General features: G+C 70.7%; 102 protein-coding genes and 2 riboswitches (2 of these 104 cut by a window edge). Of the genes, 36 read left to right on the top strand and 66 right to left on the bottom strand.

The annotated features are described in order from the left end of the window. The 3 genes in view from hisB to hisD are tightly spaced (each overlapping or abutting the next) and all read right to left on the bottom strand, a layout consistent with a single transcriptional unit that may run on beyond the window. Nucleotides 1-427 carry the 5' portion of an imidazoleglycerol-phosphate dehydratase HisB gene (gene hisB, locus OG595_RS32495; protein WP_006377508.1) on the bottom strand. Its footprint begins 167 nt before the window's first position, so the window shows 427 of its 594 coding nt (coding positions 1-427); its start codon is at nucleotides 425-427; the stop codon falls past the left edge of the window. Beyond that, nucleotides 424-1533 carry a histidinol-phosphate transaminase gene (locus tag OG595_RS32490; protein WP_329278216.1) on the bottom strand — a complete coding sequence of 370 codons (1110 nt, stop codon included), beginning with the start codon at nucleotides 1531-1533 and terminating at the stop codon, nucleotides 424-426. The genes hisB and OG595_RS32490 overlap by 4 nt, the downstream gene beginning before the upstream one ends. Then, on the bottom strand, nucleotides 1530-2855 hold the full coding sequence (hisD, locus tag OG595_RS32485) for a histidinol dehydrogenase (protein WP_329278214.1): 1326 nt from the start codon (nucleotides 2853-2855) through the stop codon (nucleotides 1530-1532). Before hisD ends, OG595_RS32490 begins: the two co-directional genes overlap by 4 nt. A 196-nt stretch (nucleotides 2856-3051) precedes the next feature. Between hisD and OG595_RS32480 the strand changes: the two genes are divergently transcribed. The 4 genes from OG595_RS32480 (at nucleotide 3052) to ybaK (ending at nucleotide 7093) form a co-directional block, all read left to right on the top strand. Beyond that, the gene (locus OG595_RS32480; RefSeq protein WP_329278212.1) at nucleotides 3052-4650 is read left to right on the top strand and encodes an oxidoreductase; all 1599 of its coding nucleotides are present in this window, start codon (nucleotides 3052-3054) and stop codon (nucleotides 4648-4650) included. A gap of 98 nt (nucleotides 4651-4748) precedes the next feature. Beyond that, nucleotides 4749-5825 (top strand): hypothetical protein, encoded by a 1077-nt coding sequence (locus OG595_RS32475; RefSeq protein WP_329283408.1) that lies wholly within the window; start codon nucleotides 4749-4751, stop codon nucleotides 5823-5825. An 11-nt stretch (nucleotides 5826-5836) separates the two neighbouring features. Continuing rightward, nucleotides 5837-6577, top strand: a complete 741-nt coding sequence (locus OG595_RS32470) for an LON peptidase substrate-binding domain-containing protein (protein WP_329278210.1) — start codon at nucleotides 5837-5839, stop codon at nucleotides 6575-6577. Between the two features lie 18 nt (nucleotides 6578-6595). Further along, nucleotides 6596-7093, top strand: coding sequence for a Cys-tRNA(Pro) deacylase (ybaK, locus tag OG595_RS32465; protein ID WP_329278208.1), 498 nt, complete (start codon nucleotides 6596-6598; stop codon nucleotides 7091-7093). Between the two features lie 152 nt (nucleotides 7094-7245). Here the strand turns inward: ybaK and OG595_RS32460 are convergent, their stop codons facing one another. The 4 genes from OG595_RS32460 to OG595_RS32445 all read right to left on the bottom strand — a co-directional run bounded on the left by OG595_RS32460 (nucleotide 7246) and on the right by OG595_RS32445 (nucleotide 11278). After that, nucleotides 7246-7974, bottom strand: coding sequence for a hypothetical protein (locus OG595_RS32460; protein ID WP_329278207.1), 729 nt, complete (start codon nucleotides 7972-7974; stop codon nucleotides 7246-7248). A gap of 34 nt (nucleotides 7975-8008) precedes the next feature. Next, nucleotides 8009-8836 carry an ABC transporter permease gene (locus tag OG595_RS32455; RefSeq protein WP_329278206.1) on the bottom strand — a complete coding sequence of 276 codons (828 nt, stop codon included), beginning with the start codon at nucleotides 8834-8836 and terminating at the stop codon, nucleotides 8009-8011. A 130-nt stretch (nucleotides 8837-8966) separates the two neighbouring features. Then, nucleotides 8967-9938: an ABC transporter ATP-binding protein gene (locus tag OG595_RS32450; protein ID WP_329283406.1), complete on the bottom strand. Its 972-nt coding sequence runs from the start codon at nucleotides 9936-9938 to the stop codon at nucleotides 8967-8969. Nucleotides 9939-10057: 119 nt separating this feature from the next. After that, nucleotides 10058-11278, bottom strand: a complete 1221-nt coding sequence (locus tag OG595_RS32445; RefSeq protein WP_329278205.1) for an NYN domain-containing protein — start codon at nucleotides 11276-11278, stop codon at nucleotides 10058-10060. Between the two features lie 262 nt (nucleotides 11279-11540). On the opposite strand from OG595_RS32445, the gene OG595_RS32440 reads away from it, so the two are divergent. Further along, nucleotides 11541-11714, top strand: coding sequence for a hypothetical protein (locus tag OG595_RS32440; RefSeq protein ID WP_203690633.1), 174 nt, complete (start codon nucleotides 11541-11543; stop codon nucleotides 11712-11714). Between the two features lie 125 nt (nucleotides 11715-11839). Here OG595_RS32440 and dnaE read toward each other — a convergent pair whose 3' ends face one another. Then, the gene (gene dnaE, locus OG595_RS32435) at nucleotides 11840-15379 is read right to left on the bottom strand and encodes a DNA polymerase III subunit alpha (RefSeq protein ID WP_329278201.1); all 3540 of its coding nucleotides are present in this window, start codon (nucleotides 15377-15379) and stop codon (nucleotides 11840-11842) included. Between the two features lie 290 nt (nucleotides 15380-15669). Here dnaE and OG595_RS32430 point away from each other — a divergent pair, with 290 nt between their 5' ends. From OG595_RS32430 to OG595_RS32415, 4 genes are all read left to right on the top strand, one after another. Then, on the top strand, nucleotides 15670-16995 hold the full coding sequence (locus OG595_RS32430) for a DUF2252 domain-containing protein (protein WP_329278199.1): 1326 nt from the start codon (nucleotides 15670-15672) through the stop codon (nucleotides 16993-16995). A gap of 104 nt (nucleotides 16996-17099) precedes the next feature. Then, nucleotides 17100-17795: a hypothetical protein gene (locus tag OG595_RS32425; protein WP_329278197.1), complete on the top strand. Its 696-nt coding sequence runs from the start codon at nucleotides 17100-17102 to the stop codon at nucleotides 17793-17795. Nucleotides 17796-17889: 94 nt separating this feature from the next. After that, the gene (locus OG595_RS32420; RefSeq protein WP_329278195.1) at nucleotides 17890-18738 is read left to right on the top strand and encodes a thioredoxin domain-containing protein; all 849 of its coding nucleotides are present in this window, start codon (nucleotides 17890-17892) and stop codon (nucleotides 18736-18738) included. Nucleotides 18739-18874: 136 nt separating this feature from the next. Continuing rightward, entirely contained in the window at nucleotides 18875-20548 is a 1674-nt protein-coding gene (locus tag OG595_RS32415) for an alkaline phosphatase D family protein (RefSeq protein ID WP_329278193.1), read from the top strand. 43 nt (nucleotides 20549-20591) lie between these two features. Here OG595_RS32415 and OG595_RS32410 read toward each other — a convergent pair whose 3' ends face one another. Next, entirely contained in the window at nucleotides 20592-21161 is a 570-nt protein-coding gene (locus tag OG595_RS32410) for a dienelactone hydrolase family protein (protein ID WP_329278191.1), read from the bottom strand. 79 nt (nucleotides 21162-21240) lie between these two features. Here OG595_RS32410 and OG595_RS32405 point away from each other — a divergent pair, with 79 nt between their 5' ends. Then, on the top strand, nucleotides 21241-22344 hold the full coding sequence (locus OG595_RS32405; protein ID WP_329278189.1) for a mechanosensitive ion channel family protein: 1104 nt from the start codon (nucleotides 21241-21243) through the stop codon (nucleotides 22342-22344). Between the two features lie 125 nt (nucleotides 22345-22469). Here OG595_RS32405 and OG595_RS32400 read toward each other — a convergent pair whose 3' ends face one another. The 4 genes from OG595_RS32400 to OG595_RS32385 form a co-directional block, all read right to left on the bottom strand. Further along, nucleotides 22470-22940: a GNAT family N-acetyltransferase gene (locus OG595_RS32400; protein WP_329278187.1), complete on the bottom strand. Its 471-nt coding sequence runs from the start codon at nucleotides 22938-22940 to the stop codon at nucleotides 22470-22472. Continuing rightward, nucleotides 22937-23881, bottom strand: a complete 945-nt coding sequence (locus OG595_RS32395) for an RluA family pseudouridine synthase (protein ID WP_329278185.1) — start codon at nucleotides 23879-23881, stop codon at nucleotides 22937-22939. The genes OG595_RS32400 and OG595_RS32395 overlap by 4 nt, the downstream gene beginning before the upstream one ends. A gap of 52 nt (nucleotides 23882-23933) precedes the next feature. Then, nucleotides 23934-24506 carry a signal peptidase II gene (gene lspA / locus OG595_RS32390; RefSeq protein ID WP_329278183.1) on the bottom strand — a complete coding sequence of 191 codons (573 nt, stop codon included), beginning with the start codon at nucleotides 24504-24506 and terminating at the stop codon, nucleotides 23934-23936. 100 nt (nucleotides 24507-24606) lie between these two features. Continuing rightward, nucleotides 24607-25509, bottom strand: a complete 903-nt coding sequence (locus OG595_RS32385) for a TraR/DksA family transcriptional regulator (RefSeq protein WP_329278182.1) — start codon at nucleotides 25507-25509, stop codon at nucleotides 24607-24609. Nucleotides 25510-26089: 580 nt separating this feature from the next. Between OG595_RS32385 and ileS the strand changes: the two genes are divergently transcribed. Beyond that, nucleotides 26090-29239, top strand: coding sequence for an isoleucine--tRNA ligase (gene ileS, locus OG595_RS32380; protein ID WP_329278180.1), 3150 nt, complete (start codon nucleotides 26090-26092; stop codon nucleotides 29237-29239). Nucleotides 29240-29423: 184 nt separating this feature from the next. On the opposite strand, the gene OG595_RS32375 is transcribed toward ileS, so the two are convergent. The 16 genes from OG595_RS32375 to rsmH all read right to left on the bottom strand — a co-directional run bounded on the left by OG595_RS32375 (nucleotide 29424) and on the right by rsmH (nucleotide 47562). Further along, nucleotides 29424-30698 carry a DivIVA domain-containing protein gene (locus tag OG595_RS32375; RefSeq protein ID WP_329278178.1) on the bottom strand — a complete coding sequence of 425 codons (1275 nt, stop codon included), beginning with the start codon at nucleotides 30696-30698 and terminating at the stop codon, nucleotides 29424-29426. Between the two features lie 46 nt (nucleotides 30699-30744). Then, on the bottom strand, nucleotides 30745-31035 hold the full coding sequence (locus OG595_RS32370; RefSeq protein WP_055531456.1) for a YggT family protein: 291 nt from the start codon (nucleotides 31033-31035) through the stop codon (nucleotides 30745-30747). Nucleotides 31036-31120: 85 nt separating this feature from the next. Then, nucleotides 31121-31780 carry a cell division protein SepF gene (locus tag OG595_RS32365; protein ID WP_329278175.1) on the bottom strand — a complete coding sequence of 220 codons (660 nt, stop codon included), beginning with the start codon at nucleotides 31778-31780 and terminating at the stop codon, nucleotides 31121-31123. A 129-nt stretch (nucleotides 31781-31909) separates the two neighbouring features. Beyond that, nucleotides 31910-32629 carry a YggS family pyridoxal phosphate-dependent enzyme gene (locus OG595_RS32360; RefSeq protein WP_329278173.1) on the bottom strand — a complete coding sequence of 240 codons (720 nt, stop codon included), beginning with the start codon at nucleotides 32627-32629 and terminating at the stop codon, nucleotides 31910-31912. 6 nt (nucleotides 32630-32635) lie between these two features. Further along, a complete protein-coding gene (pgeF, locus tag OG595_RS32355; RefSeq protein WP_329278171.1) occupies nucleotides 32636-33382 on the bottom strand; it encodes a peptidoglycan editing factor PgeF in 747 nt (248 codons plus the stop codon). Beyond that, nucleotides 33379-34569, bottom strand: a complete 1191-nt coding sequence (gene ftsZ / locus OG595_RS32350; RefSeq protein WP_329278169.1) for a cell division protein FtsZ — start codon at nucleotides 34567-34569, stop codon at nucleotides 33379-33381. The genes pgeF and ftsZ overlap by 4 nt, the downstream gene beginning before the upstream one ends. Before the next feature lie 276 nt (nucleotides 34570-34845). Then, entirely contained in the window at nucleotides 34846-35664 is an 819-nt protein-coding gene (locus OG595_RS32345) for a cell division protein FtsQ/DivIB (protein WP_329278167.1), read from the bottom strand. Nucleotides 35665-35689: 25 nt separating this feature from the next. Continuing rightward, complete coding sequence (gene murG / locus OG595_RS32340; RefSeq protein ID WP_329278165.1) at nucleotides 35690-36781, bottom strand: undecaprenyldiphospho-muramoylpentapeptide beta-N-acetylglucosaminyltransferase; 1092 nt, start codon at nucleotides 36779-36781, stop codon at nucleotides 35690-35692. Between the two features lie 6 nt (nucleotides 36782-36787). Further along, nucleotides 36788-38158, bottom strand: coding sequence for a putative lipid II flippase FtsW (ftsW, locus tag OG595_RS32335; RefSeq protein ID WP_329278163.1), 1371 nt, complete (start codon nucleotides 38156-38158; stop codon nucleotides 36788-36790). A 168-nt stretch (nucleotides 38159-38326) separates the two neighbouring features. Next, entirely contained in the window at nucleotides 38327-39769 is a 1443-nt protein-coding gene (gene murD, locus OG595_RS32330) for a UDP-N-acetylmuramoyl-L-alanine--D-glutamate ligase (protein WP_443073238.1), read from the bottom strand. Then, nucleotides 39751-40824: a phospho-N-acetylmuramoyl-pentapeptide-transferase gene (gene mraY, locus OG595_RS32325; RefSeq protein WP_329278159.1), complete on the bottom strand. Its 1074-nt coding sequence runs from the start codon at nucleotides 40822-40824 to the stop codon at nucleotides 39751-39753. The genes murD and mraY overlap by 19 nt, the downstream gene beginning before the upstream one ends. After that, nucleotides 40821-42251 carry a UDP-N-acetylmuramoyl-tripeptide--D-alanyl-D-alanine ligase gene (locus OG595_RS32320; RefSeq protein ID WP_329278157.1) on the bottom strand — a complete coding sequence of 477 codons (1431 nt, stop codon included), beginning with the start codon at nucleotides 42249-42251 and terminating at the stop codon, nucleotides 40821-40823. Before OG595_RS32320 ends, mraY begins: the two co-directional genes overlap by 4 nt. Nucleotides 42252-42255: 4 nt before the next feature. Then, nucleotides 42256-43800 (bottom strand): UDP-N-acetylmuramoyl-L-alanyl-D-glutamate--2,6-diaminopimelate ligase, encoded by a 1545-nt coding sequence (locus OG595_RS32315; protein WP_329283404.1) that lies wholly within the window; start codon nucleotides 43798-43800, stop codon nucleotides 42256-42258. A gap of 186 nt (nucleotides 43801-43986) precedes the next feature. Further along, a complete protein-coding gene (locus tag OG595_RS32310; RefSeq protein WP_329278155.1) occupies nucleotides 43987-45939 on the bottom strand; it encodes a peptidoglycan D,D-transpeptidase FtsI family protein in 1953 nt (650 codons plus the stop codon). Nucleotides 45940-45944: 5 nt separating this feature from the next. Then, complete coding sequence (locus OG595_RS32305; RefSeq protein WP_329278153.1) at nucleotides 45945-46508, bottom strand: septum formation initiator family protein; 564 nt, start codon at nucleotides 46506-46508, stop codon at nucleotides 45945-45947. Between the two features lie 97 nt (nucleotides 46509-46605). After that, entirely contained in the window at nucleotides 46606-47562 is a 957-nt protein-coding gene (gene rsmH / locus OG595_RS32300; protein WP_329278151.1) for a 16S rRNA (cytosine(1402)-N(4))-methyltransferase RsmH, read from the bottom strand. Between the two features lie 390 nt (nucleotides 47563-47952). On the opposite strand from rsmH, the gene OG595_RS32295 reads away from it, so the two are divergent. From OG595_RS32295 to OG595_RS32280, 4 genes are all read left to right on the top strand, one after another. After that, a complete protein-coding gene (locus OG595_RS32295) occupies nucleotides 47953-48501 on the top strand; it encodes a beta-class carbonic anhydrase (RefSeq protein ID WP_329278149.1) in 549 nt (182 codons plus the stop codon). 250 nt (nucleotides 48502-48751) lie between these two features. After that, complete coding sequence (locus OG595_RS32290; protein ID WP_329278148.1) at nucleotides 48752-49789, top strand: AAA family ATPase; 1038 nt, start codon at nucleotides 48752-48754, stop codon at nucleotides 49787-49789. After that, nucleotides 49786-51150 carry a DUF58 domain-containing protein gene (locus OG595_RS32285; protein ID WP_329278146.1) on the top strand — a complete coding sequence of 455 codons (1365 nt, stop codon included), beginning with the start codon at nucleotides 49786-49788 and terminating at the stop codon, nucleotides 51148-51150. The genes OG595_RS32290 and OG595_RS32285 overlap by 4 nt, the downstream gene beginning before the upstream one ends. After that, on the top strand, nucleotides 51147-53540 hold the full coding sequence (locus OG595_RS32280) for a transglutaminase TgpA family protein (protein WP_329278144.1): 2394 nt from the start codon (nucleotides 51147-51149) through the stop codon (nucleotides 53538-53540). Before OG595_RS32285 ends, OG595_RS32280 begins: the two co-directional genes overlap by 4 nt. A 105-nt stretch (nucleotides 53541-53645) precedes the next feature. On the opposite strand, the gene OG595_RS32275 is transcribed toward OG595_RS32280, so the two are convergent. The 3 genes from OG595_RS32275 to OG595_RS32265 all read right to left on the bottom strand — a co-directional run bounded on the left by OG595_RS32275 (nucleotide 53646) and on the right by OG595_RS32265 (nucleotide 55830). Continuing rightward, nucleotides 53646-54056, bottom strand: coding sequence for a DUF3040 domain-containing protein (locus OG595_RS32275; RefSeq protein ID WP_329278142.1), 411 nt, complete (start codon nucleotides 54054-54056; stop codon nucleotides 53646-53648). A 275-nt stretch (nucleotides 54057-54331) separates the two neighbouring features. After that, complete coding sequence (locus tag OG595_RS32270; RefSeq protein WP_329278140.1) at nucleotides 54332-55159, bottom strand: class I SAM-dependent methyltransferase; 828 nt, start codon at nucleotides 55157-55159, stop codon at nucleotides 54332-54334. Nucleotides 55160-55293: 134 nt separating this feature from the next. Next, nucleotides 55294-55830, bottom strand: coding sequence for an SAV_6107 family HEPN domain-containing protein (locus OG595_RS32265; protein ID WP_329278138.1), 537 nt, complete (start codon nucleotides 55828-55830; stop codon nucleotides 55294-55296). Between the two features lie 178 nt (nucleotides 55831-56008). Between OG595_RS32265 and OG595_RS32260 the strand changes: the two genes are divergently transcribed. The 5 genes from OG595_RS32260 (at nucleotide 56009) to OG595_RS32240 (ending at nucleotide 62199) form a co-directional block, all read left to right on the top strand. Continuing rightward, nucleotides 56009-56839, top strand: a complete 831-nt coding sequence (locus tag OG595_RS32260) for an ATP-binding cassette domain-containing protein (protein ID WP_329278136.1) — start codon at nucleotides 56009-56011, stop codon at nucleotides 56837-56839. Beyond that, on the top strand, nucleotides 56811-58895 hold the full coding sequence (locus OG595_RS32255; protein ID WP_329278134.1) for a YhgE/Pip domain-containing protein: 2085 nt from the start codon (nucleotides 56811-56813) through the stop codon (nucleotides 58893-58895). The genes OG595_RS32260 and OG595_RS32255 overlap by 29 nt, the downstream gene beginning before the upstream one ends. Before the next feature lie 44 nt (nucleotides 58896-58939). Then, nucleotides 58940-59572, top strand: coding sequence for a TetR/AcrR family transcriptional regulator (locus OG595_RS32250; RefSeq protein WP_329278132.1), 633 nt, complete (start codon nucleotides 58940-58942; stop codon nucleotides 59570-59572). A 422-nt stretch (nucleotides 59573-59994) separates the two neighbouring features. Beyond that, the gene (locus OG595_RS32245) at nucleotides 59995-60609 is read left to right on the top strand and encodes a DUF4126 domain-containing protein (RefSeq protein WP_329278130.1); all 615 of its coding nucleotides are present in this window, start codon (nucleotides 59995-59997) and stop codon (nucleotides 60607-60609) included. Nucleotides 60610-60690: 81 nt separating this feature from the next. Further along, nucleotides 60691-62199 carry a phytoene desaturase family protein gene (locus tag OG595_RS32240; protein ID WP_329278128.1) on the top strand — a complete coding sequence of 503 codons (1509 nt, stop codon included), beginning with the start codon at nucleotides 60691-60693 and terminating at the stop codon, nucleotides 62197-62199. 46 nt (nucleotides 62200-62245) lie between these two features. Here OG595_RS32240 and OG595_RS32235 read toward each other — a convergent pair whose 3' ends face one another. The 5 genes from OG595_RS32235 to OG595_RS32215 form a co-directional block, all read right to left on the bottom strand. Then, nucleotides 62246-63322, bottom strand: coding sequence for an SCO2102 family sporulation regulator (locus OG595_RS32235; RefSeq protein ID WP_329278126.1), 1077 nt, complete (start codon nucleotides 63320-63322; stop codon nucleotides 62246-62248). A 56-nt stretch (nucleotides 63323-63378) separates the two neighbouring features. Continuing rightward, nucleotides 63379-64302 (bottom strand): methylenetetrahydrofolate reductase [NAD(P)H], encoded by a 924-nt coding sequence (gene metF / locus OG595_RS32230; RefSeq protein WP_164314545.1) that lies wholly within the window; start codon nucleotides 64300-64302, stop codon nucleotides 63379-63381. 92 nt (nucleotides 64303-64394) lie between these two features. Further along, complete coding sequence (thiE, locus tag OG595_RS32225; RefSeq protein ID WP_329278123.1) at nucleotides 64395-65081, bottom strand: thiamine phosphate synthase; 687 nt, start codon at nucleotides 65079-65081, stop codon at nucleotides 64395-64397. 109 nt (nucleotides 65082-65190) lie between these two features. After that, nucleotides 65191-65562 carry an Rv2175c family DNA-binding protein gene (locus OG595_RS32220; RefSeq protein WP_329278121.1) on the bottom strand — a complete coding sequence of 124 codons (372 nt, stop codon included), beginning with the start codon at nucleotides 65560-65562 and terminating at the stop codon, nucleotides 65191-65193. Nucleotides 65563-65647: 85 nt separating this feature from the next. Further along, complete coding sequence (locus OG595_RS32215) at nucleotides 65648-66886, bottom strand: NAD(P)/FAD-dependent oxidoreductase (protein WP_443073234.1); 1239 nt, start codon at nucleotides 66884-66886, stop codon at nucleotides 65648-65650. 428 nt (nucleotides 66887-67314) lie between these two features. After that, a riboswitch (TPP riboswitch) is annotated at nucleotides 67315-67427 on the top strand. On the opposite strand from OG595_RS32215, the gene thiO reads away from it, so the two are divergent. The 6 genes from thiO to OG595_RS32185 all read left to right on the top strand — a co-directional run bounded on the left by thiO (nucleotide 67425) and on the right by OG595_RS32185 (nucleotide 73245). Then, nucleotides 67425-68588: a glycine oxidase ThiO gene (gene thiO, locus OG595_RS32210; protein WP_329278119.1), complete on the top strand. Its 1164-nt coding sequence runs from the start codon at nucleotides 67425-67427 to the stop codon at nucleotides 68586-68588. Its footprint overlaps the riboswitch before it by 3 nt. Further along, a complete protein-coding gene (gene thiS / locus OG595_RS32205) occupies nucleotides 68585-68785 on the top strand; it encodes a sulfur carrier protein ThiS (RefSeq protein ID WP_329278117.1) in 201 nt (66 codons plus the stop codon). The genes thiO and thiS overlap by 4 nt, the downstream gene beginning before the upstream one ends. 3 nt (nucleotides 68786-68788) lie before the next feature. Further along, the gene (locus tag OG595_RS32200) at nucleotides 68789-69616 is read left to right on the top strand and encodes a thiazole synthase (RefSeq protein WP_329278115.1); all 828 of its coding nucleotides are present in this window, start codon (nucleotides 68789-68791) and stop codon (nucleotides 69614-69616) included. Nucleotides 69617-69800: 184 nt separating this feature from the next. Further along, nucleotides 69801-71756, top strand: a complete 1956-nt coding sequence (pknB, locus tag OG595_RS32195) for a Stk1 family PASTA domain-containing Ser/Thr kinase (protein ID WP_329278112.1) — start codon at nucleotides 69801-69803, stop codon at nucleotides 71754-71756. A gap of 34 nt (nucleotides 71757-71790) precedes the next feature. After that, nucleotides 71791-72660 (top strand): deoxyribonuclease IV, encoded by an 870-nt coding sequence (locus OG595_RS32190; protein ID WP_329278109.1) that lies wholly within the window; start codon nucleotides 71791-71793, stop codon nucleotides 72658-72660. Nucleotides 72661-72747: 87 nt separating this feature from the next. Continuing rightward, complete coding sequence (locus OG595_RS32185; RefSeq protein ID WP_329278107.1) at nucleotides 72748-73245, top strand: DUF4396 domain-containing protein; 498 nt, start codon at nucleotides 72748-72750, stop codon at nucleotides 73243-73245. A gap of 18 nt (nucleotides 73246-73263) precedes the next feature. Here OG595_RS32185 and OG595_RS32180 read toward each other — a convergent pair whose 3' ends face one another. Then, on the bottom strand, nucleotides 73264-73911 hold the full coding sequence (locus tag OG595_RS32180; RefSeq protein ID WP_329278105.1) for a sulfite oxidase-like oxidoreductase: 648 nt from the start codon (nucleotides 73909-73911) through the stop codon (nucleotides 73264-73266). A gap of 185 nt (nucleotides 73912-74096) precedes the next feature. Here OG595_RS32180 and bfr point away from each other — a divergent pair, with 185 nt between their 5' ends. Continuing rightward, entirely contained in the window at nucleotides 74097-74576 is a 480-nt protein-coding gene (bfr, locus tag OG595_RS32175) for a bacterioferritin (protein ID WP_329278103.1), read from the top strand. A gap of 40 nt (nucleotides 74577-74616) precedes the next feature. On the opposite strand, the gene OG595_RS32170 is transcribed toward bfr, so the two are convergent. Next, nucleotides 74617-74853 (bottom strand): (2Fe-2S)-binding protein, encoded by a 237-nt coding sequence (locus OG595_RS32170; RefSeq protein ID WP_329278101.1) that lies wholly within the window; start codon nucleotides 74851-74853, stop codon nucleotides 74617-74619. A gap of 176 nt (nucleotides 74854-75029) precedes the next feature. Beyond that, on the bottom strand, nucleotides 75030-76382 hold the full coding sequence (locus tag OG595_RS32165; RefSeq protein ID WP_329278099.1) for a class II 3-deoxy-7-phosphoheptulonate synthase: 1353 nt from the start codon (nucleotides 76380-76382) through the stop codon (nucleotides 75030-75032). A gap of 88 nt (nucleotides 76383-76470) precedes the next feature. Here OG595_RS32165 and OG595_RS45450 point away from each other — a divergent pair, with 88 nt between their 5' ends. Next, complete coding sequence (locus OG595_RS45450) at nucleotides 76471-76593, top strand: trp operon leader peptide (protein WP_443073232.1); 123 nt, start codon at nucleotides 76471-76473, stop codon at nucleotides 76591-76593. 134 nt (nucleotides 76594-76727) lie between these two features. Next, nucleotides 76728-78635, top strand: coding sequence for an anthranilate synthase family protein (locus OG595_RS32160; protein WP_329278097.1), 1908 nt, complete (start codon nucleotides 76728-76730; stop codon nucleotides 78633-78635). 48 nt (nucleotides 78636-78683) lie between these two features. Here the strand turns inward: OG595_RS32160 and OG595_RS32155 are convergent, their stop codons facing one another. From OG595_RS32155 to OG595_RS32140, 4 genes are all read right to left on the bottom strand, one after another. Continuing rightward, nucleotides 78684-79712, bottom strand: a complete 1029-nt coding sequence (locus OG595_RS32155) for a 6-phosphofructokinase (RefSeq protein ID WP_329278095.1) — start codon at nucleotides 79710-79712, stop codon at nucleotides 78684-78686. Between the two features lie 133 nt (nucleotides 79713-79845). Further along, nucleotides 79846-80493: a response regulator gene (locus OG595_RS32150; protein WP_443073374.1), complete on the bottom strand. Its 648-nt coding sequence runs from the start codon at nucleotides 80491-80493 to the stop codon at nucleotides 79846-79848. An 80-nt stretch (nucleotides 80494-80573) separates the two neighbouring features. Next, a complete protein-coding gene (gene macS / locus OG595_RS32145; RefSeq protein ID WP_443073231.1) occupies nucleotides 80574-81866 on the bottom strand; it encodes a MacS family sensor histidine kinase in 1293 nt (430 codons plus the stop codon). A 36-nt stretch (nucleotides 81867-81902) separates the two neighbouring features. Further along, nucleotides 81903-82643: a lysophospholipid acyltransferase family protein gene (locus OG595_RS32140; RefSeq protein WP_329278093.1), complete on the bottom strand. Its 741-nt coding sequence runs from the start codon at nucleotides 82641-82643 to the stop codon at nucleotides 81903-81905. A 189-nt stretch (nucleotides 82644-82832) separates the two neighbouring features. On the opposite strand from OG595_RS32140, the gene OG595_RS32135 reads away from it, so the two are divergent. Further along, nucleotides 82833-83666, top strand: coding sequence for an alpha/beta hydrolase (locus OG595_RS32135; protein ID WP_329283396.1), 834 nt, complete (start codon nucleotides 82833-82835; stop codon nucleotides 83664-83666). Continuing rightward, nucleotides 83659-84261, top strand: coding sequence for a hypothetical protein (locus tag OG595_RS32130; RefSeq protein WP_329278091.1), 603 nt, complete (start codon nucleotides 83659-83661; stop codon nucleotides 84259-84261). Before OG595_RS32135 ends, OG595_RS32130 begins: the two co-directional genes overlap by 8 nt. Nucleotides 84262-84306: 45 nt before the next feature. Here the strand turns inward: OG595_RS32130 and OG595_RS32125 are convergent, their stop codons facing one another. The 6 genes from OG595_RS32125 to OG595_RS32100 all read right to left on the bottom strand — a co-directional run bounded on the left by OG595_RS32125 (nucleotide 84307) and on the right by OG595_RS32100 (nucleotide 89514). Continuing rightward, on the bottom strand, nucleotides 84307-85062 hold the full coding sequence (locus tag OG595_RS32125; protein WP_329278089.1) for an endonuclease/exonuclease/phosphatase family protein: 756 nt from the start codon (nucleotides 85060-85062) through the stop codon (nucleotides 84307-84309). 191 nt (nucleotides 85063-85253) lie between these two features. Then, a complete protein-coding gene (locus tag OG595_RS32120) occupies nucleotides 85254-86207 on the bottom strand; it encodes an ROK family glucokinase (RefSeq protein ID WP_329278087.1) in 954 nt (317 codons plus the stop codon). Between the two features lie 114 nt (nucleotides 86208-86321). After that, entirely contained in the window at nucleotides 86322-86825 is a 504-nt protein-coding gene (locus OG595_RS32115; RefSeq protein WP_329278085.1) for a DUF5304 domain-containing protein, read from the bottom strand. A 57-nt stretch (nucleotides 86826-86882) separates the two neighbouring features. After that, nucleotides 86883-88076 (bottom strand): ArsA family ATPase, encoded by a 1194-nt coding sequence (locus tag OG595_RS32110; RefSeq protein ID WP_329278083.1) that lies wholly within the window; start codon nucleotides 88074-88076, stop codon nucleotides 86883-86885. A 106-nt stretch (nucleotides 88077-88182) separates the two neighbouring features. Beyond that, the gene (locus tag OG595_RS32105; RefSeq protein ID WP_329278081.1) at nucleotides 88183-88623 is read right to left on the bottom strand and encodes an SRPBCC family protein; all 441 of its coding nucleotides are present in this window, start codon (nucleotides 88621-88623) and stop codon (nucleotides 88183-88185) included. A 135-nt stretch (nucleotides 88624-88758) separates the two neighbouring features. Continuing rightward, nucleotides 88759-89514 (bottom strand): metallophosphoesterase family protein, encoded by a 756-nt coding sequence (locus OG595_RS32100; protein WP_329283394.1) that lies wholly within the window; start codon nucleotides 89512-89514, stop codon nucleotides 88759-88761. 348 nt (nucleotides 89515-89862) lie between these two features. Here OG595_RS32100 and OG595_RS32095 point away from each other — a divergent pair, with 348 nt between their 5' ends. Next, the gene (locus OG595_RS32095; RefSeq protein ID WP_329278079.1) at nucleotides 89863-91662 is read left to right on the top strand and encodes an AMP-dependent synthetase/ligase; all 1800 of its coding nucleotides are present in this window, start codon (nucleotides 89863-89865) and stop codon (nucleotides 91660-91662) included. Nucleotides 91663-91694: 32 nt separating this feature from the next. Here the strand turns inward: OG595_RS32095 and OG595_RS32090 are convergent, their stop codons facing one another. Together OG595_RS32090 and OG595_RS32085 are read right to left on the bottom strand one after the other, a co-directional pair. Then, nucleotides 91695-93281 (bottom strand): GMC oxidoreductase, encoded by a 1587-nt coding sequence (locus OG595_RS32090; protein ID WP_329278077.1) that lies wholly within the window; start codon nucleotides 93279-93281, stop codon nucleotides 91695-91697. 146 nt (nucleotides 93282-93427) lie between these two features. Continuing rightward, nucleotides 93428-94570 (bottom strand): glycosyltransferase family 4 protein, encoded by a 1143-nt coding sequence (locus OG595_RS32085; RefSeq protein ID WP_329278075.1) that lies wholly within the window; start codon nucleotides 94568-94570, stop codon nucleotides 93428-93430. Nucleotides 94571-94726: 156 nt separating this feature from the next. Between OG595_RS32085 and OG595_RS32080 the strand changes: the two genes are divergently transcribed. Next, nucleotides 94727-95968, top strand: a complete 1242-nt coding sequence (locus OG595_RS32080) for a glycosyltransferase family 87 protein (RefSeq protein ID WP_329278073.1) — start codon at nucleotides 94727-94729, stop codon at nucleotides 95966-95968. Here OG595_RS32080 and OG595_RS32075 read toward each other — a convergent pair. From OG595_RS32075 to OG595_RS32055, 5 genes are all read right to left on the bottom strand, one after another. After that, nucleotides 95956-97170, bottom strand: coding sequence for a hypothetical protein (locus tag OG595_RS32075; RefSeq protein ID WP_443073230.1), 1215 nt, complete (start codon nucleotides 97168-97170; stop codon nucleotides 95956-95958). The two genes, OG595_RS32080 and OG595_RS32075, sit on opposite strands and share 13 nt — an antisense overlap. A 49-nt stretch (nucleotides 97171-97219) precedes the next feature. After that, nucleotides 97220-98248 (bottom strand): C40 family peptidase, encoded by a 1029-nt coding sequence (locus tag OG595_RS32070; protein WP_329278071.1) that lies wholly within the window; start codon nucleotides 98246-98248, stop codon nucleotides 97220-97222. A 254-nt stretch (nucleotides 98249-98502) separates the two neighbouring features. Beyond that, on the bottom strand, nucleotides 98503-99537 hold the full coding sequence (locus OG595_RS32065) for a C40 family peptidase (RefSeq protein ID WP_329278069.1): 1035 nt from the start codon (nucleotides 99535-99537) through the stop codon (nucleotides 98503-98505). Between the two features lie 244 nt (nucleotides 99538-99781). Beyond that, on the bottom strand, nucleotides 99782-101131 hold the full coding sequence (locus tag OG595_RS32060; RefSeq protein ID WP_329278067.1) for an NYN domain-containing protein: 1350 nt from the start codon (nucleotides 101129-101131) through the stop codon (nucleotides 99782-99784). A gap of 39 nt (nucleotides 101132-101170) precedes the next feature. Beyond that, on the bottom strand, nucleotides 101171-101410 hold the full coding sequence (locus OG595_RS32055; protein WP_329278064.1) for a hypothetical protein: 240 nt from the start codon (nucleotides 101408-101410) through the stop codon (nucleotides 101171-101173). Nucleotides 101411-101569: 159 nt separating this feature from the next. On the opposite strand from OG595_RS32055, the gene OG595_RS32050 reads away from it, so the two are divergent. Together OG595_RS32050 and OG595_RS32045 are read left to right on the top strand one after the other, a co-directional pair. Further along, a complete protein-coding gene (locus OG595_RS32050) occupies nucleotides 101570-102355 on the top strand; it encodes a rhomboid family intramembrane serine protease (RefSeq protein ID WP_329278062.1) in 786 nt (261 codons plus the stop codon). A gap of 42 nt (nucleotides 102356-102397) precedes the next feature. After that, a complete protein-coding gene (locus OG595_RS32045) occupies nucleotides 102398-102679 on the top strand; it encodes an Lrp/AsnC family transcriptional regulator (RefSeq protein ID WP_164314487.1) in 282 nt (93 codons plus the stop codon). A gap of 104 nt (nucleotides 102680-102783) precedes the next feature. On the opposite strand, the gene OG595_RS32040 is transcribed toward OG595_RS32045, so the two are convergent. From OG595_RS32040 to ctaE, 6 genes are all read right to left on the bottom strand, one after another. Then, nucleotides 102784-104145 carry an aminotransferase class V-fold PLP-dependent enzyme gene (locus OG595_RS32040; RefSeq protein WP_329278057.1) on the bottom strand — a complete coding sequence of 454 codons (1362 nt, stop codon included), beginning with the start codon at nucleotides 104143-104145 and terminating at the stop codon, nucleotides 102784-102786. Nucleotides 104146-104320: 175 nt separating this feature from the next. After that, nucleotides 104321-104438: riboswitch (SAM riboswitch) on the bottom strand. An 86-nt stretch (nucleotides 104439-104524) separates the two neighbouring features. Continuing rightward, nucleotides 104525-105589: an anthranilate phosphoribosyltransferase gene (gene trpD, locus OG595_RS32035; RefSeq protein ID WP_329278055.1), complete on the bottom strand. Its 1065-nt coding sequence runs from the start codon at nucleotides 105587-105589 to the stop codon at nucleotides 104525-104527. A 153-nt stretch (nucleotides 105590-105742) separates the two neighbouring features. After that, a complete protein-coding gene (gene qcrB, locus OG595_RS32030) occupies nucleotides 105743-107383 on the bottom strand; it encodes a cytochrome bc1 complex cytochrome b subunit (RefSeq protein ID WP_329278053.1) in 1641 nt (546 codons plus the stop codon). Beyond that, a complete protein-coding gene (gene qcrA / locus OG595_RS32025; protein WP_329278051.1) occupies nucleotides 107380-108438 on the bottom strand; it encodes a cytochrome bc1 complex Rieske iron-sulfur subunit in 1059 nt (352 codons plus the stop codon). The genes qcrB and qcrA overlap by 4 nt, the downstream gene beginning before the upstream one ends. Then, complete coding sequence (gene qcrC, locus OG595_RS32020; RefSeq protein ID WP_329278049.1) at nucleotides 108435-109247, bottom strand: cytochrome bc1 complex diheme cytochrome c subunit; 813 nt, start codon at nucleotides 109245-109247, stop codon at nucleotides 108435-108437. Before qcrC ends, qcrA begins: the two co-directional genes overlap by 4 nt. Nucleotides 109248-109330: 83 nt before the next feature. Beyond that, nucleotides 109331-109951, bottom strand: a complete 621-nt coding sequence (gene ctaE / locus OG595_RS32015; RefSeq protein ID WP_053743868.1) for an aa3-type cytochrome oxidase subunit III — start codon at nucleotides 109949-109951, stop codon at nucleotides 109331-109333. Nucleotides 109952-110139: 188 nt separating this feature from the next. On the opposite strand from ctaE, the gene OG595_RS32010 reads away from it, so the two are divergent. Continuing rightward, complete coding sequence (locus OG595_RS32010; protein WP_329278045.1) at nucleotides 110140-110541, top strand: hypothetical protein; 402 nt, start codon at nucleotides 110140-110142, stop codon at nucleotides 110539-110541. Between the two features lie 116 nt (nucleotides 110542-110657). Here the strand turns inward: OG595_RS32010 and OG595_RS32005 are convergent, their stop codons facing one another. The 3 genes from OG595_RS32005 to ctaD all read right to left on the bottom strand — a co-directional run. After that, nucleotides 110658-111920, bottom strand: coding sequence for a L,D-transpeptidase (locus OG595_RS32005; RefSeq protein WP_329278043.1), 1263 nt, complete (start codon nucleotides 111918-111920; stop codon nucleotides 110658-110660). A 130-nt stretch (nucleotides 111921-112050) separates the two neighbouring features. After that, nucleotides 112051-112449, bottom strand: coding sequence for a cytochrome c oxidase subunit 4 (locus tag OG595_RS32000; protein ID WP_053743865.1), 399 nt, complete (start codon nucleotides 112447-112449; stop codon nucleotides 112051-112053). Continuing rightward, nucleotides 112446-113980, bottom strand: the 3' portion of a protein-coding gene (ctaD, locus tag OG595_RS31995) for an aa3-type cytochrome oxidase subunit I (protein ID WP_329278038.1). Its footprint extends 202 nt past the window's final position; the window shows 1535 of its 1737 coding nt (coding positions 203-1737); its start codon lies off the right edge, out of view; it ends in the stop codon at nucleotides 112446-112448. Before ctaD ends, OG595_RS32000 begins: the two co-directional genes overlap by 4 nt.

The following is a 113980-nucleotide window of genomic DNA, read 5'->3' as shown; positions in this document are numbered from 1 at the left end:
AGGACTCCAGGATGTGCCGGGTCATCGTGGTGTCGTACTCGCCGATCATCGGCGCCATCTTCTCGGGCTCGGTGTGCACGAGGTACGGGCGGCCGGACAGGTCCACCGTCACCTGGGCGAGGGACTCGTCCAGGGGGACCGTGCAGTTGCCGAAGCGGTAGATCCCCACCTTGTCGCCGAGCGCCTGCTTGAAGGCGGCACCGAGGGCGAGGGCGGTGTCCTCGATGGTGTGGTGCGAGTCGATGTGCAGGTCGCCCTCGGTCTTCACCGTCAGGTCGAACAGACCGTGCCGGCCGAGCTGGTCGAGCATGTGGTCGTAGAAGCCGACGCCCGTCGACACCTCGACCTTGCCGGTGCCGTCGAGATCGATCTCGACGAGGACCGACGTCTCCTTGGTGGTGCGCTCCACGCGTCCGACGCGGCTCATGACTCGTCCTGCTCTTTCTTCAGTTCACGTACCGCGTCGAGGAACGCGTCGTTTTCGGCGGGGGTTCCGGCGCTGACCCGCAGCCAACCCGGGACGCCGTTGTCCCTCACCAGGACACCCTGGTCGAGGATCTTCTGCCAGGCCGTGTGGGAGTCCGCGAAGGTGCCGAACTGCACGAAGTTGGCGTCGGACTCGGTGACGTCGAACCCGATGGCGCGCAGTTCGGTGACCAGCCGGTCCCGCTCGGCCTTCAGCTGCTCGACGTAACCGAGCAGTGTGTCGGTGTGCTCCAGGGCGGCCAGGGCGGTCGCCTGTGCCACGGCCGACAGGTGGTAGGGCAGTCGTACGAGCTGTACGGCGTCGACGACGGCCGGGTGCGCGGCGAGATAGCCGAGGCGCAGGCCGGCCGCGCCGAACGCCTTCGACATGGTCCGCGAGACGACGAGATTCGGCCGTCCTTCGATCAGCGGCAGCAGTGAGTCGCCGTGGCTGAACTCGATGTACGCCTCGTCGACCACCACCATGGACGGCCTGGCGGCCTGCGCGGCCTCGTACAGCGCGAGGACGGTCTCGCGCGGGACCGCGTTGCCGGTGGGGTTGTTGGGGGTGGTGATGAACACGACGTCGGGCCGGTGCTCGGCGATGGCCTGCTCGGCCGCCGCGAGATCGATCGTGAAGTCGTCGTTCCGGGGACCGGAGATCCAGCCGGTGCCCGTCCCGCGCGCGATGAGCGCGTGCATGGAGTACGACGGCTCGAAGCCGATCGCCGTACGGCCGGGCCCGCCGAAGGTCTGGAGCAGTTGCTGGATGACCTCGTTGGAGCCGTTGGCGGCCCAGACGTTGGCGAGGCCGACCTCGTGGCCCGAGGTGTCGGTGAGGTACCTGGCGAGCTGCGTGCGCAGCTCCACGGCGTCCCGGTCGGGGTAGCGGTTGAGGTTCCGGGCCGCCTCGCGCACCCGCTCGGCGATCCGCTCGACGAGCGCCTCGGGCAGCGGGTAGGGGTTCTCGTTGGTGTTCAGCCGTACGGGGACGTCGAGCTGGGGCGCGCCGTACGGCGACTTGCCGCGCAGCTCGTCCCGTACGGGGAGATCGTCGATGCCGGTCACTTGCTCTCGGGAACCTTCCAGTCGAACCGTGCCTTGATCGCCGCCCCGTGGGCCGGCAGGTCCTCCGCCTCCGCCAGCGTCACCACGTGGTGCGCCACGTCGGCGAGGGCCTCGCGCGTGTAGTCCACGATGTGGATGCCGCGCAGGAAGGACTGGACGGACAGACCCGAGGAGTGGCAGGCGCAGCCGCCGGTGGGGAGCACGTGGTTGGAGCCGGCCGCGTAGTCGCCCAGTGAGACGGGCGCCCAGGGGCCGACGAAGACCGCGCCCGCGTTCCTGACCCGGTCGGCGACGGCCGCCGCGTCCGCCGTCTGGATCTCCAGGTGCTCGGCGCCGTACGCGTCGGTGACCCGCAGGCCCTCGTCGATGCCGTCGACCAGCACGATCGCGGACTGGCGGCCGGAGAGCGCCGGGACGATCCGGTCCTCGATGTGCTTGGTGGCCGCGACCTGCGGCTCCAGCTCCTTCTCCACCGCGTCCGCGAGCGCCACGGAGTCGGTGACGAGGACGGCGGCGGCCAGCGGGTCGTGCTCGGCCTGGCTGATCAGGTCGGCGGCGACGTGTGCCGGGTCGGCGGTGTCGTCGGCGAGGATCGCGATCTCGGTGGGACCGGCCTCGGTGTCGATGCCGATCTTCCCCGCGAAGTACCGCTTGGCGGCGGCGACCCAGATGTTGCCCGGGCCCATGACCATGTTCGTGGGGGCGCAGGACTCGGTGCCGTACGCGAACATCGCGACGGCGGTCGCGCCACCGGCCGCGTACACCTCGTCGACGCCGAGCAGCGCGCAGGCGGCGAGGATCGTCGGGTGGGGCAGACCGCCGAACTCCGACTGCGCCGGGGAGGCGAGGGCGATCGACTCGACGCCCGCCTCCTGCGCGGGAACCACGTTCATGACCACGGTCGACGGATACACGGACCGCCCGCCGGGCGCGTACAGCCCGACCCGGTCCACGGGCACCCACTTCTCGGTGACCGAGCCGCCGGGCGCGACCTGGGCCGTGCGGGTCGTCCGGCGCTGCTCGCGGTGGACGAGACGGGCGCGGCGGATGGACTCCTCCAGGGCCGCGCGGACGGCCGGGTCGAGCTGTTCCAGCGCGTCGGTGAGGGCCTGCGCGGGCACGCGTACGGATTCCAGCCGGACTCCGTCGAACTTCTCGGCGAAGTCGATCAGCGCCGCGTCGCCCCGATGATGAACGGCCTCGCAGATCGGACGCACCTTCTCCAGGGCGGCCGAGACGTCGAAGTCGGCTCGGGGCAGCAGGTCGCGCAGGGCGGGACCCTCAGGGAGGGCGTCGCCGCGCAGATCGATTCGAGAGATCACGCGGTCAATTCTCTCAGACGGGGGTCGGGCGCCGTCCGCGCGTATCAGTGGCTGATACAGAGCGTTGCGGACCACCGCACGGGAACTTGGAAGATCACCCTCCCGTCCTGAGTTCAGAGGGTTACCGAGCGGGCAGAACGGTTGTACGAAACCCGTCAGTAACACCTGGTGACACGGGGAGGAGTGGGAGAAGGTCGTGACAGAGGGTGCCGGCATCCGCGCGGGGGGCTCGGCGAACACGGGGGAACCACCGGACGATCTGAGCGCCGCCGAGCTCGGCATGTGGCTCGCCTTCCGCAACGGCAGCGTGTACGACCTGAGCAGCGGCGACACAATCGTCGACGACCCGCACGGCGGCCATCCGTGGGGCGCCGAACGCACCGTACGGGCCCGGATCGTGTGCTGGCTGCTCCTGGACGGCCCGCCGGCGCTCGCCGGGCGCGTGGCGTCCCTCAAGCTCACCGGCGTGCAGATCAACGGCACGCTGGATCTGGCGGGCGGCACGATCGTGCCGTACGTGGAGCTGAAGAGCTGCCGGTTCGAGAAGGAGATCCTCCTGCCGGAGGCCCACTTCACGACCGTACGGCTGGTGAACTGTTCGGTGCCCCGGCTGGAGGCGGCCCGGGTGCACACCGAGGGCGATCTGCATCTCCCCCGCTGCCGCTTCCACAACGGCGCCCGGCTCACCGACGCGCAGATCGGTACGGATCTGCTGCTCAACCAGGCCGTCGTCTACCGGGACCGGCGCGGGCGCTCGATCGTCGGGGACGGCATGAGCGTCGGCCAGGACCTCCAGGCCGAGATGCTGGAGTCGCACGGCGAGCTGAGCCTGCGCGGGGCGACGATCGGCGTCTCGCTGAGCCTGCGCGGCAGCCGGCTCGCCAACCCGTACGGGAGGCTCGCGCTCAACGCCCCCCAGCTGACCGTGGGCCGCACCCTGTATCTGACCCCGGCGGGCGTCTGGAACCCCATCCTGACCAGCGGCACGACCCCCGCGCGCGGGACACGCGTCCAGCGCTTCGAGTGCGAGGGCGGCATCCGGCTCGACGACGGCCGGTTCGGCGACGCCGTCGACCTCGAACGCGCCCGCCTCGTCTTCACCGACGACCAGCAGCTGTCGCTGCTCCGGATCCAGACGCCCGAGCTGCGCTTCCTCGGGGAACGGCCGGAGCGCGGCAAGGTGGTGCTGTCGGGCGCCAAGGTCGTCAACCTCGTGGACCGGGCGGACAGCTGGCCGGGACCGGGCAACCTGCACATGGGCGGCTTCGCGTACGAGAACCTCGTACCGCAGGGGCCGTTCCCGCCGGCGGAGCGGCTGGCGTGGGTGGCGGCGGCGACCGCCGAGTACAGCCCGGAGCCGTACGAGCGGCTGGCCACCGTCCTGCGCAACGGCGGCGAGGACGAGGACGCGCGCGAGGTGCTGCTCGCCAAGCAGCGCCGGCGCCGCGAGACCCTGCCGCCGGCGGCGAAACTGTGGGGGTACGTGCAGGACTGGACGGTCGCCTACGGGTACCGGCCCGGCCGGGCGGCCGTATGGATGGCGGTGCTCTGGGCGGCGACGTCGGTGGCGTTCGCGCACGCGAGCCATCCGCCGCTCAAGAGCGGGGAGCACCCGCCGTGGAACCCCTCCCTCTTCGCCCTCGACCTGCTGCTCCCGGTGATCGACCTGGGCCAGGTCGGCTTCTGGCAGCTGCGCGGCGGCTGGCAGTGGCTGGCCGCGGCGATCATCATGCTGGGCTGGGTCCTGGCGACGACGGTGGCGGCGGGAGCGACCCGGCTGCTGCGCAGAAACTGAGCGAGGCTCATTTTTCTTCACCATCCCCTCACGTCGGACCGTACAACTAAAAACAGGGTGCGCGTTTGCTCTGGCGCGACCCCGACCTGCGCCTTTCAATGGTCGACACCATGGCTTCGCTGCGTGCGTTCCTCCGTGCCACCAGGGCGGAACGGAACACTCCGCCGTCTCCACGCCTCGCCGCCGCCGGACTGCCAGCCGACGACGAGGTACTGCTCGACGCGCCCGACGCCCGCCTCGGTCCCGTGCTCGTCGCGGCGGGCCGGGGCGAGTACGGACCGGCGGCCGAACTGCTGGCCGCCACCCGCGCCAGGGCCGAGTGGGAGAACCGCGACCGGTACGTGATCCGGCTGGCCGCGTTCGCGCACTCCCGCGCCGAGTGGTTCACGTCCTGGCGCGCCGACGCCCCGCACGACCCGGACGCGCTGCTCGTCGGCGCCGAACTGGCGGTGACCCGCGCCTGGGCCTCCCCGGCCCGCGCGGAGCTCCTCCAGCAGACCGGCCCGCTGGTCGAGGCCGCCGCCGCGGGCGACCCGCGCGACCCGGTGCCCTGGCGCATCGCCCTGGACCGGGCCCGGGGCAGCGACACGGACCACCGCGAGTTCGAGCGGCTGTGGGGCGAGGCCGTACGCCGCTCACCGCACCACTACGGCTGCCATGTGGCGGCGCTCCAGTACCTGTCCACGAGCCCGTTCCGGTCCCCGGGCGGACGCGGCTCGCACCGTGAGTGCTTCGACTTCGCCGAGCGGGCCGCGCAGGACGCCCTGCCCGGCTCGCTCGTCCAGGCGCTGCCCCTGCATGCCGCCTTCGCCTGTCTGACCGAGAGCGACGGCAGCACGGTGGTGGGCCGGGCCCGTCTGGACGCGGCGGCGGACGCCGGGGTCGCGCTGTCGGCGACGCACCCGGCGGCGGACCCCTGGCCGGCCGAGCTGCGCAACCTGCTGACGTACGTCCTGGTGGGGCTCGACCGCTGGCAGGACGCCCTCCTCCAGCTGCGCCTGACCGGCCCGTACGCCGCCTCCTTCCCCTGGGACCGGTTCTCGGACGACCCCCTCGGCAGGTTCCTCGAAGCACGCGAGGAGGTCCGCCGGAACGCGCCCGCCGCCCGCTGCGCGGCCTGCGCCGGTCATCCACTGAGTGAGCAGGGCGGACGCGCACACTCCGGCGACCATTAGGCTCTCCCGACGTGACCATCGTCCGGCTGCCGCTCTTTCCGCTGAACTCGGTGCTGTTCCCGGGACTCGTCCTCCCGCTGAACATCTTCGAGGAGCGATATCGCGCCATGATGCGCGAACTTCTGAAGACCCCCGAGGACGAACCACGCCGGTTCGCCGTCGTGACGATCCGCGACGGCCACGAGGTGGCGCCCAGCGCACAGGGCCTGCCCGACCAGACGGCGGTGCCCGAACGCGGGCCCACCGCGGGCTTCGGCGACGACCCGGTCAAGGCGTTCCACTCCGTGGGGTGCGTGGCGGACGCGGCGACGATCAGGGAACGCGCGGACGGCACGTACGAGGTACTGGCCACCGGTACGACCCGGGTACGGCTGGTGTCCGTGGAGGCGTCCGGTCCGTTCCTGACGGCTGAGCTGGAGGAGCTGGAGGAATCCGCCGGCGACGGGGCGGGCGCGCTGGCGGAAGGCGTCCTGAGGGCCTTCCACCAGTACCAGAAACGCCTGGCGGGCGCGCGGGAACGCTCCCTGTCGACGGGCGCCGACCTCCCCGACGAACCGTCGGTGGTGTCGTATCTGGTGGCGGCGGCGATGATGCTGGACACCCCGTCGAAGCAGCGCCTGCTCCAGGCCCCGGACACGTCGTCCCGCCTCCGCGAGGAACTGAGGCTCCTGCGCACCGAGACGGCGATCATCCGCGGTCTCCCGTCCCTGCCGGCGTCGGAACTGACGCGCGGCCCGACAAGTCTCAACTGAGGGGGAGCAGGACCCGGGATGGCGAAGAAGAAGCAGCAACAGCCGGGCGGAACTCCGGCGACGGTGGCGCTGACGGCGGCGGGCGTCACGTACACGGTGCACGCGTACGAGCACGACCCCGCGCACCCCTCGTACGGCGAGGAGGCCGCCGAGGCGATGGGGGTGTCGCCGGAGCGCGTCTTCAAGACCCTGGTGGCGGACGTGGACGGGATCCTGACGGTCGCGGTGGTCCCGGTGGCGGGCCGGCTCGACCTGAAGGCGCTGGCGACGGCGGTGTCCGGCAAACGGGCGTCGATGGCGGACCCGACGCTCGCGGAACGCACGACGGGCTACGTCAGGGGCGGTATCTCCCCCCTTGGCCAGCGCAAGAAGCTCCGGACGGTCCTGGACAACTCGGCGGACGCCCACCCCACGATCTGCGTCTCGGCGGGCCGCCGGGGCCTGGAGGTCGAGCTGTCCCCCGCGGACCTCACCAGCCTCACGGAGGCGGTAAGCGCCCGCATCGCCCGCGCTTGATACGCGATCCCCGCCGGCATTTCAGCCCGTCCGGCGCTTGAGGACGAGGCCCGTTCAGGGCCGACAGCGGGGGTCTGGGGGCGCAGCCCCCAGTGGGGGTCCCCCCTCTGGGGGAGGGACGGGTCAGGGCGGCGGGGGCGAGAAACCACACGTCAGGCCGGAGGCACCTGTTCGTAGCCCACCGGCTCCGGATCCCGGGGCCCGAACAGCCCCGTCAACCCGAGATGCACCAGCAGCGCGCCCACGGACCACACCAGCAACGCCCCCTTCGCGCCCAACTTCAACGGCGCCGAGAACGTGACCCCCTTGCCCGCGTCCTTCGCGTGCGCGAGCACATCCTGGGCGGGCCCGAGCCACACGCCCAGCCGCCAGGCCAGCACCGACCCGAGCAGGCCCCCGACCGTCAGCGCGGCCACCAGCGGCACACCCCCGCGCCGCCGCACGAGGAAAGCCCCCAGCGCGCTCAGCGCGCCCAGGGCGAACGCCAGCAGAGTAAACGTTCCGTCGACACCTATCGCCTGTTCGCCCTCGCTGTCCTTGACGTACACGACCCAGCTGTTGTCGACCACGTCCCCGACCAGCGGCACACTCGGCGCCAGCCACCACCACAGCAGCCCGAGGGCCACCCCGCCGAGCGCCAGGACCACCGTGACGACGGCGGCCTCCCGCAGCTCGGTCTTCATCCCCGGGCCGTCCTGCCCGTACGCCGGCGCGAACCCGCTTCCCCCGGACGGGTCCGGCCAGAACTGCCGGGACCGGCCGTCCGGGGCCTGCTGGAGCGAGGGCTGCTGCTGCAGGGGCTGCTGGGACTGCGAGGCCTCGCCGTGTTCGCGCGAGGGCTCTTGGTGCGGCGGCGGAGGAGGAGTCAGCGGTGCGGTCACACCGACATCGTGCCAGGCCCGTCTGTGCGGCGCGTCACCGGACGGCCGCCCGACGGTACGCCCAGGTCGCGACGGCCAGCGAAACCACCCCGACCCCCGCGCACACGGCGAGGTCACCGAAGACGAAGGCCCAGTCAGGGTCCGCCCCGAAGGTCCGGGCGAAGGCCTCCACCCCGTACGTGGACGGCAGCAGGTCCCGCGCGAACCGCACCACCCCGGGCATCCGGTCCGCCGGCAGCACCCCGAGCAGCAGCGCCGCCGACATGCCCAACTGCCCGAGCAGCGTGGCGAGTTCCGGCCGCGGCGCGAGCAGCCCGAACGCGGCGCCGAGCCCGGCGAGCGCGGCCCCCGCGAGCGGGATCACCAGGGCGAGCACCCACAGGTGCGTCAGCGGCAGCCCGTACAGCAGGCACCCGAACACCGCCGTCACTACGGTTCCCGGCACGGTGAAGGAGGCGTACGCGCCCGCCGCTCCCAGCACCACGGCCGCGGGCGGCACCGGCAGCGTGGCGTAGTGATCGAGTCCACCGCTGGCCCGGAGCTGCCCGAAGTACTGGGCGAGCAGATTCAGCGCGACGAAGGCCACGACGAGCACCGAAGCCCCGGCCACCACGGCCCGTGCCTCGCCGCCCCCCTCCACGACACCCCGCATCAGGATCATGATGCCGACGGACTGGAAGGTCGCCACGAACAGCAGCGGAATCCGCGCGACCCGGGCCCGGGACAACTGCGCCCGGTACACCGCGACGAGCGCGGGCCACAGCCGCGCACGCGGTCCGAGCTCGGCCGTCGCGCGCCGCGCGGGCGACTCCTCCATGGCCGGAGCGCTGCCCGGCAGCACCTCGGCGGGTACGACACTCACGTCGAGCTGCTCCTCTTCGTCCCGGTCACGACAGCCGCCCTCTCCCCCACAAGCGCCCGCACACCTACCCGTACGGATCCAAAGCCCCCCGCACTCACGCCAGTCCTGCCTGTCGTACCTGTCATCCCGCTCACGCCTTCACCAGCCCCTGCGCATTCCCCCCGAGCGCCAGGTACACGTCCTCCAGGCTCGGCGTGGCCAGCGTGAAGTCGTCCAGCGCCGTGAAGGCGGCCCCGCCGGTGACGGTGGCGACGGCCGCGCGGGCCTCCTCGGGAGCCAGCCGCAACGTCCACCTGCGCCCCGACTCGACCGCCCGGTCGCGCAGCGCGGCGACCTCGGGGACATGCAGGGGCGCCGCCTCCCGCCAGACCAGATCGACCCGGACCTCGCCCGCGACCTGCTCCTTCAGCCCGGCCGGGGTGTCGCACGCGATCACCCGCCCCCGGTCGAGAACGGCCACCCGGTCGAGGACCGTCTCCGCCTCGATCACGTTGTGCGTCACCAGCAGCACCGTCGTACCGCGCTCGGCGCGCCGCCGGTCGACCGCCGACCACACCGCCCGCCGCGCCACCGGATCCATCCCGGTCGTCGGCTCGTCGAGGACGAGCAGCGGGCGTTCCCCGACGAGTGCGGTGGCGAAGCACGCGAGCCGCCGTTGCCCGCCGGACAGCTTGCGGATGGGCCGGGCGGCCAGCGCCGTGAGGCCCAGTTCCTCCAGGACGGCGTCCCGTTCCGCGCGCGCCTGCCGTACCTCCAGGCCGCGCAGTCGAGCGGTGGTCTCGACGGCGAGCGAGACGGTCAGGTCGTCGAGGGCGCTGGACTCCTGGCCGAGGTAGGCGAGGATGCGCGCGGCCCGCTCCGGGTGGCGTACGACGTCGTGGCCCAGGATCTCGACGCTGCCCCGGTCGGGGCGCATCAGGCCGGTGATCTGCCGGACGAGGGTGGACTTGCCGGCGCCGTTCGGCCCGAGCAGCCCGAAGATCTCGCCGCGCCGGACGTCCAGGTCCACGGCGTCGGTGGCCTGGACCTCGGGGGTGCCGGGGGCGCCGCGTCGGCCGCGTACGGCCCGATACGTCTTGGTGAGATCGCGCACCGCGCACACGACGTCGTCACCGTGTCGGGCTGCGTGTGCCGTGCGCGTACTCACGAAGGCGAGAGTACGGGGTGCCCGACTCCGCCTGAAATCCAACCCCCGCCCCGCCCTTTCCCCGAGGGGGCCGCTCACTCCCCCGCGGGCGCGTGCTCCGCGGCCGTACGGACGTCGATCTCGCGCCAGAAACCGGCCCTGATCGCATACCGGTCGTGCTCGTCGATCTGGTCGTCCTTGTGGGCGAGCAGGCCGAAGCGGGCGGCGTAGCGCAGCAGCTCGCCGTCGATGCGGTGCGGGATGCGGGGGTACATCGTGGACAGTTTCTGCACCTGGGCGGGTTCCGGGAGGCGCTCCATCCAGCGGCGGGAGAACACCTGTCCGACCTCGTACGGATCACCGCCGACCGTGGTGATGTCCTCCTCGCGGTCCGCCCAGCGCTGCTCGGCCGAGGTGAGCTGGGCGAGCGTCGGCATGGCGGCGATCTCGGGGGGTTCGGCGGCCACGCCCGGCCGGTCGACCCAGCCCTTGTCGGAGGACCAGCGCAGGGTCGCGTTGGCGGGATGCTGGGCCGGCTGGGCGCCGGGGGCCCGCAGTGCGGCCAGGTCCTTGGGGGTCGGTACGCCCTTGGCGGTGGGTACGCGCTCCTGCTCGCCGTTCTGCTCGGCGGGCGCCGCCGAGTGCTCCTGCTGCTCGCCGCCGTCCCGCTCGGCCGCCGGCGCGTGCGCCGACTCGGGCAGCGGCGCGGACAGGATCGCGGCGATCTCGGGCCGGGGCACGGGCTGCGGCGCGCAGACCCCGCCGGGTTCCTTGGCCCGTACGGCCTTGGTGATCCACGCGCGGTCGAGGACGCGCCGTTCGTCGGCCTCGGCGACCAGGTCCTCGGACTGGTTGTAGTCGCCGTCGGCCGCCTGCACGGCCCACAGGTGCACGGCGACCCCGTGCTCCTTGGCCGCCATCATGCCCGGCAGCAGATCGCCGTCGCCGGTGACGAGGACGATGTCGGAGCAGGCGCGGTTGCGGGCCAGTTCGGTCAGCTCGGCGTGCATGGCGGCGTCGACGCCCTTCTGGGCCCACCGTCCGTCGCTGCGGGTCAGGGCACCGAGCCGGACGGTGACCCGGGGCATCACACGGAGTCTGCGGTGCTCGGGCTGGGGCACCCGGTCGGGGGCGCCGTCGAACCAGTAGATGCGCAGCAGTGGGCGTTCGGTGTCCGATTCGGCGCGTTCGCGCAGGCCCTGGATGAGGGCGGGGTGGTCGACGGTGATGCGGGACCGCGAGGGCTCTCCGGCGAGAAGACTCGCTGCGGCCCCCAGCAGATACCCGGCGTCCACCAGGACGATGCAGCGGTCCACGCGATCCACCCTCTTTCCGGGAGGTTTGCTTCGGGCTTGCTTCGAGTCTGCCCGACCGCGCGGGGGTTAACGGCCCGAACTCGATCTTCGGCGTGGCGTTCCCCGAGTCGGCCGGGGGTCCCACCGCACGTCTCGACCCTATTACGCACGGCGTTGAGCGCGGCATTACGCACGGTAATTCTCCGACATGCGCGCTTTGTCGGGTCATGTGAATCTGATTCCGGTCTCTGGCCCCCGGATCCCCCTCAGGAGGAAGATCATCATGGCCAAGAACAAGAAGCAGAGCCGCCCGCACGAACAGGCGTCGCAGGCCGAGCGCGGTACCGAGCAGGCGAAGTCCTCCTCGATGGAGTCGCAGGCCGAGCAGCGCGCCACCCAGGTGACCCCCGGCGACATGGCGCGCAAGGGCCGGCAGAAGCGCTTCGGCCACAACTGACCCGCCGCCGAGCCACCATCGGGCCGTCACCGGCTGAGGCAGCCGACCGAACAGCGGGCTGTTGAAGCCCGGGCACAGTGAGGGGCGCACCCGGAACCGGGTGCGCCCCTCACTCGTGTCGGTGGTCAGCCGGCCAGGCAGGACGGTCCGAGGAGCACCTTCAGGTCGCCGAAGAGTGCCGGGTCGGGCTTCACCCGGTGCCGGTCGAGCCGCAGCACGGTGGTCTTGCTCGGTCCCTGGAGCCGGATGCGGACCTCGCTCTCACCCTTGTGGTGGCTGAGGATCTCGCCGAGCCTGCTGATCATCGGCGGGGTGACCTTCAGCGCGGGGATGGTGAGGATCACGGGCGCGTTGGTGCCGGCGTTGGACAGGTCGGGGACCTGGAGTTCCATCGCGACCAGGCGGGGCACGTCCTCGCGCTTGTCGAGGCGTCCCTTGACGAAGACGACGGCGTCCTCGACGAGTTGGGTCGACACCAGCTGGTAGGTCGCCGGGAAGAACATGCACTCGATGGAACCGGCGAGGTCCTCGACGGTGGCGATGGCCCAGGCGTTGCCCTGCTTGGTCATCTTGCGCTGGAGGCCCGAGATGATGCCGCCGATGGTGACGACCGCGCCGTCCGCGTGCTCACCTCCGGTGAGCTGGGAGATGCCCGCGTCGGCCTTGTCGGACAGGACGTGCTCCAGGCCGAAGAGCGGGTGGTCGGAGACGTACAGGCCGAGCATCTCCCGCTCCTGGGCGAGCAGATAGGCCTTGTCCCACTCGTCGGTGGTGAACTCGACGTCGAGACCGAAGCCGGGCTCGCTGGTCTCCGCCTCGCCCATGCCGCCGAAGAGGTCGAACTGGCCCTCGGCCTCTTTCCGCTTCACCGCGACCACGTTGTCGATCATCGGCTCGAAGTGCGCGGTGAGGCCCTTACGGGTGTGTCCCATGCTGTCGAACGCGCCGGCCTTGATCAGCGACTCCGTGGTCCGCTTGTTGCAGACGACGGCCTCGACCTTGTCGAGGTAGTCGGGGAAGGAGCCGTACTTCCCCTTGGCGTTGCGGGACTTGATGATCGACTCGACGACGTTCGTACCGACGTTGCGCACGGCGGAGAGGCCGAAGAGGATCACGTCGTCGCCCTGCGCGGCGAAGTTGGACATCGACTCGTTGACGTTGGGCGGGAGCACCTTGATGCCCATGCGCCGGCACTCGTTCAGATAGATCGCGGACTTGTCCTTGTCGTCCTTGACCGAGGTGAGCAGACCCGCCATGTACTCGGCCGGGTAGTTGGCCTTCAGATAGGCGGTCCAGTACGAGACCAGTCCGTACGCGGCCGAGTGGGCCTTGTTGAAGGCGTAACCGGCGAAGGGGACCAGGACGTCCCACAGGCCCTGGATCGCCTCGTCGCTGTAGCCGTTCTTCTTGGCGCCGGCCTGGAAGATGGTGAAGTTCTTGGCCAGTTCGTCGGGCTTCTTCTTGCCCATCACGCGGCGCAGGATGTCGGCCTCGCCGAGTGAGTACCCGGCGATGATCTGGGCGGCCTTCTGCACCTGCTCCTGGTAGACGATCAGGCCGTAGGTGACCGCGAGGACCTCTTCGAGGGGCTCTTCGAGCTCCTTGTGGATCGGGGTGATCTCCTGGAGCTTGTTCTTGCGGAGCGCGTAGTTGGTGTGCGAGTCCATGCCCATCGGGCCGGGACGGTAGAGCGCCGAGACGGCGGAGATGTCCTCGAAGTTGTCGGGCTTCATCAGACGCAGCAGGGAGCGCATGGGTCCGCCGTCGAACTGGAAGACGCCGAGGGTGTCACCGCGCTGGAGCAGTTCGAAGGTCTTCGGGTCGTCGAGCGGCAGGGCCAGCAGGTCGAGGTCGACGCCCTTGTTGGCCTTCACCATCTTGACGGCGTCGTCCATGATGGTCAGGTTGCGCAGGCCCAGGAAGTCCATCTTCAGCAGGCCGAGCGACTCGCACTGCGGGTAGTCCCACTGTGTGATGGTCACGCCGTCGGTGTGCCGCACCCAGATCGGGGCGTGGTCGACGATGGGCTCGCTGGACATGATGACGCCGGCCGCGTGCACACCCATCTGCCGGACCAGGCCCTCGACGCCCTTGGCGGTGTCGATGACCTTCTTGACGTCGGGCTCGTTCTCGTACATCGCCCGGATCTCGCCGGCCTCGCTGTAACGCGGGTGCGAGGGGTCGGTGATGCCGTTGAGGTCGATGCCCTTGCCGAGGACGTCGGCGGGCATCGCCTTGGTGAGCCGGTCGCCCATCGCGTACGGATAGCCCAGCACGCGCGCGGAGTCCTTGATGGCGTTCTTCGCCTTGATCTTGCCGTACGTGCCGATCATGGCGACCTTGTCGGCGCCGTACTTCTCGGTCACGTACCGGATCACCTCGACGCGCCGACGTTCGTCGAAGTCGATGTCGACGTCGGGCATGGAGACACGCTCGGGGTTGAGGAACCGCTCGAAGATCAGACCGTGCGGGATCGGGTCGAGGTCGGTGATGCCCATGGCGTAGGCGACGATCGAACCGGCCGCGGAACCACGGCCGGGGCCGACCGCGATGCCCTGCTTCTTGGCCCACATGATGAAGTCGGCGACGACGAGGAAGTACCCCGGGAACCCCATCTGGATGATGACGTCCATCTCGTACTCCGCCTGCTTCTGGCGGTCGTCGGGGACACCGCCGGGGAAGCGGCGGTTCATGCCGCGCCGGACCTCCTCCTGGAACCAGGTGATCTCGGTGAAGCCGTCCGGGATCTCGAACTTCGGCATGAGGTTCTTGGCCTCGAACATGCCCGAGGTGTCGATCTGTTCGGCCACCAGGAGGGTGTTGGCGCAGCCCTCCTGCCAGGCGTCCGAGGAGTCGATGGCGTACATCTCGTCCGTGGACTTCAGGTAGTAACCGGTGCCGTCGAAGCGGAAGCGGTCGGGGTCGGAGAGGTTCTTGCCGGTCTGGATGCACAGCAGCGCGTCGTGCGCGACCGACTCGTGCGCGTACGTGTAGTGCGAGTCGTTGGTGACCAGGGGCGGGATGCCGAGCTTCCTGCCGATCTCCAGAAGGCCGTCACGGACCCGGTGTTCGATCTCGATGCCGTGGTCCATCAGCTCCAGGAAGTACCGGTCCTTGCCGAAGATGTCCTGGTACTCGGAGGCCGCCTGGAGCGCCTCCTTCTCCTGCCCGAGGCGCAGCCGTGTCTGGAGCTCGCCGGACGGACAGCCGGTGGAGGCGATGAGCCCCTCGGACCACTGGGAGATGGTCTCCTTGTCCATGCGCGGCCACTTCTGCAGCCAGCCCTCCGCGTACGCGTCCGAGGACAGCCGGAAGAGGTTGTGCAGGCCCGTCGCGTTGGCCGCCCAGATCGTCTTGTGGGTGTAACCGCCGGAACCGGACACGTCGTCGCGCTTCTGGTGCGGCTGGCCCCACTGGATCTTCCGCTTGTTGCGCCGCGACTCGGGCGCCACATACGCCTCGATGCCGATGATCGGCGTGACGCCGGCCTTCTTGGCGGTGTGGAAGAAGTCGTACGCGCCATGCAGGTTGCCGTGGTCGGACATGGCGATGTGGGTCATGCCCATCTCGTTGCACGCCTCGAACATGTCCTTGAGCCGCGCGGCACCGTCCAGCAGCGAGTACTGGGTGTGGACGTGCAGGTGCGTGAACGGCGGCTTTGACACGGCGTGGCCTCCATGGGGCAGTGCAGTGGCGCGAAGCGCCTCGTTGAGGGGTGGTGGTCGGGCGACGGGCGGGCACTCGGCGACAGGCTGCGGGCAGTCTGGGGGGACAGCGACGAAGTCTAAGCCTCGGCACTGACAGCGGGAGGCGTCTCCCCCGTACCTTCGTGGGCGGGTCGTGGGCACTCCGGCATACCCTCGGACGTTGGAGGGACGACGGAGTCATTCGTCTCCCCGGTCGGCCCGTCCGGCCCCATTCGTCTTGCATCACCTGCACCAGGAGGCACCAAGCGATGTCGGTTCCGCAGCTCAGCGCCGAGCACCGCGGCGAGGAGATCCTCACCGTCTTCGACACCGCGTTCGGCGAGCTCCTGGCCGCCGATCCGGCCGCGTTCCGCGTGAAGTTCCGCAAGATGGCGGCCTCCGCGTTCGCGTTCTACCGGGGTACGGCGTGCCTCTTCTACCACGACCTGGAGGCGGAGCGGCGGGGCGGACCCTACCTGGACGACCGCACCGCGCGCGTGTGGATCCACGGCGACCTGCACGCGGAGAACTTCGGCACGTACATGGACGCCGAGGGCCGGCTGATCTTCAACGTCAACGACTTCGACGAGGCGTACGTCGGGCCCTTCACCTGGGACCTGAAGCGCCTCGCCGCCTCCCTGGCCCTCATCGGGTACTCGAAGGCACTCTCCGACGAGCAGATCACCGACCTCGTGCGGACGTACGCGGGCGCGTACCGCGAGCGCATCCGTGCCCTCGCGACCGGCGCGAAGAGCGACGAGGTGCCGCCGTTCACCCTGGACACCGCCCAGGGTCCGCTGCTGGACGCGCTGCGCGACGCGCGCTCGCTGACCCGGTTCGGGCTGCTCGACTCGATGACGGAGATCCGCGACTTCGAGCGCCGCTTCGCGCCCGGCGGCGGCTCCATCGAGTTGGACGCGGCAACCCGCTACAAGGTCCTGGCCGCCTTCGACGGCTATCTGGAGACGCTCCCGGAGTCGTCCCTGACCCGCCCCGACTCGTACCGGGTGAAGGACGTCGTCGGCCGTCGCGGCATCGGTATCGGCTCGGCCGGGCTGCCCTCGTACAACATCCTGCTGGAGGGCGCCACGGACGCCCTGGAGAACGATGTGGTGATCTACATCAAGCAGGCCCAGACCCCGGCCGTCTCCCGGCACATCACCGACCCGGCGATCCGCGGCTACTTCCAGCACGAGGGCCACCGCACGGTCATCTCGCAGCGCGCCCTCCAGGACCACGCCGACCCGTGGCTGGGCTGGACCGAGCTGGACGGCCGCGGTCAGCTGGTCGCCGAGGTGTCGCCGTACGCCGTGGACCTGGACTGGGGCGACATCGACGACCCGGAGGAGATCGCGGCCGTCGTCGCCGACCTGGGCCGGGCGACGGCCACGATGCACGCGGCGGCGGACGACCAGTCCGGCGAGTCCCTGGTGCCCTTCTCCACCGAGCGGGCCATCGACGCGGTGATCGCGGCCGACGAGACGGGCTTCGCGGACCTTCTGGTGGACTTCGCCCACGAGTACGGCGCACGCGCACGTGCCGACCACCAGACCTTCGTGGACCTGTTCCGCAACGGCCGGATCCCGGGCCTCTAGCCGGCCGCACGACACACCCGTGGACACCTCTTCCGACAGTGCAGAGGCTCACAGGGACCTTTTAGGGACCTCTTACAGGAGTCCGTGACACACTCACCTCCGCTATGGACATATCCGGGACCCACCTCAGAGCCGTACGCGCGGCACTGTTCACGGCACTCGTCGTGACGCTCAGCAGCGCGTCGCACGTGCTGCTGTCCAGGGTCCCGCTGCCCATGGGGACGGTGGCCGTGATCGCCGCCGCCGTCTTCGTCGTCGCGTACGCCCTGGCCGGCCGCGAGCGCGGCTTCGGCCGGATCGCGGCCCTGCTGATCCCGCTGGAGCTGGCCGCCGACACGGTCTTCACCACCGGCCAGACGGTCTGTTACGGCCGGGCGGGCGGTCCGGTCGCCGGGCCGCTGCGCTCGGTCGGCTTCGACGTGCTGTGCGCCGGCGACGGCGTGGGCACCCCGCTGGCCCGGGTGGCGGGCTCCGACACCGACCGGGTGGCGGCGCTGCTCGCCCACGCCGGCCCGTCGACCGCCTGGCTGCTGCTGGGCGCGCATGTCGGCGTGGGGCTGCTGGCCGCCGCCTGGCTGCGCCGGGGCGAGCGGGCCCTGGCCCAGCTGCTGGACGCGCTCACCACCTCCACCTTCCGCCCGCTGCTGCTGGCCGCCGCCGCGGTGACGGTCCGGTCCGCCCCGGCGGTACGCCGCATGCCGCGGCCGGCTCAGCGCGTCACCGCCCTCCGCGCGCGCCTGCTCGTGCACTCCCTGGGACGACGAGGACCGCCTCGCCCGAGCCCGCTCGCCTTCGCCTGAGCGACAGCAACGAGCACCGAGCACCGGCAAGCCCCTATTCGTTTCCGCGTACGCCGCCCATGCCGCGTACGCGTTCCCCAGGGAGATCACCAGCATGAGCAAGCGGAACAGCCAGGCGTCCAAGAGCGCGGCCCGTGAACGTCTGCGCCAGGAGCGCGAGCGCCAGGCCAAGCGCGACAAGGTGAAGCGGCAGGTCATCGTGGCCGGCGCGGTGGTCGCCGTCCTCGCGATAGCCGGCGGTATCGGGTACGCGGTCGTGCAGAACAACAAGCCGGGCTACTGGGACACGGCGAAGGACGCGAAGGTCGTCGCGCCGGCCAACACCACGGGCACCAACGGCACGACCGTGATCCTCGGCAAGAGCACCGCCAAGAAGACCCTCAAGCTGTACGAGGACCCGCGCTGCCCGATCTGCGCCCAGTTCGAGGAGACGGTCGGCCCGACGCTGAAGGCGGACTTCGACGCGGGCAAGTTCAAGATCCAGTACATCGGCGGAACGTTCCTCGACGGTGACACCGACGACAACGGGAAGATCGCGATCGGCTCCCGCGGCGAGGGCTCCAAGAACGCGATGAGCGCCATGGGCGCCGCGCTGAACGTGAGCCCGGAGGCGTTCCTGGAGTACAAGACCGCGCTCTACTCGACGAAGTACCACCCCGAGGAGACGGACGACAAGTTCAAGAGCGACGACTACCTGATCAAGGTGGCGAACACGGTCAGCGCGCTCAAGAACAACACGAAGTTCCAGACCGCCGTCAAGGACGGCACGTACGACGCCTGGGCGCTGGCGATGTCCCAGACGTTCAACACCAACAAGGACGGCGTCAACGGCACTCCGAGCCTGGTGATGGACGGCAAGAAGCTCACGGCCCCGAACAGCGAGAACGCGCCCATGACGGTCGCCGACTTCACCACGGCGATCACGGCGGCGCTGAAGGCCTGAGCAGCGGGTTCCGGGGCGTTCGGAGCGCCCGTCGTACGGTCCGCCGCTCAGCCCCGGTGGACGATCAGCCGAAGAGCGGGCGAACTTTTGTCGTTCGCCCGCTCTGTCGGCCTACTGATCAGTAATCTCAGCGCCCGTGACGAGTCGAAGCTCTTCCTCCGAGTCCACGGGCGCCCGGGTCAACTCCCCCGCCCCACGCCGTCGTACGGTGGTCAAGGCCGCCGCCGCCACCGCCGTACTGGCCGGTCCGCTGGCCGCCGCGCTGCCCGCCCGTGCCGCTGCCGAGGTCCCCGCGTTCCTGCACGGGGTGGCCTCCGGCGATCCGCTGCCCGACGGCGTCCTGCTGTGGACGCGCGTGACACCCACCGCCGAGGCGATACCCGGCTCCGGGCTCGGCCCGGACACCGAGGTGAGCTGGACCGTCGCCCTCGACAAGGCGTTCACGAACGTCGTGTCCAAGGGCTCGACCACCGCGACGGCCGCCGCCGACCACACCGTCAAGGCGGACATCCGCGGCCTCGCGCCCGCCACGGACTACTGGTTCCGCTTCTCGGCGGGCGGCACGGACTCCCCGGCCGCCCGCACCCGTACCGCGCCCGCCGCGGACGCCGCGGTGACGGGTCTGCGCTTCGGCGTGGTCTCCTGCGCCAACTGGGAGGCCGGCTACTTCTCCTCGTACCGCCATCTCGCGGCCCGCGGCGACCTGGACGCCTGGCTGCACCTCGGCGACTACATCTACGAGTACGGCACCGGCACGTACGGCACCCGTGGCACCGTCGTACGCCCGCACTCCCCCGCGCACGAGATCCTCACGCTCGCCGACTACCGCGTACGGCACGGGCGTTACAAGACGGACGCCGACCTCCAGGCCCTGCACGCGGCTGCCCCCGTCGTCGCGATCTGGGACGACCACGAGTTCGCCAACGACACCTGGTCGGGCGGCGCCGAGAACCACACCGAGGGCACGGAGGGCACCTGGTCGGCCCGGCAGTCCGCCGCGAAACAGGCCTACTTCGAGTGGATGCCGGTCCGCCCGGCGATCGCGGGCACCACCTACCGGCGCCTGCGCTTCGGCAAGCTCGCCGACCTCTCCCTCCTCGATCTGCGCTCCTTCCGCTCCCAGCAGGTGTCCACGGGCAGCGGTACGGTCGACGACCCGGCGCGCACGATCACCGGCCGGGCCCAACTGGACTGGCTGAAGGCGGGGTTGAAGGCCTCCGACACCACCTGGCGGCTGGTCGGGAACTCGGTGATGATCTCACCGTTCGTCATCGGCTCCCTCACCGCCGATCTCCTGAAGCCGCTCGCCGAACTGCTCGGCCTGCCCAAGGAGGGTCTCGCCCTCAACACCGACCAGTGGGACGGCTACACGGACGACCGGCGTGAACTCCTCGCCCACCTGCGCTCCAACGCGATCCGCAACACGGTCTTCCTGACCGGCGACATCCACATGGCCTGGGCCAACGACGTGCCCGTGGACGCCGGCACCTACCCGCTGTCACCCTCGGCCGCCACGGAGTTCGTCGTCACGTCGGTCACCTCCGACAACCTCGACGACATCCTCAAGGTCCCCGAGGGCACCGTCACCGCGCTCGCCGCGCCGATCATCCAGGCGGCCAACCGGCACGTCCACTGGGTCGACACCGACCGCCACGGCTACGGCGTCCTCGACATCACCGCGGACCGCGCGCAGATGGACTACTACGTGCTGTCCGACCGCACGAAGGCGAACGCGACGTCGACCTGGTGGCGCTCCTACCGCACGCGCAGCGGCACGCAGAAGGTGGAACGGACGTACGGCCCGGTGTAGCCGGCGGAAGGCCGGTCGCGGCCGGTCTCCCGAAGAGCCGGCCCTACAGGCTGTCGAGGAAGCCGAGCGCCACCCGCCAGGTGGCCTCGGCCGCCTCCTCGTCGTAGTCCGGCAGGTCGGGGTCGGTGTAGAGGTGACCGGCCCCGGCGTACCGGTAGATCTCCACGTCGGCGCCCGCCCTGCCCATCTGGAGATACCAGGAGCCCAGCCAGTCGTCGGTCTCGAACGCGTCCGGCTCGGCCACGTGCAGCTGGACCGGCAGCTCGTCCACCGACGCGGTCTCGGCGATGTCCGACGTGCCGTGCAGCAGCAACAGCCCGCGCGCCTTGGCGTCGCCGAGCGCGAGCGTCTGCGCGGTCGCGGCACCGAACGAGAACCCCGCGTACACCAGCCCCCGCCCGGAGTAGGGCGCGGCGGCCAGGATCGCCCGTCTGAGCAGTTCGTCCTTGCCTGTGGCGTCCTTGAAGGCCATGCCCTCCTCGACGGTCCCGAAGGTGTGCCCGTCGAAGAGGTCGGGGGTCCACACCTCGTGTCCGGCCGCCCGCAGCCGGTCCGCCGCGGCGCGTACGGCGGGGCGAAGCCCGTAGGTCGAGTGAAAGAGCATGACGTTCATGTGGACATCGTGCCAGGGACCACTGACAGAGAAGCCCCCGCATGTTCAGGACCGCCCCTGACCGGTTACGTTCTCCGGCATGGAGAACGTACTGCGCCCGCTGATCGTCCTCGGTGGCTCGGTCGTGCTCACGCTGCTCATCGGCTGGGCCACGGACCGCCTGCTGCGCAAGGCGGACGAACGGCAGACCGAGACTCCGCTGTGGGGACTGCTGCGCCGGGGCCGTGTGCCCTACCACCTCGTGCTGTGCGCGGCGCTGCTCAGAGGGTCCTATCACGAGGCAGACCTGCTCAGGGAGCACCAGGTCGCCGTCGGCCGGGCCCTGACGCTGGTGCTGATCGGCTCGACGGCCTGGCTGATCGTCCGTATCGCGGCGGCGGTCGTGGACACCTCGTACGCCCGTTACGCCCGCGTCCACCCCGACCCGGCCCGGGTCCGCCGGGTCCGCACCCAGGTGTCGCTGATCACGCGGGTCGTCGCGGCGGTCGTGGGAGTCGTGGCGGTGGCGGCGATGCTTCTCACGTTCCCGGCGATGCGCGCGGCCGGCGCCTCCCTGCTGGCGTCGGCCGGGATTCTGGGCATCGTCGCGGGTGTGGCGGCCCAGTCGACGCTGAGCAACATGTTCGCGGGGTTCCAGATCGCCTTCGGCGACATGGTGCGGCTGGGCGACACGGTCGTGGTGGACGGCGAGTGGGGCACGGTCGACGAGATCACGCTGACGTTCCTGAGCGTGCGCACCTGGGACGAGCGCCGCATCACGATGCCGGTGTCCTACTTCACCTCGAAGCCCTTCGAGAACTGGTCGCGGGGCGGGGCCCAGATGACCGGCATCGTCTTCTGGCACCTCGACCACAGCGCGCCCATGGACGCGATGCGCGAGAAACTCCGCGACCTCCTGCGCGAGTGCCCGGCCTGGGACGGCCGCGCCTGCGACCTGTCCGTCACGGACGCCACCCCGAGCACCATGGAGGTACGCGCCCTGGTGACGGCGAAGGACGCCGACGACGTCTGGAAGGTCCGGGTGCACGTCCGCGAGGGCATGATCCGCTGGCTGGCCGGGCAGCACCCGTACGCCCTCCCCCGGGTCAACACGGCGGACGCGTCCCTGCCCCCGGGCACCGAGGCGGCGACCCGCCAGGCCCGAAGGGCACACGAAACCCCACGGGTGGCCGGCCGAGGCTGACACCACCCTGGGACGGAAGGCCGCCACCGAAGCGCACCCCCGCAGGAGAGGCCCACTTCCCGACGGACTCGAAACAGGCGACGGGCGGTGCGCGGACGGGAGAAAGAACCAATGAGCCTGAAGAACTAAAGAGAGCGCCGCATCCCACGATGCGCGATGCCCGCCTCGTGGAACTCGTCCCCGTACCCGGCGTACCCGAGCCGCTCGTAGAACCCCAGCGCGGAGGTCTGCGCATGCAGGTCCACCGCGGTGAGCCCCAGCTCCCGGGCCGCCGCCTCGATACCCCGCACGAGCGCGACCCCGACCCCGAGCCCTCGCGCCTCCTTCCGCACCGCGAGCCGCCCGAGCGACCCCACGGACGGATCGCCCCCGGTCCGGCCGGCCGCGGCCTCCCCGTACAGCAACCGCCCCGTGCCGAGCGCCACCCCGTCCTCCCGGACGGCCACCACGTGCAGCGCGCCCGCGTCGAACTCGTCGTACTCCAGGTCCTCCGGCACCCGCTGCTCCGCGACGAAGACCTCCTTGCGCACCGCGAAACAGGCCTCGCGGTCGGCGGGATCCTCGGCGACACGCACGACGTACGGCGGCAGGGTCATGCGTACGTCTCCTCGCGCACCCGCTCCAGGGCGTTGGCCAGGTCGTCGGGGTAGTCGCTCTCGAACTCGACCCAGGTCCCGTCCCCGGGGTGCTCGAAGCCGAGGCGTACGGCGTGCAGCCACTGGCGGGTCAGGCCGAGCCGCTTGGCGAGCGTCGGGTCGGCCCCGTACGTCAGGTCGCCTACGCAGGGATGCCGGTGGGCGGCCATGTGGACGCGGATCTGGTGGGTGCGGCCGGTTTCCAGCTTCACGTCGAGCAGGGAGGCCGCGCGGAACGCCTCGATGAGGTCGTAGTGCGTGACGGACGGCTTGCCCTCTGCCGTGACCGCCCACTTGTAGTCGTGGTTGGGATGCCGGCCGATGGGCGCGTCGATCGTGCCGCTCATCGGGTCGGGGTGGCCCTGGACCAGCGTGTGGTAGCGCTTGTCGACCGTGCGCTCCTTGAACTGGCGCTTGAGCGACGTGTAGGCGCGCTCCGACTTGGCGACCGCCATCAGGCCGGACGTGCCGACGTCGAGCCGGTGCACGATGCCCTGGCGCTCGGCGGCACCGGAGGTGGAGATGCGGTATCCGGCGGCGGCGAGCCCACCGATGACGGTCGTCCCGGTCCAGCCGGGCGACGGGTGCGCGGCCACGCCGACCGGCTTGACGATCACGACGATGTCGTCGTCGTCGTGCACGATCACCATGCCCTCGACGGGCTCGGCCACCACCTGCACGGGCGCGGGTGCCTGCGGCATCTCCACTTCGAGCCAGGCACCGCCGTGCACCCGCTCGGACTTCCCGACCACCGACCCGTCGACCATGACCTTCCCCGCGGCGGCGAGCTCGGCGGCCTTGGTACGGGAGAAGCCGAACATGCGGGAGATGGCGGCGTCGACACGCTCGCCCTCCAGGCCGTCGGGCACGGGCAGGTTTCGGATCTCGGGAACGGTGCTCACCCGTCGAGTATGCCGGACGGGTCGGACACTCTCGTACGGGAGTATGGGGCCCTCAGTCCTTGTGGACGGTCCCGTCCGGGTCGAGCCCCCTGAAGGAGAGCAGGACGATCAGGACGCCGCCGCAGACGATCGCCGAGTCGGCCAGGTTGAAGACCGCGAAGTGCTTGGGTGCGATGAAGTCGACGACCGCGCCCTCGAAGACACCAGGCGAGCGGAAGATCCGGTCGGTCAGATTGCCCAGCGCGCCGCCGAGCAGCAGGCCGAGCGCGATCGCCCAGGGCACGCTGTAGAGCTTGCGGGCCAGGCGGGCGATCACGACGATCACGGCCGCGGCGATGACCGTGAAGATCACCGTGAAGGCCTCACCCATGCCGAAGGCGGCGCCCGCGTTGCGGATCGCCTCGAACTTCAGCCAGTCCCCGATGATCTCGATCGGCGCGTGGTGCTCCAGCTTGGCGACCACGATCATCTTGCTGGCGAGGTCCAGCACGTACGCCAGTGCGGCGACCGTGAACAGCACGAGGATCCGGCGCCTGCCCCGGGGCCGCTCGTCCGGGGTTTCCGGCTCGGCTCCCGCCGCGTCTGGGATGTCCGGCGTACCGATGATGCGCTCCGCCTCTGCCACGTGAGTCCCTCAACCTAGGTTCCTGACTGAGGACGAGAGTACGACACGCCTCCTGGCACACAGGAGCGCAGGAGGCACCCGGCGGGAATCGGCGGCCCGGTCAGTAGCGCCGCTCCTGCTTCTGCTTGCATTCGACGCACAGCGTCGCGCGCGGGAAGGCCTGCATACGCGCCTTGCCGATCGCGTTGCCGCAGTTCTCGCACAGGCCGTACGTGCCCGCCTCCAGCCGTTGCAGGGCCCGCTCGTCCTGGAGGAGCATCTCGCGCGCGTTGGCCGCCAGCGCCATCTCCCCCTCGCGCGTGATGTTCTTGGTGCCGGTGTCCGCCTGGTCGTCGCCCGCGCCGTCCCCGGAGTCCCGCATCAGACCCACGAGCGACTGCTCGGAGGCCGCGAGCTCGGCGCGCAGCCGCTGGACCTCGGACTGCAGCTCGGCCCGGGCCTCCGCGACCTCCTCCGGGGTCCATGGATCCTCACCGGGGCGTACGGCGAGTCCGCCCGGCTCCACCGCCGCGACGATCCGCGCCTTGGGTACCGCGCCGGGCTTCTTGGCCGTCGTGGTCGTACCCGGAGTCTTCTTCGCAACCACCGTCGTGGCTCCCGTCGTCTTCGCGGCCTCGGCCGCGCCCGCCTTGTTGGCAGTGCTCTTCCTGGCCGTGCTCTTCGTGGAGGTGCGTTTACCGGTACCGCTCCCGGCCGCGGTGCCCCTGGGAGCGGCAGCCCTCTTCTCGACGGCTGTCTTCGCGGCGACCGTCTTCACAGCGGTTGTCTTCGCGGCGGCTGTCTTCGCGACGGCCCTCTTGGCCACCGTCCTCTTGGCCACCGATGTACTCGCCACCGCTTTCGTCGCCGCCGTCCCGGTAGCCGCCGCCTTCTTCGCGGCGCCCTTCTTGAGAGCGCTCTTCTTCGCGTCCGTGCCCTTGCCACTGCCGGAGGCTTCCGCGGCCGTGGGTCGCGTGGATCTGCCGGTCACCGGCTGATGCTCGGCGGTCTTTTTCGCCACCATGGCCGCGGCCCCTTCACATATCGTGATCTTGCTCGCGAATCGTGCTGGGACGATAAATCGACTTCAGTCCCGCGGCAACGGGGAACGCCACCCGATTCGCCCACCCCGCCGGTCCTGCCGGGCAAGCCTGCAAGCGTTGTGCCCAGCTCCCCGCCGGGTAATCCGCCGAGCCGCGCGTCCCGGAATCCGGACACCCGACCCTGGCCATTCGGGTGGCTCGGAAAACCGGTCGGCCGCTGTCCGTGGGGCGCCGTACACTGGCCGGAGCGAGAAGCGTGGATGGGGACGAGTAGCGGCGTACGCAGCCCAGAGCGACCCGGGGACGGTGGAAGCCCGGGGGCGAGCGCGACGCGAAGATCACCCCGGAGCCGCCGGAAGAAAGCCGCAGCGAGGCGAGCAGCACAGCCAAGGCCAGTAGACCCGGTATCGCGACCCCAATGAGGGGGCTCGGCGGTGTGCGACACGCACCGGGGAGCCAAGGAGGGTGGTACCGCGGGAGTACGCCGTACACGGCGTCCGGAGAATTCCGGCTCTCGTCCCTCCGACGGAAGGCAGAAAGTCCGCCGGAGGAAGCTCGCTGATGACAACGCCGACGTACCGCCAGGTGCCCGCCCAGGTCGACCTGCCCGCCCTTGAGCACGCCGTGCTCGACTTCTGGCGCGAGCAGAAGATCTTCGCCAAGACCCTTGAGCAGTCCGAGGGGCGCCCCGAATGGGTGTTCTACGAGGGCCCGCCCACCGCGAACGGCATGCCGGGTGCCCACCACATCGAGGCCCGCGTCTTCAAGGACGTGTTCCCGCGCTTCCGCACCATGCGGGGCTACCACGTGGCCCGCAAGGCCGGCTGGGACTGCCACGGCCTCCCGGTGGAGCTGGCGGTCGAGAAGGAGCTCGGCTTCTCCGGCAAGCAGGACATCGAGGCGTACGGCATCGCCGAGTTCAACGACAAGTGCCGCGAGTCGGTGACCCGTCACACGGACGCCTTCGAGGCGCTCACGACCCGCATGGGGTACTGGACCGACCTCCAGGATCCCTACCGCACGATGGACCCCGAGTACATCGAGTCGGTCTGGTGGTCGCTGAAGGAGATCTTCACCAAGGGCCTGCTCACCCAGGACCACCGCGTCGCCCCCTGGTGCCCCCGCTGCGGCACGGGCCTGTCGGACCACGAGCTGGCCCAGGGCTACGAGACGGTCGTCGACCCCTCCGTGTACGTCCGTTTCCCGCTCACCTCCGGTCCGCTGGCCGGCGAGGCCGCCCTCGTCGTCTGGACGACGACGCCCTGGACGCTGGTCTCCAACACGGCGGTCGCCGCCCACCCCGACGTCACCTACGTGGTGGCGACCGACGGCGAGGAGAAGCTCGTCGTGGCCGAGCCGCTGCTCACCAAGGCCCTCGGCGAGGGGTGGCAGTCCACCGGCCAGACCTTCACCGGCGCCGAGATGGAGCGCTGGTCCTATCAACGTCCGTTCGAGCTCGTCGAGTTCCCGGCGGACGTCCCCACCCACTACGTGGTGAACGCGGACTACGTGACGACCGAGGACGGTACGGGTCTGGTCCACCAGTCCCCCGCCTTCGGTGAGGAAGACCTCAAGGTGTGCCGCGCGTACGGCCTGCCGGTCGTGAACCCGGTCCGCCCGGACGGCACCTTCGAGGAGGACGTCCCGCTCGTGGGCGGTGTCTTCTTCAAGAAGGCGGACGAAAAGCTCACCGAGGACCTTCAGCAGCGCGGCCTCCTCTTCAAGCACATCCCGTACGAGCACAGCTACCCGCACTGCTGGCGCTGCCACACCGCGCTCCTCTACTACGCGCAGCCGTCCTGGTACATCCGCACGACGGCCGTCAAGGACCGCCTCCTCCAGGAGAACGAGAAGACCAACTGGTACCCGGAGACGGTCAAGAACGGCCGCTTCGGCGACTGGCTGAACAACAACATCGACTGGGCGCTCTCCCGCAGCCGCTACTGGGGCACCCCGCTCCCGATCTGGCGCTGCGAGGAGGACCACCTCACGGTCGTCGGCTCCCGCGCGGAGCTGACCCAGCTCACGGGCACCGACCAGTCGGAGCTGGACCCGCACCGCCCCTTCATCGACGCGGTCACCTTCGCCTGCCCCCAGGGCGACTGCGGAAAGACGGCCACGCGCGTGCCGGAGGTCATCGACGCCTGGTACGACTCGGGTTCGATGCCGTTCGCGCAGTGGGGCTACCCGTACAAGAACAAGGAACTGTTCGAGTCGCGCTACCCGGCGCAGTTCATCAGCGAGGCCATCGACCAGACGCGCGGCTGGTTCTACACGCTGATGGCGGTCGGCACCCTCGTCTTCGACAAGTCGTCCTACGAGAACGTGGTCTGCCTCGGCCACATCCTCGCCGAGGACGGCCGCAAGATGTCCAAGCACCTGGGCAACACCCTGGACCCGATCCCCCTGATGGACCGGCACGGCGCGGACGCGGTGCGCTGGTTCATGGCGGCCGGCGGTTCCCCGTGGGCGGCCCGTCGCGTCGGCCACGGCACCATCCAGGAGGTCGTCCGCAAGACGCTCCTCACGTACTGGAACACGGTCGCCTTCCAGGCCCTGTACGCGCGTACGTCGAACTGGGCCCCGTCCGCGGCGGACCCGGCCCCGGCCGACCGCCCGGTCCTGGACCGCTGGCTCCTGTCCGAACTGCACGCGCTCACCGACCAGGTGACGCAGGCCCTGGAGGCCTACGACACCCAGCGCGCCGGCAAGCTCCTGTCGGCGTTCGTCGACGACCTGTCCAACTGGTACGTACGCCGGTCCCGGCGCCGCTTCTGGCAGGGCGACAAGGCCGCGCTGCGCACCCTGCACGAGGTCGTCGAGACGGTCACGAAGCTGATGGCCCCGCTGACCCCGTTCATCACCGAACGGGTCTGGCAGGACCTGGTGGTGCCGGTGACCCCGGGCAGCCCCGAATCCGTCCACCTGACCTCCTGGCCCGAGGCGGACCTGTCCGCGATCGACCCGGAGCTGTCGAAGCAGATGGTGCTCGTACGGCGGCTGGTCGAGCTGGGCCGTGCCACGCGCGCGGAGTCCGGGGTGAAGACGCGTCAGCCGCTGTCCCGCGCGCTGGTCGCGGCGGCCGGTTTCGACACCCTCGACCGCGAACTGCACGCGCAGATCACGGAGGAGCTGAACGTCAGCTCCCTGGCGTCCCTCTCCGAGGTGGGCGGCTCCCTGGTCGACACCACCGCCAAGGCCAACTTCCGGGCCCTGGGCAAGCGGTTCGGCAAGCGCGTCCAGGACGTCGCGAAGGCCGTCGCGAACACCGACGCGGCAGCCCTGTCCCTCGCCCTGCGCGCGGGCACGGCGTCGGTCGAGGTCGACGGCGAGACGGTCGCCCTCGCCCCGGACGAGGTCATCATCACGGAGACCCCGCGCGAGGGCTGGTCGGTGGCGTCCGACTCGGGCGCGACGGTCGCCCTCGACCTGGAGATCACGGAGGAGCTGCGTCAGGCGGGCCTCGCCCGTGACGCGATCCGGCTGATCCAGGAGGCCCGTAAGAACAGCGGCCTCGACGTGGCCGACCGCATCGCGCTGCGCTGGACGTCCACGGACCCGGCGGTCACCGCGGCCCTGACCGAGCACTCGGGCCTGATCGCCGACGAGGTCCTGGCGACGGACTTCGCCCAGGGCGAGGCGGACGACACCTACGGGGACCCGTTTACGGACGAGGGCCTGTCGCTGACGTTCCGCCTGCGCAAGGCGTAACGGCACACACAGCAGGACGTACAAAGGCCCGGTTCCACCGACCGACTCGGCGGAACCGGGCCTTCGTGCGCCACGGCACGAACGTCACGGCACGGAAGTGGGCAACGCAAAAGGGCGGGGCCCCGGAAGAAAATCCGGGGCCCCGCACTGAACGCCGACGACGCCTAAGGCGTACTAAAGGCCGTCAGTTGTCGTCCTCGTCGATCAGGAAGCCGCGCATCGGTGAGGGAGCCTGACCCATCGGAGACGGGCCCTGCGGCCGGACCGGAGCCATGGGCTGGGTCATGGCCGGGGACATCTGCTGCTGGCCGCCGTAGGACGGACCGGCCGGGCCGGGACCACCCATGCCCTGGCCGCCCATGCCCTGGTTGCCGCCGTACGACGGGGCACCGGCACCGGCCGGAGCCATCGAGGGCGCCGGGGACGGCGGCAGGGAGGCCGTGGCCGGAGTGCGCGGCGGGGCCAGCGAGTCGTCGGCCTGGGTCTCCAGCTGACGCAGCTGCGACTCCAGGTAGGACTTCAGGCGGGTGCGGTACTCGCGCTCGAAGCCGCGCAGATCCTCGACCTTGCGCTCCAGCGTGGCGCGAGCGGACTCCAGGGAGCCCATCGCGACGCGGTGCTTCTCCTGGGCGTCCCGCTCAAGAGCGTCGGCCTTGGCGCGGGCATCGCGCTCCAGACCCTCGGCGCGGCTGCGTGCCTCGCCGACGATCTTGTTGGCCTCGGACCGGGCCTCGGCGATCGCCTGGTCGGCGGTCTGCTGGGCCAGCGAGAGAACACGCGCGGCGCTGTCGCCACCGGGACCCTGACCGGGGCCGCCCATCATCTGCGGGGGACCGCCCATCGGGCCGCCCATCTGCTGCATCTGACCCTGCATCTGCTGACCGGGCATCTGCTGCATCTGGCCGGGCATACCGCCCTGGCCCATCTGTCCCTGCATCGGGCCCTGGCCCATGGGGCCCTGACCCATCTGTCCCTGCATCGGGCCCTGACCCATGGGGCCCTGACCCATCGGGCCGGGACCCTGCGGGCCACCCTGGCCACCGGGGCCGGGGGGCAACTGCGGCGCACCGCTGGGCAGCTGGGGCGGGCCGCCCATGGGGCCGCCCATCTGCTGCTGCGGCGGGCCCGATATGCCGGCGGGCACCGGGCCGCCGGGGCCTCGCATGCCCTGCGGCATGCCTTGCTGGGGCATGCCCTGTTGCTGCATACCCTGTTGTTGCATGCCCTGCTGCTGGTCCTGTTCCGGAGGCTTGCGCATGCCCTGCTGCTGCTGGTTCTGGGCAGCGGCACGCGTGGCAGCGGCCAGCTTGGCGCGCAGGTCCTCGTTCTCGCGGAGCAGGCGGGTCAGTTCGGCTTCAACCTCGTCGAGGAAGGCGTCGACCTCGTCCTCGTCATAGCCTTCTCGGAGGCGGACGGTCGTGAACTGCTTGTTCCGCACATCCTCGGGGGTCAATGGCATCTCTTCACCTCAACGTAGTCGTCGGCATTCGGCAAGACCGTATCGTTCACACCAACACCGACCTGACGACGGTGATCAGGATGTACACGATGATCATCAGTACGAAGAAGGACAGGTCGAGCGCCACGCCCCCGAGACGCAACGGCGGGATGACCCGCCGCAGAAGCTTGAGCGGTGGATCAGTGACAGTGTAGGTGGCCTCCAGAATGACCACCATCGCCTTGCCGGGCTGCCATGAGCGGGCGAACTGGAAGACGTAGTCCATGACCAACCGGAAGATCAGCACGATGAGGAAGCACATCAGCGCGATGTAGAGAACCTGTCCAACCACGCTCATGATCCGCGCTTCCCTCTCCCCATGTTTCCGTGCTGTCGGTACTGCTGTTGGTGTGCCCTGTTACTGCTGTTTCCGGTCGTGCGTCTCAGCTCTGGTTGAAGAACCCGCCCTCTGCGATGCGGGCCTTGTCCTCCGCCGTGACATCGACGTTAGCAGGCGACAACAGGAACACCTTCTGCGTCACCCGCTCGATGCTGCCGTGAAGACCAAACACCAAACCGGCCGCAAAGTCGACAAGTCGCTTCGCATCTGTGTCATCCATCTCAGTGAGATTCATGATCACAGGCGTGCCCTCACGGAAGTGTTCCCCGATGGTACGGGCCTCGTTGTAGGTCCGGGGGTGGAGCGTGGTGATCCGGTAAGGCTCTCGTTCCGACACGACCTTGGGCATGATCACCGGTGCGTTCTTCTCCAGGCTTTGACGTTCTTGTGTGATGGACGCCACGGGCGCGATCCGCGCCGGACGCCCGGATTCCGCGCCCAGCGAAGCGGAGTGCGACACCGGATCCCGCGGAGCGGACGGCTGCACCACTCGTACCGATTCGTCCCTTTGGGACTGATGAGACTGGTGGGACTGGTGCGAACCGTGCGGCTGATGCGAGGGCTCACGCCGCCGCAGGTCGCGCTCGGGTTCCGGGTCGAGTTCGGGCTCGAAGTCGTCATCGGGGTCGAATCCCCGGCCGTCGTACCCATCGTCCTCCACGAGGCCGAGGTAGACCGCCATCTTGCGCATCGCGCCGGCCATGCTCTGAGTCCTCCGCTCTGTGGTGGATCGACTGACGAGTGCCAAGTGCCCGCGATCCACGAGGTCGTTATTGTCGCCTCTCAGCGGCAATGACCATATTTTCTGCTGTGGTCCGACTTCCTGGCGACGTTACCCGAGCCTGGGACGGACTCCGAGTACCGCACTGCCGACGCGCACATGTGTCGCCCCGGCCGCCACGGCCTTTTCGAGGTCCGCACTCATCCCTGCGGACACCATGTTCGCAGCCGGATGCGTGCGGCGCATAGCAGTCGACAAATCCATCAGCCGCTCGAACGCCACAAGTTCACGTCCGGCGTACGGTCCGGTCAGCGGTGCGACGGTCATCAGCCCGTCGAGTCTGAGCCCCTCGGCCCCGGCGACCAGGTCGGCCAACTCCCCGATCCCGCCCGGCCCCACGCCTCCGCGCTCCCCCCGCTCGCTCTCCCCCGCGTCCAGCGCGACCTGGATCAGACAGCCCACCTCGCGCCCGGCCCGCACGGCCTCCCTGGACAGTCCGGAGACCAGCCGGTCACGGTCGACGGACTGCACGACACCTGCGTAACCGACCACGGAACGTACCTTGTTGGTCTGCAACTGGCCCACAAAGTGCCAGGTGAGCGACAGATCGGCGCACGCCGCAGCCTTGGGCGCCGCGTCCTGGTCCCGGTTCTCGGCCACATGACGCACACCGAGCTCCCACAGGATCCGCACATCGCTCGCGGGGTAGGTCTTGGTGACGACGATCAGCGTCACCTCCCCGCGCTTGCGGCCAGCCGCCGAGCAGGCCGTCGCGATACGCTCCTCGACCACCGCCAGATTTGCGGCGATCTCTCCCTTACGGTCCGTCATGTCCTATCAGTCCAGCCAGACATAGCCTGCGAGCCGCCCGGTGGTCCGGTCACGGCGATACGAGAAATGGTCGGCGGACTCCCGCGTGCACACCGGCGACCGCTGCCGGTCACGCACCCCGAGCCGCTCCAACTGGGCGTGCACTCCCGCGACCACGTCGACCGCCGGGGTGCCCCAGCCGGTCTCGGCGTGAGCGGCGGGTTCGACGGCGGCGACGTCGGCGCGCATCTCCTCCGGCACCTCGTAGCACCGGCCGCAGACCGCGGGGCCGGTGCGGGCGACGATCCTGGCAGGGTCGGCGCCGAGCGACTCCATGGCGTCCACGGCGGCGGGGACGATCCCGGCGACCATACCGGGCCTGCCCGCGTGGGCCGCGGCGACCACCCCGGCGACCGGGTCGGCCAGCAGGACCGGGACGCAGTCGGCGGTGAGGACGGCGAGGGCGAGCCCGCGGGTCGCGGTGACCAGGCCGTCCACGGGCGGGACGAGCCGGGTGGGCCGGGTGCTCGACGGACCGTCGACCACGGCGACATCGTTGCCGTGCACCTGGTTCATCCAGACCACCCGGTCCGGGTCGAGACCCAGGGACTTGGCGGCCAGTTCACGGTTCGTGCGGACGGCCTCCGGTTCGTCGCCGACCGCTCCACCGAGGTTGAGCTCCTCGTACGGAACGGCGCTCACCCCGCCCCACCGGTCGGTGAAGGCGAAGTGCGCGCCGCTCTCGTCGCTCGTTGCGGAGCGTTGTCCTATCACTTCAGGAAGTCCGGCACGTCCAGTTCCTCGGCCGTGCTGTCCGAGTAGGACCGGGACGGCGGAACCGGCGGGGACACCGGGAGCTCGCCGACCGGCTCCGGGGCGGGCGCCGGGGCCTCCCTCGGCGTGACGCTGCCGAGCGACCCGAAGGACGGACGGCTCTCGCTGGGCCGTACCGGCGCGGGTTCGTCCCGCTTGGCGCCGGCCGAGCCGAGGATGTTGTCGCGCTTCGGCGGAGGCTGGCCCCCGTCGAAGCCGGCCGCGATGACCGTGACCCGGACCTCGTCACCGAGGGCGTCGTCGATGACGGCACCGAAGATGATGTTGGCCTCGGGGTGCGCGGCCTCGCTGACCAGCTGGGCGGCCTCGTTGATCTCGAACAGGCCGAGGTCGGAGCCACCGGAGATGGAGAGCAGGACGCCCCGGGCGCCGTCGATGGAGGCTTCGAGGAGGGGCGAGGAGATCGCCATCTCCGCCGCCGCCACCGCGCGGTCGTCGCCGCGGGCCGAGCCGATGCCCATGAGGGCCGAACCCGCCTCGGACATCACGGACTTGACGTCCGCGAAGTCGAGGTTGATCAGACCGGGGGTGGTGATCAGGTCGGTGATGCCCTGGACACCGGAGAGCAGGACCTGGTCCGCCGACTTGAAGGCGTCGAGGACCGAGACCTGGCGGTCCGAGATGGACAGCAGCCGGTCGTTGGGGATGACGATGAGGGTGTCGACCTCTTCGCGGAGTTCCGCGATGCCGTCCTCGGCCTGGTTGGCGCGGCGCCGCCCTTCGAAGGTGAAGGGGCGGGTGACCACGCCGATGGTGAGGGCGCCGAGGTTGCGGGCGATGTTGGCGACGACGGGCGCGCCGCCGGTGCCGGTGCCGCCTCCCTCGCCGGCTGTCACGAAGACCATGTCGGCCCCCTTGAGGACCTCCTCGATCTCCTCGCGGTGGTCCTCTGCCGCCTTGCGGCCGACGGCCGGGTTGGCGCCGGCGCCGAGTCCGCGGGTGAGTTCGCGGCCGACGTCGAGCTTGACGTCGGCGTCGCTCATCAACAGCGCCTGAGCATCGGTGTTGATGGCGATGAACTCGACGCCCTTCAGACCGACCTCGATCATCCGGTTGATGGCATTGACACCACCGCCGCCGACACCGATGACTTTGATGACTGCGAGGTAGTTCTGCGGTGCTGCCACGTCGAAGGCCTCTCGCCTCGAGTTACGTGTCGCCGTCCGCGATTGCGGCGAACGGACAACTCATGCCGAAGTGGGACGGTCCGAACGCCGACCCGAACCCTAACGTTGAAGTTTAGGGTTACCAGTGTGTCTGTTCCTTGGACTCTTCCGAACAGGACACTAAGTCGACAAGTGGCGCACGTTCAACGAACACGCCGAACCTCCCGTTTTTCTTTTCACCCTATGTGATCAGCCATAGCGATGCCCAACCAGGGTGGTGGCCTGCGCGAACAGGCGTCAACTCCCTGATGACGCAGGGGCGGTGGGCACGCTGACGTCGAAGTGCCGGGCACCCGGAGCCGCTTTCATGAGAGCGGTGAGCGCCCGGGCTTTCGCGCCACCCTTCTCGCCGCTCCCCCACGCGACGGTCCGGCCGTCGCCCAACTCCAGCGAGACGGAGTCGTACGAGCCCACCTTGACGGTCCGGACGGCGCGCGCGACGGCGGCCGGCAGGTCGCCCGCCACCCGCACCGCCTCGCGCACCAGCCGGTCGCTGCCGAACCGGCGCAGACTGGCGGTCTGCGAACCGGTCCGGGACAGCGTCAATTCCAATGCGGGTACACCTTTGGGGGCATCTGAAACCGTCGCGAATCGCGCGCCTTTCGCGTCCACTTCGACATACTTGCCCCCATTACCGGTGCTTTCGACAATCAGAACCGGGGTGCGTTCGACCACTTTCAGCCCGATTCCGTGCGGCCAGGACCGAGTGACCTCAACCGAGTCAATTCGGGGCAATTTCCTGAGAAGTCGGGACTCGATCGCGTCGGTGTCGACGGAAACGAGCGGTTCCCCGACCGGCACGTCGGCGGCTTCCCGCACCTGCGCCTGCGTCAGAACGCCGGTCCCCGACACCGATACGCGCTCCACCCGCGTCCACCGCGACCCGTAGAGGACCCAGAGGACGCCCCCGCCGAGGACGAGCAGGGCGAGGGCCACGACGACGGCCGTACGCAGCCTGTGCGGCCCCAGGCGGCCGAGGAGGCCCGGCCGGCGGGGCGGGCCGGAGGTGTCCTGCTGCCGTTCGCCGCGTTCGGCGGTCGTCGCTCCTCCGGCCACGCCCTGTCCTGCCTTCCCTCGTCGCCTAGCGGTGGCGCGAGGCGATCGCCTCGTACACCATGCCGACGAGCAGCTCGTCGGCGTCCCGGCGGCCGAACTCGCTGGCGGCGCGGGACATCTCGTACAGCCGGTGCGGGTCGGCGAGCACGGGCAGGACCTGGCGCTGGACCCACTCGGGCGTCAGTTCCGCGTCGTCGACCAGGAGTCCGCCGCCGGCCTTGACCACCGGCTGGGCGTTCAGCCGCTGTTCGCCGTTGCCGATGGGCAGTGGGACGTAGGCGGCCGGGAGTCCGACGGCGGAGAGTTCGGCGACGGTCATCGCACCCGCGCGGCAGAGCATCATGTCGGCCGCGGCGTACGCGAGGTCCATCCGGTCCACGTACGGTACCGGGATGTAGGGGGGCATCCCCGGCATCTGGTGCACCTGCGGCAGTTCGTTCTTCGGGCCGACCGCGTGCAGCACCTGGATGCCGGCCTGCTGGAGGTACGGCGCGACCCGCTCGATCACCTCGTTGAGGTGCCGGGCGCCCTGCGAGCCGCCCGAGACCAGCAGCGTCGGCAGGCTCGGGTCGAGCCCGAACGCGGCCCGCGCCTCGGGGCGCACGGCGGCCCGGTCGAGGGTGGCGATCGAGCGGCGCAGCGGGATGCCGATGTAGCGGGCGTCGCGGAGCTTGCTGTCGGGGGTGGAGACGGCGACCTGGGCGGCGTACCGCGAGCCGATCTTGTTGGCGAGGCCCGGGCGGGCGTTGGCCTCGTGGACGACGATCGGCACGCCCAGGCGCTTGGCGGCGAGGTAGCCGGGCAGGGCCACATAGCCGCCGAAGCCGACGACACAGTCCGCCTTGGTGCGCTCCAGGATCTGCTCGGCGGCCTTGATCGTGCCGCGCAGCCGACCGGGGACGGTGATCAGTTCCGGGGTGGGCTTGCGCGGCAGCGGGACCGCTGGGATCAGCGCCAGGTCATAGCCCCGCTCGGGGACGAGCCGGGTCTCCAGACCGCGTTCCGTGCCCAGGGCCGTGATCCCCACTGTGGGATCAGCCCTGCGCAGGGCGTCCGCGAGGGCGAGCGCGGGCTCGATGTGACCGGCGGTCCCCCCACCGGCGAGTACGACATGCACCGAAATTCACCGCTCTCCGGACGAACGCGCCGCCGAGGCACGCCGTCTCATCGTGTTCCATCTCCGGGGGCTCCGATCGGACACCGGGCCCCCGGTTCCCCGCTTTCTACCAAAGCGGGGTTGCCGCAACGAAAGCGCCGCCCGCGCACCCGGTTCGTCGCGGGCGAAGGCGATCAGCAGTCCGACGGCGAACATGGTCGGCAGCAGGGCGGAGCCCCCGTAGGAGAACAGCGGGAGCGGGACACCGGCGATCGGCAGCAGGCCGAGCACCGCACCGATGTTGATCACTGCCTGAGCGGTGATCCAGGTGGTCACACCTCCCGCGGCGTACCTCACGAAGGGGTCCTCCGTGCGTCCGGCCACGCGGATACCCGCATAGCCTAGGGCCGCGAAGAGGGCGAGTACCGACAGCGTCCCCGCCAGGCCCAGTTCCTCACCGGTGACGGCAAAGATGAAGTCGGTGTGGGCTTCGGGCAGTTGCCCCCATTTTTCCACACTCGCGCCGAGGCCCGACCCGAACAGGCCACCGGAGGCGAGCGCGTAGATGCCGTGCACGGCCTGCCAGCAGGAGGTGGCCCCGGTGCCGGGCTCGGTGGCGCCGATGCACTGGAAGCGGGCCATGCGGTTGGGGCTGGTCTTGATGAGGACGAGGCCGATGAACATGGCGACGGACAGCACGCCCACGAACAGCCGGGTGGGCGCCCCGGCCAGCCACAGCAGCCCGAACAGGATGGCGGTGAGGATGATCGCCGTCCCCATGTCGCCGCCGAGCATGATCAGGCCGAGCAGCATGAAGGCCACCGGGACCAGCGGCACCAGCATGTGCTTCCACTGTGTGAGCAGCCGCTTGTCCTCCTTGCGCGCGATCAGGTCGGCGCCCCACAGCACCAGGGCGAGCTTGCCGAACTCACTCGGCTGGATCTGGAAGGAGCCGCCCAGCGAGATCCAGTTCTGGTTGCCGTTGATCGCCATCCCTATCCCGGGCACCTGCACCAGGATCATCAGGAAGACCGAGCCGGCGAGGATCGGGTAGGCGAGGGCCCGGTGCAGCTTCACCGGCATGCGCGCGGCGGCGAACAGCAGCACGCCGCCGATCGTGGCCGCGAGGAACTGCTTGCGGAAGAAGTAGGAACCGGGCAGCGACAGCTGGAGCGCCTTGATCTGGGAGGCCGAGTAGACCATCACCAGCCCGAGCACCGTGATCAGCAGGGAGCCCCCGAGGATCACGTAGTACGCGGTCAGCGGCCGGTCCCAGGCCCGCTGCACGCGCCTGTGGAGACGGCGTACGGGGTTGTCACGGGGCGGCCGGGGAGCGGCGGGCCTACGGACCCGCACAGCTCCCTGCACGGGCGCCCGACCGGTACGACTACTGGGCATCAGAGCCTCCCGCACGACTGAGAGGGGCGCGCAGCACCCTCGAAGGGGCGCGGGGAACTGCGCGACCAGCCCTCACCGACCGTCAGCCGACGAACTGCACCTCGGCACATCCGACTCACGCGTCCCTCCAGGCGCCCGAAGACGCCCTCCGCGGCCGAAGACCGACCGTCAGGTCCCCGCACCGAGTTCGCGAACGGCCTGCGCGAACGCGTCACCGCGCTTGTTGTAGTTGGCGAACATGTCCATGGAGGCACAGGCCGGGGCCAGCAGCACCGTGTCGCCCGCCTCGGCAAGCCGCCGGGCCTCCTGAACAGCCGCGAGCATCGCCCCAGTGTCGGTCCGGTCGAGGTCGACGACGGGTACTTCCGGGGCGTGTCGCGCGAGGGCTTCGCCGATCTGCGCACGGTCGGCGCCGATCAGCACCACGCCGCGAAGCCGCTTCGCCGACCTGGCGACCAGTTCGTCGAAGGTCGCGCCCTTGGCGAGCCCGCCGGCGATCCACACGATCGACTCGTACGCCGCCAAGGAGGCCTCTGCCGCGTGGGTGTTGGTCGCCTTGGAGTCGTCGACGTAGGCGACCCCGTCCACGTCGGCCACGTGCGCGATGCGGTGGGCGTCCGGGGTGAAGGCCCGGAGGCCGTCCCGGACCGCCTTCGGGGGCACCCCGAAGGCGCGGGCGAGGGCAGCCGCGGCAAGGGCGTTGGCGATGTTGTGCGGGGCCGGCGGGTCGACGTCCGAGACCTCGGCCAGTTCCTGGGCGTTCCGCTGCCGGTTCTCGACGAACGCGCGGTCGACCAGGATGCCCTCCACGACGCCGAGTTGGGACGGTCCGGGCGCCCCGAGCGTGAACCCGACGGCCCGGCAGCCCTCCTCTACGTCCGCGCCGCGCACCATGTCCTCGGTCGCCTTGTCGGCGACGTTGTAGACGCAGGCGACCCGGTTGCCCTCGTAGACGCGGCCCTTGTCGGCGGCGTACGCCTCCATGGAGCCGTGCCAGTCGAGGTGGTCGGGGGCGAGGTTGAGGACGGCGGCGGAATGGGCGCGCAGGGAGGGCGCCCAGTGCAGCTGGTAGCTGGAGAGTTCGACGGCGAGGACGTCGAGATCGTTGTAGGGCTCCTCGCCGAGGACGACGTCGATGATCGGTGTGCCGATGTTGCCGACGGCGGCCGTACGCAGGCCGGCCGCGCGCAGGATCGAGGCGAGCATCTGGGTGGTGGTCGTCTTGCCGTTGGTGCCGGTGACCGCGAGCCAGGGCGGTGCGTCCGGGCCGCGCAGCCGCCAGGCGATCTCCACGTCGCCGACGACGTCCACGCCCGCCTCGGCCGCCGCCGCGAACAGCGGTGAACTCGGCTTCCAGCCCGGCGAGGTGACGACGAGTCCGGTCCCCTCGGGCAGCGTCTCCGCGTCACCGAGGCGTACCTCGATGCCCTCCAGGGCCGCCGCACGTTCCCGGTGGGCCTCGGAGTCACCGCCGTCCACGACGGTGACCAGGGCGCCGAGGGCGGTCAGGGCGCGGGCGGCGCTGATGCCGCTCACCCCGAGACCGGCGACGGTGACCCGCATGCCCTCCCAGTCGCTGCCCTGACCGGACGTCACTTGTCGGCCGCCCATCCCGCGTAGAAGATGCCCAGTCCGACGATCACGCAGATGCCCTGGATGATCCAGAAGCGGACCACGACAAGGACCTCGGACCACCCCTTGAGTTCGAAGTGGTGCTGGAGCGGCGCCATTCGGAACACCCGCTTGCCGGTCATGCGGAACGAGCCGACCTGGATGACCACCGACATGGTGATCAGGACGAACAGGCCGCCGAGGAGGGCCAGCAGCAGTTCCGTACGGGAGCAGATCGCGAGGCCGGCGAGCGCGCCGCCCAGGGCCAGGGAACCGGTGTCTCCCATGAAGATCTTGGCGGGTGACGTGTTCCACCACAGGAAGCCGAGGCAGGCACCCATCAGCGCCGAGGAGACGACGGCGAGGTCCAGCGGATCTCGTACCTCGTAACAGGCGGACGGGTTGGTCAGGGTCACCGCGTTGGCGCAGGACTCCTGGAACTGCCAGACGCCGATGAACGTGTAGGCGCCGAAGACGAGGACGGAGGCGCCGGTGGCGAGGCCGTCCAGACCGTCCGTCAGGTTCACGCCGTTCGACATCGCGAGGATCATGAAGAGCGCCCAGACGACGAACAGCACCGGACCGATGGTCCACCCGAAGTCCTGGACGAAGGAGAGCTTCGTCGAGGCCGGCGTGTTGCCGCGGTCGTCCGCGAACTGAAGCGAGAGCACCGCGAAGGCGATACCGCCGGTCAGCTGGCCGGCCATCTTCGCCTTGGCCCGCAGACCGAGCGAACGCCGCTTGACGATCTTGATGTAGTCGTCCAGGAAGCCGACCAGGCCCATACCCGCCATCAGGCCGAGCACCAGCACCCCGGAGAAGGTCGGCGGCTTGCCGGTGATCACCTTGGACAGGAAGTACGCGATGACCGTCGCCAGGATGAAGGCGATACCGCCCATGGTCGGCGTACCGCGCTTGGCGTGGTGCTCGCGCGGGCCGTCGTCACGGATGTACTGGCCGTAGCCCTTCCGTGCCAGCAGCTTGATCAGCAGCGGGGTGCCGATCAGCGTCAGGAACATACCGATGACGCCCGAGAACAGGATCTGGTTCATCATCGGGCGGAAACCTCACCCTCGGCAGCACCGGGGAGCAGCGCCTGCGCCACCCGTTCGAGCCCGACCGACCGGGACGCCTTCACGAGCACGACATCCCCCGGGCGCAACTCGCTGCGCAACAGGTCGACAGCCGCCTGTGCGTCGGACACGTGCACCGACTCCTCACCCCACGAACCCTCGTTATATGCGCCCAGTTGGAGCCAGGACGCTTCCCTGCCCCCGACCGCGACGAGCTTGCCGACATTGAGCCGGACGGCCAGCCGTCCGACCGCGTCGTGCTCGGCGAGCGCCTCGTCCCCGAGCTCGGCCATCTTGCCGAGCACCGCCCACGTACGTCCCCCCTGTGCCTGTGAGGCCCTGCCCATGGCCGCGAGCGCGCGCAAAGCCGCTCGCATGGACTCGGGGTTCGCGTTGTAGGCGTCGTTGACAATCGTCACGCCGTCCGGGCGCTCGGTGACCTCCATCCGCCAGCGGGAGAGGGAGCCCGCCTCGGAGAGCGCGGTGGCGATCTCGTCTGCGGACATGCCCAGCTCATGGGCGACGGCGGCGGCGGCGAGCGCGTTCGACACGTGATGCTCACCGTACAGGCGCATGGTCACGTCGCTTGCACCGGAGGGTGTGTGGAGCCTGAAGGCAGGCTGTCCCTTGTCCGTGAGTCGCACGTTCTCGGCGCGTACGTCCGCTTCGCCGGACTCGCCGAAGAAGATCACCTTCGCCTTTGTTCGAGTCGCCATGGCCCGCACGAGGGGATCGTCGGCGTTGAGGATCGCGGCACCGCCGTCGGCCTCGGAGGGCAGCGCCTCGACGAGCTCGCCCTTCGCCTGTGCGATCTGCTCGCGTCCGCCGAACTCGCCGATGTGGGCGGTGCCCACGTTGATGACGAGGCCGATCTGCGGGGGCGTCAGTTCCGTCAGATAGCGGATGTGACCGATCCCGCGGGCGCCCATCTCCAGGACCAGGAACCTGGTCTCCTCGGTGGCGCTCAGCGCGGTCAGCGGCAGTCCGATCTCGTTGTTGAGCGAGCCGGGCGTGAAGACCGTCGGTGCCCTGTGCCGGAGCACCTGGGCGATCAGATCCTTGGTGCTGGTCTTGCCCGCGGAGCCGGTGAGGGCCACGAGGGTGGCGCCGAGCTTCTGGACCACGTGCCGCGCGAGGGCGCCCAGCGCCCGCTGTACGTCGTCCACGACGACCGCGGGCACGCCGACCGGGCGGGAGGCCAGTACGGCGACCGCGCCCGCCTCGACGACCGCGGCCGCGAAGTCGTGGCCGTCGACGTGCTCGCCGGCGAAGGCGACGAAGAGGCTGCCGGGCTCCACCTCACGGGAGTCCCTGACGACCTGTCCGGTGACCTGGACCGACGGATCCGGTATGTCGTGCGTCTGCCCGCCGACGACTTCAGCGATCTCGGCGAGAGAGAGGGCGATCACAAGTTCATCCCTGGGTCTTCTGGATAGCTTCGCGAAGCACCTGGCGGTCGTCGAACGGACGGACCACCCCGGCGATGTCCTGGCCCTGCTCGTGGCCCTTGCCCGCGACCAGCACGGTGTCCCCGGGCCGCGCGCGGGCCACGGCGGCGGCGATGGCCGCGGCCCGGTCCTCGAACACCTGGACCTCGCCGCGCTCGTGGGCCGGCACGGAGGCCGCGCCTTCGAGCATGGCCGCGAGGATCGCGAGGGGGTCCTCGGAGCGGGGGTTGTCGGAGGTCAGTACGGCGGTGTCGGCGAGCCGGGCCACGGCGGCGCCCATGGGGGCGCGTTTGATGGTGTCCCGGTCCCCGCCGCAGCCGAGCACCACGTGCAGGCTGCCCTCGGTGACCTTGCGCAGCGCGCGCAGCACCGATTCGACGGCGTCCGTCTTGTGCGCGTAGTCGACGACCGCGAGATACGGCTGGCCCGCGTCCACCCGCTCCAGGCGCCCCGGCACTCCCGGTACGGCGGCGATGCCGTCGGCGGCGGTCTGCGGGTCGAACCCGGCCTCGGCGAGGGCGACGATCGCGGCGAGGGTGTTGGCGACGTTGAAGGTGCCCGCGAGCGGCGACCTGGCGCTGATCCGCTGGTCCTTGGGGCCGACCACCGTGAACGTCGAGTCCATCGGGCCGACCTGGACGTCCTCGGCACGCCAGTCGGCGTCCGGGTGGCCCTCGGCGGAGAAGGTGACGACCGGGACGGTGGCCTCCCGGGCGAGCCGCCGGCCGTAGGCGTCGTCGTGGTTGACGACCCCGAGCCTGCTGCGTTCGGGAGTGAACAGCCGCGCCTTGGCCTGGAAGTAGTCCTCCATGCCGGAGTGGAACTCCATGTGTTCCGGGCTGAGGTTGCTGAAGACGGCGATGTCGAAGACGCAGCCGTCGACCCGGCCGAGGACCAGCGCGTGGCTGGAGACCTCCATGGCGACCGCCTCCACCCCGCGCTCGCGCATCACCGCGAACAGGGCCTGGAGGTCGGTGGCCTCGGGAGTGGTGCGTTCGGACTTGATGCGCTCGTCGCCGATGCGCGTCTCGACCGTGCCGATCAGCCCGGTGGCCCGCTCCGTCCGGAGGCCGCCCTCGACGAGGTACGCGGTGGTGGTCTTGCCGGAGGTGCCGGTGATCCCGATCTGGAGCAGGTCGCGCCCCGGACGGCCGTAGATGGTGGCCGCCAGTTCGCCCATCCGCGCGCGCGGGTCGTCGGCCACCAGCACCGGAAGCCCGGTGGCGGCGGCGCGTTCGGCGCCGGTGGGGTCGGTCAGCACGGCGGCTGCGCCGAGGCCGGCGGCCTGCGTCACGAAGTCGGCGCCGTGCAGCCTGGCCCCCGGGAGGGCGGCGTACAGGTCGCCGGGGCGGACGGCGCGCGAGTCGTGGGTGATGCCCGTGACCGCGACGATCCCCTCCTGCTCTGCGTTCCGCGGGGCCGGGGGCTGTGGGGCACCCAGCTGGCCGACCAGTTCCGCGAGGGGTGTGGCGGAGACGTGAACCGGCCTCGGCGGTCCCGGATATGTCACAGGAACGCCCTTCTGGGTGGTTTGGTACTGATCGGCGTTTGGCACGGCGGTGAGCGTACCGGGCGCACCCCCGGACGAGCGAAGTGAGGGCGCGGCCGGGGCGTGCGCCGGGGCGCCGTGCCCCGGGTCGGGCGAGTCGGGAGAGATCGTGTTCACGAGCTGTTTCCTGGCTGGTTTCCGTGCTGATCAGGGTGTGAAGGCCACGGGGAGATTCGCGGCCCTGGCCCCGGTGGGCGGCACCTGAAGGGTCTTCAGGGCGAACTCCATGACCTCCTTGTAGATGGGGCCACAGATCTGACCTCCGAAGTAACTGCCCTTGGTGGCGTTCTGGATGGCGCAGTAGACGGTGATGCGGGGGTTGTCGGCGGGCGCGAACCCGGCGAAAGACGACGTGTAGCCGTGGTAGCGGCCGGTGGCCGGATCCACACGGTTGGCCGTACCCGTCTTGCCCGCCACCCGGTAGCCGGGAATGCGCGCCTTGGCGCCGGTGCCCTCCTCGTCGTCCACGACGGACTCCAGCATCTTGGCGAGGGTCTTCGCCGTCTTCGCACTGACGACCCGGGTCTTCTTCGGTTCGGCGGCGGGCGTGAACCGGCCGTCGGCGCCCTTGGTGCCCCGGATCAGGGTCGGCTCCACGCGGACGCCGCCGTTGGCGATCGTCGAGTAGACGGAGGCTGCCTGCATCGCGTTGAGGGAGACGCCCTGGCCGAAAGGAATCGTGAACTGCTGCGAGGTCGACCAGTCGCCGGGCGGCGCGAGGATGCCCTTGGTCTCACCGGGGAAGTCGAGCCCGCTGTAGCTGCCGAGGCCGAACTTGCGCAGATAGGAGTAGAGGACCTGGTTGGACTGCGCCTGGGTCCTGCCGAGCTGCCCGGTGGCGAGGATGGTGCCGATGTTGCTGGACTTGGCGAGCACGCCGTTGAGGGTGAGGTACCAGGTCGGGTGGTCGATGTCGTCCTTGAAGAGCCGGTCGCCCCGGTGCAGCCGGTTGGGCACGACGACATGGGTCGCGGGGGTGGCGACGTTCTCCTCCAGTACGGCGGCCATCGACATGACCTTGGCTGTGGAACCGGGCTCGTAGGCGTCCTGGAGGGCCGCGTTGCCGAGCGCGTTCGGGTTCGCCCTGGTGAGGTCGTTGGGGTCGAAGCCGGGCGAGTTGGCCATGGCCAGGATCTGGCCGGTCCGGGTGTCCTGCACTATCACGTACCCGCGGTCCGCCTTCGACTTCTTGACCTGCTCGGTGATGGCGTTCTGCGCGGCCCACTGGATGTCGCGGTCGATGGTCAGTTCGATGTCGGAACCGGGCACAGCGGGCGTCTCGGTGGAGTCGGCGGTGGGCACCTGCCGTCCTCCTGACTGTGCGTAGCGGATCTCGCCGTCCTGCCCGGCCAGTTCGCCGTTCAGCTGCTGTTCGAGGCCGCCGCCGCCCTTGCCGTCGGCGCTGACCCAGCCCAGCAGTCCGGCGGCGAGTCCGCCGTTCGGATAGACGCGCTTGCTGGCGGGCACGGCCAGCACACCGGCGAGGACGTTGACGGTGTCCGGGTCGGTTCCGGACTTGGCGGCCAGGGTGGACTTCAGGTCCTTGATCTGCGTCCACACCTGGGGGGTCTGGCGGTGCGCGAGCAGCGTGTAGCGCGTGTCCGGCGTCTTCAGCTTCTCGGCGATGCCGTCCGCGTCCTGCCCGAGGATCGGCGCGAGGAGAGCGGCGGCCTGCTCGGGGGCGTCGCCCAGTTTCGTGCTCTTCGGCGTGAACATCGACGGGTCGGCGGTGATGTCGTACGCGTCCACGCTGGTCGCCAGTTCGACGCCGTTGCGGTCGGTGATCTCGCCGCGTTCGGCGGCCAGGGTGCGGCCGACGTACCGGTTCTGCTCGGCCTTGGCGGCGTACTCGCTCGCGTCGACGGCCTGCACCTGGAGCAGTCGTACGACAAAGGCGATCATCACCAGGGCCAGCGCGAGGCTGACCATGCGCAGCCGGGGCCGGGGGCTGCCGAGCCGGATGACCTTGGGCCCGGCGGGCCGGTTGGGGGCGGGGCGGCGGGCGGGGCGGGCGCCGGGGCCCGGGCGCCGGGGGGCGCCGGGGCGGGCCGACCTGGCCGGGGCGGGCACGCGACGGCGCGGCGGTTCCCTGTCGGACACTTCCGTCACCTGCCGGGGGTCGTGGAGGGGAGGGTGGGGGTGGGATCGGCTGCCGGGGTCCGCTCCGGGGACGCCGGAGCGGAGAGGGCCGGCGTGGGCGTGGGGGTCGCCTCAGGCGTAGCCGTGGGGGTGGCGGTGGGCGTCGGCGTGGGCTCCAGGACGTTCGCCTCGGGCGGGATCACCGCCGGGATCCGCAGCGCCGCCGGCTCCGCGGCCCCCGGAACACCCCTGACGGTGCCGTCGGGGTCGAGGAAGGCCGGGTCACCGCCGGGCACCATGCCGAGTTCCCTGGCCCGGCGCTGGAGGGCGTCGGGTGCGGCGTAGGCGTCCACGTCCCGCTGGAGCGCCTGTTCCTCGTCGGTGAGGCTCTTGGTGTCCTTCTGCAGGTCGTCGAGGCGGAACCCGCCCTCGCTGAGCGCGGAGTTCAGCACGAGGAGCGCGATGAGACCGCCGCCCAGCAGGAAGACGACGAGCAGGACGAAGGGGGTACGGGCGGCCTGGCCCGGCCCCGTGGGGAAGAGCCGGGCCAACCGGGCGGCCCGGCCCTTCAGTTCGGGATTCCTACTCATCAGCCCTCCCCACGAGTCGGGTCCTCCCACGCGTCTGCCCGCTCGCCCGCGCGGCGAGTGCGGGTTTCCTGCTCACCCGCGGTTCCCTCCGTACGCCTCACTCGGCGTCCTCCCTGATGCGCTGGGCCCCGCGCAGTCGCGCGGGGGCGGCTCGCCGGTTCTCGGCGATCTCTTCCTCGGTGGGAAGTTCGGCACCACGGGTGAGCAGCTTGAGCCGGGGCTGGTATCGCTCGGGCACGACCGGCAGTCCGGGAGGCGCGGTATTGGCGGCACCGGCCGCGAACACCTGCTTCACCAGCCGGTCTTCGAGCGAGTGGTACGACAGGACGGCGATCCGGCCGCCGACCGCGAGCGCCTTCACCGCGGCCGGGATCGCCCGTTCCAGCACGGTGAGTTCACCGTTGACCTCGATGCGCAGCGCCTGGAAGGTCCGCTTGGCGGGGTTGCCGCCGGTGCGCTTGGCGGCCTGCGGCAACGAGTCGCGGATCAGTTCGACGAGCCGGGCGCTGTTGTCGAACGGCTCCTTGCCGCGCTCACGCACGACCGCGGAGACGATCCGCTTGGCCTGCTTCTCCTCGCCGTACGCCCGGAGGATCCGGACGAGTTCGCCCGGCGGGTAGGTGTTGAGGACCTCGGCGGCGCTGATGCCGGTCGTCTGGTCCATGCGCATGTCGAGCGGCGCGTCCTGGGCGTAGGCGAACCCCCGGTCGGCCTCGTCGAGTTGCATGGAGGAGACACCGAGGTCGAAGAGGACACCGTCGACCTTCGACAGGCCCAGCCGGTCGAGTACGCCGGGCAGTTCGTCGTACACCGCGTGCACCAGGTCCGCCCGCTCGCCGAAGGGTGCGAGCCGCTCCCCGGAGAGGCGCAGCGCCTCCTTGTCGCGGTCGAGGGCGACGAGCCGGGCCTCGGGGAAACGGGCGAGCAGTGCCTCACTGTGGCCGCCGAGCCCGAGGGTGCAGTCGACGACGACCGCCCCGGGCCGCTCCAGTGCGGGTGCCAACAAGTCCAGGCACCGCTGGAGCATCACCGGGACATGTCGACTGTTGCTCAAGGGGCCCTCTCAGGTCCGGCACGGTGCCTTACGCACCGCCGGGTCCCCGACCGCTCGGAGAAGGGGAGGCCTGCCGGCGCCGGAAGCGTCAGCCGACCGGGAGCGGGAGGAGGCCGAGCCGTACGTACGCGCCGCGCACGCGGGGGATCAATCAATCCAGCAGGGAGTCTCGGCTCCCGCTTCGCGTCACTTTAGTCCACGGTGTCGCGCGGTCAATCAACCGGCCCGCGCGTGGTGCGCCCCGTCCCGGCAAGCCGCGAATCACCCACAATCACTCGAACGGGCACACTCGCACCACCCGTGTGGGTTACCTCACAACAACGCTCATTGATGTTCTTTGTCCCCTCTCACAGCGGGCCCGCAACGGGCGTGACCAGTACCGTCATGCTTATGACGACTTCCGCATCAGTTCCCACCGGACCCGAAGGCGCCATAGCCACCGACAACACCGTCATCGACCGTCTCGTCGAGGCCAACGGACAGTACGCGGCCGCCTTCACCGACCCCGGGATGGACGCCCGCCCGGTACTCCAGGTAGCGGTCGTGGCCTGCATGGACGCCCGCCTCGACCTGCATGCCGCACTCGGCCTGGAGCTCGGCGACTGCCACACCATCCGCAACGCGGGCGGCGCCGTCACCGATGACGTGATCCGCTCCCTGACCATCAGCCAGCGGGCGCTCGGCACGCGCAGCGTCATCCTCATCCACCACACCGGCTGCGGCCTGGAGTCCCTCACGGAGGACTTCCGGCAGGAGCTGGAGGCCGAGGTCGGCCAGCGCCCCGCCTGGTCCGTGGAGGCCTTCCGGGACGTCGACCAGGACGTACGCCAGTCGATGCAGCGCGTGCGCACCAACCCGTTCCTGCTGCACACCGACGACGTCCGCGGCTTCGTGTTCGACGTGAAGTCGGGCCTGCTGCGCGAGATCGATCCCGCGTAACCGAACCGGACCGCGCATCCGTACGTATGTCTCTACGAAATTTACCCTTCACTTCAGGGCCGAAAAGGCCTGAAAATCAGACATACCCCTGCCAGTTATCCACAGGCGAGTGACACGAACCGGTAACGGCAACAAGAATGCGGGTGTGGCGTCACGCGGGGCTTTCCCCGCGTGGTGTCCGTGTTTCGGGGTGGGCCGGTCCTCATCGCAGAGCGTCGGCCCGGAGAAAGAACGGGCCTAGGAGGGCCGTGTGACGACCTATGACGATCGAGCGAGCCTCACTGATCTGACCGCCACCGCGGAGCGAGTCCGCAGTTCGGTGGAGGGAGTGATCGAGGGCAAGCCTGAGGTCGTACGGCTTTCGCTGACCGTGCTGCTCGCCGAGGGGCATCTTCTGATCGAGGATGTTCCCGGCGTCGGCAAGACCATGCTGGCGAAGACGCTGGCCAAGTCCATCGACTGTTCCGTGCGGCGCATTCAGTTCACGCCGGACCTGCTGCCCTCGGACATCACGGGTGTGTCCATCTGGGACCAGCAGCGCCGCGACTTCGAGTTCAAACCGGGGGCGATCTTCGCGCAGATCGTGATCGGCGACGAGATCAACCGCGCGTCGCCGAAGACCCAGTCCGCGCTCCTGGAGTCCATGGAGGAGCGTCAGGTCACCATCGACGGGCAGACCTACGAACTGCCCAGCCCCTTCATGGTGGTGGCCACCCAGAACCCGGTCGAGATGGAGGGCACCTACCCGCTCCCCGAGGCCCAGCGCGACCGCTTCATGGCCCGTGTCTCCATCGGCTACCCGAGCCCGGAGGCCGAGCTGCAGATGCTGGACGTGCACGGCGGTGTCTCACCGCTGGACGACCTCCAGCCGGTGGCCCACGCGCACGACATCGTGAAACTCGTCGAGGCCGTCCGCAACGTCCACGTCGCGGACTCGGTCCGGCGGTACGCGGTGGACCTGGTCGGCGCCACGCGCACGCACCCCGACCTCAGACTCGGCGCCTCGCCGCGCGCCACGCTGCACCTGCTGCGCGCCGCGAAGGCGTCCGCCGCCCTGAGCGGCCGGGAGTACGCGCTGCCGGACGACATCCAGGCGCTCGCCGTGGCCGTCCTGTCCCACCGGCTGCTGCCCACCGCCCAGGCCCAGCTGAACCGCCGCACCTCCGAGCAGGTCGTCCAGGAGATCCTCCAGCGCACTCCGGTGCCCGCGACGCCCCAGCAGCAGAGCGGCTTCGGCATGGGCCGCTCCGCGCCCGACTTCGGCCAGCCGCCCCGGAGGCTTGGATGAGCGCAGGGGCGCCCGGACACCCGGAGGACGAGCAGGGCGACAAGGGCGGGGTGCGCACGGCGCTGGCCGGCCTCACCACCCGCGGGCGCTCCTTCCTGGCCGCCGGGGTCGCCGCAGCCATCTGCGCGTACGTCCTGGGGCAGAGCGATCTGCTCCGGGTGGGCCTGCTGCTCTCCGCACTGCCACTGGTCTGCGCGACCGTCCTGTACCGCACGCGCTACCGGGTGGCCGGCAGCCGCCGGCTCTCCCCCGCGCGCGTGCCCGCCGCCGCCGAGGCCCGCGTCCATCTCCGGATGGACAACGTCTCGCGGCTGCCCACGGGCCTGCTGATGCTCCAGGACCGGGTGCCCTACGTGCTCGGTCCGCGCCCCCGGTTCGTCCTGGACCGGGTGGAGGCGGGCGGGCGCCGCGAGGTGTCCTACCGTGTCCGCTCCGACCTGCGGGGCCGCTATCCGCTGGGCCCGCTCCAGCTGCGGCTGACCGACCCGTTCGGCATGTGCGAGCTCACCCGCTCCTTCTCGACGTACGACACCCTGACGGTGATCCCGCGCGTGGACGCGCTGCCGCCGGTGCGGCTGACCGGCGAGGCCAAGGGGTACGGCGAGGGACGGAACCGCTCGCTGGCGCTGGCCGGCGACGACGACGTGATCCCGCGCGGGTACCGCTACGGCGACGACCTGCGCCGCGTGCACTGGCGTTCCACCGCCCGCTACGGCGAGCTGATGGTCCGCCGCGAGGAACAGCCGCAGCGGGCCCGCTGCACGGTGCTCCTCGACACCCGGGGCATCGCCTACCTGGGCGCGGGCCCGGACTCCGCCTTCGAGTGGGCGGTGTCGGGCGCGGCGTCGGTCCTGGTCCACATGCTCGAACGGGGCTTCTCCGTACGGCTGCTGACGGACACGGGCAACTCCGTGCCCGGCGAGGGCGCCGAGGGTTTCGCGGGCGCCAGCCAGGGGTCGGCGGACGCGGCCGGACTGATGATGGACACGCTCGCGGTGATCGACCACTCGGACGGCACGGACATCTCCCGTGCGTACGACGTGCTTCGCGGCGGCGGCGAGGGGCTGCTGATGGCGTTCTTCGGCGACCTCGACGAGGAGCAGGCGGCGGTGGCCGCCAAGATGCGGCGGCGCAGCGGCGGGGCGGTCGCCTTCGTGCTGGACAGTGAGACCTGGGTGCGGGAACCCCACGATGTGCCGGGTCCCGAGGACCCGGGCGAGGAGTCGCTGCGCATGCTGCGCGAGGCGGGCTGGACGGCGGTGCGGGTGCCCCGAGGGGCCCCGCTGAGCGAGCTGTGGCGCCAGGCGGACCGGGAACGTTCCGGTCTCGGTGCCCTCAGCGGCGGGGAGGGACGGTCATGAGCGGGCGCGCACGACTGGCGCTGTGCGCCTGGGTGGCCACCATCCTGACGGCGTGCGCCCTGCTGCCGCTGGTCGACAGCCCGGTCTGGCTGCTCCAGGCGGCCGTCCTGCTGGGCATACAGACGATCGTCGGCGCGGGCGCCCGGCGGGTGCCGCTGGCCTGGCCGCTGACGGTGGCCGCACAGCTGCTCGTCACCCTCGTCCTGCTGACCCTGGTCTTCGCCCGGGAGCAGGCGTTCTTCGGTCTGATTCCCGGCCCCGACACCTTCCAGCGGTTCGGCACGCTGCTCCAGACCGGCACGGACGACGTGGGGCGGTACGCGATCCCGGCGCCGCTCTCCGACGGCATACGGCTGATGCTGGTCGGCGGCGCGCTGCTGATCGGGCTCGCGGTGGACACCCTCGCGGTGACGTTCCGCAGCGCGGCTCCGGCCGGTCTGCCGCTGCTCGCGCTGTACTCGGTCGCCGCCGGGCTCTCCGACGGCAGCGGCGGCTGGGTGTGGTTCCTGCTGGCCGCGGTGGGCTATCTGATGCTTCTCCTGGCCGAGGGCCGGGACCGGCTCTCCCAGTGGGGCCGGGTCTTCGGCGGCGGTCCGCGCGCCCCGGGCGACCAGTCGGCCGGCGGCGCGGTCGCCCCCGTACGCACGGGGTGGCGGACCGGCTCGGTCGCGCTGGTCGTGGCTCTGTTCGTACCGCTGGCGCTGCCCTCGCTCGACGGCGGGCTGTTGAGCGCCGCGGGCAACGGGGTCGGCTCGGGCAGCGGAGGCGGCGGCACGATCTCCGCCGTGAATCCGCTGGTGTCGCTGCGCGACAGTCTGAACGTGGACGAGGACCGCCAGGTCATGTCCGTGCGCAACAGCAGCGAGGACACCCAGGACCTGTATCTGCGGATCGTCTCGCTCGACTCCTTCGACGGCACCGCGTGGAAGCCGTCCCAACGGCACATCGAGGACGTACCGAAGTCGTTCCCGAACCCGCTGGGTCTGCGGGCTGACGTGCGGCGCACCGAGATCACGACCACCATCGCGGCGGCGGACTGGTACGCCCAGGACTGGCTGCCGATGCCGTACCCCGCGACCGGTGTGAAGATCGACGGCAGCTGGCGCTTCGAGCCGGTGGGCCGCACCCTCGTCGGTGACCACGGCCAGAACACGCGCGGCGCGCGGTACACGGTGACGAGCCTGGACGTGCAGCCGACCGCGGAGCAGCTGGCCGAGGCTCCGCAACCGGACCCGGCACTGGTGCGTGAGTTCACGCAGGTCCCGGAGTCGCTGCCGGCGATCGTGGCGCGCACCGCGCGGGAGGTCACCGCCGGTTCGGCCAACGACTACGAGCGGGCGGTCAAGCTCCAGGACTACTTCGCGGTGAGCGGCGGCTTCCGGTACGACACGCAGGTTCAGGTCGGCAGCGGTTCCAACGCGATCGCGCGGTTCCTGAGGGACAAGGAGGGCTTCTGCGTCCACTTCTCCTTCGCGATGGCCTCGATGGCCCGCACGCTGGGCATTCCGGCCCGGGTCGCGGTGGGCTTCGCGCCGGGCACCCCGCAGCCGGACGGCACGGTCTCGGTGGGGCTGCGTGACGCGCACGCCTGGCCGGAGCTGTACTTCGAGGGCGTCGGCTGGACCCGTTTCGAGCCGACCCCGACCCGTGGTTCGGTGCCCGAGTACACGCAGTCCCAGGCGCCGGGCGGCGAGGTCCCGAACCCGGACCTGCCGTCCCAGAACGCCTCCGTCGCGCCCTCCGACTCCGCTTCGGCGAGCGAGACCTGCACGGCGGCGCAGCGGCGGCTGGACGGCGGGTGCGCGAGCGAGTCCGCGCAGGCCGCGCTGGGCCGGAACGACGACAGCGGCTGGTGGTCGGTCAAGGGCCTGGCCTGGACGCTGGGCGTACTCGCCCTGCTGGCGCTCCTGCTGCTGCCGATGCTGTGGCGGCTGCGGATCCGGGCCGTACGGCTCGGGCAGCACGGCCGTGCGGACGCCGACGCGACAGTCCACGCGCTGTCTGCCTGGCAGGAACTGGCCGACACCGCCTGGGACTTCGGCATCGGTCCGGAGGAGTCCCAGACACCCCGCAAGGCGGCTGCCCGGATCGTGCGTCTCGGCCGTCTCGACCCGCGGGCGGCGGACGCCGTGCACCGGGTGGCGGACGCCGTGGAGCAGGTCCTGTACGCGCCCAGTCCGCGTCCGACGGCTGGGCTCGCGGAGGACGTGCGCCGGGTGACCGAGGCCCTGCGCACCATGGCGGGCCGAGGCACGAAGCTGCGTGCGATGTTCGTCCCGCGTTCGACCGTCCGTGTGGTGTGGGCGCTGTCGGCACGCTGGGCCACGCTCAGCGCGCGCGCTCTGGCGGCCCGGCCGGCCCTGCGCAAGCCGTGGGGCCAGCACAGCTGACGGCACGACAGCCGGACATGCCGGTGGCCCGGAACCCCTGGGGGTTCCGGGCCACCGGCGTTTCACGTCCTGCGGTCACCACGCGGGGAACTGCGGCCCGACGGGCTACTGACCACCCTGCTGTTCATCGCGGCGGCGCTGCCAGCGCTCCTCGATGCGATCCATCATGGAGCGTCGCTGCCGGCCCTGTCGGCGAGCGTGCGGAGCTCCGGGGGCGGCACCCGCGGCGGGCTGTTCACCCGGCTTGGGGGCCTTTCGCCAGCCCGTCACGGCCAGTACCGCACAGCCCAGCATGACGAGGAATCCCACCACGCTCAGCCAGATCTGTACTGCGACCATTCCGGCCATGAGGAGCGCGATACCTACGAGGAAGCCCGCGACCGCCTGGTAGACCCGTCGCCGGGTGTACGTGCGCAGCCCGCTTCCTTCAAGCGCTGTCGCGAACTTGGGATCTTCGGCGTACAGCGCTCGCTCCATCTGCTCGAGCATTCGCTGCTCGTGCTCCGAGAGCGGCACGGAGTCCTCCTCATTCGTGCAGTCGCCGGGGCGACCGGGGGTCCCCTTCAGGATAGGCAGGGAATCGCCCCCGTGAAACCCGCCCCTCTACGCCAATTGACAACCGGAATCCGCCATGGCCGTCCGGTTCACTGAGGCGTTCATTCCCCAGCAACCGGCCCGTCATGCAGAGCGGTCTCCCTCGATCATACGGCTCCGGGCGGCCGATCGGGGGGCCTGTGGCGTACTCCATCTGCGGCCGAGCCCCTGATCAGCGGTCCGCCACCGGAGGTGACTCAGACCTCGGCGGCACCCGGAGTCTCACCGAGCACATGAAGCTGGGTGGCCACGGAGTGGAACGCGGCCTGCTCGGCCGCCGCGGCCTCCAGTTTCAGCAGCGCGTCCAGGGCGCCCGGCTCGGTGTCCACGAGGACACCGGGGACCAGGTCGGCGAAGATCCGCACGCCGTGCACGGCGCCCACGCGCAGGCCCGCGCCCTCGACGAGCGCGGTGAGCTGTCCCGCGGTGAACCGGTGGGGAACGGGGTCGCTCTCGCCCCAGCGGCCGTTCGGGTCGTCGAGCGCCCGCTTGGCCTCCTTGAAGTGCCCGGCGAGGGCCCGCGCGAGCACGGCGCCGCCGAGTCCGGCGGCGAGCAGGCTGAGGACGCCCTCGGAGCGCAGGGCGGCCACCACGTTGCGGACGCCCTCGGCGGGGTCGTCCACGTACTCCAGGACGCCGTGGCAGAGCACCGCGTCGTAGCCACCTCGTTCGACCACGTCGAAGAGGCCGTGCGCGTCGCCCTGGACGCCCCGGACACGGTCGGCGACGCCGGCCTCGGCGGCCCGGCGCTCCAGCGCGAACAGCGCGTTGGGGCTCGGGTCGACGACGGTGACGTGGTGGCCGAGGCGGGCGACGGGCACCGCGAAGTTGCCACTGCCGCCACCGGTGTCGAGGACGTCCAGCGCTTCGCGCCCCGTGGCTTTGACGCGGCGCTCCAGGGCGTCCGAGACGACATCCCAGACCACTGCGGTACGCAGGGACGAGCGGAGGCGAGGGGGGTCGGCGTGGGGCGACGTCGGTCGAGGGTGGTGGGGGGAGACAGGTGGGCGCATGGGGTCCGGCACGGCTGGTGACTCCTCGGCGCGGCACCGCCTCTTGCGCGGCGGAGCGAACGGGGTGCCTTTCCGGCCCCGGTGGGCTGCGGAAAGACGTGGCCTCCCCACTTTATTGCCTCCCGTGACGGAGCCGGTCATCCGTCTCAGCCCGCGTCCGGGGGCGTGTCCGGGTCCTGGCGCGGTTGTGGGAGCACCGGCTGGAGGACGAGCATCCGCTCGACGAGGCGCAGGAACATCGCCACGTCGCGTATCAGGTCGTCGGCGTCGCGACTGCTGGCGGCGCCCTGGATGCCGGCCTCGGCGCGGGCCCGGCGGCGGGCTCCGGAGGCGAACAGCAGGCTCCACTCGGCGAGTTCGGGCGCGATCTCGGGGAGCACCTCCCACGCGCTGCGGATGCGTGCCCGTCGCCTGGGGGTGGGTTCGGGGCGCCCCCGGGCGGCGAGCACCGCGGCGGCGGTGCGCAGGGCGGCGAGGTGGGCGGTGGCGTACCGGTCGTTCGCGGTCTCCAGGACGGCTGCCTCGTCGAGGCCGGCGCGGGCCTGGGCAAGCAGGTCGAGGGCTGCGGGCGGGGCCGTGGCCCGGCGGAGCACGGGGTGCACGTCGGCCGCCGGACCGGTCGGTGAGGGGGCAGGGCCGGGGGCGCGGCGCCGACGGGCGGCGGCTGCGTTCGAGCTGGCCATGACGAACCTCCTGTCGTCTGTGTGACGGCACGCCCCGACGGGAGGTGCCGTATGTGCCCATCGTGCGGTATGCCACTGACAATCCGTTCTGACCTGGCCTTTTGCTTCGATCGAAGGTTCGGGCTAGTTTTTGCACTGACCAGTCAGTGCAAAAGTTGGCGACGAGGGGGCGGGAACTGTGGACGGTCCGCACGGGCTCGGGTTGACCACCCGGGCCTTCGGGCTCAAGGGGCCTCGCGGCTGGGCATTCCGCGAGGTGTCCTTCGACGCGGAGCCCGGCTCGCTGATCGCGGTGGAGGGGCCGTCCGGTTCCGGACGCACCTGCCTCCTGCTCGCGCTCACGGGCCGGATGAAGGCCACCGAGGGGTCGGCCGCGGTCGGCGGGTGGAACCTGCCCGAGCAGCCGGCGGCGGTGCGTCGCGTGAGCGCGCTCGCGCACGTCCCCGGCGTCACCGACCTGGACCCCGCCCTGACCGTCGGGGAGCACCTGCGGGAACGGGCCCTGCTGGAGCGCCGGTTCGGCGGCTCCCTGCGCGGGCTGCTGCGGCCACGGGCGGAGCGGGCGGCCGAGACGGAACTGCGCGTCGACGCCGCCTTGACCGCCGCCGGTCTCGTCCTCGACGCGTTGCCCAAGGGAACCCGGACCGCAGTACGCGATCTCGAGCGGCTGGAGGAGCTGCGGCTGTCCGTGGCGCTGGCCCTGATCGGCGGCCCGCGGCTGCTGGGCGTGGACGACACCGACCTGAAGCTGTCGGACACCGAACGGGCCGAGGCGTGGGCCCTGTTGCGCTCCGTCGCCGAGGCCGGGACGACCGTCCTGGCGGTGTGCAGCGAGGCTCCCGAAGGTGCCGTCACCGTGTCGGCGTCTGCGCGCGCGGAGGAGACGGACGAGCAGGCCGACGACAAGACCGACGAGAAGCCCGACGGGACAGTGACTCACAGGACAGTGGCTCACGGGACTCACGAGAAGGAGACGGTGGATGCGCTCCCCGAGACTGGCCGCGCTTGAGCTCAGGCGTTTCGGCCGGGGCAGACTCCCGCGGGCCGCGCTGGTCTCGCTCCTGCTGTTGCCGCTGCTGTACGGCGCCCTGTACCTGTGGTCCTTCTGGGACCCGTACGGGAGGCTCGACCGCATCCCCGTGGCGCTGGTGAACGACGACAGGGGCGCGAGCGTCGCGGGGAAGAAGCTCGCCGCCGGGGCCGACATCGTCAAGGGGCTGCGCGACAGCGACACCTTCGAGTGGCACGAGGTGACCGCGGCCGAGGCCAGGGAGGGCGTCGAGGACGGCACGTACTACCTGTCGCTGACCATGCCCGCCGACTTCAGCGAGCGGATCGCGTCCAGCTCGGGCGACTCCCCGGAGACGGGCGCGCTCCAGGTGCGGACCAACGACGCCAACAACTACATCGTCGGGCAGATCTCCCGGACGGTGTTCGGCGAGGTGCGTACGGCCGCCTCCACCAAGGCCTCGCGGTCGTTCCTGGACCGGATCTTCGTCTCGTTCTCCGACATCCACGGGCAGACCGTGAAGGCCGCCAAGGGCGCCGACACCCTCACGGGTGGCATCGGCAAGGCCGAGCAGGGCTCCAAGGACCTCGCCGACGGGCTGAAGGACGCCGAGGCGGGCAGCGGCAAGCTGGTCCGGGGCCTGAGGAAGCTCGACACGGGCGCGGCCGACCTGGCGGACGGTTCGCGGCAGGTCGCGACGGGCACGCAGACGCTCGCCGACCGGGTCCACGGTGTCTCGGACCGGCTGGGGCCCTTCCTCAAGGACAACGAGAAGACCATCGGGGACGCCGCCCGGCTCGTCGCCGACTCGGCCGGAACCGTGCGGCGCAACCTCGGCACCCTGGTGAAGGCCGCCCCGGCCGCCGCCACGGGCGCCCACACGGCCTCCGACACCCTGAACGGGGTCTACAGGGCACGCTGCGAGACCGCGGTGCTGCCCGACGCGGCCTGCGCCGACCTGAAGAAGGCCAGGCAGGCGGCGGCCGATGTGGCGACTGTCGCCGACGACGTCAACACGCTGATCGCCGACCAGAACGGCGACCTGGACCGGCTCGACCGGCACCTCGCCGCGCTCCAGAAGCAGGCACAGGCGCTCGCCGACCGCGCCCCGCGCCTGTCCGAGGACCTCGACGACGCCGTCCGGAAGGTCGACGAGCTCAACAGCGGGGCAGCGCAGGTCGCCGCGGGGGCGCGGAAGCTGCACACCGGGCTCTCCACCGCCAAGGCCGGCGCGACGACCCTGGACACGGGCGTCGGCGACCTCAGGACGGGCGCGGACACCCTCTCCGGGGGCATGTTCAAGCTCGCCGACGGCTCGGGGAAACTCGCCGGCGGGCTGCACGACGGCGCCGGGCGGATCCCCGACTACGACCGGCAGGACCGCGACACGCGCACCGAGGTGATGTCCGACCCGGTCCAGCTCGCCTCCAGGGACCTGCACAAGGCGCCCAACTACGGCACCGGGTTCGCCCCGTACTTCATCCCGCTGTCCCTGTGGGTGGGCGCGATGGTCGCCTACATGCTGATCCCGCCGCTCAACCGGCGGGCGCTGGCAGCGGGCGCCCCGGCATGGCGCATCGCACTTGCGGGCTGGCTCCCGGTGGCCGCCCTGGGCGTGCTCCAGACCGTGGCCCTGATGTCCGTACTGCACTGGGCGATCGGCCTGGAGATGGTCCGGGCGGCCGGGACGGTGGGCTTCCTGTTCCTGGTCACGGCGTGCTTCGCGGCGATCGTCCAGTGGCTGAACGCGCGCTTCGGAGCGGCGGGCCGGATCCTCGTACTCGCCCTCCTGATGCTCCAGTTGACGTCCGCGGGCGGCACCTATCCCGTACAGACCAGTCCCGGTTTCTTCAACGCGATCCACCCCTTCATGCCGATGAGCCACGTCGTCGAGGCCCTGCGCAGACTCATCACGGGCGGTGGGCTCGGCCCGGTGTGGCAGGCCTGTGCCGTGCTGGTGGCGTTCACCGCCGGCGCCCTGGCGCTGACCGCGGTGTCGGCCCGCCGCAGGCAGGTGTGGACCCTGGACCGGCTGCACCCGGAGTTGAGCCTGTGACGTCTCGTCAGCGCGTGCCCCGTGTTCCTGTGAGAATCAGGACCATGGAACGCAGCAGCACCCCGTCGGGCGGCAGTACGCGCCGCGAGGCCACCCGGCAGAAGCTCTACGAGGCCGCCGTCACGCTCATCGCGGAACAGGGCTTCTCCGCCACGACGGTGGACGAGATCGCCGAGCGGGCCGGAGTCGCCAAGGGCACGGTCTACTACAACTTCGCGAGCAAGTCGGTTCTCTTCGAGGAGTTGCTGCGGCACGGCGTGGAACTCCTCACCGCCTCCCTCCGGGAGGCGGCCGAGCGGACCGACCGGGACGGCGGCACCAAGGTCGACGCCCTGGACGCGATGATCCGGGCCGGGCTCGTCTTCATCAGCCGCTACCCGGCCTTCACCCAGCTCTACGTGGCCGAACTGTGGCGCACCAACCGGACCTGGCAGTCCACCCTGATGGTGGTCAGACAGCAGGCGGTGGCGGTCGTCGAGGGCGTCCTGCGCGAGGCGGTGGCGGGTGGCGAACTCAGCGACGAGATCGACGTCCAGCTGACGGCGGCGGCCCTGGTGGGCATGGTCCTCGTCGCCGCCCTGGACTGGCAGTCCTTCCAGCCGGAACGTTCCCTGGACGACGTCCACTCGGCGCTGTCCCGGCTCCTTCAGGGACGGGTGAGCGGCAACAACCGCTGAGCGGACGGGTCCGGGCGCAGCCGCGGACTCGGACGCGGACGCGGACGCACAGGAAAGCGCCGGTCCGATGTGGCCGCGTCCCCCGCGGGCCGCCTCGAACCGGCGCTTCCTTCCTGCTCCCCCGTTCCCTCCCCCGTTTTCCCCGTTCCCCCGTGTTCCCCCGTGCGGTCGTTCCCCCGGGTCCCCCCGTGCCTCGCTCCCGCCGACGGATCGGCGGAAGGAGCGGTCCAGGGCGCCGGCACCGTTCCGCCGCCCCGTGTCGGCGGTGCCGGAGCCGTGCCCTTTTCCGTGGCTCCACTCTCTCGTTCCCGCAGGTCGCAACCCATCCGTGCGGGTACTCATCTCTCGCCCTAGGTACGCGTACTCAGCCCTGCGCACTCAACCCCAGGACGCGCCGTTGCCGACTGGTTACCATCGCGTCCGTGTCGGTAATCCCTTTGGTCTTCACCAGCGGCTGGGCCAGCGGCATCAACGCCTACGCGGTGGTGCTGCTCCTCGGTGTCTTCGGCGCGACCGGGCTGAGCGACGAGGTGCCCGAGTCGTTGCAGCGCCCCGAGGTGCTCGTCGTGGCGGGCGTGCTGTTCCTGTGCGAGGCGGTAGCCGACAAGATCCCGTACGTGGACTCGGTGTGGGACGCGGTGCACACCGTGATCCGGCCGGTCTCCGGGGCCGTCGTCGGGGCGCTGCTGGCCGGGCAGAGCGGTTCGCTGCCCGATCTGGCGGCGGGCGCGATCGGCGGTTCGACGGCGCTGGCCAGCCATGCGGTCAAGGCCGGCACGCGGATGGCGGTCAACACCTCGCCGGAGCCGTTCAGCAACGTGATCCTGAGCTTCGCCGAGGATCTCGGGGTCGGCGGCATCGTGACGTTCGCGATGTTCCACCCGGAGGCGGCGGCGATCGTCGCGGGCGCGCTGCTGCTCGCCGGCCTGGTCATACTGTTCTTCCTGGTCTCCCGGATCAGACGCTTCCTGCGGCGCCGGGCCCAGCGGCGCGAGGAGAAACGGCTCACGGCCCGGTCCGGCCGGCCCCCGGGCTGATCCAGGCCGCCGCGTTATCGCGAACTCCCTGGTCACAGGCCCGTGACCGGACTGTCAGTGGGGGCCGATAAAGTCCCTGTCATGGCACGGATTGCGGTGATCGGCGCCGGCATGGGCGCGATGGCGGCCGCTGCCCGGCTGGCCGTCGCGGGCCACCGGGTGGCGGTGTACGAGCGTGGGGAGACGTACGGCGGAGCGGTCCGCCGCTTCGAGCGCGACGGCTTCTCGTTCGACACGGGCCCCGGGCTGCTCACCCTCCCCGCGGTCTACCGCGACCTGTTCGTCAAGACCGGCAAGCAGCCCCTGGAGGAGTGCGCCGAACTGGTCCAGGTCGACCCGTCCGCCCGGCACGTCTTCCCGGACGGCACGGAGGTCGCCCTGCCGAACGCGTCCCGCGCGGGCGTCGTCCAGTCCCTGGACGCGACTCTGGGGGCCGGTGCGGGTGAGCGCTGGGGCGACTTCCTGGTCAGGGCCCGGGAGGCCTGGGACCGCACCCGCAGACCGCTCCTGGAGGAGCCCCTGTGGACCGACTGGCGGGTGCTCGCCGAGCGGGAGCCCTATCCGGCGGTCCCCCACAAGCGGCTGCTGCGCACCCGTCGGGCCGGCACGCTCGACGAGGTCGCCGCCTGGGAACTGCGCGACCCGCGCCTGACCGCCCTCCTGGACAGCCACGCCCTGGCGTACGGCCTCGACCCCCGGGACGTTCCGGCGAGCGCGGCCGTCCTGCCGTACATGGAGCACGCTTTCGGCACCTGGTACGTCCGGGGCGGCATCCGGGAGTTGGCGCGCGCGGTGTACGAGCGGTGTCTGGCCCGGCGGGTCGAGTTCGCCTTCGGCGCCGAGGTCGTGCGCGTCGTCGAGAAGGACGGCCGGGCGGCGGGGCTGGAGCTGGCCGACGGGACGGTGACGGAGGCGGACCATGTCGTGGCGGGCGTGGACCCCGTACGGCTCAAGGGACTGACGGAGCAGTCGCTCGACTCGGACGGTGACGTGCTCCCCGATGCGTCGACGCCGTCGCCGGGCCGGTTCACCGTGCTGCTGGCCCTGCGCGGGGCCCGGGAGACGGGCGCCACGCACCGCACGGTCGTGCACGCGCCGGACCGCGAGGCCGAGTTGGACTGGGTGGGCGGGGAAGGACCCGGCCCGGCGCGGCCCACCGTGACCGTGCTGCGGCCGGACGATCCCGCGCTGCGGCCCGACGAGGGGCACGAGTCCGTGGTCCTCACGGCGGCGGCACCGCCCAGGGGCGACTGGGCGGCGGACGGCTCTGCGGACCGGTTCGCGGAGATGATGGCCGATGCGGCCGGGGCCGCGGTTCCCGGCCTGCGTGAGCGGGTCCTGTGGCGGGAGATACGGACCCCCGGTCTCAGCGGGGACGAGACGGGCGCCTTCTGCGGGGGCACGCCGGCGCCCTCGCTCGCGGGCGGCAAGGGGGACTTCCTGCGTCCCGCCAACAGCACCCGGCTGCCGGGCCTTTACCGCGTGGGCGGCTGGTCGCATCCCGGGGGCGGACTTCCGCACGCGGGCATGTCGGGCGCGCTGGTGGCGGGGCTGATCGTGGAGGGGCCGGGCTTCCGGGGCTCACAGTGAACCCCGGGATGCCCGGACGGGACGGCGGTTCCCGGAAGCGGAGCGGCTAGAAGCGGTACTGCTGCTCGTCGTACCCGTGCCCGTGCGTCTGGCCGTTGCCGTGGTCCTGACTGTGGCCGTTGCCCTGGCCGTTGCCGTTGTCCTGGTAGGGATACTGCTGCTCCGGCGGGAGTTCGCCGCCGAAGAAGGGGTCGTCGGTGTTGCGCTGCTGCGGGACCCAGACACCGCTCTCCGGGGTCTCGCCGTAGCCACCGGTGCCGTACTGGTCCTGGCCGTAGCCCTGCTGGCCGTACTGCTGCTGGTCGTAGCCGGCGTCGTACGAGTTGCCGCCGTAGCCCTGACCGATGTACGGGTCGGAGTAGGCGGCGTACTGCTGCTGGCCCGAGGCGTCGTAGCCGTACTGCTGCTGGTCGTAGCCGGTGTAGCCGTCGTACCCGTAGGTCTGGTCGCCGCTCTGGGCCGCCGCCGCGTACGACTGGTCCTGGCCCGCGCCGGCGTACGACTGGTCCTGGCCGTTCGCCGCGGCGTAGGCGGCGTCGCTGTATATGCCGTACGAGCCGGTGTCGTCGGGGAGGGGCTGCGGTTCGTAGACGGCGCCGTTCTCGGCGCCCGCGGACCGGGCGGAGCGGGCGGGGGTGAAGACGTCGTCCCGGTCGTAGTCGCGGTCGAAGTCGTCGCCCTGGAGGTACGTTCCGGCACCGGTGTCGTAGGCGTCGTTCCCGACGCTGTCGGCGGAATCGTTCCCGAGGCCGCTGCCCGGCCCGTACGCGCCCTCGGGCGCCTCCAGGTCGGAGACCTCCAGCGTCGGGTCCTGGTACTCCCCCTCGCCGCGACCCTTGCCCATGCCGATCCGCGAGAGGAAGCCCGGGCGGCCCGCGACGGCCCAGCCGGCCGAGAAGCCGCTGCGGAACGACAGGGTGACGTATGTCTGCCCGACCGCGAAGGCCGCGGCGCCCAGGCCGATGACCAGCACATTGGGGATGAGCACGCCGAGGACCACGCCGAGGAAGCCGACGAAGGCCAACAGCCGCCAGCGCAGCCGCGCCTTGTACTGCAGCAGAACCTCGCCGAGCAGCCACAACGCGACGACGCCAAACGCGATGTAGAGGACCGTCCAGCCCATGTACGCCCCTCTCCCAGTGGCCGCTACGCAGTGTGTCGTACGCCGGTGCGGCCGGTCTAGGCCCGCTGTGGGTGGTGCAGACCCAGGTTTTCGTAGATTTCCAGCGATGCCGTGGAGTTGTTCAGCGTAATGAAGTGCAGTCCGGGGATTCCCTCGGCCAGCAGTCGCGCGCAGAACTCCGTGGCGAACTCGATGCCAATGGAGCGTACAGCCGCCGCGTCGTCTTTGGCTGTGAGGATCCGCTCTTTCAGGGTAGACGGGATGGCCGCGTTGCTGAGCTGCGGCAATCGCTCCAGCATCCGCACGCTGGTCACGGGCATGACCTCGGGGATGACCGGGGTCGGGCAGCCCGCCGCCGCGACGGCGTCCCGCAGCCGCAGATACGACTCCGGGTGGAAGAACATCTGGGTGATCGCGTAGTCCGCGCCGGCCCGGCACTTGTCGACGAAGTGCGTGACGTCCGTGTCCCGGTCGGGAGAGCGCGGATGAGTCTCGGGGAAGGCGGCGACGCCCACGCAGAAGTCGCCCGACTCCTTGATGAGGCGCACGAGTTCGGCGGCGTACGTCAGACCGCTCGGGTGCGGCACCCACTCGGCCATCGGGTCGCCGGGCGGGTCTCCGCGCACGGCCAGGATGTTCCGGATGCCCGCGTCGGCGTACTGGCCGATGATGTTGCGCAGTTCGGCGACGGAGTGGTTGACCGCGGTGAGGTGGGCGACCGGGGTGAGCGTCGTGTCGGAGACGATCTGCTGGGTCTCCTTGACCGTCCCCGCGCGCGTCGACCCGCCGGCGCCGTACGTCACGGACACGAAGTCCGGGGCGACCGCCTCGACCCTCCTCAGCGCGTTCCAGAGGTTCCGCTCGCCCTTGGGAGTCTTGGGCGCCGAGAACTCGAAGGAATACGTGGTCTTGCCGGACGCGAGCATGTCACGCACCGTGCGTGCGTGGTCAGTCCTGGTGGACGCGGTTCCTAGGGCCATACCCGCAGGTTAGTCAGGGGGCGGCGGTCCCCCAACCGAATGGCGGAAATTTGCCCGGATTGTCGACTTGTTGTCCACGCCTCGGACACCGGCTACAGGGCTCGCAGCCGCTTGGCGAACTCCGCCGCCGCCGCGCCCGGGTCGTCGGCCTCCGTTATCGCCCGTACGACGACGACCCGGCGGGCGCCCGCCGCCAGCACCTCGTCCAGGTTGCCCAGGTCGATGCCGCCGATGGCGAACCAGGGGCGGCCGGTGCCGAGGTCGGCGGTGAAGCGGACCAGGTCGAGGCCGGGTGCGTGGCGGCCGGGCTTGGTCGGGGTGGGCCAGCACGGGCCGGTGCAGAAATAGTCCACGCCCTCCTGGGCGGCGGCCTCGGCGGCCTCCGACTCCGTGTGCGTGGAGCGGCCGATGACGATGTCCTCGCCGAGGATCGCGCGGGCCGCCGGGACCGGCAGGTCGCCCTGACCGAGGTGAAGTACGTCGGCACGGGCCGCGTGGGCGACGTCCGCGCGGTCGTTGACCGCGAGGAGCCTGCCGTGCCGGGCACAGGCGTCGGCGAAGACCTGGAGGTGGTCCAGCTCCTCGGCCGCCTCCATGCCCTTGTCGCGCAACTGCACGATGTCGACCCCGCCGGCCAGGACGGCGTCCAGGAACTCGGCGAGGTCGCCCTGCCGTCTGCGGGCGTCCGTGCAGAGGTAGACCCGGGCGTCGGCGAGCCGCGGGCGGGTCGTGCGGGCGTCGGTGGTCGCCCCGGGCACGGTGTCGGTCGTCTCGGGCATACGGGTGTCCCCCATGGGCGCGCCCGTGGGGGGGGGTGTCCCCGGGCGCGCCCCTGTGTGGTGTGGCGGTGTACGGACCACGGCCCGCACACCGGAACGGCTGGTCGGATCAGACGGCGAGCGCCTGGGCGCGACGCTTCACCTCCGTGCCGCGATTCTCGGCGAGGGCCTGCGCGGGAGTGCCGGGCAGGCTCGGGTCGGGAGTGAAGAGCCACTCCAGCATCTCCTGGTCGGAGTAGCCGTCGTCCCGCAGGAGCGTCAAGGTGCCGGTGAGGCCCTTGACGACCTTGCGCTCGACCCCGTCGATGAAGGCGGCGGGAACGTGCAGCGCACGGTTCTCACCACGGCGTACGGCGATCACTTGGCCCTCCTTGACCAGCTGCCGGACGCGCGTCACCTCGATATCGAGGATTTCCGCGATGTCGGGGAGGGTGAGCCAGGCAGGGACGAGAGCATCGATCTTTGCGTCAATCTCGGTCACGGGACAAGCGTGCCATCCCGCACTGACAGTCGGAAGCCGGGCCCCTCCGACCTGCGCCGATCCGGTGGCGCCGGGCCGTGCCGCGCTAGACCGTGGCCGCCTTCAGCGGCCGGGACGGGTCCGTCAGGGCGGCGGCGTCCATCAGGGTGCCCGCCTCGACCAGGCGGCGCCCCTGGGCCAGGTCCCGGGGGCGGCCCACGGCCAGCAGGGCGACCAGGCGGCCCTCCCGCAGCCAGCAGACCGTCCAGGCGGGGCCGGAGGGGTCGCCCCGCCACAGGGTGGTGTCGGCGGACTGGTGGTGGCCGACGTACTGGACGAAGCGGCCGAACTGCTCCGACCAGAAGTACGGGACCGGGTCGTAGACCGCCGGGGTCTCCCCGATGATGTTCGCGGCGACCGTGCGGGGCCCCTGGAGGGCGTTGTCCCAGTGGTGGACCAGAAGACGCCGGCCGTACCTTCCCGAAGGGAAGGAGGCGCAGTCGCCGACCGCGTAGACGTCCGCCGCGGAGGTGCGCAGGTGGTCGTCGGCGACGACCTCGCGGTGGTCGCCCAGGGCGATTCCCGAGCCCGTGAGCCAGGCCGTGGCCGGGCGGGCCCCGATGCCGACGACGACGGCGCCCGCGGGCAGCCGCGAGCCGTCGTCGAGCACCACCGCGCCGGGCTCGACGCGGGCCACGCGCGCGTGGGTGCGCAACGAGGCGCCGCTGTCGGCGTACCAGGCGGCCATCGGCGCGGCCACCTCGGCGGGCAGGGCGCCCGCGAGCGGCCGGTCGGCGGCCTCGACGACGGTGACCGCGCAGCCCGCCTCGCGCGCGGCGGTGGCGAACTCGGCGCCGATCCAGCCGGCCCCGACGACCACGATGTCGTGCTGGCGCGCGAGTACGGGCCGCAGCCGCTCGGCGTCGTCGAGGGTGCGCAGCAGATGCACACCGGGTACGCCCTCGGTGCCCGGCAGCCGGATCGGTTCGGCGCCGGTCGCGAGGACCAGGACGTCGTAGGGCACCGGTCCGTCCGGGGTGTCCACCTCGTGTTCGGCGGCGCGGACGCCCAGCACCTCGCGCCCGAGCAGCAGTTCGATGCCGAGGGCCTCGAAGTCGATGTCGAAGGCGGAGCCCTCCGCCTTGCCGAGCAGGACCGCCTTGGACAGCGGCGGCCGGTCGTACGGCTGGTGGGGTTCGGCGCCGAGAAGCGTGACGGTGCCGGTGAACCCCTGCTCCCGCAGGGCGACCGCGGTCTGTACCCCGGCCATGCCCGCACCCACCACGACCACGCGTTCCGGCTGCGACCCGCCCGGTGTGCCCTGCGCCTGCGTCTGCTCACTCACCCGATCACCATAGACAACTGACAAATTGTCAGTCAGTGGGCGCGGGAAGTGACCTACTGCACAGTGCCAGACGACCCAGGTGCTCACCGGGCCGAGCACCGGGTCGGACATCCGCCCGTGCACTCGGCCCAGATCTCGTCCTGCTCGTGGTAGTTGAACCCTCCCCCTCGCAACCGAGGGGGATTCCTGGCTCACACTGCTCGGCCGCTCAGTGAACGATCGGGTCTGACGTGATCAGCACCAGCCGGGTTGGAACCAGCCCGGTTGCCCCAGAGGATATGGGAGGTAATTGTGCCAGCTTGGCTCTCGCACAGCACACCGCGTTCCTACCACTACCGCGTGTAGCTGACGCCGAGACCGTCGAGCGAGCGGGGCATGGGCAAAGGCTCCCTTACGTGTGCGTTGCTCTGCGGGCTAGGCTGACCAGCGTAAGCACTCGCGGGAGCCCGGGCGGACCGGGCTGAGAGGGAGGCTGGGCGGCCTCCGACCGTACGAACCTGATCCGGGTCATGCCGGCGAAGGGAGGGGCTGGACGCCCATGTCGCGTACACACACCTCGGACGTCGTTGTCGTCGGAGGCGGGATCATCGGGCTCGTGACGGCCTGGCGGGCCGCGCAGCGCGGGCTCGCCACGACCGTCGTGGATCCCGTGCCGGGCGGCGGGGCCGCGCAGGTGGCGGCCGGGATGCTGGCCGCCGTCACGGAACTGCACCACGGCGAGCAGACCCTGCTGGGGCTGAACCTGGAGTCGGCCCGCCGCTACCCGGACTTCGTGGCCGAGCTCACCGAGCTGACCGGCCGCGACCTCGGCTACCGCCGCTGCGGCACGCTCGCCGTCGCGCTCGACTCCGACGACCGCGCCGAACTGCGCGAACTGCACGCCCTGCAACAGCGGTCCGGCCTGGAGTCGGAGTGGCTCTCGGGGCGCGAATGCCGACGCCTGGAGCCGATGCTCGCGCCGGGCGTGCGCGGGGGGCTGCGGGTGGACGGCGACCACCAGGTCGATCCGCGGCGGCTGGCCGGGGCGCTGGTCGACGCGTGCGAGCGGGCCGGGGTGGTGCTGCGCCGGACCTGGGCCGAGCGGCTCGACGTACGGCGGGGACGGGCCGTGGGGGTCCTGGACTCCGGCGGCGACGAACTGGCCGCCGGGTCGGTCGTGCTGGCCGGGGGCAGCCTCAGCGGGCGGCTCGCGGGGGTCCCGGAGGCCGTCCTGCCGCCCGTACGGCCCGTGAAGGGGCAGGTGCTGCGGCTGACCGTGCCAGGGCGGTACGCGCCGTTCCTGAGCCGTACCGTGCGGGCCGTGGTGCGCGGCAGCCAGGTCTATCTGGTGCCGCGCGAGAACGGTGAACTGGTCGTCGGGGCGACCAGCGAGGAGCTGGGCTGGGACACGACGGTCACGGCGGGCGGTGTGTACGAGCTGCTGCGCGACGCCCACGAACTCGTCCCCGGGATCACCGAGTTGCCGTTGACGGAGACCCGGGCCGGCCTGCGCCCCGCCTCCCCCGACAACGCGCCGCTGCTCGGCCCGACCGCCCTGGAGGGGCTGCTGCTGGCCACCGGCCACTATCGCAACGGTGTGCTGCTGACACCGGTCACGGGAGACGCCATGGCCGCTGTTCTGGCCACCGGTGAACTGCCCGACGAGGCGCGGGCCTTCACGCCGCGCCGGTTCGACACCGTACGTATGGAGCAGCTCGTATGAACATCCTGGTGAACGGCGCGCGGCGCGAGGTCTCCCCGGGCACCGCGCTCGACACGCTGGTGAAGTCCCTCACCCCGGCGCCCTCCGGTGTGGCCGCCGCGCTCAACGAAACCGTCGTCCCGCGCGCGCGGTGGTCGTCGACCTCCCTCTCCGAGGGCGACCGCGTAGAGGTCCTCACCGCCGTCCAGGGAGGCTGAGCCATGGCCGACGATCCCTTTGTCCTCGGCGGTACGACCTTCACGTCCCGGCTGATCATGGGTACGGGTGGTGCGCCCAGCCTCGACGTGCTGGAGCGGGCGCTGGTGGCCTCCGGCACGGAGCTGACGACGGTCGCGATGCGGCGCGTCGACCCCTCGGTGCACGGCTCGGTGCTGTCGGTGCTGGAGCGGCTCGGAATCCAGGTGCTGCCCAACACGGCGGGGTGTTTCACCGCCGGTGAGGCCGTGCTGACGGCCCGGCTGGCCCGGGAGGCGCTCGGTACGGACGTGGTGAAGCTGGAGGTCATCGCCGACGAGCGGACGCTGCTGCCGGACCCCATCGAGTTGCTGGACGCGGCGGAGGTGCTGGTGGAGGACGGGTTCACGGTGCTGCCGTACACGAACGACGACCCCGTGCTGGCGCGGAAGCTGGAGGACGTGGGGTGCGCGGCGATCATGCCGCTCGGGTCCCCGATCGGGTCGGGGCTGGGGATCCGCAACCCGCACAACTTCCAGCTGATCGTGGAGCACGCGCGTGTGCCGGTGATTCTGGACGCGGGAGCGGGGACGGCGTCGGATGTGGCACTGGCGATGGAGCTGGGGTGCGCGGGGGTGATGCTGGCGTCGGCGGTGACGCGGGCGCAGGAGCCGGTGCTGATGGCTGCCGCCATGCGAAGCGGGGTGAAAGCGGGCCGGTTGGCATACCGGGCGGGTCGGATACCCCGGCGGCACTTTGCCGCAGCGTCGTCCCCTGTCGCCGGGCTCGCCGAGCTGGATCCCGAGCGGCCCGCTTTCCAGGCACCCGGCACTTCCCTCTTCCCTCCCGTCTGATCTCCCACCCACGCACCACCCGTTTCGAGCCCGATTACACGTGCAGCACTCCTGTGGAGGTTCCTCTCGGTCGGCGGCCGTCCGGTGCGATCCGCGTCACAGGTCGGCTTCAGTCCCGCTGCTTTCCTGTGCTTTCCTGGCCGAAACTGCGGGCCTGTCAGCGACGGCTCGTACACTCACCTGCGTGGATACGACCCTTCAGGACCCTCTCGTCGGGCAGGTGCTCGACGGCCGCTATCGCGTGGACGCGCGGATCGCGGTCGGCGGGATGGCCACGGTCTACCGGGCCGTGGACACCCGCCTCGACCGTGTGCTCGCCCTCAAGGTGATGCATCCGACGCTCGCCGCCGACGTGTCCTTCGTCGAGCGGTTCATCCGGGAGGCGAAGTCGGTGGCCCGGCTCGCGCACCCCAACGTGGTGCAGGTCTTCGACCAGGGCACCGACGGGTCGTACGTCTATCTCGCCATGGAGTACGTCGCCGGCTGCACCCTGCGTGACGTGCTGCGCGAGCGCGGCGCGCTCCAGCCGAGGGCCGCGCTCGACATCCTGGAGCCGGTGCTCGCCGCACTCGGCGCCGCGCACCGGGCCGGGTTCGTCCACCGCGACATGAAGCCCGAGAACGTGTTGATAGGGGACGACGGGCGGGTCAAGGTCGCCGACTTCGGGCTCGTGCGGGCCGTGGACACGGTCACCAACACGACGGGCTCCGTCCTCGGCACCGTCTCCTACCTGGCGCCCGAGCAGATCGAGAGCGGCACCACCGATCCCCGGGTCGACGTGTACGCCTGCGGGATCGTCCTCTACGAGATGCTGACCGGCGACCAGCCGCACTACGGCGACTCCCCCGCGCTGGTGCTCTACAAGCACCTGCACGAGGACGTACCGCCGCCGTCGGCCCTCGTACCGGGGCTGGCCTTCGAGCTGGACGCGCTGGTCGCCTCGGCCACCGCGCGCAACGCCGACATCCGCCCGTACGACGCCGTGGCGCTGCTCTCGCAGGTCCTGGAGACGCGCGGGTCGCTCGACGCCGGGCAGCTGGACGCCGTACCGCCGCAGGCCATCGCCTCGGAACACGACAACGCCGAGAACCTGACGAGCGTCATCCCGCGCGCGCTGTCCGTGCCGCGCCCCCTGCCCGTCAACGAGGACGAACCCCCGGTCGACGGGCGGCGGTTGAACCGGACCAGCCGACTGGGGTCCGTCGCCGCCCCGGAGACCGCCCCGCCCTCCCGGCGGGCCCCGCGGAGTCCCAGACGGCGTGCGCCGCTCGTCGTCATCGTCGCCGCCGTACTGCTCGCCCTCGGCGCGGGCGCGGGCGTCTGGTACATCAACTCCGGGCAGTTCACGAAGGTCCCGGCGGTGCTGTCGCAGACCGAGGCACGGGCGGCGGCCCGGGTGACGGACGCCGGGCTCGAAGTCAGGATCGAGAGGGACTACAGCGACACGGTGCCGCGCGGGACCGTCATCAGTACGGACCCGAAGGTCGGCGAGCGCATCCGGGACAACGACACCGTGACCCTCACCATCTCCCGAGGGCCGGAGACCGTGCCCGTGCCCCAGGTCACGGGCTTGCGCCTCGACAGGGCCAGGGCGCTGCTGAAGCGGGACGGGCTGGAGCCGGGGCGGGTCACCCGGGAGTTCAGCGAGGAGGTGCCCCGCGGTTCCGTGATCAGCACCAGCCCGGATGCCGGCACCGAGCGGCGCGCGGGTTCCGCGGTCGCCCTCGTCGTCAGCAAGGGCAGCCCGGTGGAGGTCTCCGACGTCACCGGGGCGACTCTCGCCGACGCGCAGGCCGAGCTGGAGCAGGCGGGGCTGAAGGTCGAGGTCGCCACCGGGACCGTCAACTCGGACGAGTTCGAGCAGGGAGAGGTCGCCGTCCAGTCGCCGGAGGGCGGCAGCGAGGCCGAGGAGGGCGACACGGTCACGCTGACGATCTCCAAGGGTCCCGAGATGATCGAGGTCCCGGATGTCGTGGGCGACAGCGTCGACGACGCGAAGGCGGCTCTGGAGGGGGCCGGGTTCGCGGTCGACGAGGACCGGGGGCTGCTCGGGCTCTTCGGCGACACCGTGAAGAAGCAGTCCGTGGACGGCGGCGACACGGCCGCCAAGGGGTCGACGATCACCATCACGATCCGCTGACGGGAGGCGGAGCGCCGCGTGACACCCTGAAAGGGTGACCAGCAAGCAGCTCCGCAACCCCGTCGGCGGCCATGTTCCCGTGGCCGGCGGCCTCCATTCCGTCGGCCTGTCCTACGCCCGCGACCTCCTGGCCGAGACCGTGCAGGTCTTCGTCGCCAACCCGCGCGGCTGGGCGACGCCCACCGGAAGTCCCCGGCAGGACGAGGAGTTCCGGGCGGCCTGCGCCGACGGCTCGATCCCGGCGTACGTCCACGCCCCGTACCTGATCAACTTCGGCTCGCACACCGAGGCGACCGTCGAGCGGTCGGTGGAGTCGCTGCGGCACTCGCTGCGGCGCGGGCGGGAGATCGGTGCGCTGGGTGTGGTGGTGCACACCGGGAGCGCGACCGGCGGGCGGGACCGGTCCGTGGCCCTCAAGCAGGTACGGGAGCACCTGCTGCCGCTGCTCGACGAGCTCACCCATGACGACGACCCGTTTCTGCTCCTGGAGTCGACCGCCGGGCAGGGTTCCTCCCTCTGCTCGCGCACCTGGGACTTCGGGCCGTACTTCGAGGCGCTCGACTCCCATCCGAAGCTCGGCGTCTGTCTCGACACCTGCCACATCTTCGCCGCCGGGCACGATCTGACCGGGCCCAGCGGGATGCACCAGACCCTCGACCTGCTCGTGGAGACGGTCGGCGAGGGGCGGCTGAAGCTGATCCACGCCAACGACTCGAAGGACGTGGTGGGCGCTCACAAGGACCGGCACGAGAACATCGGCGCGGGTCATATCGGCGAGGACCCGTTCCGCGCGCTGATGACGCACCCCGCGACCGAGGGCGTACCGCTGATCATCGAGACGCCCGGCGGGAAGGAAGGGCACGCGGCGGACGTGGAGCGGCTGAAGAAACTCCGGGACGGGTAGGAGAGCAAGCGGAACGGGAATACCCCTGGGGGGTATATTGCTGGGGAGTGCAGACAACCGTGACCACATGACACCCCGGGGGTTCCCATGGAGCACGAGGAACACGCGCACCAGCACACGCCGGCCCACACATCGACCCACACACCGGCCGCCACCTGGGCCGTGGCCGTCCAGGCCACCCTTCACTGCCTCACCGGCTGCGCCATCGGCGAGGTGCTCGGCATGGTCATCGGCACGGCCTTCGGCTGGGGGAACCTGCCCACCACCGTGCTGGCGATCGTCCTGGCGTTCTTCTTCGGCTACTCGCTCACCCTGCGCGGCGTCCTGAGGGCCGGCGTCGGCCTCCGTACGGCCGTACGGGTGGCGCTGGCCGCGGACACCCTGTCGATCGCCGTGATGGAACTGGTCGACAACGGCGTGATCGTGCTGTGGCCGGGCGCGATGGACGCCCAGCTGGACGACCTGCTGTTCTGGGGCGCGCTGGCGATCTCACTGGCCATCGCGTTCGTCGTCACCACTCCGGTCAACAAGTGGACGATCGGCCGCGGCAGGGGCCACGCCGTGGTGCACCAGTACCACCACTGAACCCGGCGGCCCAGGAGCTCAGAGCTCGGGGCCGTCCCCGGGCTCCTCCTGGTAGGAGTAGCGCTGCTCGCGCCACGGGTCGCCGACGTTGTGATAGCCGCGTTCCTCCCAGAAGCCGCGGCGGTCGGCGGTCATGTACTCGACCCCGCGCACCCACTTGGGGCCCTTCCAGGCGTACAGGTGGGGCACCACCAGCCGGAGCGGGAAGCCGTGCTCGGCGGTGAGGAGTTCACCGTCCTTGTGGGTGGCGAAGATCGTGCCGTCGGAGGCGAAATCGGCCAGCCGGAGATTCGAGCTGAAGCCGTATTCCGCCCAGACCATCACATGGGTGACCTCGGGCGCGGGCGGAGCCGCCGCCAGGATCGTCCGCGCCGGAATTCCGCCCCACTCCGCGCCGAGCATGCTGAACTTGGTGACACAGTGCAGATCCGCCAGCACGGAGGCATGCGGCAGAGCCGTGAGCTCCTCATGGTTCCAGCAGTGCTTCTCACCGTCGGCGGTGGCGCCGAAAACCCTGAACTCCCAGCGTTCGGGGCGGAATTTGGGCACCGGGCCGTAATGGGTGACCGGCCAGCCGCGCTGTACCCGCTGACCCGGCGGCAATTCGGGCTGCGCCGCACCTCCTGAATCGCGCTCTCCCGATCCACTTTCCACCGGCTGACCCATGACTCCATCCTGACAGACCAGGGAGAGTGCGCATGACCAGGCCACTCCAGACCCCATCAAGTCCCAATAACTTGGACTAAGCATGCCCTTACTTACTAAGTGCGCACTTACTGGACGATCTTCGGCGGCGGTGCGATCATTCGGCGGCAACCCACCGAGTTCCCCGTTTGGAAGGAGCCTCTGCGATGCAGGGCGACCCCGAGGTCATCGAATTCCTCAACGAGCAGCTGACCGCTGAACTCACGGCTATCAACCAGTACTTCCTGCACGCGAAAATGCAGGAGAACTTCGGCTGGACGAAGCTCGCGAAGTACACGCGGCACGAGTCCATCGACGAGATGAAGCACGCGGAGATCATCACCGACCGGATCCTGTTCCTGGAGGGCCTGCCCAACTACCAGCGGCTGTTCCACGTGCGGGTGGGCCAGACCGTCACGGAGATGTTCCAGGCGGACCGGCAGGTCGAGGTCGAGGCCATCGACCGCCTCAAGCGCGGTATCGAGGTCATGCGCGGCAAGGGCGACATCACGTCCGCGAACATCTTCGAGTCGATCCTCGCGGACGAGGAGCACCACATCGACTATCTGGACACCCAGCTGGAACTGGTGGAGAAGCTCGGCGAGCCGCTCTACATCGCACAGCTCATCGAGCAGCCCGAGAGCTGAGAACCGAGGGCCGCGCTCCAGGGCTCGTACGCCCGGACGCTCAGGCGGCCTCGTCCAGCTGTTCGGCCAGGACCGGCCGGCTCTCGTCCACGACTCCGCGGGCCGGGCAGGCGCCCCTGCCCAGCAGCGCCTGGATACGTCGTACGCACGAGCCGCAGTCCGTGCCCGCCTTGCAGGCCGACGCTATCTGCCTGGGGGTGCTGGCGCCGTCCGCCGCATGCTTCTTCACCTGCGTCTCGGTCACTCCGAAGCAGTTGCAGACGTACACGCGGGTCACCTCCCGACGGGGCCAAAGGTCGTGCCGTACCAAGACCAAGGATGTCCGTTTGGCCGGTGAGGCAAACCTAACCTTACCCGGCTCGCAGGTGCCCGGAAAGTGCCGTGGGGCGCGGATCGTATGTGATCCGCGCCCCACGGCACGCGTCTGTAACAGGCGCAACAACCGGTGATCTGCTACTGGTCCCGGTACATCTCCGCGACCAGGAAGGCCAGGTCGAGCGACTGGCTGCGGTTCAGCCGGGGGTCGCAGGCCGTCTCGTAGCGGTGGTGCAGGTCGTCGACGAAGATCTCGTCGCCGCCGCCCACGCACTCGGTGACGTCGTCGCCGGTCAGCTCCACATGGATACCGCCGGGGTGCGTACCCAGCTCCTTGTGGACCTCGAAGAAGCCCTTCACCTCGTCGAGCACGTCGTCGAAGCGGCGGGTCTTGTGGCCGGAGGCCGCCTCGTAGGTGTTGCCGTGCATCGGGTCGGTGATCCAGGCCACCGTCGAACCCGACGCCGTGACCTTCTCGACCAGCTCGGGCAGCTTGTCGCGGACCTTGTCGGCGCCCATACGGACGATGAAGGTCAGCCGGCCCGGCTCACGGTCCGGGTCGAGGCGCTCGATGTACTGCAGCGCCTCCTCGGCCGTCGTCGTCGGGCCGAGCTTGATGCCGATCGGGTTGCGGACCTGGGAGGCGAACTCGATGTGCGCGCCGTCCAGTTGCCGGGTGCGCTCACCGATCCACACCATGTGCGCCGAGACGTCGTACAGCCGTCCGGTGCGGGAGTCGACGCGGGTCAGCGCCGACTCGTAGTCCAGCAGCAGCGCCTCGTGCGAGGAGTAGAACTCGACCGTCTGGAACTCGGCCGGGTCCGTGCCGCAGGCACGCATGAAGTTCAGCGCGTTGTCGATCTCACGGGCCAGCTGCTCGTACCGCTGGCCGGACGGGGACGACTTCACGAAGTCCTGGTTCCAGGCGTGCACCTGGCGCAGGTCGGCGTAACCGCCGGTGGTGAAGGCGCGGACCAGGTTGAGCGTGGAGGCGGACGCGTTGTACATCCGCTTCAGCCGCTCGGGGTCCGGGATCCGGGACGCCTCGTCGAAGTCGAAGCCGTTGACCGAGTCACCGCGGTACGTCGGCAGGGTCACGCCGTCGCGGGTCTCGGTGCCCTTGGAGCGCGGCTTCGAGTACTGGCCGGCGATCCGGCCGACCTTCACGACCGGCACGGAGGCCGCGTAGGTGAGGACGGCGCCCATCTGGAGGAGGGTCTTCAGCTTGGCGCGGATGTGGTCGGCGCCGACGGCGTCGAAGGACTCGGCGCAGTCGCCGCCCTGGAGGAGGAACGCCTCTCCCTTGGCGACGGCCGCCATCCGGGCGCGCAGCTGGTCGCACTCGCCCGCGAAGACGAGCGGCGGATACGACTCGAGCTCCGCAACGACTGCGCGCAGAGCCTCGGTGTCGGGGTACTCGGGCTGCTGCGCCGCGGGCAGGTCTCGCCAGGTGTTGCCAGCGCTGGCGCTGGTCTTAGCGTTCACGGTCACGGCCCCAACATTACGGGGTCGTGTCGGGCGTCCATCCGCCTGCTCATCAAGTGAGACGGGGTTCGCTCGTTCGGGTCCGGTGAGCGGAATGACCGGTCCGCGCGCCGGTTCACGAACCGCCCGTTGCCCGTGGTGTATGGTCCGTCGCATGTTCGCGCACTCGACCCTGATCCAGAACTGGTGGTGGCCCGCTCACTCGGCGGCCCACTGACTGCGCGTACGCAAGACTTCGCGAAGGCCGCCCGAGGGGCGGCCTTCGGTGTTTCCGCGGACTTCCGCGCCGGCCGTTCCTCCCGATCACTGATCCGATTTCTGACCCAGTCATCGATCGATGGAAGAGGAACCATGCGACTCGACCGGCTCCTGCACGACACCCGCCCGTTCGCCCTGCTCCGCCGCCGCACCCCCGGCCACGACCACCATGTGGTCGAACTGCTGATCGGCCCGGTGAGCACGTACGACCGGCTCGCCGACATCCCCGACAAGGGTCTCGCCCTCATCCCCTTCCGCCAGATCCGCGAGCGCGGCTTCGACGTCCGCGACGACGGCACCCCGCTCGCGGTGCTCACGCCCGAGGAGACGTACGAACTCCCGCTGGCGGAGGTGCTGGAGCAGCTCCCCGCGCACGACGTGCGGGTCGAGGGCGGTGGGTTCGACGTCGGCGACGAGGAGTACGCGGACATCGTCGGGCGGGTGCTGCGGGAGGAGATCGGACGGGGCGAGGGGGCGAACTTCGTCATCCGGCGGACCTACGAGGGTGAGATCCCGGGGTTCGGACGCGCCGACGCCCTCGCGCTGTTCCGGCGGCTGCTGACCGGGGAGCGGGGCGCGTACTGGACGTTCGTCGTGCACACCGGGGAGCGGACCCTGGTGGGCGCCAGCCCCGAAGTACACGTCCGGATGTCCGGCGGGACAGTGGTGATGAACCCGATCAGCGGGACGTACCGCTATCCGGCCGAGGGGCCCACCCCCGAGCACCTGCTCTCCTTCCTCGCCGACGGCAAGGAGATCGAGGAGCTGTCGATGGTCGTCGACGAGGAGCTCAAGATGATGTGCACCGTCGGCGACATGGGCGGGGTCGTGGTGGGACCGCGGCTGAAGGAGATGGCCCATCTCGCTCACACGGAGTACGAGTTGCGGGGGCGGTCCTCGCTGGATGTGCGCGAGGTGTTGAGGGAGACCATGTTCGCGGCGACCGTCACCGGCTCGCCCGTGCAGAACGCCTGCCGGGTGATCGAGCGGTATGAGCCCCTCGGGCGGGACGGTGTCGGGCGCGGCTACTACGCGGGGGCGCTGGCACTGGTCGGGCGGGACCCGGGTGACGGGCGGGAAGGATCCGCCGGGGCGCAGACCCTCGACTCGCCGATCCTCATCCGGACCGCCGACATCGCGCCGGACGGACGGCTGCGGGTGCCGGTCGGCGCCACGCTGGTCCGCGGCTCGGACCCGGCGGGCGAGGTCGCCGAGACCCACGCCAAGGCGGCCGGGGTACTGGCGGCGCTGGGTGTCGTACCGGGCAGGCCACGGGAGACGGGCGTACGGCCGCGACTCATGGACGATCCGCGGGTGCGGGCGGCGCTGGACGGGCGGCGGGCCGCGCTGGCGCCGTTCTGGCTGCGGATGCAGGAGGCCGCCGAAAAGGGAGCGGAGCCGGCCGGGCACGCGCTGGTCGTCGACGCCGAGGACACCTTCACGGCGATGCTCGCGCACGTCCTGCGGTCGTCGGGCCTCGAGGTGACCGTGCGGCGCTACGACGAGCCGGGGCTGCGGGAGGCCGTCGTACGGCACGAGGGGCCGTTGGTGCTCGGGCCCGGCCCCGGTGACCCGGGCGACCTGGCCGACCCGAGGATGCGGTTCCTGCGCGAGCTGACCGCCGGGGCCCTGCGGGAGCACCGGCACGGCGTCCTCGGTGTCTGTCTCGGGCACGAGCTGATCGCGGCGGAGCTGGGGCTGGAGATCGTACGGAAGGAAGTGCCGTACCAGGGCGCGCAGACGGAGATCGATCTGTTCGGGCGGACGGAGACCGTCGGCTTCTACAACAGCTTCGTGGCGCACTGCGACGACGAGGCGTCCAGGGAGCTGGCGGCGCACCGGGTCGAGGTCAGCCGGAGTGCGAGCGGGGAGGTGCACGCGCTGCGGGGGCCCGGGTTCGCCGGTGTGCAGTTCCATCCGGAGTCGGTGCTGTCGCTGAACGGGTCCGCTGTCGTGAGGGAGTTGATGGGCCGGCTGCGGGGCGCGGGCACCCTCGGGTGAGACGGACGGGCGCCCGGGCAGACAGGACCCGGGCGCCCCTGCGCGCCGTCAGCCGAAGAAGACGCCGGCCTCCGCGTACAGCTTCGGGTCGACCGTCTTGAGTTTCGCCGTGGCCTCCGCGATCGGGACGCGGACGATGTCCGTGCCGCGCAGGGCGACCATCTTCCCGAAGTCGCCGTCGCGGACCGCCTCGATGGCGTGCAGGCCGAAACGGGTGGCGAGCCAGCGGTCGAAGGCGCTGGGTGTGCCCCCGCGCTGGACATGGCCCAGCACCGTGGTGCGCGCCTCCTTGCCGGTCCGCTTCTCGATCTCCTTGGCCAGCCACTCGCCGACGCCGGACAGGCGCACATGGCCGAAGGAGTCGAGGGACTGGTCCTTCAGCACCATGTCGCCGTCCTTGGGCATGGCGCCCTCCGCGACGACCACGATCGGGGCGTACGACGCACTGAACCGAGAGGTCACCCAGGCGCACACCTGTTCGGTGTCGAAGCGCTGTTCGGGGATGAGAATGACGTTCGCGCCGCCGGCGAGGCCGGAGTGGAGGGCTATCCAGCCGGCGTGGCGGCCCATCACCTCGCAGACGAGGACACGCATGTGCGACTCGGCGGTGGTGTGCAGCCGGTCGATCGCCTCCGTCGCGATGCCGACCGCGGTGTCGAAGCCGAAGGTGTAGTCGGTGGCGGACAGGTCGTTGTCGATCGTCTTCGGTACGGCGACGACGGGCACCCCGTACTCGTCGGTGAGGCGGGCCGCGACGCCGAGGGTGTCCTCGCCGCCGATCGCGATGAGCGCGTCGACCTCCATCGCGGCGAGGTTCTCCCGGATGCGGGCGATGCCGTTCTCCTGCTTGAGGGGGTTGGTCCGCGAGGAGCCGAGGATGGTGCCGCCGCGCGGGAGGATGCCGCGCACTGCGGGGATGTCGAGGCGCACACTCGCGCCCTCAAGCGGACCCCGCCAGCCGTCCCGGAAGCCTACGAAGTCGTACTCGTACTCCTGTACGCCCTTACGGACGATGGCCCGGATGACGGCGTTGAGCCCGGGGCAGTCGCCGCCTCCGGTCAGTACTCCGACGCGCATGGAAATGTCCCTTCGCCGCGGGTTCCTGACGAAGGATCAGTGTGACGTGCGCCTCACCCGGCGTCGAGGCTCCTCACCGCTTCTCGCCGCTTCTCACTCGTCGTCACGTGCCGATACGCGCCGTCCCGCGACGTCACTCGTCGTCCAGGCCGCGCTGGATCGCGTACCGCACCAGTTCCACCCGGTTGTGCAGCTGCAGCTTGCCCAGGGTGTTCTGGACGTGGTTCTGGACCGTGCGGTGGGAGATGACCAGGCGTTCGGCGATCTGCTTGTAGCTGAGGCCCTTGGCCACCAGTCGCAACACCTCCGTCTCGCGGTCGGTGAGCTCCGGGGCCCTGGGCTCGTCGGCACCCGCGGCCGGGAGCGGCTCGGAGGCCAGCCGGCGGTACTCGCCGAGGACCAGACCGGCCAGGCCCGGGGTGAACACCGGGTCGCCGACCGCCGTACGGCGCACCGCGTCCAGCAGTTCCTCCGTCGAGGCCGACTTCAGCAGATAGCCGGTCGCGCCCGACTTCACCGCCTCCAGTACGTCGGCGTGCTCACCGCTCGCCGAGAGGACCAGGACGCGCAGGGCCGGGTTGGACCCGACCAGTTCCTTGCAGACCTGGACGCCGGGTTTGGCGGGCAGGTTCAGGTCCAGCACGAGGACGTCCGGTGCGACGGCGCGGGCGCGGCGCACGGCCTGCTCGCCGTCGCCCGCCGTGGCGACCACGTCGAACCCGGACTCGGCCAGGTCGCGGGCGACCGCGTCGCGCCACATGGGGTGGTCGTCCACCACCATCACCCGCAGCGGACCCTGACGACCTTCCCGGTCCCCGTCTCCGTCCCCGCTCATGCCCTTGTTCTCGTTCCCGGTGACCGTCATCGCCGCTCCGCCTTCCCCCATGCCGTTCCGGTGTCCTTCGGTACCGTCAGTTCGACCTCGGTGCCCTGCCCGGGCACAGAGATCAGTTCGGCGTCGCCGCCGAGGTCGCGCAGCCGGCCGCGGATCGACTGGGCCACCCCGAGCCGGCCCTCGCCCTCGGCCTGCGCGAGCCGCCCCTCCGGGATGCCCGGCCCGTCGTCGCGCACGGTCACGACGACGGAGTCGGGCTCGTCCTCGACCAGGATCCAGGCCCGGGCACCCTCCCCGGCATGCTTCCGTACGTTGTCCAGGGCGGCGCCGACCGCGGCGGCCAGCTCCTTCGCCGCGGCCCGGGCGAGCGGCACGGGGGCGCCGGGCTCGGAGAGGGTGATCGTCGAGGTGGAGTACGGGACGAGCAGGGTGCGCAGGTCCACCGGGTCCGGCGCGTCCGGCCCGTCCTGCTCGGACTCCCCCGCCGCACGCACGGCGGTACCCGGCTCGCCGGGCTCCGCGTACCGCGGCTCCCGTGACTCCGGTACGAGGCCTGCGGAGACCAGGGCGCGCAGCGCGACCTCCTGCTCGCCGGCCATCCGGCCCAGTTCCCCGGCCTCGCCGCCGAGCACGGCACCGCGCCGCTGCACCATCGCCAGTACCTGGAGGACGCTGTCGTGGATGTCCCGGGCGAGGCGCTCCCGTTCGCGGGTCGCGGCCTCGATCTCCAGGGCGCGGGCGAGGGTGCGCTCGGAGGCTCGGGCGACCTCGACGACGTACCCGATGGCGATGGAGGCGACCCACACCAGGACCACGTTGTGGACGGTGTCGCGGGCCGGGGTACCGCGCTCTACCAGGTTCACGACGGCGACCAGGGTCGAGGCGAAGGCCGCCCAGCGCCAGCCGCCCTTGATCGCGAAGGCCAGCACGGAACCGGCCGTCCATATCGACGGCAGGGTCGGGGCACCCGACTGGATGCGTTCGTGGGTGTCGGCGAGGGGCGTGAGGAGGATGCCGGTGAGGGCGACCGTGAGGTCGGCGGTGAGGAAGCGCTTGGTGCAGCTGGCCGCGTTCGCGACCCAGGGCAGAGTGGCCAGGGTCCAGACGAACAGGACGCAGTAGTAGGCGACGCCGACCCAGGGGCGCTGGAACCGGTCGTAGGCGGTGGCGAAGAACCCCACCGCGTACAGCATCGTGAGCACCCGGTAGCCGGCCAGGGCACGCCACAGCGGCTGCTCGACCGACATCCGCATGATCTTCGGACGTCCGGTCCGCCGGGCCCCGGCACTCCCGCGTACGGCCTTCTCACCCACGGCCATGTCCCCCACCCATCCCCAAACCCGCCCCCGGTACCGCTACTTGGTGCCCGAACGTTCCTTCTCCAGGGCCTTCTGAGCCTGCTTCTCCGCCAGTTTCTCCGCCTTCGCCGCTTCCGCGAGCTGGCGCTTGGCGGCCGACGCGTAGATGTCGACGTACTCCTGGCCGGAGAGCTTCATGATTTCGTACATGACCTCGTCGGTCACGGCCCGGAGCACGAAACGGTCGTGCTCCATGCCCTGGTAGCGGCTGAAGTCGAGCGGCTCGCCGATGCGGATGCCGGGGCGCATCAGCTTGGGCATCACCTTGCCCGGCGGCTGGATCTTCTCGGTGTCGATCATCGCCACGGGGACGACCGGCGCCCCGGTGGCCAGCGCCACGCGCGCGAGGCCGCCGGGCTTGCCCCGGTAGAGGCGGCCGTCGGGCGAGCGCGTGCCCTCCGGATAGATGCCGAACAGCTCACCGCGCTCGATGACTTCGACACCGCTCCTGATCGCGGCCTCACCGGCGCCGCGTGCACCGGAGCGATCCACCGGGAGCTGGCCGACACCCTTGAAGAAGGCGGCGGTCATCCGGCCCTTGAGACCGGGCGTCGTGAAGTACTCGGCCTTCGCGATGAAGGTGACCTTGCGGTCGAGGACGGCGGGGAGGAAGAACGAGTCGGAGAAGGACAGGTGGTTGCTCGCCAGGATCGCCGGGCCGTCGGCCGGAACGTTCTCCAGGCCTTCGACCCAGGGCCTGAAGGCGACCTTCAGCGGGACCCCGACGGAAACCTTCATCGCGCCGTACAACAACCGACTGCCTCCTGTGTCTGTGGATCAGACCTTAACCCGCAGCGCTGTCAAAGAGCCCGACGGCCCTGGTCGGTGTCAGTGCGGTCGCGTACGGTGAAGTACGCCTCGAAGCCTCGTGGCTTCCTCGCGTGATCACCCACCCCAGTCACCCACCCCATGAACAGGAGACCGATGGTGCCGGTCCTTCCTGGAGCCGAGCCGTACCGCCATGAGGGCGGGGAGGTCGGAGTCCTCCTCTGTCACGGTTTCACCGGTTCCCCGCAGTCGTTGCGCCCCTGGGCGGAGTATCTCGCCGAGCGCGGCCTGACCGTCTCGCTGCCGCTGCTGCCCGGGCACGGCACGCGCTGGGAGGACATGCAGCTCACCGGCTGGCAGGACTGGTACGCGGAGGTGGACCGCGAGCTGCGCTCCCTGCTGGAGCGCTGCACCCAGGTGTTCGTCTTCGGCCTGTCGATGGGCGGCGCGCTGACCCTGCGGCTCGCCGCGCGGTACGGCGACCGGATCAGCGGCATCGTGGTCGTCAACCCGGCGAACAAGGTGCACGGCCTTGCCGCGTACGCCCTTCCGGTGGTGCGCCATCTGGTGCCCTCGGTGCCCGGCATCGTGAGCGACATAAAGAAGGAAGGCGTCGCCGAGGTCGGCTACCCCAGGGTTCCGCTGCACGCGGCGCACTCGATGCGGAACTTCTACCGCCTGGTCGACGGCGAGCTGCCGCAGGTCACCCAGCCGATGCTGCTGCTGCACAGCCGCGCGGACCATGTGGTGCCGCCGGCCGACTCGGCCCGGGTGCTCAGCCGGGTGTCGTCCACGGACGTGACGGAGATCGTGCTGGAACAGAGCTACCACGTCGCGACGTTGGACCATGACGCGGACCGGATCTTCGAGGAGAGCCACGCGTTCGTCCTCCGGCTCGCACCCGCGGCCGGCAAGGGGTCCGACGAGTCCAAGGACTCATTGGGGCTGGGAGACCAAGTGGGGCAGCAGGAAGGGACGGCCACGGGTGGCTGAGCACGACTCCGACCGCGAGCCGGAGGAGAAGGGCGTGCCCTTCGACGAGGCGGCCGCGTGGGCCGCGATCGTGGAGGCGTACGGCGACGAGCCGCCGGACCCGCCCGGCGCCAAGCCGTTCAAGTCGATCGAGGATCTGGCGCTGCTCGAACCGGACACGAACGACGACACCGACGACACCGTCGACCCCGACCCCAAGGGCAACGCCGACAAGGTGGCCAAGGGTGACGGGCAGCCCGCGAAGCCGCTGGGCAGCTCCGTCTCCTTCGCCCCGGGCGTCGGAGGCAGTGGCCCGCGCGACTACTCGACGCCCGACGCGTCGGAGGACGACTTCGACGATGACGACGAGGGCCACTTCGTGCCGCCGGAGCCGCCCCCGCTGCCGTCCTCCGACACGACCGCCCGGTTCGCCTGGCTGGCGGTGCTCGGCGGTCCGGTCCTGCTGCTGCTCGCCGTACTGCTGGGCTGGGACATGACCTGGTGGCTGACGACGCTGGGCATCGGCGGGTTCCTCGGCGGGTTCGCGACGCTGGTGATGCGGATGCAGGGCGACGAGGACGACGAGCAGGACCCGGGGCGGGGTGCGGTGGTCTGACGACCACTGTCCCGACTCAGGGACGTTCGAGGACGTCCAAGGCGTTCAGGACGCGGGGATTCTGAGGGCGGCCAGGACCGGCAGATGGTCCGTGGCCGCCCTCAGGTCTGTCTCCGTCACGCCGGGAAGGCCCGTCGGCACCCCGCAGCCGAGGACCTCGATGCCGGGCGTGGCCAGGATCGCGTCGATCCGCTGGTGCGGGTCGGTGGGCGTCGAGGTGTACTCCGTGCCCCAGGGGGCGGTGGTCCAGCAGTCCTGGAGGCCGGTGGCCAGGCGCCGGAAGCTGCGGCCGGTGGGGCGTTCGTTGAGGTCGCCGCCCGCGACCGCGTGCGGTACGTCCAGCGCGGCGAGGCGGTCGAGGAGCAGGCCTGACTGCTCGTACCGCTCGTCCTTCTGGAGGCTGAGGTGACAGCTCAGTACGCCGAGCCGGGCGCCCCCGAAGCGGACGACCGCCGTCGCGAAGCCGCGGCGGTGCTGGCCGGGGGTGAGCGGGAGGAGGACGTCCTCGGTGTGTTCGACGGTCGCGCGCAGGGAGCACAGGAGGGCGGGGCCGGCGGCGGTGGCTCCGCCGGAGAGGAGTACCTGGCCGGAGGCGGCTGCGAGGCGGGAGAGCTTCTTGCGCCAGCGGAAGAAGCGGGGGGCTTCCTGGATGAGGACCAGGTCGGGGGCGCAGGCAGTGATGACTCGGGCGAGGGCGGCGGTGTCGTCGCGCATCGAGCGGATGTTGTAGCTGAGGACTCGGATGACGGCGGAACCGTCGGGGTCCGTGCGGGGGGTCGGGAGCGGGGGGTTGGTCGCCATGGTGGTCAAGATACGGAGGCGGGTTGTGGGGAATGCCGGGAACTCGCCGTTCGGGGTGCGGCTGTTGGCTGTCCGACGGCTCGCTGTGGTTTGTCGCGCAGTTCCCCGCGCCCCTGAGAACAGCTCGCCGAGAACAGCTCGCCGTTCCCCTTGCAGGGGGAACGGCGAGCAGCCACAGCCACGGGGGTGTTCTACATGATCGGGTCGGGTTCTCTCGCCAGGTCCGCCGCGCCCACCATGCCTGCCTTGTTGCCCAGTTGGGCGGCGATGACGTCGGCGACCGGGCGCCAGTTGCCGCCCACCAGCCAGCGCTTGTAGGACTTGCGGATGGGGTCGAGGACCAGTTCGCCCTCGTCCGAGAGGCCGCCGCCGACGATGAAGGCGGAGGGGTCGAAGAGGGAGGCCAGGTCGGCGAGGCCGGAGCCGGCCCAGCGGGCCAGTTCGCGGTACGAGTCGACGGCGACCGCGTCGCCCTGCCTCGCGGCCATCGAGATGTGCTTGCCCTCGATGCCGTCGGGGGTGCCGTCGCCGAGGGAGAGAAGCAGCTCGGCGTGCTCGGGGGTCGCGTTGGCACGCTGCTTCGCGTACCGGACGAGGGCGCGCCCGGACGCGTACTGCTCCCAGCAGCCCTGGCTGCCGCAGCCGCAGAGCAGTCCGTCGGGGACCACGCGGATGTGGCCGAACTCGGCGGCCACGCCGAAGTGGCCGCGGCGCAGCTTGTTGCCGATGATGATGCCGCCGCCGAGGCCGGTTCCCAGGGTGATGCAGATGACGTTGCGGTGGCCCTTGCCCGCGCCGAACTTGTACTCGCCCCACGCCGCCGCGTTCGCGTCGTTCTCGACGACGACCGGCAGGCCCACGCGGGTCTCGACCTTGTCCTTCAGCGGTTCCTCGCGCCAGTCGATGTTGGGCGCGAAGTAGACCGTGGATCGCTGACGGTTCACGTATCCGGCCGCGCCGATGCCGACGCCCACGATCTCGTGCCCGGCGCGCGCGCCCTCGACGGCGGCGGCGATGGCGTCCACGATGCCCTCGGGTGTGCCCGGGGTCGGCACCTTGTGGGTCGAGAGGATGTTGCCTTCCTCGTCGACCACGCCGGCCGCGATCTTCGTGCCGCCGATATCGACGCCGATGGTGAGTCCCATGAATCCCTCAGTTTCGGTGGAGCCCCGCTACGGCCAACCGTACCCGAGGCCCTGTCGCCGGGTGCCCCTCGTCCGCACGGTGGGCGGGCCCGCCGGGACGTGATCCAGGGGCTCTCAGTCCAGGTCGATGCGCTCGCCGGAGCCGGTGCCGTCGCCCCGGTCCTCGCCCCGGTTCTTCGCGCGGTCGGCCTCCCGGGTCGTCCAGCGGCGTTCCTGGGAGACGACGGCCGAGCGGTAGGCGGCGAGCAGTTCGTTGCCCGCCGCTGCCAGGTGGTCGAAGACATCCGGGTTGCGTTCGATCACCGGTTCGACGGCCGCCTTGGCCTGCTGGACGACCTGCTGCACCACCTGCTGGGCGGTGCCCTGGGCGACCGCGCCGAGCAGCGGTGACTGGAGGGACGACAGCTTCTCCGACACGGCGTCGACCAGCTTGCGGAGTTCCTCGGCGGCGGAGGCGGGCGGCGGGCCGTACCGGGCCCGGCGGCGGGCCTTCTCCGCTTCGAGGTCCTCGGCGCAGGCCTTCGCCCACGCGTCGGCGTCGGAGACGGGCGTCTCGTACGGTGCCTCGTCGGCCGTGTGCCCCCGAGCGGCGTCGGACATGGGGCGCTCTTCGCTCATGGCGGGCTCCTGACTACGGTTCGTCTCTCCGACGGTACCCGAATGGACGTACGCCGTTCATCGTGCCTGCGGCCACAGATCCGGGTCCGGCGCGAAACGGACCCTCAGCTCGCCGTCGCGCAGGGCGGCGCCGGCCACCGTGCAGCGGCGCAGTGCCGAGGGCAGCGGGACGATACGGCGGAACGGGCCGACGGTAACGGCGAGTTCGTCGCCGCGCCGGACCAGGTCGAGCTCGTCGCGTATCGCGCCGGGCAGCGGGATGTGCCAGACGAGCACACCGTCGTCGGCGAGGTGATCGGTGACGGGCCACTCGACGGGGGCGGGGGTCCGGTTGACGGCGGGTGCGCGCAGGGCGGCCAGGTCGTCGGTGCCGCGCGGGTCGTGTCCGAGGTGCGGGACCTGGTGGAGGGCGTAGGACTGCGGTGACTCGGCCGCCTCGGACCATTCGTCGATCGTCTTGCGCTGCTGGGCGGTGACGGAGGCGAGCCAGGGGTCGGTCGAGGGCTCCGGCAGAACGCGGTTGGCGAGCAGCACGTCCGCGCGCAGGCCGCGCAGAGCGAGCCCGGTGGTGGCGGCGCGGACGGCGTCGGTGCCGGCCGGGCCGGGCTCGGCGACCAGCCGTACGACGGTGTCCCGGTCCTCGACGACCGCGGTGACGGCGGCCAGTTCGACGTCCCAGCGGGCGGCGGCCTCGTACAGCCACTCCGTGGGCATCGGGACGCCGGCGAGGCGGCCGAGCACGGGGCGCAGGGCGCGGGCGGCCTGGCGTTCGGCCGGGAGGAGGCGGCGCAGATAGCGGCGGAGTTCCTCGGGCAGCGCGAGGAGGGCGAGTGCCTGCGGGGTGGGCGGGAGGTCGACGACGAGGAGGCCGTACGCCTCCGAGAGCGCGGCGTCGCGCAGGGCGCGCAGCAGGGCGAGTTCCTCGGCGCCGGGGAGGGGGCTGGGTTCCTCGGGGTCGAGCCGGGAGGCGCCGAGGAAGTCGAGGACGTTCGCGGCGCGGTCCTGGAAGGCGGTGAGGTCGGCGCGGAAGCCTTCGGCGGCGTCGGGGCGCCAGGCCGTGAGGTGCGGGGTGCCCGGGACGGGTACGGGGGTGGGGCCCGTGGGGGTGCCGAGGGCGGCGCCGAGGGTGTCGGAGCGGTCGGTGCTGAGGACGAGGGTGGGGGTGCCGTCGCGCGCCGCGGTCAGTGCGGTGGCCGCGGCGAGGGTGGTACGGCCCGAGCCGCCGGGACCGGTCAGGAGGAGGGTGCGCATGTGGGTGAACGGTACCGGTGCCGGCGCCCGCCCCTGGGGGCTGCCGCCCCCAGACCCCCGCTTCGGCCCCGAGGACGGGACGGGTAGGGGCGGCGGGGGCGGGAAACTACTTGGGCTCCTCCACCCGCTTCTTCAACCCGGCCAGCGCCCGGTCGATGATGACCTTCTCCGCCTTGCGCTTGATCATGCCGAGCATCGGGATCTTGACGTCCACGGTCAGCTGGTAGGTGACCTCGGTCGCCCCGGCTCCCGCCGCCTTCAGGATGTACGAGCCGTCCAGCGCCCGCAGCATCTGCGACTTGACCAGGGTCCACGAGACCTCGTGCTCGCCGGTCCAGGTGTAGCCGAGGGTCTGGTCGTCCTTGATCGCACCGGCGTCCATGACCAGGCGGACCTGCTCGGCGCGGCCCTGGGCGTCGGTCTTCAGGACCTCCGCCTCCTTCACCTCGCCGGTCCAGTCCGGGTAACGGGCGAAGTCGGCGATCACCGCCATCACCTCGTTCGGTGCCGCCTCGATCGTGATGCTCGAACTGGTGAATTCCGCCATCGAAGTGGCTCCTCCAGATGCGGTCCGGTGAGGGAGGGTCGGTGCGCACGTATGTGCAGCGTGAAGGCTACCCCGCGCGGGGCGGGCCGTTGCCACCAGGACCCGGTGGCAACGGGGGCGACGGGGTTGCCGGAGTCACCATTCGAGTACCCACGGCCGCCCGCTCCCCGCGAAGTGCCCCACGTTCACGCACTCCGTGGCCCCGATCCGCATCCGCCGGGCCAGCGGCTGGTGGACGTGACCGAAGAGCGCGTACCGGGGGCGCGTGCGCCGGATCGCGTCGAGCAGGGCGCGGCTGCCGCGTTCGAAGCGGCGCGCGACCGTGTCGTACACCAGCTCCGGGACCTCCGGCGGAATGTGCGTGCACAGCACGTCGACCTCGCCGACCGCCTCGATCTTCGCCGCGTACTCCTCGTCGCTGATCTCGTACGGGGTGCGCATGGGTGTCGTCAGCCCGCCGCCGACGAAGCCGAAGGTCCGGCCCCCGATCTCCACCCGTTCGCCGTCCAGGACATGGGTGCCCGGGCCGGCGTACTCCGGCCACAGTGTCGGCATGTCGACGTTGCCGTAGGTGGCGTACGTCGGTGCCGGGAACGCGGCGAACAGTTCGGCGTACTGCTTGCGGACTGCCTTCTCGATGGCCGTCGCCCGGTCCATGCCGATGCCGGCCCACAGCCGGGCCCCGTGCTCGCGCGCCTCCTCGAAGCGGCGGGCCGTGCGCAGCGCCACGAGGCGGCTCGCGTTCTCGGCGCCGAAGAGGTCGGGGAAGATGCCGCGAGAGTGGTCGGCGTAGTCGAGGAAGAGGACCAGGTCGCCCAGACAGATCAGGGCGTCCGCGCCCGCACCGGCCACGGCCAGGTCACGCACGTTGCCGTGCACGTCGCTGACCACATGAACGCGTGTCCTCTTCCCCTGTGGGTTGCCCCGCGGTGTGGGTGCCATGGCGATCAAGGGTAGGCGTGTGCGGCTCGGGTGAACAGGACAAGGGGGTCGCTCACGGTTACTGGTCAGTCAAGAAAACCGTGCACTACTGTGCGTAAAAGACACCAACCCGTGTGACGCCGCGAACATCTCGCCGGACCCCCCTGTCGTAGGAGCCATACCGGCGGGTAACGTCCGGGCAGTCCAGTCGTGCTCAGGATTTCAACTACGAGATCCGTGAGTACTTGCCCGAGCCATGGACCGCACCGTCGCATCGCACAACGTCGTGGCGCCGGCGCCCTATGAGGAGCAGCAGTCTTGCGCGAGTTCAGCCTTCCGGCTTTGTACGAGGTCCCCGCGGACGGAAATCTGACCGACATCGTCCGTCGAAACGCCGCGCAGCATCCGGATGTCGCCGTCATCGCCCGCAAGGTGGGCGGCGCCTGGCAGGACGTGACGGCCACGGCCTTCCTCGCCGAGGTGCACGCCGCCGCGAAGGGTCTCATCGCCTCCGGGGTCGCGCAGGGCGACCGGGTCGCCCTGATGTCCCGTACGCGCTACGAGTGGACCCTGTTCGACTTCGCCATCTGGTGCGCGGGCGCGGTGACCGTACCCGTGTACGAGACCAGTTCCGCCGAGCAGGTGCAGTGGATCCTGAGTGACTCGGGGGCCACCGCGATCATCGTGGAACTGGACGGCCACGCGGCCTCCGTGGCGTCGGTGCGCGACCGGCTGCCCGAGCTGAAGCACGTCTGGCAGATCGACGCCGGCGCGGTGGAGGAGCTGGGGCGGGCCGGCCAGGACGTCAGCGACGCGACCGTCGAGGAACGCGCTGCGCGGACGAAGGCCGACGACCCGGCGACCATCGTGTACACGAGCGGTACGACGGGTCGGCCCAAGGGCTGTGTGCTCACGCACCGGAGCTTCTTCGCCGAGTGCGGGAACGTGGTCGAGCGACTGCGGCCCCTGTTCCGGACCGGCGAGTGCTCGGTCCTCCTCTTCCTCCCGCTCGCGCACGTCTTCGGGCGGCTCGTGCAGATCGCGCCGATGATGGCGCCGATCAAGCTGGGCACCGTCCCGGACATCAAGAACCTCACCGACGAACTGGCCGCGTTCCGGCCGACGTTGATCCTCGGTGTGCCGCGGGTCTTCGAGAAGGTCTACAACTCGGCGCGGGCCAAGGCGCAGGCGGACGGCAAGGGCAGGATCTTCGACAAGGCCGCGGACACGGCCATCGCGTACAGCCGGGCGCTGGACGAGCCGTCCGGCCCGTCGGTCGGCCTGAAGTTCAAGCACAAGGTCTTCGACCGGCTGGTCTACAGCAAGCTGCGCAACGTCCTCGGCGGCAAGGGCGAGTACGCGATCTCCGGCGGCGCCCCGCTCGGGGAGCGGCTCGGGCACTTCTTCCGCGGGATCGGCTTCACGGTGCTGGAGGGCTACGGCCTCACCGAGTCCTGTGCCGCGACCACGTTCAACCCCTGGGACCGGCAGAAGATCGGCTCGGTCGGCCAGCCGCTGCCCGGTTCGGTGGTGCGCATCGCCGACGACGGCGAGGTGCTGCTGCACGGCGAGCACCTGTTCAAGGAGTACTGGAACAACCCGGGGGCGACCGAGGAGGCGCTGGCCGACGGCTGGTTCCACACCGGCGACATCGGCACGCTCGACGAGGACGGCTATCTGAGCATCACCGGCCGCAAGAAGGAGATCATCGTCACGGCGGGCGGCAAGAACGTCGCCCCGGCCGTGATCGAGGACCGGATCCGCGCGCACGCGCTGGTCGGGGAGTGCATGGTGGTGGGCGACGGGCGGCCGTTCGTGGGCGCCCTGGTCACCATCGACGAGGAGTTCCTGGGCCGTTGGGCCGACGAGCACGGCAAGCCGGCCGGGTCCACCGCGGCGTCGCTCGCCCATGACCCGGATCTGCTCGCGGCGATCCAGGGCGCGGTCGACGACGGCAACGCCGCGGTGTCGAAAGCGGAATCGGTGCGGAAGTTCCGCATTCTGGCCTCCCAGTTCACCGAGGAGTCGGGCCACCTGACGCCGTCCCTGAAGCTCAAGCGCAATGTGGTGGCGAAGGACTACGCGGACGAGATCGAGGCTATCTACCAGGGTCAGTAGGCCCGGTCGGCCCTACCGGGGCCGTTTGCACGTCATGGCGCGGTGTCCTCGGCGAGGACCCGCGCCATCGTCCGTTCCGCGAGCGCGGTGATCGTCACGAACGGGTTCACCCCGATCGAGCCGGGCACCAGCGAACCGTCGGTGATGTACAGCTTCGAATACCCCTTCACTCGACCGTAGTTGTCGGTCGCCTTGCCCAACACGCAGCCGCCCAGCGGGTGGTAGGTGAAGTCGTCGGCGAACACCTTGTTGCCGGTGCCGAACAGGTCGTACCGGTAGATGGTGGAGTTGGCCGCGTTGATCCGGTCGAACAGCTTCTTGGCCATGGCGACGGACACCGCGCTCTGGGCCGCGCTCCAGCCGAGCCGCGCCGAGTCGGTCGCCGCGTCGTAGGTGAACGACGCCCGCTGCGGGTTCTTGGTGATCGCCAGATAGAGGCTCACCCAGTGCTCCAGCCCCGTCGGCAGCGGGGCGATCTCGGCGAAGACCGGGTTGTCGGCGTTGGCCCAGTCGTCGATGCCCATGACCGGCATCGTCGACTGGTTGGCCCCGACCGTGTCCCACAGGTGGTTGGCGCGCCCGAGCATCACGTTGCCGTTGGTCCCCCAGCCGGTCCCGACGCTGGCGTCGAGCGCGGGCAGCGTGCCCGTCTCCCTTGCCCGGACGAGGAGTTCGGTGGTTCCGATGCTGCCGCCGCCGAGGAACAGATAGGTGCACCCGTACTGCTTGGTCTGGACGACGGCGCCGGTGTCGTCGATCCGGTCGGCGGTCAGGACGTACGTCCCGTCGGCGGCCCGGGTGATCGCCCTGACGCGTTCCATGGTGGTGATGGTGACGTTGCCGGTGCCCAGCGCCGAGGCGAGGTACGTCTTGTCGAGGCTGCGCTTGCCGTAGTTGTTGCCGTAGATGACCTCCTGTCCGAGCGCGGACCTGGTCGCCGTGCCGGCCGCCTCGCGCTGCATGTAGTCGAAGTCGTAGACGCTCGGTACGAAGGTGGTCCTCAGGCCGGTGTTCTGCGCGTGCTTGCGGGAGATCCGGGTGAAGCGGTACCACTCCGTGGACTCGAACCAGGCGGGGTCGACGCTGTTGACGCCGAGCATCGCGCGGGCCCGCGGGAAGTAGGTGCCGTACATCTCGGTGGCGTTGACGCCGGGGAACTGCTCGGCGAAGTACGACTGGAGCGGGGTGACGGCCATGCTGCCGTTGACCAGCGAGCCGCCGCCGACGCCGCGGCCGAGGAACACGGACATGTCGTTGTAGTGCACGCGGTCCAGGGCGCCGGGGTAGGGGGTGATGTCCTTGTTGACGACGTCCAGCCACAGGAAGCTGGCCAGCGGCGCCTCGGTGCGGGTCTTGAACCACATGGAGCGCTTGTCGGGGGCGGCGGTGGAGCAGAAGATCTTGCCGTCGGGGCCCGCCGTGTTCCAGAGGCGGCCCATCTCGATGACGAGGGTGCGGATGCCGGCCTGGCCGAGGCGGAGGGCGGCGACCGCACCGCCGTACCCGGAGCCGATGACGATCGCGGGCGCGGACTCGACGGCGGCGGGTTCGACGGCCTGGGCGGACTGGAGGCCGACACGGGTGAATCCGAGGGCGGCGGCCGTCTGGAAGGCGGCCATGCCCAGTATTTGACGTCTCGTCAGGTGATGCTGCGTCAACTGACGGTGTATCAGCTTTTCTGTCATGAGCGCAGCATCGGCGGAATTTCAGGTTCCGCCTAGTAGGTGCGTACCTGCACATGTTCGGAAGCGGAGAACGTTTGCCGTCACAGCAACGCCTTCAGCTCCTCCGCCAGCAGGTCCCAGCGCCACTTCTCCTCGACCCAGGCCCGCCCCCGCTCCCCCATCCGGGCACGCAGTTCGGCGTCGCCCAGCAGGACGGTGATCCGGTCGGCGGCCTCCTCCACGGAGGTGCCGCGCACCACCCAGCCGGTCTCGCCGTCCAGGACGGCGTCCGGCGCGCCCCCCGAGTCACCGGCGACCACCGGCAGCCCCGTCGCGGACGCCTCCAGGTACACGATCCCGAGCCCCTCGACGTCGAGACCGCCCTGGCGCGTCCGGCACGGCATCGCGAAGACGTCACCGGCGCCGTAGTGGGCGGGCAGCTCGGCCCAGGGCACCGGCCCGGTGAACCGGACCGAGTCGGCGACACCGGTCTCGTGCGCGAGCTTGCGCAGCTCCCGCGCGTAGGGCCCGCCCCCGACGATCAGCAGGACCGTCTCCGGCTCGACCGCGAGGATGCGGGGCATCGCGAGGATCAGCGTGTCCTGCCCCTTGCGCGGGACCAGCCGCGAGACGCACACGACCACGGGCCGGTCGGTGAGCCCGAGCCGGGCGCGCACCGCGGCACCCCCCGACTCCGGGTGGAAGGTCTTCTCGTCGACCCCGGGCGGCAGTTGGACCATCCGCCGGGCCGCCCGGGGGCTCAGCGCGGCGGCGATCCGCGACCGCGTGTACTCGCCCAGGTAGGTGATCGTGTCCGTCGACTCGCCGATCCTGCGCAGCAGTTGACGCGCCGCAGGCAGCTGAGCCCATCCGGCCTCGTGACCGTGGGTGGTAGCCACCAGCCGCTCGGCGCCCGCCTTCCGCAGGGCCGGCGCCATCAGCCCGAGCGGCGCCGCCGCCCCGAACCACACCGACGTACAGCCGTGTTCACGCAGCAGCCCGACGGCCCGCCCGGTCACCGCCGGCGTGGGCAGCAGCATCGTCGTCCGGTCCCGTACGACGGTGAAGGGCTGCTCGGCGTCGAACGCGGCCGTGGCCCGGGCGCCCTCGGGGCCCCGCTTCCAGGTGGAGGCGTAGACGACGACCCGGTCGGGGTCGAGGCGCAGCGCCATGTTGTGCAGGAAGGCCTGGATACCCCCCGGACGGGGCGGGAAGTCGTTCGTCACGATCAGGGTCTTGTGCACGCCGCCGACCCTACCGAACCGCCCACCGCACCCTCCCAGAACCCTCACAGGTGTCCGGCCCCGCTTGATGGCGTTCGCACAGCCGAGCGGGAGACCATGGCCGCCCATCGGTTGACGGCTCACGCGGCCTGCACGGCGGCACGAACAGGGGTTCAGGTGGACATCGCGGGCAGAGGACGGCTGCGGCTCCCCGTGGCACTGCTGAGCGTCTGGGGCCCGACCCGGCTGCTCCTGCTGCTGTTCGTGTTCAAGGTGTTCGTCTTCCCGGGCCCGGACGTCACGAGCGACGTCTCGGTGATCTACCACGGCTGGTACGAGGTGCTGCGCGAAGGCACCTTCCCGCTGGCCGACGTCACCTGGCAGTACCCGCCCGCCGCCGCCCTCGCGATCCTCTCCCCCGCCGCCCTGCCCTTCCTGGACTACGCGTCGGCGTTCTTCGTGCTGGCCTTCCTCGCCGACCTCGTCGTCCTCGCCCTGCTCGTCCACGCGGGCGGGCGCCCCGGCCGGACCCCGCGCGGCGCCTGGGTGTGGGTGGTGGGCGTACCGCTGCTGGGCCCGACCGTGTACGCCCGGTACGACGTGATGGTGACCGCCGTGGCGGTGGCCGCTCTGCTCGCCGGGGCCCGGCATCCGCGTCTCATGGGTGCCCTGGCGGGCTTCGGGGCCCTCCTGAAGGTCTGGCCCGCCCTGCTGCTGGTGGGGGCCGTACGGCGGCGGGCGTGGGCCTCGGCGGCCGTCACGGTGGCCGTGCTGGCGTCGCTGTTCGCGGTGGCCATGCCCGGCGCCTTCGCCTTTCTGGCCTTCCAGGGCGACCGGGGCACCGAGGTGGAGTCGCTGGGCGCCCTCGTCTTCCATGTCGGCCGGCACTTCGGCTGGGAGGGCCGGGTGGCACTGAACTACGGCTCCATCGAATTCCTGGGCCCGTTCGTGCGGACGGTGAGCACGGTGGCACTGCTGCTGACCGTGGCCGCCTTCGGCTGGCTGCTGCTGTGGCGGCTGCGCGCCACCCGCTTCCTGCCGCACACCCTCGCCGACGCGGCCTTCGTGGCGGTACTGCTGTTCACGGTGACCAGCCGGGTGATCAGCCCGCAGTACATGGTGTGGCTGGTGGGCCTGGCCGCCGTCTGCCTGTGCTTCCGCGCGAGCCGTATGACCCTGCCCGCCGCCCTGGTCGTCGTCGCGTGCCTGGTGACGGTCCTGGAGTTCCCGATCGGCTTCGCGCACGTGGTCGCCGGCGACGCCTACGGCATGGCCCTCCTGTTCACCCGCAACGGTCTCCTGGTCGTCGCGGCCCTCACGGCGGCCCTGGAGCTGTGGCGCACGACGGCCCCGCCCCGGGCGCAGCTCCCGCCGCTGCCCGATCAGGCCGCCCGCGCCCGGCAGACTCAGCCGAGCTGAGCGCGGAGATACGCCTGCCACAGCCGCGTGAACTCCGCGGGCGTCGTCCCCAGCACCTTCCCCAGGGCCCCCTCGACGGCCCCCGCCCGCTTCCCGTGCGCCCCCACGGCCCGGTAGAACTCACCGAGCCGCACCTCGCCCCACCGGTCGGCGACCATCCGGCACGCCAGCCAGCCGCCCTCGTACGCCTGGGCCAGCTTCGTCGCGTCCCCGCCGAAGCCGAAGTCCGCGTCCTCGGGCAGCGCGTCGGGCACCTCGCCGGAGGCCACGGCACGGGCCAGTTCGGGGGCCGCCTGGACGGCCGTGCGGCCGGTGGACCGGTAGCCGACCCAGTCCGCGTAGCCCTCGGAGAGCCACAGGGGCGTGGCCGCCGTGGTGGCGGTACGGGTCGCCACGTGCGTGGTCTCGTGGGTGAGCACGACCTGCTTGCCGAAGTCGCCGAGCACGGCGTACGCCTCGGGGTTGACGATGATCCGGTCCGCCGGCGCCCTGGCCGACCCTCCGACCTCCCCGGTGGTGACCGCCGCGATCCCCCGGTAGGCGGAGGCCGGGGACCCGAGCAGCCCCGCCATCCCGTCCAGCGACTTCGGTACGAGGACGACGACCCGCTTCGTCCACGCCCCGCCCCACGCCTCCGTCACGGCGGGCACGGCCCGGTCGGCGAGGTCCGCGTAGCGGCGCAGGGACTCCGGTGACTGGCCGACCCCCAGGACTAGGCTGTGCGTCCCGCGTACGGCCCGTACGGTCCCCTGGTCCCACAGCTGCTGGCCCGTCTTCCGGGCGGGCTCGTCGTCGTCGACGTACCACTGGCCGCCGTCCCGCTCCGTGAGGCTCAGTGTGCGCCCGACCTTCACGGGGGCCTTGTCGATGCCCTCGACGCGGTAGCTCAGTTCGACGTCGGCGGTGGCCCCGTCGCCGTCGGCGCGGTGCAGGGCGGTCAGCCGGTACGACCAGGCCGTCAGCGGGAGCGCGCTCAGCCGCGTGAACTCCGCCGGCGCGCCGGTCCGCGCGTACGCCGGTCCGTCACCGGCGAGGACGGCCGCGGCCCGCCGGTCCAGCAGCCGTCGTACGTCGGCGGAGGCGGTGTCGGTCGCCGACCGGCCCCCGCCGCACACGACGAGGGAGACGAGCGCGCCGAGCAGCAGCCAGAGCGTCACGCCCCGGACCCGCCCCCCACCCCACGCACGCCGTCGACCAGCCACGCCGACGATCGTACGGGCCGATTGTCAGGAAAGGGGACGCACCGGACGTTCAGACCCTGGTGACCGACGAGACGGGCATCATGCCCACCGGGTCGTACCGCACCGGAGCACCCGGATAAGGGGCGTGGATCACCTGGCCGTTGCCCACGTACATCCCGACGTGGCTGGCATCGGACCGGTAGGTGACCAGGTCGCCGGGCTGGGCCTGGGAGAGCGGGACCTGCTGCCCGGCGTACCGCTGGGCCTGCGAGGTGCGCGGCAGGGAGACCCCGGCCTTCGCGTACGACCACTGCATCAGGCCCGAACAGTCGAAGCCGGAGGGCCCGTTGGAGCCCCAGACGTACGGACTGCCCAGCGCCGCCCGGGCCGCGGCGACGGCGGCTGCCGCACGGGCGCTCGGCGCGGCGGCGTTCCCGGGGTCGGGCAGGTCGGTGCGGTCGGACCGGGAGGCCCGGTCGTAGGCGGCCCGGTCCGCGGACGGCAGCGAGTTGAGCAGCGCCCGCGCCTTCGCCAGCTTCTGTTCGACGGTCCGCTTGTGCACGGCGACCGCCTTGCGGCTGCGGTCGAGCTCGGCGAGCTTGCCGGTGGCCTCCGCGCGCTCCTGGGCGAGTTCCCGCATGGCCGCCTGGAGTTCCCTGAGCTCACCGGCCTGGTGGACGTTGATCCGGTCGAGCGCGGCGGCCTTCTCCAGGTACTCGTCCGGGTCGTCGGAGAACAGCAGCGCGAGCGAGGGGTCGAGGCCCCCGGCCCGGTACTGGGCGCCCGCGAGCGAACCGAGCGCCTCCCGCATGGTGTTGATGCGCAGCTGCTGACGGGCGATCCGGTCCTGCGCCAGGGTCACCTGCTCGCGCAGCGCGTCGGCGCGCTCGTCGGCCCGGTTGTAGGACTCGGTGGCCTTCTCGGCGGCCGTGTAGAGCCGGTCCACCTCGGCCCGGGTGTGGTCGGTCGGCGCGGCGGTGGCCGACGGCACGGCGGCGCCGAGAGCCGCGGCTGCGGCGGACAACACGGTGAGGGCGGCGCCTGCGGCGCTGGCTCCCCGGTCGAACCCGGACGGTACAAGGCGGCGATGGAACCCCACGAGAAGCCGCACTCCTTCCGCTGGCGGACGCATGCTCCCCCGGTGTTGGGGGCGCGCCAGACAGTAGCCGTGCGACTACGCGCGGACCAAAGACCTCGGCGGGCACACACGGTGACGCCCCGCCTATGACGCAGGTCATGGGCGGGGCGCGGGGTCAGCGGACGGTGTCGTGATTCGCCCGTTCGGGCGTCAACGTGTCCTGATCTTGAACAGACCCGGAAGGAGTACGACGATCCGATCCGTCGAAGAGAGGATCAGATCCGTACGCCGAACTGGAACGGCATGTTGTCGATCGACTCGTACCGCACGACCGTGCCGCTGCGCGGCGCGTGCAGGACCTGGCCGTTGCCGGCGTAGAAGCCGACGTGGTGCATGTCGCTGTAGAAGATGACCAGGTCACCGACCTGGAGATCGCTCTGCGAGTAGATGCGCGTACCGGCGTTGGCCTGGTCCTGGGAGGTCCGGGGTATCTGGATGCCGGCCTGGGCGAACGCCCAGGAGGTGAAGCCCGAGCAGTCGAAGGAGTCGGGGCCCGAGGCGCCGTAGACGTACGGGGAGCCGATCTTGCTCTGCGCGGCGGCGTACGCGGAACCGGCGCGGCCCGTGACGGGCGCCTCCGAACCGTCGAGGGCAGTGCGCGCGCTGGCCCGGCTGGCGCGGGCGTCGGCGGCGGCGAGGGCCGCCTTCTCCGCCGCGGTCATGGAGTTGAGGAGCTTCTGCGCCTCGGCGAGCCTGCCCTGGACTTCCTTCTTCTTCTTGGCCAGTTCGGTGCGGGTGTCCGCGAGGTCCTGGAGCTTCTCGCCGGCCTCGGAGCGCTGCTGGGCGAGCGCGCGCTGCTTCTCCTGGACCTTCTTGAGCGACTCGACCTGCTGAGCGCTCAGCTGGTCCATCGTGGACGCCTTGTCGAGGTAGTCGTCCGGGTCGGCGGAGAGGAAGAGCTGAAGGGAGGGGTCGATGCTGCCGGTGCGGTACTGGGCGGCGGCGGCGAGTCCGAGGCCGTCGCGCAGCTCGTTGAGCTCGTCCTGGCCGCGGGCGACGTTGTCCTGGAGGGTGGAGATCTCCTTCTCCAGCCGGTCCTGCTTCTCCTCGGCCCCGTTGAGCTTCTCGGTGGCCTGCTCCGCCTGCTCGTAGAGCTTGTCGACCTTGGCCTTGACCTCGTCCTTGCTCGGCTTCTCGCTCGGTGCCGCGTTGGCGGCATTGGCGCTGAGGGCCACGGCGGCAGCGGCGGCGGTGGTGAGCACGGTCACGCGGGTGCGGCTCGGCTGCTTCGGTCGACGATGGGACGCCACGGAGGCGAACTCCTTCTTCTCCCGCTGTCACTCCCTTTGAGTGATCGCCCGAGCGGAGGTTCGAGGCCTGACCCTAGTGACCTTCTTGTGATCAGTTCAAATCCTGACGCGAAAAATGTTTGTCACTCATCGCATTTTTTACACACAACACACATACAGCAATGCTCGATTGACGCTAGGTTGCCTGACAGTTCTGCCAATTCGGTCATTACGCCCGTATGTTGTCGGCTGCCGTCTGCCGTGGTCAGCCGCGCGAGAACCGCTTCAGCAGCACCACCGAAGCCACCGGCCGGGCACCCGCCTTGGCGATACCGTCGGCCACCTCGCGGTCCGTCGACACGACGATGACCGGCCGGCCGGGCGGCTCCGCGCGCACCAGCTGGCGGATCAACTCGTCGGCGGTGACACCGGCCTTCGAGAACAGCACCCGCACCCCGCGCGGCGGCGCCAGCAGCACCGGGGCGGCCAGCTCCGCCCCGTCGAAGACACAGGTGACCTCGGCCCCGGTCTGCGCGGCGAGCTGCGACAGCTGCCCCAGCAGCCGCAGCCGCTGCTTCTCCAACGGCATCTGCGGATAGCCGGTCTTCGTCACGTTGTAGCCGTCGACGACCAGATGCGCCTGCGGCAGCGCCAGCAGCTGGTCGAGAATCGCCGGATCGTTCTCGGACAGCGCCCGGGCGGCGATGTCCTTCGGCGTCATCCGCCCCGGCTCGACCGCGTCCACGGTCTCGGCCGGCCGTACCGACACCGGCGGCAGCGCCAGCTCCCGCCGCAGCCCCTGGGCCGCCTCCAGCACGGTGTCCAGCAGCAGCCGTACGCGCATGTCCTCGACGCTGCGCCCCTCCCGGGCGGCGCGTCTGCTGGCCTCCAGCGCGGCCTCGACCTCGCTCAGCCGCCCCTTGAGCCGCCGGGCCTCGCTCTCCGCCGAGGAGACCTGCGAGTGCCCCTCGGTGCGCAGGGTCTCCATCTCGGCGTGCGCCTTGCGCAGGGCCGCCTCGCCGCGCTTGACGTCGCTGAGGGCGGCGCGCAGCTTGCGGTGCAGCGATTCGGCTTCCTTCCTCGCCGACTCCAGCTCCGTACGCAGCCGCTCGGTCTCGGTACGGGTGAGGTCGCGGGCCGCGGTCAACTCCTCACGCAGCCGCTCCAGTTCGGCCCGGCTCTCCTCGTCCGCACGCTCGGCGTCGGCGCGCTGCGCCTCCTCACCGGCCGCGGTGACGAGCTTCACCCAGCCCGTGGGCCGCAGCACATAGGCCGCGGCGGCCACGTCCAGCGGATCGGCGGCCGGTGGCGGCGAACCCGCGTCGAGAGCCCCGGCCAGCTCGGGCTGGGCCTCCTTCAGCTTCTCCCCGATGCGCTGCCGGAACAGCGCATCGGTCTCCAGCGCGGCGGCCATCGCGTTACCGGCGAACTTGGCCCGCCGATTGGGCGCGAACCGCGCGTACTGCCGCAACTGGGCGGGCAGTTCGGCCACGGTGAGCCCGCCGAACCCGTCCGAGACGATCTGTACGACGCGTCTGCGCACGCCGTCGGGCAGCGGGCGGTCGAGCACCTCGGCGGCGCCGTCGCCCGGCTCCCCGCCTGTGGTCTCCACCATCCGTCACCCCAACCAGTTCCGGCGCGGGGCCCGCTCCCGTCAGGAGCCGGCGCCCGGCCTGTCCACGAGTTCCACCTGATCCACGGCGTTGCACCAACGGCAGCGCACGGACTCGATGGTCTCACTGACCACCTCGCGCTCCTCCACGTTCGGGTCCCCGGCCAGGTCGAGGTGGACGTACTCCACGACCTTGGAGGAACGGGTCACGTCGAAACGCGTGAGGTTGCCGCACAGAGCACAGCGCCACCGGGTCGAGTCGGTAGGCAGAGGAACCGTCATCGTGGATATGTTCGCTTTCCTTCTAGTATCCGTGCTGCGCCAGTTTCCCTGGAGCATGTGGCTCGTAACCCTAAGGCCTGGCGGGTACCCACCGCCCGTCCGTCCACAGCGGCGAGGCGGTCTGCACTGTTCGGTCCCGTTACGTCATGCTCTGTGTCCATGATCGGCGAGTTCGAAAAGTGGCGTACGGCAGCCCACGGATCGGTCCACGGATCGGTCCGCAGATCGGTTCGCGCCCAGTCGGCGCCGGTGACGTACGGGCTGATCGCCGTCTGCTGTCTGCTCTTCGTCATCGGCCCCGCCTCGGGCCTGAACCCCGGGTACGGCACCGGGGACGCCCTGCTGACCGCCCAGCGGGCCTACTTCCGCCGCTGGGGCGTGGTCCCCGCCGACCTCTTCACCGGCGCCCCGCGGGCCGCACTCACCCCGGCCACGGCACTGTTCGTCCACGGCAGCTGGGTCCACCTGCTGGGCAACATGCTCTTCCTCTACGTCTTCGGCGCGATGACGGAGGAACGCCTCGGGCACCTGGAGTTCGCCCTCTTCTATCTGGGCTGCGGCTGTCTCGCCCTGCTGGGGTACGCCGCGGCCAACGCCGACTCGCAGCAGACGCTGGTGGGGGCGTCCGGCGCGATCTCGGCGATCCTGGGCGCGTTCCTGTACCTGTTCCCCGGCGCGCGCGTCACCAGCCTCTTCCCGTTCCTCTTCTTTCTCCCGCTGCGCTTCCCGGCCTGGCTGACCCTGCCCTTCTGGGCCGCCCTCCAGTGGGCGGCGGCGGGCCGGGCGTCCTCCGGGCCCGGGGTGGCGTACCTGGCGCACGTGGTGGGGTTCGGGCTGGGCTTCGCCTACGCGTGGGTGCGATATCGCCGTACGACCGCCACGCCTTCGCGGGGGACGACCCCGGGACCTCCGGCAGAACGACCGGGCCGGCTGGACCGCGAGTAGGGTGAGACCCTCAGCAGCGGGCCCCGAGGGAGAGAACCAGCCGTGATCACCGCGATCGTGCTCATCAAGACCAGCGTGGACCGGATCCCGGAGATCGCGGAGTCGATCGCCGCCCTGGACAGCGTGAGCGAGGTCTTCTCCGTCACCGGCACGTACGACCTGATCGCGATGGTCCGCGTCAAGGCCCACGAGGACCTGGCGGAGATCATCCCCGGCAGCATCAGCAAGATCCCGGGCGTGGAGGCGACGGACACCCACGTGGCGTTCCGCACGTACTCCCAGCACGACCTGGAAGCGGCGTTCGCGATCGGCCTGGACAGCTGAGGACGTATAGCCCGTCCGGCGTTTGAGGACGAGCGCGTTAGGCGCGACAGGGGGTCCGGGGGCGCGGCCCCCAGGGGCGGGACGGGTAAGGGCGGCGGGGGCGATCAAACCGCCGGCACGCAACGCCCGTCCTCGGTCCGGTACTGCCACCGGGCCCCGTCCCGCACAAGCTCCTTGACCGCGCCCACGAACCGCTCCACATGCTCATCGGGCGTCCCCGCACCAAAGCTCACCCGAATCGCGTTGAGCGACTTCTCACCGGGAGCGGCCTCGGGGGCCCCGCACTCCCCCTGCGTCTGCGGGTCACTCCCCAGCAGCGTCCGCACCAGCGGGTGCGCGCAGAACAGCCCGTCCCGCACCCCGATCCCGTACTCGGCGGAGAGCGCCGCGGCGAAGTGCGAGCTGTTCCACCCCTCGACCACGAACGAGATGACACCGACGCGCGGAGCGTCGTCGCCGAACAGCGAGAGCACCCTCACCTCGGGCACCTCGGCCAGTCCCGCCCGCACGGTGTCGATCAGGTACTGCTCCCGGGCCACCAGCGATTCGAAGCCGGCCTCCGTGAGGGCCTTGCAGGCGGCGGCGATCGAGTAGGCGCCGATGACGTTCGGCGAGCCGGCCTCGTGCCGGGCGGCGGTGTCGTGCCACTCCACGTCCACTCCCCCGTCCGTGCGCCGCGTGACCTTGCGGCTGGCGCCGCCACCGGCGAGGTACGGGTCGGCGGCGCGCAGCCAGTCGGCGCGGCCGGCCAGGACTCCGGAGCCGAAGGGCGCGTACAGCTTGTGGCCGGAGAAGGCGACCCAGTCGACGTCCAGGTCCTGGACGGAGACAGGGTGGTGCGGGGCGAGCTGCGCGGCGTCGAGGACGATCCGGGCGCCGTACGCGTGGGCGACGGCGGCCAGCTCCCGTACGGGCCACAGCTCACCGGTGACGTTCGAGGCGCCGGTGACGCAGACGAGGGCCGGGCCCTGGGGGGCTTGGGCGGCGAGGGCCTCCTGAAGCCTGGCCACGGCCTGCTGAGGGGTGCGCGGCGCGTTGAGGTAGGTGACCTGGGCGTCCCGCCAGGGCAGCAGCGAGGCGTGGTGCTCGGTCTCGAAGACGAAGACCTGGCAGCCCTCGGGCAGCGCGGCGGCGAGCAGGTTGAGGGAGTCGGTGGTGGACCGGGTGAAGATCAGCTGGTCGTCGGCGCGGCAGTCCAGGAACTCGGTGACCGTCCGGCGGGCGTTCTCGAAGAGGTCCGTCGACAGCTGGGAGAGGTAGCCGGCACCCCGGTGCACGCTGCCGTAGTAGGGCGCGTACGCGGCCACGTCGTCCCAGACCCGCTGGAGCGCGGGGGCGCTGGCGGCGTAGTCGAGCGCTGCGTAGGTGACCTCGCCACCGGTGACGAGCGGCACGGTGACATCGCGTCCCAGAACGGACAGAGGGGTACAAACAGTCCGGTCGGCGGCAACGGTGGAGACAGACATGGCGAACTCCCGTGAGAAGCAAGAGGAATCACTGCGCGAGCGGACATGGCTCAGCGGAGGAGAAGAAGAGAGGTGAAGTGAAAAGGGTGCGCGGAGGCGGGGCTCGGCAGCCCTATCGCATTCGCTTGCTCACGGAAGACTCCCTCGAACGACCAGGACCCCTGGTGTCGAGAGGGGCCCGCGCTTGCCGTAAGCCTTGCCGCCTACGGCCTGGTCTTCATCCCGGGGCACCCCGCCACGGACGGAGGGTTGCCGGACAGTCGGCCGGGGCCTCATGACTGTCACTCATGACCTTGCACAGAACGTAACCGAAGTGATCGACGCCCCGCAACCCGTGTCCGGATCGCGGGACGCCCATCAGGGAAGAGGCAGGGAACCGCTACGCGTTGGTGGCCGCCGCCCACCGCTCCAGCGTCCGCTTCGCCGCCCCGGAGTCGACGGATTCCGCCGCCTTCACCATCCCGGCGCCGATCTGCTCCGCCAGTGAGCCCGGCCCCGGGTCCAGCGCCACCAGCGCCGCCGCCGAGTTGAGCAGCACGGCATCCCGTACGGGCCCGGTCTCGCCGTCCAGCAGCCGCCGGGCGACCGCCGCGTTGTAGGCGGCGTCGCCGCCGCGCAGGGCCTCCACCGGGACCAGCTCGATGCCGACGTCACGCGGGTCGAAGGCCTCCTCCGTCACCTTGCCGTCCCGGACGACCCACACCCGGGACGTGGCGGTGATCGTCAGCTCGTCGAGGCCGTCGTCGCCCCGGAACACCAGGGACGAGTTGCCGCGCTCGGCGAAGACACCGGCGACGATGGGGGCCATCCGGGGGTCGGCGACCCCGACGGCCTGCGCCCTGACCTTCGCCGGGTTGGTCAGCGGGCCCAGGATGTTGAAGACCGTCCGGATGCCCAACTGGCCGCGTGCGGCGCCCACATGACGCATCGCCGGATGGAACTTCGCCGCGAAGCAGAAGGTGATCCCGGCTTCCTCCGCCACCTCGGCCACCCTCTTCGGCGTCAGCTCCAGATTGACCCCGAGCTGCCCGAGCACGTCCGACGCCCCGGAGGCCGAGGAGGCCGCCCGGTTGCCGTGCTTGACGACCTTGGCGCCCGTGCCGGCGATGACGATCGCCGACATGGTGGAGATGTTCACCGTGTTGGCGCCGTCGCCGCCGGTGCCGACGATGTCGACGGTCGGCCCCGGCACCTCGATCACGTTGGCGTGCTCGTACATCGCCTGGACGAACCCGGAGATCTCCTCGACGGTCTCGCCCTTGGCCCGCAGCGCCACCACGAACCCGGCGATCTGCGCGTCGGTCGCCTCACCGCCCATGATCAGGTTCATCGCCCAGGCGGTGTCGGCGGCGCTCAGGTCATGGCCGTCGAGCAGGCCGTTCAGCACGCGGGGCCAGGAACGGACCGCCGCGGTATCGCCTCCGGCGGGGTTCACAGCGCTCATCTGCCGCTCCTGGATCGGTCCCGTCGGGACTCCGCGGGACTTCTGGTGGGAATGGGAACACCCTATCCAGCCCGGCGGTACGGCGAAGGACCCCGTCCGATGTACGGACGGGGCCCTTCTGCCGTTCCAACCGTGTGTGGCGAAGCGGGGTGATCAGTGGTGGCCGTGGCCGCTCGTGATCTCCTTGTACTCCTCGGTCGTCGGCTTGGCGATCTGGCTGTCCTCGCCGTAGTACGACTTGCTGAGCTTGGCGCGCAGCTTCTCCGTGCCCTTGACCTTGCGCTCGACACCGTTCTCGTCGACCGTCGCGCCGATCATGGCCGGCTCGTACTGCTCGTGCGCGGTGAGCGTGTGCAGGGCCTCCTGGCTGAGCGGCTCGTGCACCTCGATGAACTCACCGTGCGGCAGGCGCTTGATGATGCCCGACTCGCGGCCGTGCAGCACCTTGTCCTTGTCGCGGCGCTGGAGGCCGAGGCAGATCCGCTTGGTGACGATGAACGCGAGGACCGGGGCGACGAAGAACGCGACCCGCACGAACCAGGTGATCGCGTTGATCGACAGGTGGAAGTGCGTGGCCCAGAGGTCGTTCCCACCACCGATCAGCAGCACCATGTACCAGGTGATCCACGCGACGCCGAAGGCCGTGCGCGTCGGCGCGTTGCGCGGGCGGTCCAGGATGTGGTGCTCGCGCTTGTCGCCGGTGACCCAGGACTCGACGAACGGGTAGACCGCGATCGCGACCAGGACCAGCGGGAAGATGATCAGCGGGATGAACACACCCAGGACGAGCGTGTGACCCCAGAAGTTGATCTCCCAGCCCGGCATGACTCGGATCAGACCCTCGGAGAAGCCCATGTACCAGTCGGGCTGGGCGCCGGTCGACACCTGGTCCGGACGGTAGGGGCCCATGGCCCAGATCGGGTTGATCGAGGCGATGGCCGCGATGACCGCGATGACACCGAAGACCAGGAAGAAGAAGCCTCCGGCCTTGGCCATGTAGACCGGCAGCAGCGGCATGCCGACGACGTTGTTGTTCGTCTTGCCGGGGCCCGCGAACTGCGTGTGCTTGTGGTAGAAGACCAGGATCAGGTGCGCCACCATCAGGCCGAGCATGATGCCCGGCAGCAGCAGTACGTGGATCGAGTAGAACCGGGCCACGAAGTCGCCGCCGGGGAACTCGCCGCCGAACAGGAAGAACGACAGGTACGTGCCCACGACCGGCACGGACAGGACCGCGCCCTCCATGAAGCGCACACCGGTGCCGGAGAGCAGGTCGTCAGGGAGCGAGTAGCCGGTGAACCCGGTGAACATGCCCAGGACGAACAGCAGGAACCCGAACAGCCAGTTGACCTCGCGGGGCTTGCGGAACGCACCCGTGAAGAACACGCGCATCATGTGCACGAACATGCCGGCGAGGAAGATCAGCGCCGCCCAGTGGTGGATCTGCCGGATCAGCAGACCACCGCGCACATCGAAGGAGATGTGCATGGTCGAGTTGAACGCCTCGGACATCAGCTGGCCCTGCAGCGGGATGTAGCTGCCGTGGTACTCCACCTCGTTCATCGACGGGTGGAAGAACAGCGTCAGATACACACCCGTGAGGATGATGATGATGAAGCTGTACATGCAGACTTCGCCGAGCATGAACGACCAGTGGTCGGGGAAGATCTTGCGCATGTTGGCCTTGGCCAGGGAGTAGATCCCCAGCCTGCCGTCGGCCCAGTCGGCGACCCGCTCACCGGCGGGCGCCTTCTCGCGCGACGAACGCGCGTCCGTGTTTGCCGTAGTACTCATCCGCGCTCCCAGAAGGCAGGACCGACGGGCTCGGAGAAGTCGCCGAGCGCCTCAAGGTAGCCCTCGTCGTTCACGCCGATGCGCAGCTGCGGCAGGGCGTGACCGGCGGGGCCGAAGATCACCCGGGCGCCGTCGGAGAGGTCGAAGGTGGACTGGTGGCAGGGGCAGAGCACGTGGTGCGTCTGCTGCTCGTACAGGGAGATCGGGCAACCGACGTGGGTGCAGATCTTCGAGTACGCCACGATTCCCTCGTGGGACCACTCGAGCTCGCGCTTGTCCTTGATGTTGTCCGGCTGGATGCGGACGATCATCAGGGCGGCCTTGGCGATCTCGGTCTGGAACTCGTGGTCGTCCTCCTCCAGGCCCTCGGGCTTGGCGAAGGTGAGCGACCCGACCGCGACGTCCGAGGGGCGCAGCGGCTCGTTCGTGTTCATGTTGACGAGCAGCTTGCCCTTGGACCACAGGGTGTGGCGCAGCTTCGTGCCGGGCAGCGTGCCGAGGTCGCGCAGCAGCATGACGCCGGAGAGCGGGAACAGGGCCAGCGCGCCGAACATCGTGTTGCGGACCAGCTTGCGCCGGCCGATCGCGGACTCCTTGGCGCCCTGCTTGAAGTCGGCCAGGACCTTCGCCTTGACCTCGGGCGGCGCGGAGATCGCGTGCCGCTCGTCGACGAGCTCCTCGTCGGACATCAGGGTGCGGGCCCAGTGGACCGCGCCCGCGCCGATCGCGAAGAGCGCCACCCCGAGGGACAGGCCCAGCGCGAAGTTCAGCGCGTTGATGTGCCCGATCGGGAAGACGAAGATCGCCTTGTCGTGCGGGATCGCCACGTACGAGGCGATGAAGGCGACGGTGGCCAGCATCGACAGCGTGAACAGGAAGGCGACCGCACGCTCGGACCGCTTGGCGGCCCGCTCGTCGATGTCCTGGACACGGTGTTCGTGGGGCGGCAGCCCCGGGTCCGCGAACGGGTTCTGCTCGTCCGCGACGCCCACGGCACCGTGCTCTGTCTCCTGCGCAGCGGGCAGGTTCTCTTCTGGAATGTCTTGGCTACTCATGACTTCTTGGCCTTTGCGGTCCGAGCGGCGACCCAAACGGCGACCGCGATGAGCGCTCCGAGGCCGAAGATCCAGGCGAACAGGCCTTCGCTGACCGGTCCGAGACCGCCCAGGCCGAGGCCGCCGGGCTCCACGGTGTCCTCGCCGTTGACCGCGTCGAGGTACGCGATGATGTCCTTCTTGTTCTTCTCCGACAGCGTCGTGTCGGGGAAGGACGGCATGTTCTGCGGGCCGGTCTGCATGGCCTCGTAGATGTGCTTCGGGTCGACACCCTCAAGGCTCGGGGCGAACTTGCCGTGCGTGAGCGCACCGCCCTTGCCGGTGAAGTTGTGGCACTGCGCGCAGTTCGTGCGGAAGAGCTCGCCGCCCTTGGCGATGTCCGCGCCGTCGGGGCCGTACTGCTCCTCGGTCGGCACGGACGGACCGGTGCCCAGCGACGCGATGTACGTCGCGAGCTGGTCGATCTGGGCCTGCGAGTAGATGTTCTTCTTCTTCGGGATCTGCGCGCCCTGCGAGGTCGCGGCCGGCATGCGGCCGGTCGCCACCTGGAAGTCGACCGCGGCGGCGCCGACGCCCACGAGGCTCGGACCGTCGGAGGACCCCTGACCGCCGGTGCCGTGGCAGCTGGCGCAGCCCACGGAGTACAGCCTCTGCCCCTCCGTGATGGTGAGGGACTGGGCGGTTTCATCGGCCTTCGCCTGGCCCGTAGGCGCGACAGCGGAGTACAGCCCCCCGATGGCCGCCAGCGCGATGAGTAGGACGACGACCGCCGCCATCGGATGGCGTCGTCGTGCGGAGAGCTTTTTCACGGATTACCCCGGTGTCAGGATCTTCAGCGTCGAGTCTTCTGGAGGTGTCGGGCGGGCCCGATGTGAGGATCGGGCGGGCCCGGCTACTTGATCATGTAGATCGTGGCGAAGAGCCCGATCCAGACGACGTCGACGAAGTGCCAGTAGTAGGACACGACGATCGCGGCGGTCGCCTGCTCATGGGTGAACCTTCGCGCCGCGTACGTCCTGCCGAGGACGAACAGGAACGCGATGAGACCGCCCGTCACGTGCATGCCGTGGAAGCCGGTGGTCAGGTAGAACACCGAGCCGTACGGGTCGGAGGAGAGCGAGAGCCCGTCCTTCTTGACCAGCTCGGTGTACTCGAAGACCTGACCGCCGATGAAGATCGCACCCATCACGAAGGTGACGATGAACCACATCCGGAGCTTCTTCACGTCACCGCGCTCGGCGGCGAACACGCCGAGCTGGCAGGTGAGGGAGGAAAGCACCAGGATCGTGGTGTTGGCCGCGGAGAACGGGAAGTTGAGGCTTGACGCCATCTCCTTCCAGTGATCCGGACCGGTCACCGATCGCAGGGTGAAGTACATCGCGAAGAGGGCCGCGAAGAACATCAGCTCGGAACTCAGCCAGATGATGGTTCCGACGCTGGTGAGGTTCGGCCGGTTGACCGACGGGTGCGCGTGCCCGGTTTCTACTGTCGTTGCTGTCGCCACGACCGACATTATGTCGGTCGCTTATCCCGCCCTCACGCCGGGGGGTGCCGTTCGGGGTGTCTGTGGGGTGTGTCCAGCCCGTATGGCCCATCGGACGGCTGTCCCGGCGGGGTCCGGAAGGGGTTCCGAGGGAGTAGCATCCGGCCCAACGGACCTCGTCCGTCTGTCCGTACGACGCTGATGTCTCGGAGGGAACAATGCAGCCGACCGCCACGGTGCTGGTCTACAGCGATGACTCCAACACCCGCGAGCAGGTGCGGTTGGCGACGGGGCGGCGCCCCGCTCCCGACGTTCCCGTCGTCGAGTTCCTCGAGTGTGCGACGCCCGCCGCTGTCCTGAAGGAGCTGGACAAGGGCGGGATCGACGTCTGTGTGCTCGACGGGGAGGCCGTGCCCATGGGGGGCATGGGGATCTGCCGGCAGATCAAGGACGAGATCTTCGAGTGCCCGCCGGTGCTGCTGCTGATCGGGCGGCCGCAGGACGCGTGGCTGGCGACGTGGAGCCGGGCCGAGGCAGCGGTCACCCTGCCGGTGGATCCGGTGGAGTTCGCGTCCGCGTTGGCTTCTTTGCTGCGGTCGAAGAAGGCCTTGAGCGCCTGAGAGCTCGGTTCGACCGGTCTGTTCGGCGGGTGCGGGTTCGCTGTGGCTTGTCGCGCCCCGCGGCGGAGCCGCAAATGTCACAGCCCCGCGCCCCTGGGTGGGACCCGCGCCCCTCGTCAGATGCTCTGCGGGGTCAGGCGTACCTGGTTGGCTGGATTTGAGCCCTCTGGAGAAGTGGTCGCGAGGGCGCTTCCGCCCTGCCACTTCTTCCAGTTCAGGTTCCAGTCGCCGAAGCCGTTGCCGAAGGTCTCCATGGTGTCGCCGTAGGAGTTGACGACCTTGACGACGTCGCCTTCCCGGACGTTGTCGAAGAACCACTCGGCGTTTCCGGTGCTCATTCCGGTGCAGCCGTGGCTGACGTTGGCGGAGCCCTGGGAGCCCACGGACCAGGGTGCCGCGTGGACGTACTCGCCGCTCCAGGTCACCCGGGTGGCGTAGTAGACCGGCAGGTCGTACGAGTCGGCACTGCCCTCGGCTATCCCGATGCTGGTGCCGCGCATACGTACGAAGTACTCCTTGCCGAGTACGACCTTGACGCCGTTGCGGGTCTCGAAGCCGGGCTTCCCCGTGGTGACGGGGATGGTGTTGATCACCTTGTCGTTCTTGTAGACGGTCATCTCGTGGGACGACGCGTCCGTGACGGCTATGACCCGGTCGCCGGTGCTGAACGTCAGGGGCTTGGCCTTGCCGCCCCAGAGTCGGTCGGAGACCTTGATGCCGGGCAGGTTGCTGCGGACCTGGACGGTGGCCTTGGCGGGCCAGTACTCCTTGGGCCGGTAGTGGAGTTCCTTGTCGTCCACCCAGTGCCACGCGCCCTCGGTGGTGGGGATCGAGTCCACCTTGAGGGCGCGCTCGACTATCGCGCGCTGCGCCTTCCCCCGTACGGGTTCGCTGAGTTCGGCCGTCACCGGCTGGCCCACGCCGTACGTGCCCGCCTTCGGGCCGAAGGTGACGTCGAGGCGCTTCTTGGTGGTCGGCCTGCTGGTGTCGAAGGTGCGGGTCTCGCGGCCGGGGGCGCCGTCCTCGTCCTCCGTGCTCACCCGGACCGTGTAGCGGGCGCCCGCGGCCAGGGGGGAGGTGCTGCGCCAGCGGCTGCCGTCCGCGGAGAGCTCGCCGGCCACGTAGCGCCCGCTCTCGTCGACGGCGGTGACGTCCGTGATGCGGTCGTCGGAGTCGTCGGAGGTGACCTCCAGGGGCTTGTCCGGGTCGGCCTTCCCGCCCTCGCCGACGGAGCCGCCGAAGGAGATCCGCTCAGCCGCGTCGTACGGCTTCGCCGAAAGGGGATGGCCGTCGGAGCCGCAGGCGGTGGCGGACGCGCCCAGGGCGGCCACCAGGAGGGTGCAGCTGACGACCGTACGGTTACGCGGTGAGTGCCTCATGCCCTCACGCTAAGAACGTGCGGCGGCCTCGGCGCGGCGGGTGATCCGTGCGAGGGAACGAGGGTGTGGCAAAAGAGGGAGCCCGGACTCTCCTGACGGAGTGTCCGGGCTCCCCTGAGCACTGGGCGTGTTACTGGGTGCGGTTCTCACCGCGGTAGTACTCGAAGACCCAGCCCCACAGGCCGATCAGGAGGATCGGGGCCGCGAAGTACGCCAGCCACCAGCCGATCGCGACGCTCAGGAACAGGAGCGCGCCGCCGATGCCCAGCGAGAGCGGCTGCCAGCTGTGCGGGCTGAAGAACCCGACCTCGCCGGCGTCGTCCGCGACATCCGCTTCCTTGTTGTCCTGGGCGCCCACGTCGACCCGCCGGGCCGTGAAGGCCAGGTAGTAGCCGACCATGATGCACAGGCCGAAGGCCAGGAAGAGCGCCGTGGTGCCCGCCGGCTCCTTCGACCACACGCCGTAGACGATCGCCATGGCGAGGACGAAGACGGCGAGCCAGATGAACATCTTGCCCTGGACCTTCACTTGCCCGCCTCCTTGCTGCCCGCGAGAGCCTTCTCGCCGTGCCCGGCGTTCTCCAGCTGGTCGAGCGCTGCGATCTCGGGGTGGTGCAGGTCGAAGGCCGGGGATTCACTGCGGATCCGCGGCAGGGTGAGGAAGTTGTGCCGCGGGGGCGGGCACGAGGTGGCCCACTCCAGCGAACGGCCGTAGCCCCAGGGGTCGTCGACCTCGACCTTCTTGCCGTACTTCGCGGTCTTCCACACGTTGTAGAGGAACGGGAGCACGGACAGACCGAGCAGGAACGAGCTGATCGTCGAGATCGTGTTCAGCGCGGTGAAGCCGTCCGCCGCGAGGTAGTCCGCGTACCGGCGCGGCATGCCCTCGGCGCCCAGCCAGTGCTGGACGAGGAAGGTGCCGTGGAAGCCGATGAACAGGGTCCAGAACGTGATCTTGCCGAGGCGTTCGTCGAGCATCTTGCCGGTCATCTTCGGCCACCAGAAGTGGAAGCCGGAGAACATCGCGAACACGACCGTGCCGAACACCACGTAGTGGAAGTGCGCCACCACGAAGTAGGAGTCCGAGACGTGGAAGTCCATCGGCGGCGACGCCAGGATGACACCGGTCAGACCACCGAAGGTGAAGGTGATGAGGAAGCCGGTGGCCCAGAGCATCGGGGTCTCGAACGACAGGGACCCCTTCCACATGGTTCCGATCCAGTTGAAGAACTTCACGCCCGTCGGTACGGCGATGAGGAACGTCATGAAGGAGAAGAACGGGAGGAGGACTCCGCCGGTGACGTACATGTGGTGGGCCCACACCGTCACGGAGAGGCCGGCGATGGCGATGGTCGCGCCGATCAGGCCCATGTAGCCGAACATCGGCTTGCGGGAGAAGACCGGGATGACCTCGCTGATGATGCCGAAGAACGGCAGCGCGATGATGTACACCTCCGGATGCCCGAAGAACCAGAACAGGTGCTGCCACAGCAGGGCACCACCGTTGGCGGCATCGAAGATGTGTGCGCCGAATTTCCGATCCGCCTCCAGCGCGAAGAGCGCGGCGGCGAGAACGGGGAAGGCCAGCAGGACGAGGACCGCGGTCAGCAGCACGTTCCACACGAAGATCGGCATGCGGAACATGGTCATGCCGGGTGCGCGCATGCAGATGATGGTGGTGATGAAGTTGACCGCGCCGAGGATGGTGCCGAAGCCGGAGAAGGCCAGGCCCATGATCCACAGGTCGGCGCCGATGCCCGGGGAGCGGACGGCGTCGGACAGCGGGGAGTAGGCGAACCAGCCGAAGTCGGCAGCACCGCTGGGGGTGAGGAAGCCGCCGACCGCGATCGTCGAGCCGAACAGGTACAGCCAGTAGGCGAACATGTTCAGCCGCGGGAACGCGACGTCGGGGGCGCCGATCTGCAGCGGCATGATCCAGTTGGTGAAGCCGGCGAACAGCGGCGTCGCGAACATCAGCAGCATGATCGTGCCGTGCATCGTGAACGCCTGGTTGAACTGCTCGTTCGACATGATCTGAAGGCCCGGCCGGGCCAGCTCGG

It is taken from the genome of Streptomyces sp. NBC_01451, from assembly GCF_036227485.1.
In the GTDB taxonomy this organism is placed as follows: Bacteria; Actinomycetota; Actinomycetes; order Streptomycetales; family Streptomycetaceae; genus Streptomyces.
This window is presented reverse-complemented; position numbering and strand designations above follow the sequence as displayed.

What these genes read in the sequence shown, in the direction of transcription:
- OG595_RS32060 (WP_329278067.1), bottom strand. Translation starts at nt 101,131, where the DNA reads ATGGTGGAGACCACAGGCGGGGAGCCGGGCGACGGCGCCGCCGAGGTG.
- OG595_RS32115 (WP_329278085.1), bottom strand. Translation starts at nt 86,825, where the DNA reads ATGAGCGAAGAGCGCCCCATGTCCGACGCCGCTCGGGGGCACACGGCC.
- thiO (WP_329278119.1), top strand. Translation starts at nt 67,425, where the DNA reads ATGTCGCGTACACACACCTCGGACGTCGTTGTCGTCGGAGGCGGGATC.
- OG595_RS32235 (WP_329278126.1), bottom strand. Translation starts at nt 63,322, where the DNA reads ATGGGCTGGACGGTCCTCTACATCGCGTTTGGCGTCGTCGCGTTGTGG.
- OG595_RS32375 (WP_329278178.1), bottom strand. Translation starts at nt 30,698, where the DNA reads ATGCCATTGACCCCCGAGGATGTGCGGAACAAGCAGTTCACGACCGTC.
- OG595_RS32365 (WP_329278175.1), bottom strand. Translation starts at nt 31,780, where the DNA reads ATGGCCGGCGCGATGCGCAAGATGGCGGTCTACCTCGGCCTCGTGGAG.
- OG595_RS32140 (WP_329278093.1), bottom strand. Translation starts at nt 82,643, where the DNA reads ATGAAGGTTTCCGTCGGGGTCCCGCTGAAGGTCGCCTTCAGGCCCTGG.
- thiS (WP_329278117.1), top strand. Translation starts at nt 68,585, where the DNA reads ATGAACATCCTGGTGAACGGCGCGCGGCGCGAGGTCTCCCCGGGCACC.
- OG595_RS32160 (WP_329278097.1), top strand. Translation starts at nt 76,728, where the DNA reads ATGCGACTCGACCGGCTCCTGCACGACACCCGCCCGTTCGCCCTGCTC.
- ileS (WP_329278180.1), top strand. Translation starts at nt 26,090, where the DNA reads ATGACAACGCCGACGTACCGCCAGGTGCCCGCCCAGGTCGACCTGCCC.
- OG595_RS32430 (WP_329278199.1), top strand. Translation starts at nt 15,670, where the DNA reads ATGTCGGTTCCGCAGCTCAGCGCCGAGCACCGCGGCGAGGAGATCCTC.
- OG595_RS32255 (WP_329278134.1), top strand. Translation starts at nt 56,811, where the DNA reads ATGCGCTCCCCGAGACTGGCCGCGCTTGAGCTCAGGCGTTTCGGCCGG.
- OG595_RS32400 (WP_329278187.1), bottom strand. Translation starts at nt 22,940, where the DNA reads ATGACCCTGCCGCCGTACGTCGTGCGTGTCGCCGAGGATCCCGCCGAC.
- OG595_RS32185 (WP_329278107.1), top strand. Translation starts at nt 72,748, where the DNA reads ATGGAGCACGAGGAACACGCGCACCAGCACACGCCGGCCCACACATCG.
- bfr (WP_329278103.1), top strand. Translation starts at nt 74,097, where the DNA reads ATGCAGGGCGACCCCGAGGTCATCGAATTCCTCAACGAGCAGCTGACC.
- mraY (WP_329278159.1), bottom strand. Translation starts at nt 40,824, where the DNA reads ATGATGAACCAGATCCTGTTCTCGGGCGTCATCGGTATGTTCCTGACG.
- OG595_RS32370 (WP_055531456.1), bottom strand. Translation starts at nt 31,035, where the DNA reads ATGAGCGTGGTTGGACAGGTTCTCTACATCGCGCTGATGTGCTTCCTC.
- OG595_RS32265 (WP_329278138.1), bottom strand. Translation starts at nt 55,830, where the DNA reads ATGGCCAGCTCGAACGCAGCCGCCGCCCGTCGGCGCCGCGCCCCCGGC.
- OG595_RS32410 (WP_329278191.1), bottom strand. Translation starts at nt 21,161, where the DNA reads ATGAACGTCATGCTCTTTCACTCGACCTACGGGCTTCGCCCCGCCGTA.
- OG595_RS32155 (WP_329278095.1), bottom strand. Translation starts at nt 79,712, where the DNA reads ATGCGCGTCGGAGTACTGACCGGAGGCGGCGACTGCCCCGGGCTCAAC.
- qcrA (WP_329278051.1), bottom strand. Translation starts at nt 108,438, where the DNA reads ATGAGTAGCCAAGACATTCCAGAAGAGAACCTGCCCGCTGCGCAGGAG.
- OG595_RS32250 (WP_329278132.1), top strand. Translation starts at nt 58,940, where the DNA reads ATGGAACGCAGCAGCACCCCGTCGGGCGGCAGTACGCGCCGCGAGGCC.
- OG595_RS32090 (WP_329278077.1), bottom strand. Translation starts at nt 93,281, where the DNA reads ATGGCCGCCTTCCAGACGGCCGCCGCCCTCGGATTCACCCGTGTCGGC.
- OG595_RS32280 (WP_329278144.1), top strand. Translation starts at nt 51,147, where the DNA reads ATGAGCGGGCGCGCACGACTGGCGCTGTGCGCCTGGGTGGCCACCATC.
- OG595_RS45450 (WP_443073232.1), top strand. Translation starts at nt 76,471, where the DNA reads ATGACCGGTCCGCGCGCCGGTTCACGAACCGCCCGTTGCCCGTGGTGT.
- OG595_RS32405 (WP_329278189.1), top strand. Translation starts at nt 21,241, where the DNA reads ATGGAGAACGTACTGCGCCCGCTGATCGTCCTCGGTGGCTCGGTCGTG.
- OG595_RS32010 (WP_329278045.1), top strand. Translation starts at nt 110,140, where the DNA reads ATGCAGCCGACCGCCACGGTGCTGGTCTACAGCGATGACTCCAACACC.
- murD (WP_443073238.1), bottom strand. Translation starts at nt 39,769, where the DNA reads ATGGGCGGCCGACAAGTGACGTCCGGTCAGGGCAGCGACTGGGAGGGC.
- ybaK (WP_329278208.1), top strand. Translation starts at nt 6,596, where the DNA reads ATGGCGAAGAAGAAGCAGCAACAGCCGGGCGGAACTCCGGCGACGGTG.
- OG595_RS32040 (WP_329278057.1), bottom strand. Translation starts at nt 104,145, where the DNA reads ATGTCTGTCTCCACCGTTGCCGCCGACCGGACTGTTTGTACCCCTCTG.
- OG595_RS32150 (WP_443073374.1), bottom strand. Translation starts at nt 80,493, where the DNA reads ATGGTGGTGGACGACCACCCCATGTGGCGCGACGCGGTCGCCCGCGAC.
- OG595_RS32105 (WP_329278081.1), bottom strand. Translation starts at nt 88,623, where the DNA reads ATGGCGGAATTCACCAGTTCGAGCATCACGATCGAGGCGGCACCGAAC.
- OG595_RS32285 (WP_329278146.1), top strand. Translation starts at nt 49,786, where the DNA reads ATGAGCGCAGGGGCGCCCGGACACCCGGAGGACGAGCAGGGCGACAAG.
- macS (WP_443073231.1), bottom strand. Translation starts at nt 81,866, where the DNA reads ATGGCCGTGGGTGAGAAGGCCGTACGCGGGAGTGCCGGGGCCCGGCGG.
- OG595_RS32425 (WP_329278197.1), top strand. Translation starts at nt 17,100, where the DNA reads ATGGACATATCCGGGACCCACCTCAGAGCCGTACGCGCGGCACTGTTC.
- OG595_RS32180 (WP_329278105.1), bottom strand. Translation starts at nt 73,911, where the DNA reads ATGGGTCAGCCGGTGGAAAGTGGATCGGGAGAGCGCGATTCAGGAGGT.
- metF (WP_164314545.1), bottom strand. Translation starts at nt 64,302, where the DNA reads ATGGCCCTAGGAACCGCGTCCACCAGGACTGACCACGCACGCACGGTG.
- OG595_RS32295 (WP_329278149.1), top strand. Translation starts at nt 47,953, where the DNA reads ATGACGACTTCCGCATCAGTTCCCACCGGACCCGAAGGCGCCATAGCC.
- thiE (WP_329278123.1), bottom strand. Translation starts at nt 65,081, where the DNA reads ATGCCCGAGACGACCGACACCGTGCCCGGGGCGACCACCGACGCCCGC.
- ctaE (WP_053743868.1), bottom strand. Translation starts at nt 109,951, where the DNA reads ATGTCGGTCGTGGCGACAGCAACGACAGTAGAAACCGGGCACGCGCAC.
- OG595_RS32200 (WP_329278115.1), top strand. Translation starts at nt 68,789, where the DNA reads ATGGCCGACGATCCCTTTGTCCTCGGCGGTACGACCTTCACGTCCCGG.
- OG595_RS32050 (WP_329278062.1), top strand. Translation starts at nt 101,570, where the DNA reads ATGATCGGCGAGTTCGAAAAGTGGCGTACGGCAGCCCACGGATCGGTC.
- OG595_RS32420 (WP_329278195.1), top strand. Translation starts at nt 17,890, where the DNA reads ATGAGCAAGCGGAACAGCCAGGCGTCCAAGAGCGCGGCCCGTGAACGT.
- ftsW (WP_329278163.1), bottom strand. Translation starts at nt 38,158, where the DNA reads ATGCCCAGTAGTCGTACCGGTCGGGCGCCCGTGCAGGGAGCTGTGCGG.
- OG595_RS32110 (WP_329278083.1), bottom strand. Translation starts at nt 88,076, where the DNA reads ATGCGCACCCTCCTCCTGACCGGTCCCGGCGGCTCGGGCCGTACCACC.
- qcrB (WP_329278053.1), bottom strand. Translation starts at nt 107,383, where the DNA reads ATGAGTACTACGGCAAACACGGACGCGCGTTCGTCGCGCGAGAAGGCG.
- OG595_RS32005 (WP_329278043.1), bottom strand. Translation starts at nt 111,920, where the DNA reads ATGAGGCACTCACCGCGTAACCGTACGGTCGTCAGCTGCACCCTCCTG.
- OG595_RS32305 (WP_329278153.1), bottom strand. Translation starts at nt 46,508, where the DNA reads ATGAGTAGGAATCCCGAACTGAAGGGCCGGGCCGCCCGGTTGGCCCGG.
- OG595_RS32385 (WP_329278182.1), bottom strand. Translation starts at nt 25,509, where the DNA reads ATGGTGGCGAAAAAGACCGCCGAGCATCAGCCGGTGACCGGCAGATCC.
- OG595_RS32440 (WP_203690633.1), top strand. Translation starts at nt 11,541, where the DNA reads ATGGCCAAGAACAAGAAGCAGAGCCGCCCGCACGAACAGGCGTCGCAG.
- OG595_RS32360 (WP_329278173.1), bottom strand. Translation starts at nt 32,629, where the DNA reads ATGACGGACCGTAAGGGAGAGATCGCCGCAAATCTGGCGGTGGTCGAG.
- OG595_RS32055 (WP_329278064.1), bottom strand. Translation starts at nt 101,410, where the DNA reads ATGACGGTTCCTCTGCCTACCGACTCGACCCGGTGGCGCTGTGCTCTG.
- OG595_RS32240 (WP_329278128.1), top strand. Translation starts at nt 60,691, where the DNA reads ATGGCACGGATTGCGGTGATCGGCGCCGGCATGGGCGCGATGGCGGCC.
- trpD (WP_329278055.1), bottom strand. Translation starts at nt 105,589, where the DNA reads ATGAGCGCTGTGAACCCCGCCGGAGGCGATACCGCGGCGGTCCGTTCC.
- OG595_RS32125 (WP_329278089.1), bottom strand. Translation starts at nt 85,062, where the DNA reads ATGGCGACCAACCCCCCGCTCCCGACCCCCCGCACGGACCCCGACGGT.
- OG595_RS32475 (WP_329283408.1), top strand. Translation starts at nt 4,749, where the DNA reads ATGGTCGACACCATGGCTTCGCTGCGTGCGTTCCTCCGTGCCACCAGG.
- OG595_RS32120 (WP_329278087.1), bottom strand. Translation starts at nt 86,207, where the DNA reads ATGGGACTCACCATCGGCGTCGATATCGGCGGCACGAAGATCGCGGCC.